The following is a 114,810-nucleotide window of genomic DNA, read 5'->3' as shown; positions in this document are numbered from 1 at the left end:
CCGCGACTCCTACTGCCGCACGATCGGCATCGAGTACATGCACATCCAGGACCCCGAGCAGCGCCGGTGGATCCAGGAGCAGGTCGAGCGCAAGTACGAGAAGCCGACGCACGACGAGCAGATGCGCATCCTCGGCAAGCTCAACGAGGCCGAGGCGTTCGAGACCTTCCTGCAGACCAAGTACGTCGGCCAGAAGCGGTTCAGCCTCGAGGGCGGCGAGTCCGTCATCGCCCTCCTCGACGAGATCCTCCAGGGCGCGGCGAAGGAGAACCTCGACGAGGTCGCCATCGGCATGGCGCACCGCGGCCGCCTCAACGTGCTCACGAACATCGCGGGCAAGACGTACGGCCAGGTCTTCCGCGAGTTCGAGGGCACCACGTCGGGCCAGGGCTCGGGGGACGTGAAGTACCACCTCGGCACCGAGGGCACCTTCACGGCCGACGACGGCGCGCAGATCCCCGTGTCGCTCGCGGCCAACCCGTCGCACCTCGAGGCCGTCGACGGCGTGCTCGAGGGCATCGTCCGCGCCAAGCAGGACCGCAAGCCCATCGGCACGTTCTCGACGCTGCCGATCCTCATCCACGGCGATGCCGCGATGGCCGGGCAGGGCGTCGTGATCGAGACCATGCAGATGTCCCAGCTCCGCGGGTACCGCACCGGCGGGACGATCCACGTCAACATCAACAACCAGGTCGGCTTCACCACCGTCCCGGGCGATGCCCGTTCCTCGATCTACTCCACGGATGTCGCGAAGGCGATCCAGGCGCCCATCTTCCACGTGAACGGCGACGACCCCGAGGCCGTGGTCCGGGTCGCGGAGCTCGCGTTCCGGTACCGCCAGGAGTTCGAGCGCGACGTGGTCATCGACCTCGTCTGCTACCGCCGCCGCGGGCACAACGAGGGCGACGACCCCTCGATGACCCAGCCGCTCATGTACAACCTCATCGAGGCGAAGCGCTCGGTGCGCAAGCTCTACACCGAGGCGCTCGTCGGCCGCGGCGACATCACCGAGGCGGAGTACGAGGAGGCGCACCGCGACTTCCAGGACCGCCTGGAGCGCGCCTTCGCCGAGACGCACGCCGCCCAGACCGGCTCCATCCCCATCGTGGGCGCGACCGAGTCCGTCGACCACGAGCAGCCCGCCACGGGCGAGCTCGAGACGACGGCCGTGAACGTCGACGTCGTGCACGCCATCGGCGACGCCTTCGGCAACAAGCCGTCCGGCTTCACGGTGCACCCGAAGATCCAGCAGCTGCTGACCAAGCGCGTCGACATGAGCCGCAACGGCAAGATCGACTGGGGCTTCGGCGAGCTGCTCGCCCTCGGCTCGCTGCTCGTGGAGGGCACCCCGGTGCGCTTCGCCGGGCAGGACGCCAGGCGCGGAACGTTCGTGCAGCGCCACGCCGTGCTCCACGACCGCGCGAACGGCCAGGAATGGCTGCCGCTGCAGAACCTCTCCGACAACCAGGCGCGGTTCTGGATCTACGACTCGCTCCTGTCGGAGTACGCGGCCATGGGCTTCGAGTACGGCTACTCCGTCGAGCGTGCCGACGCGCTGGTGCTCTGGGAGGCGCAGTTCGGCGACTTCGCGAACGGCGCGCAGACCATCATCGATGAGTTCATCTCGTCGGCCGAGCAGAAGTGGGGGCAGCGCTCGAGCGTCGTGCTGCTGCTGCCGCACGGCTACGAGGGCCAGGGCCCCGACCACTCGAGCGCCCGCATCGAGCGCTACCTCCAGCTCTGCGCCGAGAACAACATGACGGTGGCCCGCCCATCGACGCCGGCGTCGTACTTCCACCTCCTGCGCCGCCAGGCCTACGCGCGTCCGCGCCGACCGCTGGTGGTCTTCACGCCCAAGGCCATGTTGCGCCTGCGCGGGGCGACGAGCGAGGTCGCCGACTTCACGAACGGCCGGTTCGAGCCCGTCATCGACGACGCCCGGATCACCGACAAGGAGGCCGTGAAGCGCATCGTGTTCGTCTCGGGCAAGATCTACTACGACCTCCTCGCCGAGCTCGACAAGAACCCGAACCCCGAGATCGCGCTGGTCCGCCTCGAGCAGCTCTACCCGCTGCCCTCCGAGGAGCTCAAGCGCGTGGCGTACAGCTACCCCAACGCCGAGTTCATGTGGGCGCAGGACGAGCCCGAGAACCAGGGCGTGTGGCCGTACTTCATCGTCGAGACGAACAAGCTGGGCGAGCGCCCGGTCCGCGTCGTCTCGCGCACCGCTTCGGCGTCGCCGGCCACCGGCTCCGCGAAGCGGCACGCGGGCGAGCAGGCAGACCTCGTGAGCCGCGCGCTGACGCTGTAGGTCGCTCCCACACCGCGAACGGGGGCGGATGCCGCATGGCATCCGCCCCCGTTCGGCGTCTCAGGGCGTCGCGGCTCAGGCCCGGTGCTCGGGCGTGTGGTGCACCTCAGCGGCGGAGGCCGTCCCAGCGAGGTCGGCGGCGATCTCCTCGCGCGCGGGCCCGGCATCGCCGAGCCGTCCGAGCTTGGACGGCCACCAGATGGCACGGCCGATGTCGTACGCGAGCGCCGGGACGAGCAGCGAGCGCACCAGGAACGTGTCCAGCAGCACGCCGAAGGCCACGATGAAGGCCAGCTGCGCGAGGAAGAGGATCGGCAGCACGCCGAGCGCCGCGAACGTCGCCGCGAGCACGAGCCCCGCCGAGGTGATCACGCCGCCGGTCACGACGAGGCCCCGGAGCACGCCCTCCCTCGTGCCGTGCGCGAGACTCTCCTCGCGCACCCTGGTCATGAGGAAGATGTTGTAGTCGACGCCGAGTGCGACCAGGAAGACGAACCCGAAGAGCGGCACCACCGGGTCGGCACCGGGGAACCCGAAGACGCCGTTGAAGACGATCGCGGAGACGCCGAGCGCCGCGGCGAACGAGAGGACCACCGTCGCGATCAGCAGCACCGGCGCGACGATCGACCGGAGCAGGAGCATCAGGATCAGCAGGATGACGCCCAGCACGAGCGGGATGATCAGGTTGCGATCATGGATCGAGGCGACCTTCGTGTCGAGCGCGACGGCCGCAGCACCGCCCACGAGCACGGGAGCCTCGTCGGTCGAGACCTCCGCGAGCCCGTCGCGCAGGTCGAGGATCACCGCCTCGGCCTCGTCGGAGTCGCTCGCCGCGTCGAGGGTGGCGTCCAGCTGCACGAGTCCGTCGATCACCGTGGGCTCGCCGGCCGGCGTCCCGGGCGGCCCGAGGGGCTGGATGCCGTCCTCGGTGACGGGGAGCGACCCGCTCGGCGAGTCCTCCGAGACGACCGAGAGCGAGTCGACGCCCTCGGTGTCGAGCACGACGGCGGCCACGTCGTCGAGCTGCTCCTCCGACGCGATGATGACCGCGGGGGTCCCGGATCCTCCCGGGAAGTGCTCGCTGAGCAGGGCCTGGCCGTCGCGGGCCTCGGAGGCCCCCAGCACGAACTCGCTCGAGGGCACGCCGTCGGCCTTCAGTTGCGTGAGCCCGAGTGCCATGACGGCCAGCAGCAGCGTCGAGACGATCCACGTCACGCGCGGGCAACGGGCCACGAGACGCGCGACCTTGGGCCAGATCCCGCGCCGTGCCACGACGTCGTCCGCCTCGACATGCGCCGCGACCTTCGGGCGCACGGGCCAGAATGCCGTGCGGCCGGCCCAGAGCATGAGCGCGGGCAGGAGCGTCAGCGAGGTCAGCAGCGCGAACACGATGCCGATCGCCGACACCGGGCCGAGGATCTTGTTCGAGCCGAGGTCGCTCGCGAGGAGCATCAGCAGCCCCGCGATAACGGTGCCGCCGGAGGCCAGGATCGGCTCCCACGATCCGCGGAGCGCCGCCCACGTGGCATCCCACTTGCGCTCGTGCGTGTGCAGCGCCTCGCGGTACCTCGCGATGTAGAGCAGCGAGTAGTCGGTGGCGGCGCCGATCACGAGGATGAAGAGGATCCCCTGGGTCTGCCCGTTCAGCACGAGCACGTCGGCCTCGGCGAGCGTGACCACCGCGAGCACCGAGGCGCAGAGCGCCGTGAGGCTCGTGCCGAGGACGATGACCGGCAGCAGCGGGGACCGGTACACGATGACGAGGATCACGAACACGGCCGAGAACGCGACGAGCAGCAGGAGGCCGTCGATGCCCGCGAACGCATTGGCGAGATCCGTGGTGAAGCCGGCCGGCCCCGTGACCGCGCCCTCGAGGCCGTCGCCAGAGGTCGAGTCCACGCGCTCGCGCAGCTCGCCCACGACGTCCTTCACCTCGGTGTCGGCGTCGATCTGCACGAACACCTCGGCCGCCTCGCCGTCCTCGGAGTCGACCGCGGGCGAGACGCCGTCCTGGACGACGCCGTCGATGGCGGCGAACGCATCCGCGTCCGCGGCGATGGCCGTGGCATCCGCCTCGGTCAGCCCGCCGTCCCGCGCATAGACGACGATCGCCGGGATCGACTCGTCACCGCGGAACTCCGCCTGCAGCGCCTGCACCTCGGCCGACTCCGAGGACGAGGGGAGGAACTGGGCCTGGTCGTTCTCGACGACGTCGCTCAGGGTGCCGAACGAGGCACCGCCGGCCCCGAACGCGGCGAACCAGAGCAGGATCAGGGTCGCGGGAAGGAGCACGCGGAGCCAAGTGGGAACACGGCCCTGCCGGGCGGAACTGGTGGTGCGGTCGTCGGATCTCATCGGAACCGACGCTACGCTCCCGCCGTCGCGCGGGCGTCAGTCGAACGGTTGAAGCTGCGGGCCCGCTGGCTGCCCTGGCGGGAGCCGCCCGGGTCAGTTCGTGGTCGTCCGGTGCCCGGCCTGGACCGTGCGGATCTGGGTCAGCACCAGCTGGCGCAGCTGCTCGGGCGCGCTCTCCTTGCAGGCGCGCTGCATCACCTCGGTGATCGCGACGCCCACCCGGAGCTCGTTCCGGCAGTCGGCGCAGTTCTCGACGTGGGCACGGATGTCAGCGGCATCCGCACTGGCCAACTCGTGGTGGAGGTACTCTTCGAGCTCGGCTCGGGCCTTCTCACAGCCGCAGTCGTTCATTTGGGGCTCCTCGGCAACTTCTGCCTCTTGGGGGTGGAAGCCGGCCCGGCGGTGGCGATGCCCTGCTCGCGCGCGTAGTCGGCGAGGGACTCGCGGAGGAGGCGCCTGCCACGGTGCAGTCGGCTCATCACGGTCCCGATGGGAGTGTTCATCATGTCGGCGATCTCCTGGTAGGAGAAGCCCTCCACGTCGGCGAAGTACACCGCCAGGCGGAAGTCCTCGGGAAGCGCCTGCAGCGCGTCCTTCACGGCACTGTCGGGCAGGTGGTCGATGGCCTCGGCCTCGGCCGAGCGACTCGCGCGGGCCGTGGTCGACTCCGCGCCCCCGAGCTGCCAGTCCTCGAGTTCGTCGATCGTGCCCTGGTAGGGCTCGCGCTGCTTCTTGCGATACGTGTTGATGAAGGTGTTGGTGAGGATGCGGTACAGCCACGCCTTGAGGTTGGTGCCCTGCGTGAACTGGCCGAAGGCGGCGTACGCCTTGGCGAACGTCTCCTGCACGAGGTCCTGCGCGTCGGCCGGGTTCTTCGTCATGCGCAGGGCCGCCGCGTACAGCTGGTCGATGAACGGCAGCGCCTGCTCCTCGAACATGGCGCCCAGCGGGCGTTCGGCGTCGGGTGCAGCGGCGATCTCGTCGGCAGTCATCAGTGGCCATCTTAGGCCGTCGCCCTTGACCGCCGCCCGTCGGCGGGGTACTGCCATCCTGCTCGACGTCTCGGGACGCATCACACTGACGGGCACTCGCATCAACTCCTTCCGCGTCCGTGGACGCTACTGTTGGTAACCGATGCAGATCTCGAAGTATTCCGAGCCGGAGTTCGATCCATACGGCGTGAATCGCCAGACGGAGCCCGAGCCGGGCTGGCGTGCGCCCGTCGCATCGGGTCCCCTCGATTCGGTCGTCGCCCTGCCCGGCTCGAAGTCGCTGACAAATCGCGAGCTGGTGCTCGCAGCACTGTCCGACGGGCCGTCCACCCTGCACGCCCCGCTCTGGTCCCGCGACAGCGAGCTCATGATCGATGCCCTCAGAGCATTCGGCACGCGATTCGAACGGATGCCGGGCACCGGCGGATTCGGCGACGACCTGCGCGTCATCCCCGCCGAGGAGCTGCTCGGATCGACGACCATCGACTGCGGCCTCGCGGGCACGGTCATGCGCTTCGTGCCGCCGGTCGCCGCACTCGCCCTCGGCCCGACCACCTTCGACGGCGACGAGGCCGCGCGGCGCCGGCCCATGGGCGGCTCGATCGAGGGCCTCCGTGCGCTCGGGGTCGACCTCGACGACGACCGGCGGGGGGCCCTGCCGTTCACCGTGCACGGCACCGGCCGCGTCGCCGGCGGCAAGATCGAGCTCGACGCCTCCGCCTCGAGCCAGTTCGTGTCCGGACTGCTCCTCTCGGGCGCTCGCTTCGAGGAGGGTCTCGACCTGCGCCACACCGGCGAACGCCTGCCGAGCCTGCCGCACATCGAGATGACGATCGAGACGCTCCGCCAGCGCGGCATCGAGGTCGCCTCGCCCGAGCGCGGTCGCTGGGTGGTGGCGCCCGGGCCGATCCGTGCCCTCGACGTGCACATCGAGCCCGACCTCTCCAACGCCGCACCGTTCCTCGTCGCGGCCCTCGTGGCCGGCGGCCATGTGACGATCACGGGCTGGCCCGACACCACCACGCAGGTCGGTGCCCAGCTGGAGCACCTGCTCCCCCGCTTCGGCGCGCGCGTCGAGCATGTCGAGGACCGACTCACCGTGCACGCGCCGCAGGCAACGAGCGACGGCGGCCGCGGCATCCGCGGAGCAGATCTCGACCTGTCCGAGGCCGGGGAGCTCGTGCCCAACCTCGTCGCCCTCGCGGCCTTCGCCGACGGGCCCAGCACCTTCACGGGCATCGGCCACATCCGGCACCACGAGACCGACCGGCTCGCGGCGCTCGTCGCCGAGATCAACGGACTCGGCGGCGACGTCCGGGAACTCGAGGACGGCCTCCAGGTGACGCCCGCGCCGTTGCACGGAGGCGACTGGCGGGCCTACGCGGACCACCGCATGGCCACGACCGGCGCCATCATCGGACTGGGCGTCGACGGCGTGGTCGTCGACGACATCGGCTCGACCGGCAAGACCCTGCCCCAGTTCACCGCCCTCTGGGAGCAGATGCTCGCATGACCTGGTGGGACGCCGACGACGACGAGGACGAACCGGAGTTCGACGAGTCGAGCGTGCGCGTGCGGCCGAGCCGTCGCGGAAGCCGGCCGCGGACCAAGGTGCGTCCAGAGCACGCCGATGCCGTCGAGGGCGTGGTGCTCGGCGTGGATCGCGGCCGCTACTCGGTGCTCGTCGACGAGGACGGCGCCGACGAACACCCGATCACGGCCGCCCGCGCAAGCGAACTGCGCCGGAAGTCCGTCGTCACCGGCGACCACGTCGACCTCGTCGGGGACACCTCGGGCGAGCCGGGCACGCTCTCGCGGATCGTCCGCGTGCGCGAGCGCAGCACGCTGCTCAGGCGCAGCGCGGACGACACGGACGAGGTCGAACGCGTCATCGTCGCGAACGCCGACCAGATGCTCATCGTGGTCGCCGCGGCCAACCCCGAGCCGCGCATCCGGCTCGTCGACCGCTATCTCGTCGCGGCCTTCGACGCCGGCATCCAGCCGATCCTCTGCATCACCAAGACCGATCTCGCCGATCCGTCGACCTTCCTCGAGAACTTCGCGGGCCTCGACCTGCCGGTCGTGCGCTCGCGCTCCGACGAGATGCCGATCGATCGCATCACCGCCGAACTGATCGGCCATCGGACCGTCTTCGTCGGGCACTCCGGCGTCGGCAAGTCCACCCTGGTGAACGCCCTCGTCCCGGGAGCCGACCGCGCCACCGGCGTGGTCAACACCGTCACCGGCCGGGGTCGGCACACGTCGTCCTCGACCGTGTCGTTGCGCCTCGTGACCCCCGCCGGCCGCGGGTGGGTCATCGACACGCCCGGTGTCCGGTCGTTCGGTCTCGGGCACGTCGACCCCGCGAACATCCTCGGGGCGTTCAGCGACCTCGCCCTCGTGGCCGAACGCTGCCCTCGCGGCTGCACGCACCTCGCCGACGCCCCCGACTGCGCCATCGCCGAGGCGGTTGCCGCCGGCGAGCTCGGCGACACCGGGCGCGCGCGCCTCGAGTCGCTGCAGCGACTGCTTGCCACCTTCGCCTGAGCCGGGACGACTCCGCACCGCACCGCGCCGGCGCCTCCGCCACGCAGCTCCCACCGACCTCGGAGCGTTCGCCGACCGAAGCTGCCTACCATGGGGGCATGACCGATGCACGACTCGCCCCCGGCGACCTCGCACCCGACTTCACCCTGAACGACCAGAACGGAACGCCGACCACGCTCTCGCAGCTCCGCGGCGGCCGCGTGGTGCTCTACTTCTACCCCGAGGCGATGACGCCCGGGTGCACGACCGAGGCCTGCGACTTCCGCGACAACCTCAACTCGTTCGCTTCAGCCGGCGTCAAGGTCGTCGGCATCTCGAAGGACGCCGTCGAGAAGCTGGGGCGTTTCGCCGAGCGCGACCGGCTGAACTTCACGCTGCTCTCCGACGAGGACCACGCTGTGCAGGAGCGGTACGGCGCCTGGGGCGAGAAGCAGCTCTACGGCAAGACGGTCGTCGGCAGCATCCGCTCGACGTTCGTCATCGACGCCGAAGGCGTCATCGAGCGCGTCTGGTACAACGTCAAGGCGACCGGTCACGTCGCGCGGGTGCGCCGCGACCTCGGGCTCGACGGCTGACGCCAGGCTGGGCGCGGGTCCCCGCGCCCGGCCCTTCCGAGTGACGTCCGAACGGGCGCCGCACGACGCCTCACGCGCCGTGCGGCGCCCGTTCCTCGTCTCCGTGGCCCGTGTACGCCAGGCGAACCGGCGTCCAGAGCAGCAGGCCGATCACGGTGATCGCCGGCACGAGGAGCACCCACCCGACGTCCGCGCGCGCGAACAGCCCCTGGAACGCTCCGACCGCGACCGAGACCTGCAGCACCTGCCAGACGATCGCCGAGGCGCGCGCCCATGACGCCCGGCGCACGGACCCCACCGCCACGGCGGTGATCCAGGCTGCGGCGACGAGCACGAGCACCAGGAGCGCGATGGCGGTCGCGTACGAGGACGGCGCCACCGTCAGCAGGTCGACCACCAACCAGGCCGCGACGCCGATCAGCGCGAGGGCCTCCAGGGCGAGCACGACCGAGATCGTCACGAGGGCGGCGCGCACGCCGCCGGTGGATGCCGCGGGCGGCATGTCGGGGCGCGAGTCGCCGGTATTCACAGCGTTATCCCATTCACGGCTATTGATTCGATCTCTCCGCTATGCGACCATTTATGAGGCCGAATTGATGCTCACAGGGACGTGAGCCGATCGATCCCGATCCTACTTCCCGAGATTCGGCTTTCCCCCCGCAGCACAGCCGGATTCGGCTCGCGCAATCGTGCGCGTCTGCAAACGAAACACACTGCAAGGAGCATCTTCATGGACTGGCGCGACAAGGCCGCCTGCCTCACGGCTGACCCGGAACTCTTCTTCCCCGTCGGCAACACCGGTCCCGCCGTCGACCAGATCGAGAAGGCGAAGGCCGTCTGCGGTCGTTGCACGGTCACCGAGATCTGCCTGCAGTACGCCCTCGAGACCGGTCAGGACTCGGGTGTCTGGGGTGGCCTCAGCGAAGACGAGCGTCGGGCGCTCAAGCGCCGCGCAGCTCGCGCCCGCCGCGCCGGCTGACCAGCCGCACCCCGCACGAACTCACGACGCCGTGGCCCTCGGGCCGCGGCGTCGTTTCGTTCTCCACGACGACGCAGGCTGCACCGCGCTGCTCGCGGCCGTCGTGCCACGCCGCGCGCACTGCTTCGCCGCTTGTCTGCTCTGCGTCGAATCGCGGCAACCGATCGACCCGAGCGCGCCATCACCGACCTGACGTTGTGCAGCACGCCGCGCTGCATCTCTCGCCGCGAGCGGGCTCAGGCCGGAGTGATCCAGCGCAACGGGACCTCGATCGTGACCTCGGTGCCTCGCCCGACGACGGTGTGCCAGTCGATGGTGCCGCCCAGTTCGCCCTGGATCAGGGTGCGGACGATCTGCGTGCCGAGGCCTTCGCCGACCTTGCCCTCCGGCAGCCCCGACCCGGTGTCGCGCACCTGCACGGTGAGCATCGTCTGCGAGCGATCGGCCGTGATCTCCACGTCGCCCTCCTGACCGGCCAACCCGTGCTCGACGGCATTGGTCACGAGTTCGGTGAGCGCGAGCGCCAGCGGAGTCGCGTACTCGCTCGGCAGCACGCCGAACGAGCCCGACCGCTTCGGATGCGCCGTCGTGTTGTGCGCGGAGGCGACCTCCGCCACGAGGAGCAGCGCCCGGTCGAACACCTGGTCGAAGTCGACGTTCTGGGTGAGGCCCTCGGACAGCGTGTCGTGCACGACGGCGATCGCGCCGACGCGGCGCATGGCCTGCGTGAGGGCATCGCGCGCCTCGTCGGAGTGGGTACGACGCGCCTGGATGCGCAGCAGTGAGGCGACCGTCTGGAGGTTGTTCTTCACCCGGTGGTGGATCTCGCGGATCGTCGCGTCCTTGGTGATGAGCTCCTGCTCCTGGTGCCGGAGTTCGGTCACGTCGCGGCTCAGCACGATCGCTCCCGTGCGCTCGCCCCTGCGGCGGATCGGGATGGCGCGCAGCGACACGGTGACCCCGCGGGACTCGATGTCGGTTCGCCACGGCGCCCGGCCCGTCACCACGAGCGGCAGGGACTCGTCGACCACGAGCTTTCCCGTGAGGAGGCGCGTCGTGACCTCGGCGAGGGACTCGCCCTCGAGCTCGTCCTCGAATCCCATGCGGTTGAAGGCGGAGAGCGCGTTCGGGCTCGCGAAGGTGGTCATTCCGTCGACGTCGAGCCTGATCAGGCCGTCGGACGCGCGCGGAGCACCGCGGCGGGGTCCCGTCGGCGCGCCGAGGTCGGGGAAGTCGCCCGAGGCGATCATCTCGAAGAGCTCGTCGGCGCATTCGTTGAAGGTCAGCTCCTGGCGACTCGCGGTTCGCGTGGTGCTGAGGTTCGTGTGGCGCGTGATGACCGCGACGGGCGTCGGGGCGATCTCCGTGCCGGCGGATCCGAGCCGGCGCATGACGGGAACGGCCCGCACGCGGGTCGGCATCTCCTCGTACCAGTCCGGAGCCGAGGAGTCGGCGATGCGTGCGCCGCTGAACGCGTCCGTGACGAGATCGCGCCACTGCGACTTGATCGGCTGACCGACGAAGTCGCGGTAGAACAGCGTCGCCGCGCTCGACGGCCGCGTGTGGGCCACGGCGACGAACTCGTCGCCGGCCGAGGGCACCCAGAGCACGATGTCGGCGAACGCGAGATCGGCGAGCAGTTGGAGGTCTCCGACGAGCATGTGCAGCCAGTCGACATCGGCCTGACTGCTGCGGCCCTGTGCGAGGACGAGATCACTGAGGGTCGACACAGTCCCCAAGCGTAGCGGTCGGATGCCGCGAGACGGGGCCACGGCATCGACCGGCGCCGCCCGACCGCATGGATCACGCCGAGACGGCGCCCACCCTGGCCCTGGTGAAGGCGAACCGGCGGCGCTCGACCGGCTCCGGCACCGGGAGGAGCACGTCTCGCGTGAAATCGCGGATCGCGAGGCGGAGGGGGGATTTCGGTGCGGCGTCGCGGAGGGTGCGCGCGGTGAGGATGGCCGCATCCGTCGCCCGACCATCGTGCGGCAGCATCGCGACCTCGGACAGGCCGGAGAAGCGTCGCATCGTCTGACGGACCTGCCCGTAGGCGTCGATGCCGAGCGCACTCGTGCGCACGCGATTGACGAGGACGTGCACCCGGTCGGGATCGACGAGCTCCACGAGCTCGGAGTGCCCCCGGAGCAGCCTCGACAGGCCCACCGGGTCGGCGAGACCGACGGCGATGACGTCGTCGGCGAGCGACAGAGCGGCGAACGTGGCGGCGTTGCGACGCGGGGCGAACTGGTCGCTCGTGAGCTCCTCGTCGTGCTCGAGGCTGAACCCCGTGTCGAGGACGACGTACTCGGCCGACTCGCGGATCTTCCCGATCGACGCGAGCACCCGTTCCTTCGCCAGTTCCGGCCATCGGCTCGGCCCGACCAGCCCGGTGAACACGTCGAACGAGGCCCGTGGCGAGGAATAACGCTGGGCGATGCGCTCGAGCTCACCGCGATCGAGGGCGTCGGCACCGGCGAGTCGGCAGGCGGATGCGAAGCCGGGCGCCTCGTCGAGCAGGCCGAGCGCGGGTGCGACGGCCCCGCCGTAGGGGTCGGCGTCGACCAGCGCGACGCGATGGCCGGCGACCGCGAGCTCGGCCGCGATGTTGACGGCCAGCGTCGTTCGCCCTGGGGCACCGCCGGGACCCCAGACGGCGATCACCGCGCCTGCGGCACGATCGCGACCGGCGGCCCCCAGCCCGACGCGTGAGGGCACGGGGACGCCGCCGCTGACGACCGACTCGAGCTGCGCCCAGCTCGAGTCGAGATCGAAGACCTCGTGCAGGCCGATGGCACGCGCGTGCGCGCGCTCGGCATCGCTCGCGGCGAGGGCCAGAAGACGGACGCCGCGCAGGTCGCAGGCCTCGAGCAGATCTGCGCTCAGCGCGGTGGGTCCCGCTCCGACGAGGACGACGTCGGGAGCGACCACATCGAGCGCCTGGATGAGATCGGCCGAGCCCATCGCCCTCGCGACGACGACATGGCCCGCCTCGACCGCATCGGCGAGGAGTCGGTCCTCGACCGACGGATCCAGTGAGAACGCGAGCCTGCTCATCACTCGTCCGTCGGCCGGGTGGGGACCAGGTCGATCACGTCTTCGGCGGCGAGCGCCTCGAGCAGGACGGCGACGCGCTCCCGCGGCACGAGCAGTTCGACGGAGGCAGCTCCACCGTCGACGATGCCGCCGCCCCCGGTGGTCGCCGCCACCTCGGCCCCGGGCACGATGACGGCCGGCGGGTCGTACGCGCCCCGTTCGACCCGGTGCGCCGCCCAGACGTCGACCAGTGCTCCGACCTCGACGTCCCGGGGCAGCGCCGCCCGGCTGCTGACCACGACGGTCGCGAGTCCAGCGCGGTCGACGTCGTCGACGGAGGCGACCGGCACGAGCTCGCCCTTGCGAACGGTCGAGACGACGATGAGGCCGTCGCGCGGCAGTGCGTCGGGCTCGAGATAACGGATGGCCGGCGCGCCGAAGCGGACCCGTTCGACGACGAGGTCGTCGGCGGTGATGCGATCTCCGGGGCTCAGCGTCGTCGCGGCCGTGTACACCTCGCTCGCGTCGTCGAGACCGCTGACGAGGGAGGTCACCCCCACCGTCGAACCGACGACCAGCACCACGCCGATGATCAGTCGTGGATCGATGCGCACCGCACCTCGGTCTGATCGACGCGGCATGCTGCTCCCTCCGGCGACGCCCTCCGCCGCACCGGGAACCATCGTCGCCGAACCCTGTCGGAACGCCGGGAAGTTATCCACACCCGGGTCGCCGTCTCGGCCGCAGGTCGATAATCGAATGGTGAGCACATCAGAAGCGGGCGAGCTCGGGCGGTTCCTCTCGGTCGCCGATGCCGCCCAGATCCTCGAGGTCGACCCGGCGACCATCCTCGGGCTCATCGGCACCGGGGAGCTTCCCGCGATCCGCGTCGGCGACAGCGGCCCGTGGCGCATCGAGCGCACGCAGCTCGAGTTCTGGATCGACTTCCGTCTCGAGCAGACGCGCAGATCGGCACTGTGGAACCAGGGCGAGTTCGCCGATGTGACCGATTTCTCGAACGTCACGTCGATGGGGCCCCGCCCGCTGCTCCCCTGAGTTCGGTGCTCTGCGCCGACCCCGGTCACCCGATCGAATCGAACGAGACCAGCAGGATCCGGTCGAACGGCACGAGGCGATAGCCCTGCACATCGCGCTCACGGCGCGGTGTTCCGGCCGGGTGGACGGCCAGATCGAGATGGTCGCGTGCCGCACGATCGATCGTGCCGTGAACGCGGCCGTTCTCGGTGAGCAGGTGCACCGGCGCCCTGCGGCGGCTGAGATCGCGCAGCACGAAGGCCAGCCCCATGCGCTCCGTGAGACTCGACGCGGGCTCGGCGTGCGGCTCGAGACTGCGTTCGAGCAGTCTCGGCCCGGCGAGGACCGCACCGATGGCCGCGAACGGAAGCACGCACCGGTGTCCGGGGGCACCGCCGACCAGCTCGGCGGTCAGCCAGTCGCGACCGAACGCCGATGGGCGGACCGTGACCGGCTCGCCGCTCCGGAGCTCGATGCGAACCACGGCGCCCGGATCGTGCTCGAGGACGCCGGCCATCACGACCAGGCGATCGCGGAGCCCGAGGCGCCCGAGGCGGAGCCGCTCCTCCTCGAGGGCGAGCGCCCGCTCCTCATCGCGCTGCTCCTGGTCGAGCCGCGCCTCGAGGTCATCGAAGAGGAGGTCCCAGCGCATGCACGCACGCTAGCCGCAGGCCCACGCGCGCAACGGATGTTATCCACAGGTGCGGAATCGTGCTTGACACCGCTTCCGGCGCACTCCTACATTCAATCGCAGGGCCCCTGATTCGTCCCCCGTTCGGGGGACGTCGTCGGCCGCCGGCCCCCGCCTTCCCAGATGGAGCACAGATGCCCGCACGCCCTGCCGTTCGCCTCGACGCCCGTGCCTCGGCCTCCTATGCCGACGACGACGAGTTCTTCGGTCGCCAGCTCTCGCGGCGGAGCGAGCTCCCCGATCCGACCGGCATGCTCCAGAGCCTGACCCATTGCATCGTCGAGGCGATGGCGGGTGCCCGCGACCTCGAGCAGCTGGCGCGGTGGGTCACCGATGACGTGTATCGCACCCTGACCAAGCGCGTGGTGCTGGCCACCCGCGCGCGACGCATCAAGGGCCTCTCGCCGCAGCGGCCGACCTTCCGGATCGGCCGTGTCATCGTGACCGAACCGGCCGACGGCGTCGTCGAGGCCGTCGTCCTGGTCCACCAGCCGCATCGGGTCCGCTCGATCGCCATCCGCCTCGAGGGACTCGACCAGCGCTGGCGTGCGAGCGCGATCGCCGTGCTCTGACCTCGAGCAGCTCGCGGCGCTCGCGCCACCCGGGCAGGCTGCAGCATCCGGATGGCCCGGACGCGACGCCATCCCTCCCGGGATGCGAGAAGGGGGCGGCCGGCGGCCGCCCCCTTCTCGTCGTCATCAGCGACCGTTGCGCTCCTGGGCGCGACGCTCGGCACGGTTCTGCGGCGCGGCGGACGCACCGTCGCCCTCGGGCCGCTGGCCGAAGGCGCCGCGCGGCTGCTCCGGGGCCGGCGTCTGAGACTGGGCGACGGCGCGGCGCGCGCGCTGCGTCGCGGCCTGCTGCACCTGGCCGCGCTGGTTGCGGACCTCCACGCCGCCCGAATCGCTCGGCGCCGTGTAGCTCAGCTTCTCGGCGGGCGCGTTGGGACGGGTGAGGCCCTTGGCCTCGATCGTCGCTCCGCCGCCCTGTGCGGCGACCTCGACCTCGAGATTGAAGAGGAACCCGACGGTCTCCTCCCGGATCGAGCCCATCATCTGCTGGAACATCGCGAAGCCCTCCCGCTGGTACTCCACCAACGGGTCGCGCTGCGCCATGGCGCGCAGGCCGATGCCGTCCTTCAGGTAGTCCATCTCGTAGAGGTGATCGCGCCAGCGCCGGTCGATCACCGAGAGCACCACTCGGCGCTCGAGTTCGCGCATCGCCGGACTGCCGAGCTGCTCCTCACGGCGCTGGTACGCGAGCTTCGCGTCCGAGAGGATCTCACGACGGATGAACTGCCGGTTCACCCGGCCCTTCTCCCCGGCCTCGGCGACGACCTCGTCGATCGTGATGCCGATCGGGTAGAGCGTCTTGAGCTCGGTCCAGAGCGCGTCGAAGTCCCATTCGTCGGGGTTGCCCTCGGCGGTGTGCGCGTCGAGGACCTCGTCGATGACGTCTTCGAGGAATCGCTGCGTGCGCTCATGGAGGTCATCGCCCTCGAGCACGTGACGGCGGTCGCCGTAGATCGCCTCGCGCTGGCGGTTCAGCACGTCGTCGTACTTCAGGACGTTCTTGCGGATCTCGGCATTCCGGGCCTCGACCTGCGACTGAGCGGAGCGGATGGCCCGGGAGACCACCTTCGACTCGATGGCGACATCGTCGGGAACGCCCTTGGCCATGAGGCTCTCGGCGGCGCCCGCGTTGAACAGGCGCATGAGGTCGTCGGTCAACGAGAGGTAGAACCGGCTCTCACCGGGGTCGCCCTGACGACCGGAACGGCCTCGGAGCTGGTTGTCGATGCGGCGCGACTCGTGCCGCTCGGTGCCGAGCACGTAGAGGCCGCCCGCGTCGAGCACGCGCGATGCCTCGACGTCGACCTCCTTCTTCACGGCCTCGAAGACCGCGTCCCACTCGGCCTCGTACTCGTCGGGCGTCTCGACCGGGCTGAGTCCGCGCTCATGCATCTGCTGCACCGCGAGGAACTCGGCGTTGCCGCCGAGCATGACGTCGGTGCCGCGGCCTGCCATGTTGGTGGCGACGGTGACCGCGCCGTGGCGCCCGGCCTGCGCGACGATCGCGGCCTCGCGGGCGTGGTTCTTGGCGTTCAGCACCTCGTGGCGCACGCCCTTCTTGGCGAGCAGGCGCGACAGGTACTCGCTCTTCTCGACGCTCGTGGTACCGACGAGGACAGGCTGGCCCTTGTGGTGGCGCTCGACGATGTCCTCCACGACCTGCGCGAACTTGACCTCCTCGTTCTTGTAGACGAGGTCGGGCTGGTCGAGGCGCAGCATCGGCTTGTTGGTGGGGATCGCGACCACGCCGAGCTTGTAGGTCGACATGAACTCCGCGGCCTCGGTCTCGGCCGTGCCGGTCATGCCCGAGAGCTTGTCGTAGAGGCGGAAGTAGTTCTGCAGCGTGACGGTGGCGAGGGTCTGGTTCTCGGCCTTGACCTGCACGCCCTCCTTCGCCTCGATCGCCTGGTGGATGCCCTCGTTGTACCGGCGCCCCATGAGGATGCGGCCCGTGTGCTCGTCGACGATGAGCACCTCGCCGTTCATGACGACGTAGTCCTTGTCGCGCTTGAACAGGGCCTTGGCCTTGATCGAGTTGTTGAGGAAGGAGATGAGGGGCGTGTTGGCCGACTCGTACAGGTTGTCGATGCCGAGGTAGTCCTCGACCTTCTCGATGCCCGCCTCGAGGACGCCGACGGTGCGCTTCTTCTCGTCGACCTCGTAGTCCTCACCGGGGGTGAGCCGACGCGCGAGGTTCGCGAACTCGGTGAACCAGCGGTTCGCCTCGCCCGAGGCCGGCCCGGAGATGATGAGCGGAGTACGCGCCTCGTCGATGAGGATCGAGTCCACCTCGTCGACGATCGCGAAGAAGTGGCCGCGCTGCACCATGTCGCTCGCCTGCCACGCCATGTTGTCGCGGAGGTAGTCGAAGCCGAACTCGTTGTTCGTGCCGTACGTGATGTCGGCTGCGTACTGCTCGCGCCGCACGGCGGGGGTCTGCCCGGCCACGATGCATCCCGTCGTCATGCCGAGGGCGCGGAACACGCGGCCCATGAGCTCGGACTGGTAGCTCGCGAGGAAGTCGTTGACGGTGATGACGTGCACGCCCCGGCTCGCGAGCGCGTTGAGGTACGCGGCCGTGGTCGCGACGAGCGTCTTGCCCTCACCGGTCTTCATCTCGGCGATGTTGCCGAGGTGCAGGGCCGCCCCGCCCATGAGCTGCACGTCGAAGTGACGGAGCCCGAGCGTGCGGCGGCTGGCCTCGCGAACTGCGGCGAACGCCTCGGGCAGGAGGTCGTCGAGCGATTCCCCGTTCGCGTAGCGCTCGCGGAACTCGACGGTCTCGTGCTTCAGTTCCTCGTCGCTGAGGGCCTTGAAGTCGTCTTCGAGCGCGTTGACGGCCGCCGCGTAGTTCTGCAGTCGCTTGAGGGTGCGTCCCTCGCCGACGCGGAGGACCTTCTCCAGAATCGAAGCCACGAATGATCTCCTGTCATTGCGGCGCACCTTGTTCCTCGGTGGAACGTCCCTCGGGTGGAACGTCGGTGGCACGCCAGTTGCGCCGTATCGACGGCATCATAACCATGCTAGCGGCCACGGGCCTGCGCGCCTGCGGGGAAGGGCCTGAACGCCCGCCCCTGACTTCGCCCGTCGCGAACGCCGACTCGGCTGAGCTGTCGGGGCCAGGCTGGCGCGAACGGGCATGCGACGCGAACGGCGCCGCCGCATCGCAGGGCAGCGATGCGGCGGCGCCGGAGGTTCAGCGGATGCCGCGGTCAGGCGGTCGCGCTCTGGAGGGCCTCGACGGCGTCGGGGTACGCGTCGGCGTTCTCGTCCAGGCCGATGAGCCCGTAGTCCCAGCCCTTGCGGCGGTAGACCACGCTCGGACGGCCCGACTCGGCGTCGACGAAGAGGTAGAAGTCATGGCCGACGAGCTCCATGAACGAGAGTGCGTCGTCGACGGTCATCGGCGTGGAGGCGAAGACCTTCCGTCGGATCACGACGGGGCAGTACACGTCCTCGTCCTCCGGGGGCGCCGCCGCCTCCACGACGGGGATGCTGCCGGTGCGCACCTGCTCGAGGACCTCCGGCCGTGCGGCCTGGACTCCGACCTCGGCGAAGCCCAGATCGGTCGCCTCCCGGATCGACGTCGGTCGATGCTGGCCGCGGTGGACCTTTCGCCGGTCCTTGGCCCTTCGTATGCGTTCGAGGAGCCGGCCCAGAGCGACGTCGAACGCCGCGTACTTGTCGGAGCCGTCGGCCTCGGCCCGGACCACCGGCCCCTTGCCGACGAGGGTGAGCTCGATGCGATCGGGTCCGGAGTTGCCGTTCTTCTCGTGGTGCCGCGAGAGTTTCACGTCGAGCCGGATCGCACGGTCGGCGAGATGGGCGATCTTCTCCGACTTCTCAGTGGCATATGAGCGGAATCGATCCGTGATTCCCAGGTTTCGTCCGACGATGTTCAGTTCCATGACGACCTCCATCCACCGACGTGTCACCCGGTTCTGAAGGGTGGTAGTCCACGCCTGTCCTGCCACCGTAGCCTCCGCACCTCCGGATGTCACGAACTGTTCACCGTGAGGATCCTGAGCGCCCTCCGCTCCGCAACGGCGTCTGGGCGAGCACTGCGATGGCGGCGATCTCGCCCCCCGCGGCGTCGACCGCGCGCCGCGCCTCGCGCAGCGTGGACCCCGTCGTGAGCACGTCGTCGACGAGCAGGAATCGGCGACCGCGCAGGTCACCACGGGCGCGCAGCGCGCCGTACGCGTTGGCCCGCCGCTCATCCGCGCCGAGCCCCGCCTGGTCCTCCCGCTCCCTGGCGAGCGCGAGCACCGGCGCCCCTCGTATGCCGCATCGGCGGAGCAGCAGCGGGACGGGACGATAGCCGCGGGCACGGTGGGCGGCCGGCGTCGAGGGCACGGTGATCACCTCGAGGCCGACCGCGCAGGTCCCCGCCTCGCGCAGCGCCGAGCGAATGGATGCGGCGAGCGCATGAGCGAGGACGGGGGCGACGTCGGTGCGCCCGCCATCCTTGAACGCGCCGATGAGCGCCGCCGCACGGTCGCCGTACTCGAGCGCCGCCCAGGCCGTGAGGCCGACGCGCTCCACCCGTTCAGGTCTCGGAGCCGCCGCTGCCCGACAGTCCTCGCAGGCCGAACGATCGGGGGCGCCGCATCCCGCGCAGGAGACCGGGAGGATCGTCGCGACGGCTGCCCTGAGCGCACCTCGCACGGTGCGAACGGCGGGATCCACGGGCGAGTTCATCACGCGGCGAGTCTGGCCGAGGCCGTGACCCTCCCGGCCGCCCGCGACGGCATCGCGAGGTCGAGCGCGGAAACCGCGCTCCGGGAGGACGGGTCGGCTCAGTCGGGCAGCTGCGCGGCCATGAATCGGATGCCCTCGGCCCGGCCCTGCCACCCCACGCCGCTCTGCACGAGCAGCGTGCCGGCCGCGTCGCGAGCACGGATGTCGCGGATGCTGTTGCCCGCATCGATCTCCACGCCATCGCTCGGGCCGGACCGCGTGTTCGCGAAGCCGCCCAGGTCCTGCGTGACGAGGCGGGTCGATCCGTCGGCGAGCCCGGTGAGCGAGGTGGCCGTCCGACCGTCGATCCAGGCCACGTCGATGGGCACGCCGTCGACGTCCGCGAGCCGGAGAAGTGTCGGTCCGAGGCTGATGCTCGATCCGTCCTCCGCCCGCTCGATGGCCGCGGCCACGAAGTAGGTGCGCGGGCCGTCGCCGAGGAGGGCGAGCATCCGCGTGCCGTCGCGCGAGACCTGGATCGCCGCGATCGTGGACGCCGACCACGGCACCTCCACGCGCCCCGAGTCGCCGCCCGTCGTGAACCAGACGAGGTCGGAAGGCGTGTCGGCCGGGACGGACCAGATGATGCCCGCCCGGTCCACCGCAGGCGTGATGAGCCCCGCGCGCGGGTCCAGGGGCAGGGGCTCCTCGTCGGGCGCGAGGATCGAGACCCCGTCAGGGGTCAGGATCGCCGCGAACTCGGCGCCCGGTCCGAGCGCCGCGCCCGAGGCATCCGCGGCTGCGATCTGCTCGCTGTACCCGTCGATCGCCGTGATGCCGTCGCCGGAGGTGGACAGGTAGCCGAAGGTCTCGCCGTCGAAGACGACCGGCCGCGGATCGACGCGCGGATCCCGCGCGGGCTGCGGCGACGGCCTGCCGGCGTCGGACTCGACGCCGTTCAGCACCATGGCCACCTCGCCGACGTTGCGCACGCTGCCGATCAGGCTCGCGTCGAGCTGCATCTGCATGCGCTGCGCGGTCTGCCGGTCGTCGAACGCCGCCCCGGTGAGGGACACCTCGGCCTCCCGACCCGTGACGGGGACGGCGGCCGGCGAGAGCTCGGTGCCCTCGGGGAACGCGGTGCGGACCCCGGGGCTGAGCCACTCCGCAGCGCCGCCGAGCAGGGCCTGCACCACGCTCGTCTGCGCCGTCTCACGTCCGGCGAACCACCGCGAATCGGGCACGAGGTACCGGTACTCGGGGTCGAAGAAGTAGAGCGTGTACTCGCGGAAGACCTGGGTGAAGTTCGCCTGGTCGATCACGATGCCCTGCGGTGCGCTCGAGATGCGCCACTGCCCGTCGATCTGCTCGAACTCGTAGGGGAGCGCGATCGGGCTCGCGGCGGCCGCGACCTCGTACTGCCCGTTGTTCCCGAGCGAGGCCGCTGGCGTCGTCACCATGCGCCGCGTGGTCTCGTTGACCTGCTCGAACCCGCGGTCGGCGAGCACGTCGACGGTCGTCTCGGCATCGGGCTGCCATTCCTCGGCGAAGGCCGGGGTCAGGAAGTCGTATGCCGCCTGGAAGTTGTTCTGCGAGCTGAGCGCGGCCAGGAGGAACCCGTCGAGGATCTGCTGCTGCGTGCCGTCGACGATCGGCGGGTCGACGAGGATGTCCAGGTCGGGAGCCGCCTCGACGGGTGCCGCATCCCCCTGCTGCACCTTGCCCGAGCTCGGGATCGACACGCAGCCGGTCAGGAGCGCGGCGAGCAGCAGCAGCACCGTGCTCACGATCATGCGCCTACGCATTGCGATCCTCCGTTCGGGCGTCCTCGAACTGCACGGCGTTCATCGACGCGGTCGGGGGCGGGCCGGATGCCTCGGGGTCGACGGGCTCGAGCGGCAGCGGCGAGTGCACCGCCGTGGCATCCGGCGTTCGCGGGATCGTCAGGCGGAAGACGCTGCCATGCCCCGGGCTGGACCACACGTCGAGCTCGCCGCCGTGCGCGACCGCGTCCTCGAGGGAGATCGCGAGCCCGAGTCCCGTGCCCCCGATCGTGCGCATCCGGCTCGGGTCGGCGCGCCAGAAGCGGTCGAAGACGCGCTCGGCATCTTCGGGCGTCATGCCCATGCCGAAGTCGCGGACCGAGAGGGCGATCGCGCTCTCGTTGCTGTCGACGGCGACGACGATGGGGCGGCCCTCGCCGTGCTCGATCGCGTTGCCGAGCAGGTTGCGGACGATGCGGCGGATGCGTCTCGGGTCCACCTCGGCGTCGAGGTGGCCCCCGGGCGCCTCGAGGCGCACCTCGGAGCCGTGCTCCCGCGCGAGTTCGTGCATCGACTCGATCGCGTCCCCTGCGAGGTGGACGAGGTTGGTCGGTTCGGTGGCGAGCGTGACCGATCCGGCGTCGTACCTGCTGATCTCGAGGAGGTCGGCGAGGAGGCGCTCGAAGCGCTCCGTCTGCGTGTGCAGCAGTTCCACCGTGCGCGAGGTCGGCCCCTCGAACGCCTCGCGCTGGCCGTAGAGCACGTCGCCGGCGAGGCGGATCGTGGTGAGCGGCGTCCGAAGCTCGTGCGAGACGTCGGAGACGAACCGCTGCTGCATGACCGAGAGCTCGGCGAGCTCCCGGATCCGCGCCTGCAGGCTGTCGGCCATGCCGTTGAAGGAGGCCGCGAGGGAGGCGATCTCGTCTTCGCCGCGCACCGGGATGCGGACCCCGAGGTCGCCCGCAGCGAGACGACGGCTCGTCGAGGCGGTCGTTCGGATCGGCTCGATGACGCCGCGCACGACCACGAGGGTGATGACGCTGAGCAGCGCGATGAGCGCGATCGCGCCGACGCTGCCGGTGACCTGCATGAACGCCAGCGTCTGCTCGGCCTCGGCGAGGTTGTAGCCGAGGTACACCTCGTACTGCCCGACACCGGCGGGGACCTCCAGCGTGCTGCCCACCACGATGCCCGGGTCGGTACCGCCCTCGGAGTTCTCGAGCGCGACCGACTGCCAGTACTGGTCCTCGGGATTCTGCCGCACCTGCTCGCGAAGCTCCGGCGTGATGACCCCGGCGAGGTCGGGTCTCACCCGGTCGGGCGGAGCCTTCGTGTTCGGCTGGGCGTCGGGGTACCGGAACAGGGCGACGACCTCGGTGCCCGCGATGCTCGTGACGGTGTCGAGGGTCCCCTTCATCAGCAACTGGAGGGACCCCTGGTCGGCCGCCTCGGAGGAGTCGAGGATGAGCTGCGCGGCGCTCGTCGCGGTGTTCGAGTCCTGGAGCACCCGCGCCCGCTGGTCCTGGAAGAGGTTCGAGGCGACGCTGAACGAGATGTAGAGCCCGATCACGAGGATCGCCAGGGTCGAGAGGCCGATCGTGACGAAGACCGTGCGCACCTGGAGCGACCGCTGCCATGCCGCCGCGAACCGGCGCGGCAGGGCGCGCCACGAGCCCGTGGCACGCGAGTCGTCGGCGGCGCCGGTCATGCGTCGCTCAGGTGGTGGCGCCGGCGCGGTAGCCGACTCCCCGGACCGTCATGACGATGCGCGGGTTGTCGGGGTCGTGCTCGACCTTCGCACGCAGGCGCTGGACGTGCACGTTGACGAGGCGCGTGTCGGCCTTGTAGTGGTAGCCCCAGACCTGCTCGAGGAGCATCTCGCGGGTGAAGACCTGCTGCGGCTTCGACGCGAGCGTGAGCAGCAGGTCGAACTCCAGCGGGGTCAGCGAGATGCGCTCGTCGCCGCGGCGGACCTCGTGGCCCGCCGCATCGATCGTGAGGTCGCCGACGCCGAACGTCTCCACCGCCGACTCGGGCGTGGGGCGCAGGCGCGTGCGGATGCGGGCGACGAGCTCCTTCGGGTTGAAGGGCTTGACCATGTAGTCGTCGGCGCCGGACTCGAGGCCCTTCACGACATCGGCCGTGTCGCTCTTCGCCGTGAGCATGATGATCGGCGTTCCCGACTCGGCGCGGATGCGCGCGCACACCTCGATGCCGTCGATGCCCGGCAGCATGAGGTCGAGCAGCACCAGGTCGGGCTTGGTCTCGCGGAACGCGGCGAGCGCACCGGATCCGTCGCCGCAGAAGACCGGGTCGAAGCCCTCGGTGCGCAGGACGATGCCGATCATCTCGGCGAGGGCCGTGTCGTCGTCGACGACGAGTACGCGTGAAGTCATCCGTTCATTCCTCTGCAGCCGGCTGCGGCACGGCGGAACCAGTGGCTCAAGCGTAGTCGCACGCAGGGCCCCGGCGGTCGGATGCCGCGCACGGTCGCGCGCGAGCAGCGCGGCACGTGATGTGCGAGCATGGGGAAACCCGCCGGAAGGAGCGCATCGAGGTGTCCGAACACGACTGGCAGGCGCCCGGTGCGCCGCTGCCCCGGCCGACGACGCCCGCTCCCGATCCGCAGTGGGGTCCGGTCGCCCCGGGCGGCCCCTCCGCCTGGACGCCGCCACCGCGACCCGGCCTGCTCCCCCTGCGTCCCATGGGGTTCGGCACGCTGCTGTGGGCTCCGTTCCGCACGCTCCGCCGCAACCCCGCGGCGACCTTCGGGAGCGGCCTGCTCGTGCAGCTCGCGGCGCTGCTCGTGACCTCGGCCGTGATGATCCCGGCCTTCGTGTTCGTGATCGGCCGCCTCGACTCCGCCCAGCCCGACGACCTCGACGCGCTGCTGCCCGGCTCGATCGGCATCATGGTGCTCGTCATGCTCGTCGCCGTCGCCGTCTCGGTCGTCGCGAGCGCGTTCCTCCAGGGCGTGATGGTCGAGGAGGTCGCCTCCGGGACCCTCGGCGAGAAGCTCTCGCTCGGCGCGCTCTGGCGTCGCACGCTCCCCCGCATCGGCCCGCTCATCGGGTGGACGGTGCTCGTCGCGCTGGCCGTGCTCATCGTGATCGCCCTGCTCACCGGCATCATCGTGCTCGGCGCGGTCACCTCCCCCGTCGGACTCGCGGTCGGCATCTTCGTCGTCGTGCTGCTCTCGCTCGGCCTCGCCGTGCTCGGGTTCTGGATCGGCACCCGCGTCGCGCTGGTGCCGAGCATCATCGTGCTCGAACGGGTCGGCATCGTGGCGGCGGTCCGCCGCTCCTGGCGGCTCACGACCGGCTTCTTCTGGCGCACGCTCGGCATCATCCTGCTCGTGGCCGTCATCCTCAACATCGCCGCGCAGATCGTGGTGCAGCCGATCTCGCTCATCGGCGGGTTCCTCCCGATGATCGTCGACCCGACCGGGACGGGCGCCGCGATCGTCATCCTCGTCGTGGTGACGATCGTGAGCATGCTCCTCTCGCTCGTGATCGGATCGATCACGACCGTCGTGCAGGCCGCGGTCATCGGCGTGGTCTACATCGACCTGCGCATGCGATCGGAGGGCCTGGACCTCGAGCTCCAGCGGCACGTCGAGCGGCGGGACGCGGGCCTCGAGCTCGGGGACCCCTGGACGCCGCCCACCGATGCACCGGTTCCGGCCGGGTACACGGCACCGTCGGCCACCGGCTCGTCGCCCGGGGGCGCCCCCGCATGATGGCCGTCGCGACGGCCGTGGCGGCCCGTGTCCGGGCGGAGCCGTTGGATCCCGACGCGCCTGCGGCCCGCGAGTGGCTGAAGGACGAGCTCTCGAACGCGCGCTACCGGGCCGGCGAGCCGAACGCCTTCGATCGCGCGATGCAGGCGGTCCGTGACTGGTTCCTCGGGCTGCTCGACGGCGCCGGGGCGGTCTCGGCCGAGGTGGTCGCGCTCCTCGTGGTGATCGGCGTGATCGTGCTCGTGGTGATCGGCGTGCTCGTGTTCGGAGTGCCGCGCCTGCGTCGCAGGCGCCGCCCCGAACCCGCATCCTTCGAGGACGACCGTCGTGACGCTCCCGTGATCCGACGCGCCGCCGCGGCCGCGGCCGCGGGAGGCGACTGGCCGCTGGCGATCGAGGAGCGCTTCCGCGCGCTCGTGCGCGACCTGGTCGTGCGAGAGCTCGTGCAGGTCCACCCCGGCAGCACCGCGCGAGCCCTGGCGGATGCCGCGGGCGCACCGTTCCCCGAGCTCTCGGAGCCGCTCGCGCGAGCGGCGACCGAGTTCGACGCCGTCCGCTACCTGGGCCGGTCCGGCGACGCCGCCGCCTACGCGCGGATCGCCGCGCTCGACGACGAGCTGCAGACGACGCGGCCCGCACCCGTCGGCGCCCCGGCCGGCGACCTGACCGACCGTCGGCTCGCCACCGGGGCCGGACGTTGAGCACGACGTCGCCGGTGCTCGACCGCACGCCCGGCCCCGGCCCGTCGACCACGCCGCCGACTCCCGCGCTCACGCCGACGCCGCGCGCGCTCCTGCGGCGGGGCCGGACCTGGATCGGGCTCGCCGCGGTCCTCCTCGTCGGCGCGGCCGCCGTGCTGGCGATCCAGGGCGGCATCCGTTCCTCCGGCGAGGTCCTGGGACCCGAGGACCCCGGCCAGCTCGGCTCCGGCGCGCTCGTCGAGGTGCTGCGGGACCACGGCGTGGCGGTGCATCCGACCCGGTCGCTGGACGCGACCCTCGACGCCGTCGACGCGGCCGGCGGTGACGCGACGGTGCTGCTCTACGACGAGTTCGGCACGCTCGATCGCTCGCGGTTGCTCGACCTCGTCGACTCGGTCGAGGCGGGAGCCAGGCTGGTCGTCGTCGAGCCGGGTTTCCGCGCCCTGGAGGTCCTGGCGCCCGGGGTGCGCCTGGCCGGCGCGGCATCCGGCGCCATCTCCGAGGCCGGCTGCGACGTGCGGGCGGCGACGCAGGCTGGGGAGCTCTCCGACGGCCAGCGCCTGATGACGATCGACGAGGAGGCCGCCGCGGCCGGATGGCAGGGGTGCTTCCGCGACGGCGACTTCGGGCATGCGGTGGCGGTCGGGCCGGGTCCGGCCGGCGACGCCGGGTCGGCATCCGATGCGGTGTCGCTGGTCGGCGCGACCACGGCGTTCACGAACGACCGCATCGACGAGCGCGGCAACGCCGCACTGGCCATCGGCCTGCTCGGCGCCACGTCCGACGTGGTCTGGTACCTGCCCGGCCCGAGCGATGCGGATGCCGCGACCGCCCCCACGCTCGGCGAGCTCACCCCGGGCTGGGTGAGCCCCGTCCTGACGCTGGCCCTCGTCGTCGCGATCGTCGCCGGGCTGTGGCGCGGCCGTCGTCTCGGACCGCTCGTCGTGGAGCGCCTGCCCGTCACCGTGCCCGCCGGTGAGACGAGACAGGGACGCGCGCGCCTCTACGCGAGGTCCGCGCAGCGCGCGCACGCGCTCGACCAACTCCGGATGGCGGCCGTCTGGCGCCTGGCGACCACGCTCAGGCTCCCGCGCGCGACCGACGTCGCCGTCATCGCCGACGCGGCCGCGGGCATCACGCGGCGCGATCCGGCCCAGGTCCGCCGCCTCCTCGTCGAGGAGGTCCCGGCCGACGACGCCGCGCTCGTGCGCCTCGCCGCCGAGCTGGCCGAGCTCGAACGCGACGTGACGGAGGCGCTCCGACCCGACGACGACGCCCCGCGACATCCGCCCCGCACGCCCGACGACCAGCCAGGAAGGCAGCCATGACCGACACGACGACCGCCGACGAGCCCTCGGCTCGCACCGACGACGAACTCCGCGCCGCACTGAACCGGGTGCGCACCGAGGTCGGCAAGGCCGTGGTCGCCCAGGACGGGGCCGTCACGGGCCTCATCATCGCCCTGCTGACCCGCGGTCACGTGCTGCTCGAGGGCGTGCCCGGCGTCGCGAAGACGCTGCTGGTCCGCACGCTCAGCCGCACGCTGCACCTCGAGACCCGGCGCCTGCAGTTCACGCCCGACCTCATGCCGGGCGACGTCACGGGGTCGCTCGCGTTCGATCCGCGCAGCGGCGAGTTCTCGTTCCGCGAGGGGCCGGTGTTCACCAACATCCTGCTGGCCGACGAGATCAATCGGACCCCGCCGAAGACCCAGTCGGCCCTGCTCGAGGCGATGGAGGAACGCCAGGTCTCGGCCGATGGCACCACGAGGCCCCTGCCCGAGCCGTTCCTCGTCGCCGCGACCCAGAATCCGATCGAGTACGAGGGCACGTACTCGCTGCCCGAGGCGCAGCTCGACCGCTTCCTCCTGAAGCTCGTCCTCGACGTGCCCGAGCGCGAGGACGAGTTCGCGATCCTCCGCCGGCACGCCGACGGGTTCGATCCGCACGACCTGGCCGCCGCGGGCGTGGCACCCGTGCTCGGCGCGGCCGAACTCGAGGCGGCCAGGCGCGCGGCGGCAGCCGTCGGGGTCTCCGACGACGTCCTCGCCTACCTCGTCGACCTCGCGAGGGCGAGCCGTCGCTCCCCTTCCCTCCGCCTCGGCGTGAGCCCCCGTGCGACGACGGGCCTGCTCGCGGCCGCGAAGGCCTGGGCCTGGCTGACCGCGTACGACTCGGTGACGCCCGACCACGTCCAGGCCATGCTGCTGCCGGTCTGGCGGCACCGCGTGCAGCTCCGGCCCGAGGCCGAGCTCGAGGGCGTCTCGGTCGACTCCGTGCTGCGCTCGATCATGCAGCAGGTCCAGGTCCCGCTCTGACATGGCGGTCACCGGTCGGTTCGTGCTGCTCGTCGCCCTGGGCGTCGTGCCCGTCGTGCTCGCCGGGCTCACCGCTGCGGATGCCGCGTGGCTCGCGCTGCTCGGGTGGCTCGCGCTGTCCGTCGGCCTCGGGGCGATCGACCTCTCGCTCGCGGCATCCCCTCGTCGGGTCGCGCTCGTCCGCGACCTGCCGCCGCGAGTCCGCCTCGGGGAGACGGTCGTCTCCAAGCTCACCGTCACGAACACGGGCGAGCGGATGCTGCGAGCCGTGGTCCGCGACGGCTGGGAGCCGTCGGGCGGGGTCGTCGGCTCCAACCGCTCCGCGGTCTCGGTGCCCGCGGGCGAGCGGCGCGGCATCCGCCTGGAGTTGCGACCGTGGCGCCGCGGCGACCGCCGGACCGAGCACGTGAGCATCAGGTCCGCCGGCCCACTGGGGCTCTGGTCGCGGCAGGCGAGCCTCGTCTCTCCCGGGGTGCTCCGGGTCCTGCCGCCGTTCCACTCGCGCGTGCACCTCCCGGCCCGGCTCACGCGGCTGCGCGAGATCGATGGGCGCACCCCCCTGCTCGTGCGCGGCCAGGGCACCGAGTTCGATTCGATCCGCGAGTACGTGCGCGGCGACGACGTGCGTTCGATCGACTGGCGCGCGACGGCGCGGCACGTCGATCCGGGAGGCAGGGGCGGCGCGAAGCTCATGGTGCGCACCTGGCGGCCCGAGCGCGACCGCCGCATCGTGATCGTCGCGGACACGTCGCGCACGGCGGCCGCACGCATCGCCGACGAACCCCGACTCGACACGGCGTGGGAGTCGACGCTCCTGCTCGCCGCGCTCGCGACCCACGCCGGCGACCGGGTCGACTTCCTGGCGTGGGACCGGCGGGCGCGCGCGCGGGTCACGGGCGCGACCGGACCGCACCTGCTCGCCCGACTCGTCGACGCGATGGCCGACGTGCAGGCCGAGCTCATCGAGGCCGACTGGACCGGGCTTCCCGCGCAGGTCCGGCGCATCACGAGCCGCCGGGCCCTGGTCGTGCTCCTCACGACCGCCGACGCACCCGGCACTGCCCGCGGCCTGCTGTCGGTCCTCCCGCAGCTCACCGCACGGCACACCGTGATCGTCGCCTCCGTGCTCGATCCCGGCACCGTCGCGGATGCCGCGAACCGAGCCGACGTCGACAGCGTGTACCTCGCCGCCGCGGCCGAGCGAGCGGCCCTCGACGGCGATCGCGTCGGGGCGGCGATCCGACGCTCCGGCGCCCAGACGGTGTCGGCGACGCCGCAGGAACTGCCGCCTGCGCTCGCGGATCGCTACCTCGATCTGAAGGCGACCGGACGACTCTGAGCGACGGCGACCGTCGCCGCATCGCGCCGCATGACGGCGACGTTGCCCGCCGGACGCCGACGATCTCGCTATGGTCGTCGTGAACGACCCCGGGGGGCGCGTCGTTCGGTGCACGTCCACGACCTCTGCCCCGTCTCACCGACGAAAGGAACAGCCATGTCCGAAACGGCACCCGTCGACGCACCGTCGACCGATCGGGTCGGCGCACCGTCGACCGCCAAGCGGTTCACCGCCGAGCTCCTCGGCACCTTCATCCTGGTCTTCGGCGTCGTCGGCACCGCCATCTTCGCAGCCGGGTTCGACGGGGGCGAGGGAGGCCTGAACGTCGGGTTCCTCGGCGTCTCGCTCGCGCTCGGACTGAGCGTCGTCGTCGGGGCCTACGCGTTCGGCGCGATCTCGGGAGGGCACTTCAACCCCGCCGTGACGCTCGGACTGGCCGTGGGCGGTCGGTTCGCCTGGAACGAGGTCGGGGTGTACATCCTGGCCCAGGTGATCGGCGGCATCCTCGCCTCCACCGCCCTGCTCGGGATCCTGTCCGGCGGGCCGCTCTTCGACCTCGCCGTGTTCCAGGGCGCCTCGACGGGCTACGGGGTCCTCTCCCCGGGCGGCTACGGGCTCGTCTCGGTGTTCCTCGTCGAGACGATCGCGACCGCCGTCTTCCTCTTCGTCATCATGGGCGTGACGACCGCGGGCCGCACGGCCGCGAACTTCGCGCCGCTCGCCATCGGCCTCACGCTCACGGTCATCGCGCTCGTGGCCATCCCGATCTCGAACGGGTCGTTCAACCCGGCCCGTTCCATCGCGACCGCCATCTACGGCGGCCCCGACGCACTCGGCCAGGTGTGGCTCTCGATCCTCGCGCCCATCATCGGCGCGATCATCGCCGGCGCGATCTTCAAGGCGGTGTTCGACCGGCCCGTGAAGCTCGGCTCGTAGTCAGCACAGACGGATGGCGGATGTCGCGGGCGCGGCATCCGCCATTCCCATGCCACGCCAGGGCGGGCCGCCCGGCCGCTCAGCCGGCCACGATGCGCGACGCACCCGCGTCGAACGCATCGAGGTCACCGGTCGCCCCCGCCAGGTGGGCGCGACCGCCGAGCACGAGCATGTAGGCGAGGAATCCGGCGAAGGCCGCGACGCCGATGCCGATCTTGACCGGCCAGGGCCAGGGCGCCGGGGTCACGAACCCCTCGATGAGCCCCGAGACGAAGAGGAAGAACACGAGGCCGATCGCCACGGTGAACAGCGATCGGGCCTCCTGGGCGAGCGCCACTCCCCTGGACCTCGGGCCGGGTGCCACCCACGCCCAGAAGATGCGCAGGCCCGCGGCGGCGGCCACGAAGATGCAGGTGAGCTCGAGGAGGCCGTGCGGAGTGATGTAGAGGAAGAACGTGTCGGCCTCGTCGTACGCGAACATGATCGCCGCCGTGATGCCGAGGTTCTGCGCGTTCTGGAGGATCACGTACGGCACCCACAGACCCGTGATGCCGAAGGCCACGCACTGGGCGGCGATCCAGGCGTTGTTCGTCCAGACCGCGCCGGCGAAGGAGGCGGCGGGGTTCTCCGAGTAGTACGCGACGAACCCCTCGTCGGCCAGCTGCTGCAGCTCGGCCTCGTCGCCGAGGTTCGCGAGGACGCGAGGGTCCGAGCCGATCCACCACGCGTAGAGCGCCGCGACGACGAGGGTGACCAAGCCGACCGCGAGGGTGAGCCAGCGCACCCGGTAGAGCGCCGCGGGCAGGTCGACGAGCGCGAAGCGCGTGAGGATCCTGAGCGGGTTCTCGGGCGTTCCCGTGAAGCGAAGGCGTGCCCGCGCGAGCCCGACCGAGAGGCGATCGCCGAGCGCCGTCGAACCCACGGTCGCCTGCACGAGCGAGAGGTCGGATGCCGCGCCCTGGTAGCGCTCGATCAGCTCGTCGGCCTCGCGGCCGTCGAGCCGACGCGCCCGTGCGAGCGCGTCGAGACGCTGCCAGTCGTCGTGGCGGGCGGAGGCGAGCGCGTCGAGGTCCATCTGCTTGAATACTAGCCATGGCCCACGCCACCCACGCCCAGATGCGACCCGTTCAGCACGACGACGAGGGCATCGTCATCGGCGAGGCCGTCACGCTCGAGTTGCGGCCGGCGAGCGCCCTGATCCGGGCGGGCGGCACGATCATCGACGTGCTCCTCTCGGTCGTGCTGCTGCTCGGCGTGCTGTTCATCGCGACGGGCGCGGGCCTCACGGTCGACGGTGCCGCGTTCCGCGCGATCGCGATCGGCGGCGTCGTCGTCATCATCGTCGTCGTGCCGACGGCCATCGAGACGGCGTCGCGCGGGCGATCCCTCGGCAAGCTCGCACTCGGGCTGCGGGTCGTGCGCGACGACGGCGGCTCGATCGGCTTCCGCCACGCATTCATCCGCGCGCTCGTGGGCGTGCTCGAGATCTACCTCACGTTCGGCGGCCTCGCGGTCCTCGTGGGCTTCCTGAACCCGGCGTCGAAGCGCCTCGGGGACCTCATGGCCGGAACGCACGCGCAGGTCGAGCGCGTGCCGAGGGCGCCGTCCAACGCCTTCGGGGTCCCCGAGGAGCTGGCGTCGTGGGCCGGCATCGCCGACGTCGGGCGGCTGCCCGACCCGCTCGCGCGCCGCGTCGCCGCCTACTTCGAGCACGTCACCCAGCTCTCGCCCGCGAGCCGCGCCCGCATGGCGGCGTCCCTCGCCGCCGAGGTCTCACCGTTCGTCTCACCCGTTCCGGATGCCGCGCCCGAGCGCTTCCTCGCCGGCGTGGTCGCGCTGCGTCGCGAGCGCGACGCCCGGGGCCTCGAGCTCGAGGGTGCGCGCATCGCGGCGCTCGAGCCGATGCTGCGGGAGACGCCCGTGGGTTTCCCGCAACGCTGACGGCGGGCGGCACCGGCGCCTGCCGACGGCGCCGGTGCGCGGCATCCGCAGTGGTATCAGTACCGGTAGTGGTCGACCTTGTAGGGGCCCTCGACCGGGACGCCGATGTACGCCGCCTGCTCGGGGGTGAGCACCGTCAACTCGACTCCGAGCGCGTCGAGGTGCAGGCGGGCGACCTTCTCGTCGAGGTGCTTCGGCAGCACGTAGACGCCGACGGGGTACTCCTCGGGCCTCGTCCACAGCTCGATCTGGGCGAGCACCTGGTTGGTGAACGAGTTCGACATGACGAACGACGGGTGTCCGGTCGCGTTGCCGAGGTTCATCAGGCGACCCTCGCTGAGCACGAGCACGCTGCGCCCGGTCGGGAGGCGCCACTCGTGCACCTGCGGCTTGATCTCGACCTTCTCGGCGCCCTCGAGCGTCTCGAGCGCGGCCATGTCGATCTCGTTGTCGAAGTGGCCGACGTTGGCGATCACGGCGAGGTGCTTGAGGCCGAGGATGTGCTCGAGGCGCACCACGTCCTTGTTGCCGGTGCCCGTGACGAGGATGTCGATGTCCCCGATGACGCTCTCGAGTCGCGCGACCTGGTAGCCGTCCATGGCCGCCTGGAGTGCGTTGATGGGGTCGACCTCCGACACGATCACGCGAGCCCCCTGCCCGCGCAGCGCCTCGGCGGCGCCCTTGCCGACGTCGCCGTAGCCGGCGACGAACGCGACCTTGCCGCCGATGAGCACGTCGGTCGCACGGTTCAGGCCATCGGGCAGGGAGTGCCGGATGCCGTACTTGTTGTCGAACTTCGACTTCGTGACGGAGTCGTTGACGTTGATGGCCGGGAAGCGGAGCTCGCCCTTCGCGTGCAGCTCGTAGAGCCGGTGCACGCCCGTCGTCGTCTCCTCGGTCACGCCCTTGAGCTCGTCGGCGATGCGGGTCCAGCGATCGGGGCTCGCCTCGAGCGAGCGGCGCAGGGTGTCGAGCACGACGCGGTACTCGTGGCTCGCGTCGGCTGCGGTCGCGGGAACCGATCCGGCGAGCTCGAAGGACCGACCGTCGTGGACCAGGAGGGTCGCGTCGCCGCCGTCGTCGAGGATCATGTTCGGGCCGATCCACTCGGCGCCGGCCGCAGCCGCCTCGTCACTCCAGTCGAAGATGCGGTCGGTGCACCACCAGTACTCCTCGAGCGTCTCGCCCTTCCAGGCGAACACCGGGACGCCGGCGGGGTGCTCGGGAGTTCCGTCGGGCCCCACGGCGACGGCGGCCGCGGCCTCGTCCTGCGTGGAGAAGATGTTGCAGCTCGCCCAGCGCACCTGTGCGCCCAGGGCGACGAGGGTCTCGATGAGCACGGCCGTCTGCACCGTCATGTGCAGGCTGCCGGCGATGCGGGCGCCCGCGAGCGGCTTCGCGGCGCCGAACTCCTCCCGGAGCGCCATGAGGCCCGGCATCTCGTTCTCGGCCAGCCGGAGCTGGTGCCTGCCGGCTTCGGCGAGGGAGAGGTCGGCGACCTTGAACTGGAGTGCGGATGTCTCGGCGAGCGTCATCCCACCATTGTCGCAGGCTCCGGGGTCGCGGTGGTCGCGGGCATGCGTCACGATCTCAGGTCTGCCGTACACGCGTCTCGGCGCTGGCGCGCCTCGAACGCTACGGCTGCCGCCTTTCGTGAACTCCCGCGTCGCTACGCGCCGCGCGGGTCCACGCGGATGAGCGCCAGGACCTCGTCGCGGATCGCCGCCATCGTGGCCTCGTCGCCGCCCTCGACGTTCAGGCGCAGGAGCGGCTCGGTGTTCGAGGGCCGAACGCTGAACCACCAGAACGGCTCGGACTCCGGCGTGAAGCCCGTGACCGTCAGCCCGTCGAGCTCGTCGAAGTCCGCCCGCCCGGTGAACGCCTCGACGACGCGCGTGTAGGCGGCGGGGACGTCGTCGACCGTCGAGTTGATCTCGCCCGAGAGCGCATACGGGGTGAACCGCGCCGCGAGCTCGGAGAGCACGCCGTGCTGCGCACCGAACTCGGCGAGCACGTGCATCGCCGCGAGCATGCCGTTGTCGGCACCCCAGAAGTCGCGGAAATAGTAGTGGGCGGAGTGCTCGCCGCCGAACACGGCGCCGGTCTCCTTCATCTGGTCCTTGATGAGCGAGTGCCCGACACGGGTGCGCACGGGGATCGCGCCGGCCGCCTCGATCGTCTCGGGCACGAAGCGCGAGGTGATGAGGTTGTGGATCACGTTGACGTCGGTCTCGCCGAGGGCGGTGACGCGGGCGATCTCGCGCACGGCCACGATCGCGGCGACGGCGGAGGGCGTGACCGCACCGCCGCGCTCGTCGACGACGAAGCAGCGGTCGGCGTCGCCGTCGAACGCGAGGCCGAGATCCGCGCCGTGCTCGACGACGGCACGCTGGAGGTCGACGAGGTTGGCGGGCTCGAGGGGGTTCGCCTCGTGGTTGGGGAACGTGCCGTCGAGCTCGAAGTACAGCGGCACGATCTCGAGCGGGAGCTCGGGCAGGCCCGCGGCGGTGCCGAGGACCGCGGGCACCGTGAGCCCGCCCATGCCGTTGCCCGCATCGACGACGATCTTCAGGGGGCGGATGCCGCTGAGGTCGACGAGTCCGCGAAGGTAGGCGGCGTAGTCGGCGAGCACGTCCACCTGGCGTACGGTACCGGGCTCCGGCACAGCCTCGATGCCCTGCTCGAGGTAGTCGCCGGCACGATCGCGGATCGCGGCGAGGCCGGTGTCGAGCGAGATGCCCTGGGCTCCGGCCCGCGAGAACTTGATGCCGTTGTAGGCGGCGGGGTTGTGGCTGGCGGTGAACATGGCGGCCGGGGCCTGCAGCGTGCCGGAGGCGAAGTAGCTCTCATCGGTCGAGCAGAGTCCGATGGCCACGACGTCGGCCCCCCGGATGGTGGCACCACGGGCGAAGGCCTCGGCGAAGGCTGGCGAGGAGTCGCGCATGTCGTGGCCGACGACGACCTGCCCGCCGCCGGCGCCGACCTCGTCCACGAAGGCCGCGGCGAGCGCCTCGACCGACTGCTCGGTCAGCGCCTCTCCGACGATGCCCCGCACGTCGTAGGCCTTGACGATCGAGTTGAGCAGCGCACGGTCGACCGGTGGGACAGCAGGAGTCATGCCGTGAAATCTACCCGACCGGGCGTCGCGTACCGAACGATCTGCCAGCCGACCGGAGCAGAGGTCCGCTGCGCGTGCACGGCGCAGAGATCGTACCCGTGCGGCTCCGACGCGATCGAGAGCGGACCGAGCACCGCCATCGAATCCGCGTAGTCGAACGTGAGCGTCGCGACCGCCTCGGCGGGGCACGCGGTTCGCGAACAACGTCTCTTCATGGCTCGACCAGCGTAGCGACGTCGGCGGACATTACGATGGAGGCATGCCTCGATCACGTCGTGTCGCAAGCCCGCGTTCACCGAGGCGACTCGCCCGCGACCGTCACGGCCGCGGCATGCGGTCGGCGGTGACCGGCCCGCACCTCGAACCGCTGAGCACCCGCCTCGAGGACTTCGACGCCACGATCGCCGCCACCGCCTCCTACCTCCGAGGGCTCTGGCCCGAGCTCGAGGGCGTGGTCTTCGAGGTGATGCAGGCACCGGCGGAGGCGATCCACGTCGATCACATCGACCGTTGGAAGGTCTCGCACGACCAGCGGCGCATCACCTTCCACCGGCTCCCGATCGTCCGATTCCTCCGACTCCAGGAGGGCGAGGAGCGCGACGAGAAGCTCCTCATCGAGAGCTGCGTGTTCCGAGCGGTGGCCGAGTTCCTCGACAAGGACCCGTGGGAGCTCGCTCCCGGGCGCTACCGCCACCTCTGACGAGCTCCATCCTCGGGGCGCGGGCCGGCGCGTCCGCCCGATGCCCTCAGTTCGGGTACACCCGGATGGGCGAGTCCAGCGGACCCGGAGGACGCACCGCGAAGGCCGCGAGCGCCCGGTCGTCCGCGTAGCTGACCGCCGCCGACGCGCCCTCGACGCCCTCGAGCACGACCTCGCGGCCGCGGAGCGGGACGGAGACCGCGCCGAGCGCGGGCACCTCCACGGTCGTGGTGCGCCCGTCGACGGTCACGGATGCCTCGGCCGCGCCCTCCTCACCCGCCGCGAGCTGCAGCGTGGCCGACGGCCCGCTGGCAACGGCGAGCACCGCGGTCTCGAGCAGCGGCCGCACGGCGACGAACCAGGCGAAGTCCGCCGGTGCCGCGGCATCCGACTCCTCCGGGGTTCCGGTCGTCGCCCGGCCGGCGGCCACGATCGGTCCGTCGGCCTCGACCCGCACCGTGTACGTTCCGGCCGCGAGGTCGCCGAGCGGGATGTCGCTGACCGTTCCGGGCTGGAGCTCGACGTCGAACGAGTCGCCCCCTCCCCCGTCGACCGGCACGACGCCGACGGATGCCTCGACCGCCTCGGTGCCCGGGACGTGGATGCGGACGGCCGGGAAGCCGTCGCCCTCGGCGTGGTCGTCGTCGGCGGCGACTCCTCCCGAGCCGCCGATGACGAGCCCGGGGATGACCTGCGAGGTCGACGGAGGCGCAGTGGGGCCGGTCAGTTCGATGCCGGCCGGGGCCAGCCCGGAGATGGCGGACTGCTCCAGCGAAGCCGCGATCGCCCCGCCCGTGCTCGTGACGTGGACGACGGGCGATGCGAGGTTCGGAGCCAGTCCGGCGAGGGAGAGGACCCGCTGGGTCCGCGGCGCGACCGTGATGCCGATCGCCGAGCGAGCCTCGACGGGGCCGTTCTCGCCGAGCACGCGGACGTCGACGGTGGCCGTCACGTCGGTGGGATTGGCCAGCAGGATGAGGCTGCTCCGGCCGACGGTCGTGGCGCCGGCCACGAGCCACGACTCCGACACCGCCTCGGTGCAGGATGCCGCGGTGAAGCCGCCGAGCACCTCCGTGCGTGCGGTCTGCGACTGGGCGCCCGCGATCATGCCGGCGTCGGCCGCGCCGGGCTGGGCGTCGATGACGACGGGCGCACCGTCCTCGGCTGCCCGCGGGTTCTCGGGGGCGTCGAGGGGCTCGTTGCCGAGCTCGGCCTCCCCCGGCACGGCGGCGCTCACGACGGCGGCCGATCCGAACGACTCGAGGGCGGTCGCCGCCGAGGCGTCGTCGCCGATGGAGAGGAGCGGCCCGGGGCAGATCCGTTGCTGGACCGCCTCGTCGGGCTCGACGACGACCGAGCCCGGTTCGGCACGGTGATCGGGCCAGGCCACGACGGCGGCGGCACCGACGACGCCGACCGCGACGGCGCCCACCGCCAGCGCGGCGGCGACGCGCACACTGGTTCGGATGAGGCGGTTGCGGTCAACGGGCATCAGGGGCCTCCCCCGGCTCTGGGCGGTCGACGGACTGCGCCGGGTCGACCGGCGGCTCGGGCTCGGCAGGCGCCTCGGGCTCGGCAGGCGCCTCCGGCTCCGCGTGTGGCGCGGATTCGGCCGTCGCCTCGGGCTCGGCAGGCGGCTCCGGCTCCGCGTGTGGCGCGGATGCGGCCGTCGCCTCGGGCTCGGCAGGCGGCCCGGGTTCGGCGAGCACCTCGGGTGGCGCCGCATCCTCCGACGCAACGCCGTCGTCGTCGTCGTCGACGGAGGGCTCTTCGCCGGTGACCTCCGACGCCCCTTCGCCCGCGACCTCGGACGGCAGCGCGACGGCCGGCTTCTCGGCGCGGACCCGCTTCGTACGGACACGTCGACGATCGGGTTCGCGCCCCGCACCGGTGGGGATCGACAGGAGCAGGGTCGCGAGGAGGACCAGGAGCTGCACGACGGTGATGGCCGTGCCGGGCCACGCCGGCGTGGCCGGGATCTGCGCAGCCGGGGCATCCGCCTCAGCGTCGACGAACCGCCAGAGCGTGCCGAAGTCGGTCTCGCCGACCTGCGCGAGCGCGGGATTGCCGTCGAGCGCCACGCGGGCCCGCTCGGCCGTCGCCGAGGCGTCGTCATCGATGCCGGGCTCGAGCAGCACGAACGAGACGCCGAACTCTCGCACCGCGGCATCCGCGTCGAATCCGCTGCGACTCGCGAGGTTCCCGGCGACGGTGGCGAGCTCACGCTCCTGCCGCGTCAGTTCGGTCCTCGTCTGGGCGATGGTCGACTGGTCGTCGAGTGTCTCCCCGGTTCCGTGCACGAGGGTCGCCCGGATCGCGCCCTCCGCGATCGGCTCCATGCGCAGCGTCGCCACCCGGGGGTCGACCTCGGCCTCGGCCTCCACGAAGGCCGGAACCGACCGGACGGCCGCAGTGCCGACGATGGCCGAGCCCGTCGCGAGCGCACCCAGCGTCGGCACGACCGCGACGACCACCGTGATCGTGAGGAGCGCCCCGAGGCCGGCCCTGAACCGCGGGAGGGCATCGACCGCGACGATGACGGCGACGATCATGCCGAGCCAGGCGAAGCTGAGTCCGGCGCCGGCCCAGACGGCGATCGCCTCGTCGCCGACGACCGCCACGGAGATGCGCGTCGCAGCGAACGCCGTCACGAACCCGCCGATCACGACCGCGGCCGCGAGGAGGACGACCCGGATGCCGCGCGCGAGGAATGCGCCGAGCGCGACCACGGCGAGCGGGATCATGAGGCCCGTCAGCACGAGCATGATCGCGTACACGTCGAAGCCGGCGAGGACGGGGATCGCGGCGATGGCCTCCGGCCACCCGCCCCAACCGCCCTGGGGCAGGCCGAGGGCGAGCTCCCACGCGGTCGGGACGAGGCTGGCGAAGGGAAGACCCGGATCGGCGACCAGGGCGATCGGAGCCCCCGCCGCGACCTGGTCGACGATGAGCGGCAACGCGAGCGCGAGCGCCGGCACCGGGAGCCACGCGAGCCGCACGGCGGCCCTGCCGCTCACGGCGAGCGCCACGAGCCATCCGACCACGAGGGCCGGGGCGAGGCTCGGCGCCGCGGCGATGACCGCCGCGAAGAGCAGCGCGGCCGTGGCGGACGCGGACCATGAGCGGGCCGCGCCGAGTGCGGCGTAGGCCAGCCAGCCGAGCAGGACGTGGGCGAGGACCGCACCGGGGCGCCCGTCGGCGAGGGCCGTGAGGAACATCGGGGCGAACATCCAGAGGAGCGCGGCGATCGCGCGCACCGAACCGCGCTCGCTGAGCCGCGACGCGGCGAACCAGGCGCCGACGGCGGCCGCCGGGAGGGCGAGCAACCAGAGCAGGACCATCGCGAACGACGGCGCCCAGAACGTGAGCGAGCCGAGGACCGCGAGCACGGCGGCGAAGGGGTCTGCGGCGCCGATGAACCCCGTCCCGACGTCGCGCCATCCGTATGCGGCGTTCCGCCACAGTTCGCCGAGCCCGCTGGAGAGCGGCAGGAGCCCACCGCCGCCGAGGCCTCCTGCTCCGAGCATCCAGGAGAAGAGCACCGCCGAGGTCACGACCGAGGCGAGCAGCACCCAGCCTCCACCGGTGCCGATGAACGCGACGTCGTCGGCACGTCCTCGCGCCCGGATGCGCCGGGCCTCGGCGGCGGCCTCGCGGCGTCGGCGGGCCTCGTCGGGCTGCAGGCGGAGCGGGGCGACCGAGGACCATCCCACGGTGCGCGCCCTGGAGAGCACCCGCCGCGAGCGGGCGAGGTTCCCGACGGCGATCATGACGGCCAGCGCCGCACCGAACTCGCCGAGGATGGCGCCGGGCTTCTTGCCCAGCAGCATGACGATGGATCGGATCACGGCGAGGGGCAGGAAGGTCAGCCAGTGCAGCGGCACGACCGGGCCGGGTGCGTACACGAGCCGGCGGTGCAGGGCCGCTGCGCGGGCGAGCCGATCCCGTCGACGGCGGACCGGGCCTCGTCGCCCGGCCTGCGCTCCCGCGACGCCGTCACCGGCGAACCGGACCCGCGCGGAGGGCTCGACGACGACGCGGTGACCGGCCAGTCGAGCGCGGACACCGAGGTCGAGGCCGTCGTCGATGCTCGGCAGCGCGGGGTCGAACCCCTCGAGGGCGTCCCACACGGTGTGCCGCACCAGCAGGCCGGCCGGATCGACGCCGAGTACGTCGCTCTGGTGGTCGTGCTGCCCCTGGTCGAGCTCATCGGGCACGACGGGAACCGACCTGCCGAAGCGGGTCATCGTGCGTCCGAGGCCGACGAAGTGATCGGGCTGCTCCCACTGCACGAGCTTCGGCCCCGCGACCGCGACGGTGCGCCCGTTCACCAGCGTGGCGAGCAGACGGTCGAGCGCCTCAGGGTCGGGTGCGGAGTCCTCGGCGAGCAGCCAGAGGGCGTCGGACTCCTCCGCCGGCGCCTCGAGGATGCGGACGGCGGACTTCACGGCGTCGCCGAACGAGAGCGTCTCCGCGGTCTCGACGATGTGGGTCGCACCCGCCTCGGCCGCGAGTTCGCGGGTGTCTCCGTCTGCGTGGCTCAGCACGATCACGAGCGCGTCGGGCGGGCGGCGTTGGGCGCCGAGGGCCTCCAACGTCTGTCGGAGGCGGTCGCCGCCGTGACGAGCGACGAGGACGGCGGTGACTCTGGGGAACATCGGGGCAAGCCTAGGCGGCCCTCGTCGCGGCATCCGGAATGCACCGGGCGTGCCATGAATCCCGTGGTCGAAGGCCAGGGCGGGAGACGCGAATGGGCGCCGACCCCGAGGGGTGGCGCCCGTTCACTCAGCCTGACCGATCAGACCGCGCGTTTGCGAAGCTTGCGACGCTCCCGTTCGGAGAGGCCGCCCCAGATGCCGAACCGCTCGTCATTGCCCAGCGCATACTCGAGGCATTGCGCCCGCACCTCGCAGCCCGTGCAGATCTTCTTCGCATCTCGTGTGGAGCCGCCCTTCTCAGGGAAGAACGCCTCCGGATCGGTCTGCGCGCACAGTGCGTCGCTCTGCCATGCCAACGGATTGTCGTCGCCGGCCCCCGGACGAACCCCAGGAACGCCGAGCCGAACCGGATCGACGAACCAATCGTCAGGTACTCCAGAACGATATTCAGGATTGCTCATATCGTCTCCCACCCAGTTGTACCGACCACCCGAAGGGTGTGTCTTGAACAATTACACCGGTGTAATTCGCGAGAGTCAAGTCGCAGATCGTAAACCCTCGACCCGCCATCGAGGCTTCACCGCGCGCTCGACACGCCGAGGGTGTTGACGAGTTGTGATCTGAGCGGATGTCTCCGGGCCGGTCGCGGGCCCATCACTCCCCCGACGCGGCCTGGCGTGCGTTCCACGCGCTCGAGACCATCTCCGCCAGCGAGTGCCGCATGCGCCAGTCGAGGTCACGGGCCGCGAGCTCACCCGAGGCGACGATGCGCGCCGGATCCCCGGGCCTGCGAGCGGCGATCTCGGGCTCGAAGGCGATGCCCGTGCCCGCGGCGACGGCCGTCATGATCTCGCCGACCGACACGCCGTCGCCCGAGCCGAGGTTGTAGACGGGCTCCAGCGATTCACCCGCATCGAGGCGCCGGGCGGCGACGACGTGCGCGGCGGCCAGGTCGGCCACGTGGATGTAGTCGCGCACGCACGTGCCGTCGGGAGTCGGGTAGTCGACGCCGTTGATGCGTGGCCGTCGGCCGTCGAGCAGCGCGTCGAACACGAGGGGGAACAGGTTGTGGGGACTCGCGTCGTAGATGTCGGGCGTGCCGGAGCCGACGACGTTGAAGTAGCGCAGGCTCGTGTGCCGCAGCCCTGCCGCCTTCGCCTGATCGGCCAGCAGCCACTCGCCGATGAGCTTGGACTCGCCGTACGGCGACTCGGGATGCTTCGGCGTCTGCTCGGTGACGAGGTCGACGTCGGGAGTGCCGTAGACCGCTGCACTCGACGAGAAGACGATGCGATCAACACCCGACTGCTCCATCGCGGCGAGGAGCGTCGCGGTGCCGGTGACGTTCTGGTGATAGGTGTGCAGGGGTCGGGTGACCGAGACTCCGGCGTACTTGAATCCGGCGAGGTGCACGACGCCCTGCACGTCATGTTCGGCCATGGTCGACTCGAGCAGCTGCCCGTCGAGGATCGAGCCCTGGACGAACGGAGTCCCGCCTGCGACGAACCCGCGCCGGCCCGACGAGAGGTCGTCGATCACGACGGCATCGATGCCCTGCTCCGCGAATGCGCGGACGACATGGGCGCCGATGTACCCGGCGCCTCCGGTGACGAGCCAGCTCATGTCCTGCCTTTCCGGGCCGCTCCCGGTCGGCAGCCTCAGTCGATGCTAGCCGGGGTGCGCTGCCAGTCGTCGCGGAGCCCGAGGCGGTGGTATCCGTCGCGCACGGCCACGGTGAAGGAGCCGACGGCCGCCCAGGCGACGAGGGCGAGGACGAGGAGGAGAAGGAGAATGGTCATGGCAGAAAATCTAGGTCTTGCGACATCCTGCCGACACTGGCAGAGTGGACACCAATCGATCATTTCCTGCCAAGGAGAGCCCGTGCTCAACAGCATCGCCTGCATCGCCCTCCCTCAGATGGCGCCCTTCGAGTTCGGCGTGGTCTGCGAGGTCTTCGGCATCGACCGGTCCGCGCAGGGCGGACCGACGTTCGACTTCCACGTGGTCGCCGCCGACCCCGGCCCGATCTCGACGAAGCTGGGTTTCGACGTGGTCGTGCACGAGAACCTCGATTTCGCCTACGAGGCCGACCTCGTCGCCGTGCCGGCCTCGCTCATCGGCACCGAGCCCGACGAGCGGGTGCTCGACGTGATCCGCCACGCCGTCGATCGCGGCGCCTGGGTGCTCTCGGTCTGCTCCGGCGCGTTCACCCTCGCGCACGCGGGCGTCCTCGACGGCCGCAAGGCGACGACGCACTGGATGTACACCGACCTCATGGCCGAGATGTTCCCCGAGACCGAGGTCGACCCCGACGTCCTCTTCGTCCAGGACGGCAAGATCGTCACCGGCGCGGGCACGGCAGCGGGCATCGACGCCGCGCTGCACATCGTCCGCACCGAACTCGGTGCGACCGCCGCAAACATCGTCGCGCGTCGCATGGTCGTCCCGCCGCAGCGCGACGGGGGCCAGTCCCAGTTCATCCAGACCCCGGTGCCCGAGTGCCGCACCGACTCGTTCGCCACCGTCACCGCATGGATGCTCGAGCACCTCGACGAGGACCTGACCGTCGACCTCCTCGCGCGCAAGGCCCTCATGTCGCCGCGCACGTTCGCCCGGCGGTTCCGTGCCGAGACGGGCACGACCCCGAACGCCTGGCTCAACCGCCAACGGTTGCTGCGGGCGCAGCAGCTCCTCGAGGAGACCTCCCTCTCACTCGAGGAGATCGCCCGCGAGACGGGGTTCGGCGCCGCGGCCGTGATGCGGCACCATTTCGTCAAGGTCCTGCAGACGACTCCGACCGCGTACCGCCGGCTCTTCGGCGTGCGCGCCGGCGCGGGGTCGAATGAGCTCGCGGTCGCCCGCTCCGCCTGACCCCTCGCCATCCGGCGCCGCCATCCCGGTGCGGAGCGCGACCTGGTGCGGTTCCCGACGAGCCGTGACGGGCGGAACGCCGTGGCGTTCGAAGGCGCGCAGGTCCCGCGGGGAGGCGCGGAACCACCCCACGTCCACGGATGCGGCGGCGTCGCCCCAGTACGGCAGGCAGACGTATGCGGCTCCGGCCAGCCCCACCATCCGGTGCCGGAGCACCTCGAGGCCGCTGCGATCCACGAACGCCCTCGCCCGCGCCTCGTCGTCGGCGAGGACGAGGGCGTACAGCACCTTCGGTGCCGCGGACACGTCATCCCAGACCTCGCGACGTCCTTCGGGAGGCGCGAGACGCGCGAGCCCAGAGGCGAAGACGTCGTAGGCCGTCTCATCCATGTCGGGGAGCCGCGACGCCATGCGCGCGACCTCGTTGCCGAGGAACTGGACGAGCCGGTGCCGCGCGACCTCCTCCCCTGCTTCCCGCCGGAGGATGTCGAGCGCCTCGAACAGCTCCCGGAAGCGGTCGGCGGTCGCCGTTGCCGAGACCGCCAACCCATGCGGATCGCGCTGCGCCGCAGGTGCGACCGTGTCCCGGCGGAGCAGGTCGAAGCTCCGCGCCCTGGCGAAGGCGCGTGCGCCGAGGGACAGATCATCGGAGCCCCCGTCACCGATCGAGAGTCCCGCGCGAACCCAGAATTCCCTGCGATACAGCACGCCCGACGGCATGCCGTACTCCATTGCTTCGGGCAGGTTCACGGGGGTCATGCGTTCCCCGGCCGACCGCCGACCGTCGAGACGTTGCTCTGGGCGCCTCCTGCCGTGCTCGGATGCGCCTCCGCCCATGGCGAAGTCCGAGCCGCTGCGCTCGAGCGAGTCGACGAGCAGCCGGAGGGCGCCCGGTCGCAGGACGTCACCGGCCTCCACGAACATCAGGAATTCACCTCCTGTTCGCCGGACGCCGAACTGGCGAGCCGTGCCTTCGTCCGAGTCCTCGAACTCCAGCACTCGAACGCGGGGGTCGCGCCGTCGCCGTTCAGTCGGCCCTTCGCGGACCCCGCAGACGGATTCACGAGCGACGACCACGACATCGAGCAGCCGAAAGTCCTGCGTGAGCACCGATCGCAGCGTGGCCTCAACGTCGCCGGCGGCATCCGTCGCAGCGATGATCACGGAGATCCAGCCCTTTCGGCGTTCGTCAGGCGGAAGAATGGCCGCGAGGGCGCCGTCCCGCGCCGTTCGCCCACGAATGGTCCACGTGAGGAACCCCCGGGGTCGCGGTCTCGTAGCTCGCTGCACGTACGCTCGCACACGCCCCGTCATCGTCTTCACGCGCGCAACATACAACACGAACGTTTCGCGTGAGCGACCTGACTCCCTGCTCGCGTGGGAGTCGGTTAGTCGGCGATGATCTCGTGTGCCTGCTCGGCCCGTGCCGGGGCCGCGGCTTCTCCGCCACCGGAGCGCAACGAACGCGGCACCGATCCGGTCGGCCACGTCGCGTCCGCTCCGACGACCGGGGCCTCCTCGACCCCCGGCAGCACCCCGGTGTGGTGTGCGAAAGCCCGCAACTCTCGCGGGGCGGCACGGAACCACTCCCTGGGGAGCTCGACGCTGGGATCCGACCAGAACGGCAGCCGAACGTAGTGTGCCGATTCGATCGAGACGAGCTCATGTCGCAGCAGGTCCAGCCCGCCGAGCGTGATGTATGCACGCGCACGAGGCTCGTCTCCGGCAAGGATGAGCGCGTAGAGGACCTTCGATTCGGCGGGCACCTGATGCCACACGTCGTCCCGCTCCAGCGGAGGCGCCAGCCGTTCAAGACCCCGTCTCAGCGCGTCGTACGCTTCGTCGCCCATCCCCGGCAGTTGCGCCGCCGCAATGGCGATGTCGTTGGAGAGGTACTGGATGAGGCGGGCGGTGCTGAGTTCGGGGCTCGCTTCCTCCTCGAGGATCTCGAGCGCCGCGAAGGTGGTGGCGAAGCGGTCCGCGATCTGCCGAGGAAGCACGACTTGCTGCGTCATGGATGTGCCGTCGTGCCGGATCCGCCAGGAGACGGTCTTGCGCTGGAGAACATCGAAGGCCACGGCCCGCGAGTACGCCTTCGCGCTCACGATCTGGTCCTGGAAGTGACCGCCTTCGGGAAACCGCATCTCGGCGGCATCCCAGAACCCTCGCCTATATACCTTGCTCCACTGCACGGCGTTCACCATGATCGCGGGATGCTCCGCCAGCGTGGTGCCCGCCCTTCCGACGTGATGGGCCTCGTCGATCCAGAATGCCGCCGGGCTGCGACGCCGACGGTCAAGGCGATCATATGAGCCGACCGCGAAGTCCGAGCCCGAGCGCTCGAGGCTCCCGACGAGGTCGCGGTAGGCCCCGGCCAGCAACACGTCGTCGCCGTCGAGGAAGGTGAGGTATTCGCCGCGAGCGTGTTCGATGCCATGGTTGCGAGCGGCATTCGGATCCGCCACGTCTATGTCGAGGACGTGGACCCTGCTATCACGGCGTTGCCACCTCGCGAGCTTTCGACGTGTGCCGTCCGTTGAACCGTCATCGACGACCACGACCTCGATGCGCCAGTACCCCTGTCCGAGGAGGGATCGCAGGCATGCGTCGATATAGCGACCCACATCCCGGGTCGGCATGATCACCGAGACCCAGCCGTCTCGTCTCTCGTGACGAGCCACGGCACGGGCCATACGGCGACCTTTGGCCATTCGCACCGGAAGCAACGCCGTGCCGCCCAGCGCCCGGAGTTCGCCTACGACTCTCGCCGCGAGGGTCCGGACGTCCCGGATCATGTGCGCCTCCTGTCTCTCTTCGTCAAACCGCCGATTCACCAGCCAGCGACGAGTGCGAATGAACGGGACCGGGACCGGCAGAATCACGAGCAGCCCAGCTGACGCCGGCGACCCTCCGAGGTGGCTCCGCTCGCGGCCGTTCAAGAATACACAGGGGGCGGTTCGCCGGAACAGCAGTGTGTCCCAGCGCCCACCGCGGCGTCAGTAGTCCGCGCTAGTGCGCGTGGTCCATCGAGGCTGCCGCGCCCTCTGCAGGCAGCGGCGCGATGGTGCGCGACCGAGGTCTCGCCTTGAGCCGGAGGGCGTGCTTCTCCACGAGATGCCATGACGCGAACGCCGCCCCAGCGGTGAGCGTGATGACCACGAGGAGGTTTGCGACGAACGGTAATCCGGGCCATGCGCTGACGGTCAGCTGCTGAATCGGGAACGCGTAGATGTAGAGGCCGTACGAGAGATCTCCGAAGCGGGCGGCGCGACGCAGGTACGGCGTGGAGGTCATGCAGAATGCCAGGACCACGTAGGACAGGGTCACCCAGAGCGCCCACCGCGAGACGATGGGATTGAACGCGGCAGCGATCAGCACTTGCGCGGCCAGTGCGGCGATCGCGATGTCGAGTCGGAGGACGCGCCGACCCAACAGGGCGACGAGCATGCCGGCCGCGAAGAAGGTGAAGAGGTCCGCCCCCTTCTGCAGGGACGTGCCCCAGACGATCAGCGGGTTCAGGATGAACTGGTCGATCAGGACCCCGGCCACGGCGAACGCGATCACGGCGGCGAACCGCCAGCGCGTGAATGCGAGGAGGACCGGCACCGCGATGTAGCAGGCGAACTCGACCGGCAGTGTCCAGAGAGACCCGTTCACCGAGCCGGGGTGCGGCACATTGAGGAAGACGCCGGGCAGATCGAACTGCGGCCAGAGCAGGATGTTCTGCAGGTATCTCCAAGTGCGAGGCTCCGCGAAATACTGCGGCACACTGAGTGTTGTCACGAGCGGACCGAGCACGAACACCGTCAACAGCACGACGACCACCAGGCCGGGGAAGATCCGGAGCGCGCGGTTGCGGAAGAACGCGAGCGGCGAAGGCGTCCGCAACCAGCTCGTCGTGATCAGGAACCCGCTCATGACGAAGAAGACCTGCACGCCCAGCACGTGGATCGGCACGCCGAGCACCCTCGGCGCTGCTCCGGCCCCGGTCAGCTCGAATCCGTGACCGACGATCACGGCTAGCGCTGCGGCGATCCGCATCGCGTCGAAGTTGTTCAGACGAGGCACGCGCTCACCCTACCCGAGCCGCCGCGCCTTCCCGGTCACGTCGAACGAGCGGCAGTGCCCGAGGGATGACGAGGGGTCCCAGTAGTAACTGGAGCGGACGGCTCAGGCAGGGCCGGTCGTCGCGATCCAGGCGACGCCGTCGCCGGTCACCGTGAGCCGTGCCTCGTCGGGCGTGACGTAGAGCGCTTCGCCTCGGGCGACGGATGCCGCGCCCGACACGCCGCGGACCTCGACGCTCGCGCCTTCGGCCAGCACGATCGCCGGGCCGTCGAGCGCGATCGGCGTCGTCGCGGCATCCGGTGCCGACGCGGGCTCGATGCGGTACAGCACGAAGTCCGGAACGTCGGGGCGGAACACCGCGACGCCGGCGCCGAGCCGCTCGGGCTCGAGGCGAGGCGGTGCGATGGGCGTGAAGTCGAGCACCTCGAGCAGTTCGTCGACGTCGATGTGCTTGGGCGTGAGCCCGCCGCGCAGGACGTTGTCGCTCGCAGCCATGAGCTCGATGCCGAGGCCCTCGAGGTAGGCGTGGATGTTGCCCGCGGCCAGGTAGAGCGACTCACCTCGGCGCAGCCGCACCCGGTTGAGCAGGAGCGAGATCACGATGCCGGGGTCGCCGGGGTAGGCCTCGGCGAGCACGGCGACGGTCTCGAACGAGAGCGCGTATTCGGACGCGCGCGCGAGATCGGATGCCGCGAGCGACGTCACGCGCTCGACGACCCAGGCCACCTCACCGGTGTCGCCGCCGCGGCCGTCGCGGAGGAGCCACTCGACGGTGTCCCGGAGCGGATGCTGCGAGGAGAGCCGGGCCTCGAGCAGCTCGAGCGCAGCGGGCTGGGGTTCGGCGGCCGCGGCATCCGCCTCACGCAGGACCCGGAGGATGCCGGCGACCTCCTCGAGCGGGCGGAAGCCCGACAGCGCGTCGAAGGTCTCGCTGACCGCGACGATGAGCTCGGGCTTGTGGAACTCGTCCTTGTAATTGCGGTCGTAGGCCGTGAGCTCCGGGCCTTCGGCCTCCTCCCTGGCGAAGCCTGCACGCGCCTGCTCGGGCGTGGGGTGCGCCTGCAACGACAGCGGTTCGGCGGCGGCCAACACCTTCAGGAGGAACGGCAGCCGGGCGCCACGCGCCGCGAGGTCCGCGCCGAGCGCGGTCTCGGGGTCCGCCGCGATCCAACCGGCGAGATCGTCGTAGCCGCTGATGCTCCCATCGAGGATCCGTGCCGGGGAGCCCGCGTGCGCGCCGAGCCACAGCTCGGCCTCCGGTGCGCCGGAGGCGGGTACACCACGGAACCCCGCGATCGCGGACGTCGACCCCCAGGCGTAGTCACGAGGAGTGTTGCCGATCGACACAAACATTCCAGAGGGCCCCTTCCGAGATTTCCCCCAAAGCTACCAACGGCCGGAGCGCCCTCGGAGCACGCACGTAGGCTCGTGGCATCCGACGACGCATTGGAGCTGTCATGACCTTCGAGCCGCTCGCGAGCGACTTCTATTCGTACGAATCCCTCCTGACCGACCGCGAGAAGCAGGCGATCGCCGAGCTGCGCGCCTGGCTCGAGGCCGACGTCAAGCCGATCGTCGGCGACTACTGGGAGCGCGCCGAATTCCCGATGCAGGTCGTGAAGCCCCTCGCCGAGCACGGCGTGCTCTCCTTCGGCTGGGACGAGACGAAGCCGTTCGAGAACTCGGCCGTGTTCCGCGGCTTCGTCGCGATGGAACTGGCTCGCGTCGACGCATCCGTCGCCACGTTCGTCGGCGTGCAGAACGGCCTGGCGACCGGCAGCATCAGCGTGTGCGGCTCGAAGGAGCAGCGCGAGGAGTGGATCCCCAAGCTCGCGAGCGGCGAGGTGCTCGGCGCCTTCGGGCTGACCGAGCCGCTGTCCGGTTCGGACTCGGCGCAGGGCCTGCGCACGACCGCGAAGCGCGACGGCGACACCTGGGTGCTCAACGGCTCGAAGCGCTGGATCGGCAACGCGACCTTCAGCGACATCACGATCATCTGGGCGAAGGACGTCGACGACAACCAGGTCAAGGGCTTCATCGTGCCCACGACGACGCCCGGGTACACGGCGTCGAAGATCCAGGGCAAGATCAGCCTGCGCGCGGTGCAGAACGCAGACATCACGCTCGAGAACGTCGTCGTGCCCGAGTCACTGCGGCTCCAGAACGCCAACTCGTTCCGCGACACCGCCAGCGTGCTGCGCCTGACCCGCGCCGAAGTCGCGTGGGCAGCGGTGGGCACCTCGATCGGCGCGTACGAAGCGGCCGTCAAGTACGCCGGCGAGCGCGTGCAGTTCGGCAAGACCATCGGCTCGCACCAGCTCATTCAGGACCTGCTCGTGAAGAGCCTCGGCAACATCACCGCCTCGCTCGGCATGGTCGTGCGCGTGTCCGAGATGCTCGACCGCGGCGAGCAGCGCGACGAGCACTCCGCCCTCGCCAAGGCGTACACGACCGCCCGCATGCGCGAGACGGTGGCGTGGGCACGCGAGGCGTGCGGCGGCAACGGCATCACGCTCGAGTACGACGTCGCCCGGTTCTTCGCCGACGCCGAGGCGCTCTACTCCTACGAGGGCACGCGCGAGATGAACACCCTCATCGTCGGCCGCAAGATCACGGGCAGCGCCGCGTTCGTGTGATCTGCGGAGCGCCCCCAATGGACTAGAGTGCCCTGATGACCGGACCACGGCGCAGCCTGGTCCTCAGATGGCGCCGTCTTCGCGCGGTCACCCCCTTCTAGAACTCATACTCGAGAGGACCCCGCGTGCGTCCCAGGATTCGAAGCGCCGCAAAGCGAGCCCTTCGCGCTGCGACGGGAGTCGCCTCCGTGGCTCCAACGCGGCTCAGCAGCGTCCCCGCCGAGTACCACCAGGCCCACATCCTGGTCAACAGCGGGATCTTCGACGCCGAGCTGTACGCGGTGTCCAGGCCGTCGGTCGATCCGACTCCGTTCGGATGCGCGCTCAATTTCCTGCGCGAGGGTGCTCGACAGGGCTTCCCGCTTCATCCGCTGATCGAGGCGGTGTACCTCCCTGCACCGGTGCGCGACCAGTTGTTCGCGGGTGTCGCCGACGCGGTTCTCGCGCACCTCCAGTCGGATGCGGCACTCCAGCATGCTTGGGGGCCGCTGTTCGACCCCCGGAACCTCGGCCAGGGCACGTCGGCGTTCGAGGCGTTCATGGCGCTAAGCGGTGAGGACGTGCTGCCGGTCATCCCCGGGTACCCTGACGCAGCGCCGACCCTCGACCGAGCACGATCGAACGCCATCGACCACGCTCGCATGGTGGCTCGCCAGCGTGACTACCGCCTGGCTCCGATTCGGACCGACTGGGATGAGACGCTCGAACGCGACTGGGTCGACTCGGCCCGAGCGCTGCCACTCCCGGAGAGGACGGACGGGGCGCCGCTCGTTTCCATCGTCATGCCGGTCTGGAATCGTGAGGCTCAGCTCCTCGAGGCAGTGGAATCCGTCCTGACCCAGACGTTCCCCGATTGGGAACTGATCATCGTCGACGACGGTTCGGATGACGGAACCTATGCGGCAGCCTGCGATGCGGCTGCACGCGACCGCCGCATCATCGCGATCCAGGTTCCCCACGGGGGCGTCTGCGCGGCGCGCAATGCCGGCCTCGATGCTGCACGCGGAACCTACCTGGCCTTCCTCGACAGCGACAACAACTGGGATCCGGCATTCCTGGACCTCGCGTGTCGGGCGCTCGCGGATACGGATGCCGTCGGCGTCTACTCGGCCCTTCAGATCGTCGACATCGATGGCGCGATCCGGTTCCGCGGAGGGCAGGTCGGCTTCGATGACCTCCTGATCGAGAACGCGATCGACATGAACTGCCTGCTCACTCGCAGGGCGATCGTCGAGCAGATCGGTGGATTCGATGTGCAGCTCCGGCGCTGGGTCGACTACGACCTCGTCCTGCGCCTGGCGAAGCTCGGATCGTTCGAATACCTCCCCTTCCGCGGGTGCTACTACTCGAACACGCTGGCGGTCGACCGGATCACCGTCAAGGAGCCACTGACCTGGCGCTTCCGTGTCGCGGAGAAGGCCTTCATCGACTGGCCGAAGGTCGAAGGAGCGGTCGCCGAACGCGCGCCCGACCGGACCAGCGTGATCATCGCGGTGCACGAGAACGGCCATCGCACGGCGTTGCTGCTCGAGGACATCCTCCGCACGACCGGCGATCGCGACATCGAGGTCATCGTCGTCGACAACGGCGCCGCCCTCGTGGCGGGTCGACTCATCGCCTCGCAGTTCGCGGACCATCCTCGAGTGAAGTATCACCGGTTGGCTCGCAACTACGGCCACGCGCTCGCGGCGAACGTCGGGTATGCGCTGTCGACCGGCAGCACGATCGTGTTCCTCGACGGCCACAGCGAGGTCCGGAGCGGATGGCTCGAGCCGCTCCTCGAGGCACTCGGGTCCGATGATGCGCCGATTGCGGCGCAGCCGACGATCACCGGCGCCGACGGCACGGTCGTCACTGCCGGCTACCTGTACAGCGTCGACCAGCACCGACCCTCGCACTTCCTCGCGAATCACCCGCTCCAGGACGCCGAACGAGCACCGTCGGCTATCGCAGCCGTCACGGGGATCGCGTTCGCGATTCGGGCCGACCTCTTCGCCGAGCATCGCGGATTCGATGCCCTCTTCCGAGGCGAACTCGCCGCGGTCGACCTCTGCCTTCGCGCCCAGCAGGCCGCTCCGGAACGCGGCTTCGTCCGCGCGAGGTCAACGGTTGTCCTCCACGACAATCCGCGACGAGCGGATCGCGTGAGCCGTTTCGAGAACGACGACCGGCAGGTGTTCTCTCGACGGTGGCACGGACTCCTCCCCGCACCGGACCTCAGCGCCTACGAGGCGATCGGGCTCTCGGTGGTCGGGACGTCCCCCGACGTCAAGGGCGAGTCGGGCGCGGCGAAGCCGATCGTGACTCGTCCGACGACGAGCGTGATCGATCCCGTCCACGGAGAAATACCGTCACTTCGTTGGGCGATCAAGATCGGCGCGGAATACACCCGTGGCGGTGACGGCTGGGGCGACGTCCCGTTCGCGGACGATCTCGCTCTCGCACTGCGTGCTCGCGGTCAAGACGTCGTCATCGACCGACATGGCGCGTTCGGTCGATCGACCGCATACCTCGACGACGTCGTGCTGACGGTTCGCGGGAAGCAGCCCGCACAGCCCCACGCCGGTCGGATCAACATCCTCTGGGTGATCAGCCGTCCCGAGTTGGTCACCATCGCCGAGGTGCAGGGGTTCGACCGGGTGTTCGCGGCTTCGCCCCTGTGGGCCGAATGGATGCAGCGCCGGTCTGGAAAACGCATCGAGGTCCTCCTGCAAGCGACGCACCCCGATCGGTTCAGCCCGACCGGCGAGAACATCGACGCCGAGATCGACCTCCTGTTCGTCGGCGGCCCGCGAATCCACGAAGGTGGTCGTCAGGTCGTGACCGACGCGCTTTCGGCCGGAGCGGACCTCGCCCTCTGGGGTCCCGGATGGTCCAAGGTTGCACCGGCCGAGATGGTACGCGGCGAGTTCCTTCCCTTCGAGCAGCTCTCCTCGGCATATCGACGGGCATCCCTCGTACTCAACGACCACATGCCGACCATGGCTGAATGGGGTTTCGTCAACAACCGCACGTTCGATGTCATCGCAACCGGCACGCCGGTGCTCAGTGATCACGTCGAAGGTCTCGACCTGTTCGAGGGAGCGGTGGTCAGCTACCAGACGACGGACGAACTTGCAGCGCTCCTCGCCGACCGCGACTGGATCCCGAGTCCCGAGAAGATGCAGGAGATCGCCGAGCGGATTCGTCGCGAGCACAGTTTCGAGGCTCGCGCCGAAGTCCTCCTGGCGACGGTACTCGGCGAGTACAAGCTGAAATCCCCGCAGTGCTGAACGAGCGGAATTCCCTCAACGCTCTGCGCCTCATCCTGGTCCTGACGGTCATCCTCTCCCATTCGTTCACGCTTGGCAGATACAGCCTCTCTCCCGTTTTCCTCGGACACACCGTGGGAGGCTGGGCGCTCATCGGGTTGTTCTCGGTCTCCGGTTACCTGATCAGCAGCGGGGCGATCAAGCGCGAGTACTCGGTCTTCGTCTGGAGCAGGATCGCCAGGCTGTGGCCGGCATTCGTCGTGTGCATCCTCATCATCGCCACGATCATCGCCCCGGCCGGATACCTGATCGCGCACGGGACGCTCGACGGGTACCTCACAGCTGAGAACGGCCCGATCAAGTTCCTCACCCAGAACGCCCTCTTCGAGATCCGCCAGACCTCGATCTCCGGAACCCCCGACCGGTTCGGCTGGACCGGCAGCCTCTGGACGGTCATCTTCACCGTCGTCAGCTACCTCATCGTCGGAGCGATCCTCAAGATCGGGCCGGACAGGCTCCGAACCGTCATCGTGGCCTCCTGCTTCGCCCTCAGCGTCGGCCTCTACGCGAACGTCGAGACCCTGATTCCGTACCTGCAGGACCCGCGGACGATTCAGCTCCTGCGGTTCCTCCCGCTCTTCCTCGGCGGCGCCCTGTACTTCCAACTGCGGAGGAGGCTCCCGCTCCGGGCTTGGGCGGCAGCCTGCGCCGTGCTGCTCATGTGCCTGCTCGTGTTCCTCATGCCGAGCTTCGGGCTGCAGCTCGGGGCGCCGTTGGCCGCCTACGCGATCCTCACCCTCGCGAACGCGATCCGGGTCCCCGCATTCCTCCGGCGGAACGACTTCGCGCTGGGCTTCTTCTACTACAGCTTCGCGATGCAGAAATTGATCGTGTTGTCCGGGCTCGGCGCCCTCGCTGGGAGTGCGTGGGGATTCTTCGGGATCTCGGTGCTCGCGACGCTCCCGTTGGCCGTCGGAAGCTGGTTCCTCGTGGAGAAACCGACGCTGTCCCGGCGGAGGGGCACGGACGTCCCGAGTCCCGCACTCACGCTCCCCGATGTCGCCGTCCCAGCACTCGCGCCCCCCGCACTCACGGTCCCCGCCGTCGCGCTCCCCGCGGTGACGGTCCCCGCGGTCACGCTTCCTGCCGTCACGCCCGCGACACCCGCAACGTCCGAGAACGGGCTTTCGGCGTCGCATCCCGCCTGACGAAGCGCGGCACACACGTCGGTCGAGATCCGCCGTGGGCAGGCATGGAACGGCAGCATACCTCCGGGGCCTGCTGACGAGCGCTAGCCCCGGGCCTCGCGAAGCGCCCGACGGAGGGCGGCGATCTCATCGCGCAGGTCCTGGGCGGCGTGCTCGGCCTTGCGCGCGCGCGCGCGCTCGTGTTCCCTCGATTCCCGCAGCTCCTTCGCCACGCCTTCCGCCTTGCGCGCCCGCTCGCGCTCGTGCTCGTGACCCTGGCGCACGTCCTCCACGCCCTGCCGCAGGTCAGCGATCCTGGCGTCTGATTCGCGACGGGCCCTCGTCACGGCGGCCTCCAGCCGGCGGTTGCCGTGGAGGTAGTGCAGGATGACCTCCTGCGTCTTCAGGTGTTGTGCGAGGGTGATCGGCGCGATGTCCTTCGATTCGGGCGATCGGGGATCGAGCTCGCCGAGCAGCGCGTCGAGTCGCTGCTCGAGCGTGAAGGTGCCCGAATACGCATCGCGGAGCACTGCTGCATCGCGGCGAGCCACCTCGAAACCGCTCCGGAGCTCAGTAGCGAGCGTCTCGGCATCCGACTGCCGGAAGCCGCTTCCGCGGAAGTGACCTCGAGCCGCTCGTTCGAAGTTCGACGGAGACAGCCATCCCGGTCCGCCGAATCGGTCGTAGCAGTACACCGGGACGCCCGCGAGCAAGGCGTACTGCGCCGTCTTCCCGATCGTGATGACGGCATCCGCGGCATGGATCACTTCGGGGGTGACTCGGAACGGCGTCGCCCCCTTCGCTCCCTCCGAACCGACGATCTGGATCTCGAACTCCGTACGGAGCAGCTCGAATGCCTCGCGCAACTCCTCGACCAGGTGATTCGTGACGGCGAGGAGGCGAGGCAACGGCATGCCTGTCGAAGTGCCATCGCCACGGGCGAAGATGCCGGGCGCGGGATTGTTGAAGAGATCGACGCGCCGTGGATCGAGGTGCTCATGCAGCCCCGACGGGACCTGGCGCTCGCGGATCTCCTCGGAGACGAAGAGGGAGAGATCGGCGAACGCTGCCTCGACCGTCGGCGAGTAGGGAAACTCGAGGGGATGGATGAACGACATGTGGTTGAACACGAACACGGTGCGACCGGGATCGGCCAGAAGGGGTGCGGGGATCAGCTGGTGGTGGATCCATGCGAGATGCGGCGGCGACGCCGCGATCTCGGCGAGGAACTCCGGATCCCGGATGTCCGCGATCCGGACGCCCGGAGTGGACGACAGCTCCGTGGCCATCGGTTCGGCGGCGAAGGCCGTGGCCACCACGACCTCGGCACCTCGCCCGCTGAAGTACTCGGCGAGCTCGTGCGTGACGATCTCGGAGCCGCCGTACGACTGCACGTGCGCCTGCGTGATGAGGACCCGTCGACCGCTGAGTTCGAACATCGTCATGACGCTAGCAGGCGAGTCCGCGGATCTGCTCGGAGTTCAGCGACTGTTCGCCTCCTCAGTGGCGGCCGAGCCCTCGGAACTCGAAGCCCGCCTGCTTCCACGCCGCCACGTCGAGCACGTTGCGCCCGTCGATGATCCGGGGTGACCCCATCAGCCCGGCGACCCGCGCGGCATCGAGCCCTCGGTACTCGTCCCACTCGGTGACGAGCACGGCGAGTTCCGCGCCGTCCAGCGCCGCCTCGGTGTCTGCGATGTACTCGAGCTGCGGATGCTTGGCACGAGAGTTCTCGATGCCGTAAGGGTCGGTCGCGATCACCTCGGCGCCGAGGCCGTGCAGGCGAGCCGCGACATCCAGGGCCGGCGAATCGCGGATGTCGTCGGAATCAGGCTTGAAGGTGAGGCCGAGCACGGCGATGCGCTTCTCGAAGACCGATCCGCCCAGCATCTCGACGGCGAGGTCGATGACCCGCTCGCGGCGACGGAGGTTGATCGCGTCCACCTGGCGGAGGAACGCCACGGACTCGGCGCGGCCGAGCTCCTCGGCGCGCGCGGTGAAGGCGCGGATGTCCTTCGGCAGGCACCCGCCGCCGAACCCGATCCCCGCGTTGAGGAACCGGCGTCCGATGCGGGCGTCGTGGCCGATGGCGTCGGCGAGGGTCGTCACATCGGCGCCCGTGACCTCCGCGATCTCGGCCATGGCGTTGATGAAGCTGATCTTCGTGGCGAGGAACGCGTTGGCCGCGGTCTTGACGAGCTCGGCCGTCGGAAGGTCGGTCGTGATGCGAGGCGTGCCCGCGTCGATCGCGACCCGGTAGACGTCGTCGAGCAGGTCGGCGTGGGCCGGATCGGTGACGCCGTAGACGATGCGGTCGGGGGTGATGGTGTCAGCTACGGCGAAGCCTTCGCGCAGGAACTCGGGATTCCAGGCGAGCCCGGCACCGGTGGTGGCGATCCGCTCGGCGAGGTCGGCTGCCGTGCCGACGGGGACGGTGCTCTTACCCGCAACGAGCGCACCGGGCTGCAGCACGGGGCGCAGTGCGTCCACCGCGGCGTACACGAACCGGAGATCCGCGCTGTCGGAATCCGCGGACTGCGGCGTGCCCACTGCGAGGAAGTGCACCTGCGCGTCGGCGGCCTCGGCGATGTCGGTCGTGAAGCGGAGTCGTCCGCTGGCGACGCCTTCGAGGAGGAGTTCCGGCAGGCCCGGTTCGTGGAACGGGGCCTCCCCCGCCGCCAGCTTCGCCACCTTGCTCGCATCGGTGTCGACGCCGATGACGTCGTGGCCGAGCTTCGCCATTGCTGCGGCATGCACGGCACCGAGGTACCCGCAGCCGATCACCGAGAGCTTCACGGTTCTCCTTCACATCGATCCGAACCATTCTGCGGTATCCGGAGCGATACCCTTGACGGCATGAGCCCCGACCGTCGTCACGCCCTCGCGGGCGCGTACGCGACGTTCGTGCTGTTCACGGCACTCGCGGGCCAGTTCTGGCGCAATCTCCTGGGCTGGTGGGGGTTCGGCGCGGCGGTCGCGATCGTCGTGGTCGGCGGAGCCCTCCTCATCGTCGCCACCCGGCCGAGGTGGACCTGGCGGCGCGTGCCGAAGTCGACCTTCGCGTTCCTCATCCTCGCGACGCTCTCGCTCGCCTCGTCGTTCTACCCCGGCGCCACCGCGCTCGGCCTCGCGATCAGCTTCGTGACGACGTTCGCCGCCGTGGCGCTCGTGCTGTGCCTGCCGTGGTCGCGCATCGTCTCGTCGCTCGCGGCGGCCATCAAGTGGATCCTCGCCCTGTCGATCCTCTTCGAGCTCTGGGTGGCGCTCGTCATCCGCGAGCCGGTCCTCCCCAACTTCCCCGACTTCGAGGTCACCGGCGAGAAACTGCCCATGGCCTTCTACTGGTCACGGGGGCTCCTGTTCGACGGCGGTCCGATCGAGGGCATCGTCGCCAGCCGCAACCTCCTCGGCATGATCGCACTGATCGGCCTCATCGTCTTCGGCTGCCTGCTCGCCGCCGGCAGCATGCGACGCGCTCCCGGCATCTCCTGGCTCGTCACGGCAGGCGTGGTGTTCGCGCTGACGCGTTCGTCCACCGTCATCCTCGTCGCCGCCCTCGTCGCCGTTGCGCTCCTGTTCGCGCTCTGGACCCGTCGCGCCGGTGCCGAGCGCCGCCGCCGCATCTACTGGACCGCCGCCGCCGTGCTCGCGGCATCCGTCGCCCTGCTCGCCTTCGCCTGGGGCTGGCTCCTCTCGCTCTTCGGCAAGAGTGAGGACCTCACCGGGCGCACCGACATCTGGAACGCGGTGATCGACCTCGCGCAGCAGCGCCCCGTCGCCGGCTGGGGGTGGGTCGGATACTGGGTGCCCTGGGTCGAACCGTTCAACGACCTCGCGGTGCGCAAGGGCGTCACCTACCTGCAGGCGCACAACGCATGGCTCGACCTGTGGATGCAGCTGGGCGTGCTCGGCGTGCTCGCGTTCGCGGCCATCGTCATCGGCGCGCTCTGGCGATCCTGGTTCCTCGCGGTCGACCAGCCGAGGGATGCCGCGGGCCGGCCGATCCCGTACTCGGCGGCGTCGCTCCTCCCGCTGCTCGTGCTCGTCGCGCTGCTGGGACAGAGCCTCGCCGAGAGCCGCATCCTGATCGAGTCCGGCTGGCTGCTGCTCATCGCGATCGCGTGGGCGACCAAGCGCCGGCAGTGGTCGAATGACCCATTGCCCGCCGAGCCGCGGCCGGCTCGCTCGCGGGCCGTCGCGCTCGACGCGCCGCCGCCGGGAACGACCTCCGTCCGCGCGGTCCCGCGCACCGACGCATGACCGGCGCCACGACGTTCCTGCCGCTTCGCGAGTTCGCCGGCTCCGCACGGTTCGCCCAGGCACTCTCGACCGCGGCGATCGGCACCGCCTTCACGACGCACCTCATCCGGAGCCTCATCGGCTGGCCCGGACTGCTGGCCATGCTCGCGGTGCTGCTCGTGCTCTGCGCGCTCTCGCTCGTGGCGAGGTGGCGCGCGGTCGAGTGGTACGGCATCCTGCCGCTCACGATCCTGGTCTTCGTCGGATGGTGCGTGGCATCCGTGCTCTGGAGCACCACGCCCGTGCTCAGCCTCGCCCGGGTCATCTACCTCGTCATCTTCGGGATCATCGGCGTCTACGTGGCGCTCATGCGCGACACGCTGCAGATCGTCCGGGCCTTCGGCGGCGTCACCCGGGTGCTGCTCGGCGCCTCGCTCGCACTCGAGATCGTCGCGGGAATCCTCATCGACACCGCGATCCCGCTCATCGGCGTGCAGGGGAACATCGCCTCGCTCGGCCCCATCCAGGGCATCTTCGGCTCGCGCAACCTGCTCGGCTTCATCGCCGTGATCGGTCTGCTGACGTTCGTCGTCGAGTGGCGTACCCACATCATGTCGAGGGGCCGCTCGATCGCCTCGATCACGCTCGCGGCCGTCTGCGTCGTGTTCTCGGGCTCGCCCACCGCGTGGATCGCCCTGGCCGTCGCCCTCGTCGCCCTCGCCGCGATCTACGGCCTCCGCCGAGCCGCGCCCTCGACCAGGTGGCGATGGCAGATCGCCCTGCTCGTGACCTCGGTCGCGGTGCTCATCACCGTCTGGCTGATCCGCGGCCGCATCATCGAACTGCTCGACGCCCGTGCGGACTTCGACGTCCGGCTCGACCTCTGGCGCGAGGCATCCCGGTACCTCGCGCTGAATCCGCTCCAGGGCTGGGGCTGGGTGGGCGCGTGGCCCGACGCGTCGCCGTACCTCTGGATCGAGGCCGCCATCGGCCGGCAGCAGAGCTCGGCGCTGAGCGCCTATGTCGACGTGTACTTCCAGGTCGGAGTCATCGGCGTCCTGCTCTTCGCGGGCCTCATCGGGGTGGCGCTCGTCCGCGCCTGGCTGCTCGCGACGGGCCGGCGAAGCGTCGTGTACCTGTGGCCGGCGCTCATGCTGGTCATCATCACGGTGACGAGCTTCGCAGAGAGCTTCGCACTGCTCGAAGGCGGCTGGATGCTGCTCGTCGTGTGCGCCGTGAAGTCCGCCAGGGACATGAGTTGGCGGGATGCGCTCGCGACGGCGCGCGATCCCGGTGCCGGTCACCTGCCGACCCGTTGAGCCGGCCGTCGTTCGCGGTCTCCGATATCCTGTCCCGAATGAAGGTCAGTGTCGTCATTCCGACGTATCGCTCGGGTGCGGAGCTCGATCGGACCGTCGCCAGCCTCGACGCGCAGACCCTTCCGCAGGCCGAGTTCGAGGTCATCATGATCGATGACGGCTCGCCGGATGCCACGTACGAGCGGCTGCTCGAGTTCGCCTCGACTCGGCCGAACTACCGAGTGAGCCGGATCGCCAATTCCGGCTGGCCCAGCCGTCCCCGGAACATCGGCATCGACCTCGCCGCGGGCGAGTACGTGCTCTTCATGGATCACGACGACGAGCTCGCTCCCGAGACGCTCGCGGCGGCGTGGGAACTCGGCTCGCGAAACAGCGCCGACGCCGTGAACCTCAAGGAATCGCGCACCCACCTGGCCGGCTGGGCGCTGCCGATCTTCGACCGGAACCACGACGACGCGCTCGGCCGGACCGACCACAATCCCCTGGGACCGCTCACTCCGCACAAGCTGTATCGGCGCGCATTCCTGCGAGAGCACGACATCGCCTTTCCCGAGGGCGGTCGGGTCGTCAACGAGGACCTCTACTTCAACGTCGAGGTCCTCCAGCATGCGCGGGCCATCTCGGTGCTGGCCGACCGGGCTGCATACCACTGGATCACCACCGGGACGAACAACTCGATCGCCTACCTCTCGAACCCGGCGGAGCAGATCGCGTCGGTTGCACAGGTGCTGGAATTCAGTGCCGACCGTCTCTCGGGGTCCCGCAGCACGGTCTTCGAGATGATCGCCATGACGCTGCTGAGCGGCCAGGTCCTTCCGATCTCCACGCTGGTGTGGCGCGGTTCCGACGCCGACCGGGAGGAGGTGTTCGCCCGCTGCGTCGAGCTCATCGACCGCTACCTGTCCGAGGGCGTCTTCCGGCGACTCGATTTCGGACGACGCGCGATCGTCGAGCTGATCAGGGCGGGCCGACAGGATCTCTTCGAGCCCTTGGACGCGTTCGACCGGGGCATGCAGAGCATGAACACGGTCTCCGAGGTCGAGTGGAACGACGGACGCCTGCTGGTGACGACGCACACCCGTTGGCGCGGTGAGGACGGCGCTCCCCCGCGACTCCGGCGGTCGGGAGGCCGCGTGCTCGCCGACCTGGGCACCGAACTGCCCGCGATCCTGTCCGACGGACTGATCGACATGACCGACATGGCCACCGCTCCCGACGCGGTCGTCGCCGTTCGAAGTCGCGGCACCGCGGCATCTTGGCTGCAGCCCACGGAGGCCGTCCGGGTGGTGGACGGCAGCACGGACGATCCGGACCTCGTCGTCGAGGCACGCGCCTGGATCGATCCGGCATCCGGCATCCTGGGGCGGCCCCTGCCTGAGGACGTCTGGGATGTCTTCGTCCGAGCCACCCTCCTCACCGGTCACCAGCAACGGCGATGCGACACCGGCGCGCTCCGGCTCTTCGCCCTCCTCGACGGCCGGATCGCGCTCGCGTGCCGTACCGGACCGGGCAAGCTCGCGCTGGATCTCACGCAACGGCCCTCGTATGTCACCGAACTCGTGCGACTCAGCCGGCCCGCCGCTGCGACCCGGCACCGGAACGGGCGCACTGGATCGCTCCGCGTGGAGCTGACCGGGGTGCACGCCCATGGGCGCACCGCCATCCCGATCGAAGCGCTCGTGGTGCCGCGAGGCCGCCTCGCACGGTTCCTCGGAACCGATCGGCTGCCCGCCCGTGCCATCCGCGCGGCCATCCTGAAGCGGCTGGCCCCGGTCCCCCGGGCCGCGATCCGAGGCGAGGGCGGGGCCGCATTCCTGGAACTCGTCGGGCGGCCCAGCCTGGTCCCCGCGGAGTTGCGCATCCGATCGGGACGCGCTGTCGTCAGCTCGGGGATCGAGCTCTCGCGTCGCCGAGGCACCGGACGATCGCCCCGCACATCCGGTGGGCCTGAAGACCCCGTCGCGACGGCACGCGTAAACTGACCTGATGCCCGGTCGGCCGGCGCTGCCCGGAGACCCATCGGATGCGTCGGCTGCACACCAGTACGACGACGAAAGGCACACGTGCGAACCGCACTCATCGGATACACCGGATTCGTCGGGTCGAACCTCGCGTCACGACACGCGTTCGACGCCGTCTACAACACCAGCAACATCCACGACATCGAGGGCGAGTCGTTCGACCTCGTCGTGACCGCGGGCAACCGCGCCGACTCGCACCGCATCAACCGGGAGGGCGAAGCCGATCGCGTCGAAGTGGACGCGCTCGCCGACCGCCTCGCCACCGTGAAGGCCGACAAGGTCGTGCTCGTCTCGACCGTCTGCGTGTACCCGGGCGGGACCAGCCCGACGGAATCCACCCCGACGAGCGACGAGGGGCTCACGCCGTACGGCGCGAACCGCCTGCACCAGGAGCGCCGCCTCACCGCCGAGCACGACACGCTCGTCCTGCGGTTGCCGCAGCTCTACGGCGACGGCCTGAAGAAGGGCATCGTCTACGACCTCGCCAACGACTACCGCGTGGAATTCATCCGGCCGGAGGCCGAGTTCCAGTACTACGACGTCCGGCGCCTCTGGAACGATATCGGCACCGCCCTCGAGGCCGGCCTCTCCTCGCTGAACCTCGCCACCCCGGCGCTCCGCAACGATGTCGTCGCAGCCGCGTTCGGCGCCGACATCAGCGCGAACGATCCCGGTCCCGCCGACCCGTTCGCGAGCATGTACACGCGCGACATGCGCACCGAGCACGCCGGGCTGTTCGGCGGCAGCGGGCCGTACCTGCTGGACGCCGAGACCGAGCTGGCGGAGATCCGCGCCTTCGCCGGGTCGCTTCGCGAGGTGCGCTGATGCACGCGGGCCACAAGGTCTCGGCGATCGTCACGTGCGCCGGCAAGGGCACGCGATTCGGATCGAACAAGCTGCTCGTGACGATCGACGGCATGACCGTCATCGAGCGCACCGTACGGGCGATCATGGTCCCCGTCGTCGACGAGGTCATCGTCACGGTGAGCCCGGAGAACGAAGCCGAGTACCGCCGCATCCTCGTCGATGACGCCGGACTCGACGTCGTGCTCGTCGAGGGCGGCGCCGAGCGCCACCTCTCCGCCATGCAGGGGCTGGCTGCCACCACCGGCGACATCGTGATCACGCACGACGGGGTCCGTCCGTTCACGACCCCCGACCTGGTCGAGAAGGTCGTGGAGGCCGCCGTCCAGCACGGCGCGGCGATGCTCGGCATGCCGAGCACCGTGCAGGTCAAGCTCGTGAGCGACGACGGGTTCATCGAGGGGTCGCTCGATCGATCGCACTCTTGGCTCGGCCAGACCCCGCAGGCCTTCCAGCGGGACCTGCTCCACGCGGCGTACCGCGCCGCCGTGGAGTCGGAGTACGCCCGGGTCAGCGACGACGCGGACCTCGTGGCCGAGTACTGCGGGGTCGCGGTCCGCATCATCGAGGGACACGTCAACAACATCAAGATCACGACGCCCCAAGATCTCGGAACGGCCAGACTGATCGCCGAGCACCTCCTCGACGCGGAGGAGTGATGCCCGGCCGTCACGGCCCTCCCGCGGCAGCCTCCCCCGGTTAGGATCGTCTGGTGCCCCTCGTCAGCGTCGTCGTCGCGACCTACTCCCCCGGTGCCGGTCTCGACCGGCTCGTCGCGTCGCTGGATCGCCAGACCCTTCCTGCCGACCGGTTCGAGGTGATCTTCGTCGACGACGGCTCCCCGGACGACACGGTCGAGCGACTGCACCGCATCGCGTCGACTCGACCGAACATCCGCGTCGAGGCCATCGAGAACTCGGGCTGGGCGTCGCGGCCACGCAATGTCGGCCTCGATCTCGCCGAGGGCGAGTACGTGCTCTTCATGGACCACGATGACGAGCTCTACCCCGATGCGCTGCGGGCGGGCGCGGAGTTCGCCAGGCGTCACGGTGCCGATGTGCTGAACGGCAAGGAGGCCCGCACGCAGGACGCGGGCTGGGCTCTCGACACCTATCGGGCCGACTCCCCGCAGGACGTCGGGCGTGAGGACGCCCACCCGCTCGTACCGATGAACCCGCACAAGCTGTACCGCACCGCCTTCCTCCGCGAGCACGGCATCCGCTTCATCGAGGGACGCCGCGTGCTCTGGGAGGACATCTTCTTCAACATCGAGGTCGCCGCGAAGGCTGCGACGATCTCGACCCTGGCCTCGGTGCCGTTCTACCACTGGGTGCAGACGGGCGGCAGCGGCTCGACGACCTTCCGTCGGTCCGACCCCGCATGGTGGGATCACCTGGAGCGGGTGCTCGAGGCGATCGTCGACCGGCTCGGCCGCGACTCCCTGCAAGGACGCCAACTGCGGCGCCACCAGTACGTCAGCCGCATCCTCGGATCGTTCACCCCCGGGTTCCTCCGCCGGCCGGAGGAGGAACGACGGCTCATCGAGGATCGGGCGAGGCGACTCCAGGAGCGCTTCACGGATGTCTCAGACGATGACGACCTCGATCGGGGAGCCGCTGTCGTGGCCGCCGCACTCCGGTCCGGCGACTCCGCCCTCCTGTCGCTCGCGGCGTCGGCGGCCGGCACCGACCGGTTCGGCGCTCCCGTGCTCGACCGGGCCGAGTGGCGAGGCGGGAGGTTGGCCGTGTCGGCGACCGTGACCACGGTCGAACGGCTCGCCGGCGGCGGCACCTTCCGCATCGATGGCGAGCGGGTGCTCGCGGCATCCGAGGACCTCATCGAGGCGCTCGCCGCCGAACTCGAGCTCGATCCGGCCGAACTGGCGGGCCGATACGACGTCGCGGAGGAGCTCGAGGCGACGGCGGCGGCCTTCGCCGTACGAGGTCGAGGCTCGCGCATCGGATGGAGCGTCGAGAGCGAGGTCGGCGCACGTTCCCGGCCGGCTTCCGCCGATGGCAGCGAAGTCAGCCTGCGGCTCACCGTCGACGGGGCCGTCGATGTCCGAGCCGCGCCGTCGGATCCGTTCCTCGACGACCAGGTGTGGGACGTCTTCCTCCGTGTCGACCGCGTGGGTCGACTGCAGCAACCGCGCATCCGCTCCTCGATCGGAGCGCAGGGCGCCCTCGTCGACGGCCGGCCCGTTGTCGCGTACACGAATCGCGATGGGTTCCTCAGCATCGATCTCGGAGGTGGAGTCGCGTCGCTCTTCGATGGTTCGACGCCCTCAGCGGTCACCGGCACGACGCCGTCCGACGGCCGCACCGAAGTGCACCTCAGCCTTCCCGAGGTCGCGACGGCCGGCGCGGGTGAGGGCTCGGGCTGGGTGCTGCTCTCATTCCGGCGGGCGGGTCTTCGCTCGGCGGCGGTCGGCCTGATGCGGCGAATCGCTCGACGCGAGCATCCGCCGGCCAGGTTCCGAGCGCGCTTCCGACCGACCGATGGGGACAGCGCGGGCGGAGGGGTCATCGCGACGCTCGAGCTGCCGGGTCCGGGCCGCTACCGCTGGACCGCCTCGCCGCGCGGCACGCACATGCCGGCGTGGAGCATCCGCGTCGACCGGACCACTGCGCGACTCGAGGTCGCTGCTCATGGCTGAGGCGCCGCGCCCGTCCTCCACTCCCTTCATCAGCGTCGTGGTCCCGACGTACCGTTCCGGCGAAGCATTCGGGCGGCTCCTCACATCCCTCCGCGACCAGACCTTGCCGGCCGAGCGGTTCGAAGTCCTGGTCATCGACGACGGCTCGCCCGAACCGGAGGCGGCAGCCATCGCCAAGATGGTCGGCGAACAGCCGAACGCCCGGTTCCATCGCATCGCGCACACCGGCTGGCCGAGCGCGCCGCGGAACACCGGCATCGATCTGGCCCGTGGCGAATACATCCTCTTCGTCGACCACGATGACGAGTTGTATCCCGGCTCCCTCGCCACCGCCGTGGAAACACTGCAACGCACCGGCGCCGACGTGTTCGCAGGCAAGGAGGCCCGCACCGACCAGGCGAAGTGGGCACTCGACGCGTTCGATGGAAATCACGACGACGCGAGCGAGCGTCTCGGAGTCCACCCGCTGATCCCCACGAACCCGCACAAGGCCTACCGCACCTCGATGCTGCGCGATCACGGCATCCGGTTCCCGGAGGCGGGTCGCCAACTGTGGGAGGACGTCATCTTCAACGCCGACGTGGCCCGTCACATGCGCGGCGTGAGCATTCGTTCCGACGAGCCGTTCTACCACTGGGTCCGGGAGCAGAGCACGACCTCGACCACCTTCGGCGCCGACCTGAAGGAGTGGTGGGATGCCCTCGAGCGCATCATCCGCCATATCGACGCAGTCCTCGGCTCGCAGGAGGACGCGGGTCAACGCGACCAGTTGCTCGTCCACCAGTTCCGGGAACGCGTGCTTCCGGCCGTGGGTCCCGGGCTGCTTCGACGTCCGCCCGAGGATCGCGCGTTCGTCCTCGACCGCGCACGCTCCTTGGTCGACGGGTTCCTGGCACCGCGGATGGATCAGCGCCTGACACGCCACCTCGCCGCACGGGCGCATCTGCTCCGCCTCGGTCGAACCGACCTGGTCGAAGCGCTCGCCTCCTTCGACGACGGGATCCTGGGCATCACCTTCGCGCTGGCTTCTCGCGTCGACTCCGATGACGGCCCCTCCATCCGCCTGGAGACGAAGACGTTGTGGACGGCGCACCACGGGGGCTTCCTCGACCTCGTGGTCGACGGCGATCACGTGCGACGCGCACTCCCCGATCACCTCGCGGCCGAACTGGGAGACGACCTCCTCCTGCTCGACCGCGAGATCGCTGCGGCTTCCACGAGGATCGGTCTCCGCTCCCGGGACACGAAGATGACCTGGCTGGTGCCGACCGAGACGTCCGTGACCGTCGACCCGGCATCGGGCTACCCCGACGTCACCGCGCGATCAGTCGCGGTCCTCACGCCTGAAGCACTTCGCCATGGTCGGCCCATGGCCGCCGGGCGTTGGGACTTCAACGCGAGGAACGAGCTCTTCGGGGTCGTCAACCAGCGAGCTGTGCGGGCGATCGGGAGGTTCGACCGGAATCCGAACGGACGTCAGTACCACGTCTACTCGAACATCCACGCGAATCTGAGCCTTCACGTCCGGCCCTGATCTCCTCCTGGCAGGAGCCCGGGATACTCAGCTCCGTTCGCCCGTCGAGGCCGCCGAATCCTGCCCACCATCGGCGGGCACCGGCTTGGCTCGCAGTGGCATGTCCTCCTGGAGCCGCTCGAAGACGAGGTCGTAGAGCTCGACGACCCGACGATTGTCGCGTCGGATCTCGTTGAGTTCAGCCCTGAGCTCGCGAACCTCCGTCTCATACGAGATCATCCGCTCGAGCATCGAGTCGCTCTGCAGGTCGACCGTCGAGAGCACCTGCAGGTTGTGGTAAGTGCGGGGGAACATTCGTGCGGCAATCCTGCCGAGCATTCGTCTCATGCTGAATCGTCTTCTCTCATCGCCGGAACGGTCTGGTCTGCGGGCCTCGGGCGGATCACGAACTCGACCTCGTCGCGAACCCCATGTGGCGTCTGTCGTCGTCTCGTCTCGCCGAACTCGACATGGAGCCGGTGCTTGCCGAGTTCGGCGCGGAACCACTCCTCGGGGTAGTGCCAGCTCGTCGGGTCGCCGCGCCGGTAGTCGGGCGGGAGGACCGTCGGCACGGTCCCCGTCGCCACCGCCCCGCCGCGCAGGACGAGCTCGAGGAAGTGGAAGAGCGAGTGCCGGTTCGTCCGGGTGAGCCCGTGGAGCACATCAGCGATGCGGACGTGCCAGAGGTCGCCCGTGGCGAGCAACCGCGCCCCGAGCGAGAGCAGGTCACGACGATCGTTGATGTTCACGTACGCGAACCGCGCACCGGGGACGGCGTTCTCGACGGCGATCGAGAGCGCCTCGTGGCTGTAGTCGATGCCGAGCACGTCGCGGCCGGAACTCGCGATGAGATTGGCGGCGGCGCCGGTTCCGCATCCGACGTCGAGCACCCTCGCGCTCGGGGGCAGCGCAGACGCCCAGGCTGCGATCGCATCGCGATCCTGATGATCGAGGTCCACCTCGCCGCCGAGCGACAGGTAGCGCTTCTCCCAGAAGACCCGCCCACGGTTGAAGACGCCGAAGTTGTTCTCGAAACGACGCCGCGTCCATCGGGATGTCTCGAAGACGAATGACGGGTCCGGTACGAGCCAGCTCGGGCCGTACGCGTACTCGAGCCATGCCTCCGGCCGCGCCGGAGCAGGGAGCTCGACCCCGTCGACCTCGACGCGTTGCACCGGAACCAGGTCCTCGCGCCTGACCTCGGGCCCGCGCAGCGCGAACGGCTGACTGTAGAGACCGTCGCGGAAGTATCCGGTGAAGATGTCCACGTAGTGCTCGACGTGGCCCTCTGCGTCGAAGAAGTCGATCTCCAGGTGGGCGAGGCTGTGGCGGACCACCGTGTACCCGTTGCGCTCGAGCACGCGCTGCATGCGGAAGCTGTCCAGCCCGATGTCGGCGGGATCCGAGTGGCGGCTGAGGAACGCCAGGTCGATGTCGTCGTCATGGGCCATGAGGCCTCCGGTGCGCATGTAGCCGAGCAGGCTGCCACCGACGATGTAGACGTCGAACGCCGCGGCCTCGAGCACGCCGACGATGCCCTGCGCGTTCAGCAGCAGGCGGGAGCGCAGCTCGACATTGCCACCGTCGAAGACCGGGCCGAGGCGATTCCACTTGTTCATCGCGAGCGGTCGCCCGGCCGCATCCTGCAGGGTGATGCGATCGTGGGACCGACCGAACCTGAGTTCCGTCGTCCCGATGACCCTTCCGGTGGCGGCGTCGTGCAGCGTCATCGTCGTGCGGCCCTCGAGGTAGGGCTTCAGCGCCGCAGGCCATCGGAGACGTCCCCCGGGAATCGCCTCCGAGGCGACGGACCACACCCGACGTCCGTCGAAGTGGACGTCCACGATGCGGATGCCCTCGAACCAGGATGCATCCAGCTGAACCGCGACGCGAGAGGTCATTTCGCGTTCATCGCCTCGACGGCCTCGGCGATCGGGCCATCGAACACCTTCTTCCCCTTGCGGATGACGACCCCACGTTCGCAGAGTTCCTGCACCATCGCCATGTTGTGGCTGACGATGAGCATCGTCTTGCCCGCCTGGGCGAGCTCGTGGATCTTCTCCGTGCACTTCTTGCGGAAGGGCGCGTCTCCGACCGACAGGATCTCGTCGACCAGGAGGACGTCGAGCTCCACGTGGATTGCGACCGAGAAGGCGAGGCGCAGGAACATGCCCGACGAGTAGTGCTTGACCTCTTGATCGATGAACTCGCCGATCTCCGAGAACTCGACGATGCGATCGAAGCGTTCATCGATCTCGGCCTTGTTCATGCCGAGGATCGCGGCGTTGAGGTAGACGTTCTCACGTCCGGAGAGCTCGGGATGGAATCCGGCGCCCACCTCGATGAGACCGGCGACACGACCGCGCGTGAGGACGCGACCCGCGTCGGGCTCGAGGACCCCCGACACGAGCTTCAGCAGGGTCGACTTGCCGGATCCGTTGAACCCGAGCACGGCGACGCTCTCGCCCTCGGCGACCGAGAAGGTCACGTCGTCGAGCGCGTTGTACGGCGTCGACCCGACCTGCTTGCGCTTGATGCGCGAGATGAACGCCTCCTTCATGGAGTGCGTGTGGCGGATCTGGAAGGTCTTGCGAACGCCCTCGACGATGATGCTGGGGCGTTTCTGCGTGAGTGTGTCGCTCATAGGTCTTGTGCAAAGCTCCGTTCGAACCGGCGGAACACGATCTGCCCGATGACGATCAGGACGGCGCAGATGCCCAGGGACAGGAAGACATCGCCGACGATGCTCGGGGCGAGGGTGTCGGTCGGCGTCGTCGTGGTGGGGGCCCAGAACGCGTAGTGGAAGAGCTCGACGGCGGTCGTGAGCGGGTTGAGCATGTAGATGCGGAACGCCCATTCCGGCAGCGTCGCCTGCACCATGGCGATCGTGTACAGCACGGGTGATGCCCAGGTCGAGAGCATGCGGATGATCTCGACGAAGTTCTGCGCGTCGCGGTAGCGGACGTTGAGCGCGCCGAAGAGCAGGCCGAGGCCGAGGCTCATCATGAGCACGATGACCAGCCCGATGACGAAGGCCCCGAGTGAGAGGAACGTCGGGGTCCACCCGACGAGGATGCACGCCAGCAGCAGGATCGCGACCTGCGGCAGGAAGTGGATCAGGGCGATGATGATCGTCGAGATCGGGAAGAGCTCGCGCGGGAGGTAGATCTTGCGCACGAGTGCACGGTTGTCGACGATGGAATGGGTCGCGTTGCCGAACGCCTCGTTGAAGAGGTTGATCGCGACGACGCCGGCGAAGAGGTAGATCGCGAAGTTCTCGACGTCGCGGTGGAACTGGAGCACCACGCCCATGACGAAGTAGTAGATGAAGAACTGCGCTGCGGGCTTGACGTAGGACCACGTCCACCCGAGCACCGAGTTGCGGTACCGGGTCGCGGTTCCCTTGCGGATGAGCAGACGCAGGAGGTACCCGTGGTTGAAGACGTCGAGCACGCCGCGACCGCGACCGGGAGTCTGGAACCCCGTCAAATCGACAGATGTCATGTGATGGCTGATCTCCGAAAGTGAAAAGGGCCCCGATTGCTCCGAAGCCCCCCGGCATACTAGCCGAGAAAGCTTGCCGTTCCACGACAGCGATTCCGGGGCGCCGCCCACCGGCGCGAGGCCGAGTTCAGCGCGAGAGCATCCCCGCGATCGTGCGTCCGTCGAGGCCGAGGACCGTCGACCCTGCGGGGATCGAGGCTTTCGCCGTCTCCACGAGCCGACCCGAGTCGGGCCGATAGACGAGACCGGTCGAGACGTCCCTCAGGTAGAGCCCACCACGGATGTCGAGTCCGGTGAGCACCAAGGACGCGCATGCGGCATCCGAGAGCGCGACGACACTGAAGCCGGCCGCCAGGTCGGGCGTCACGCGGTTGAGCACGCCCAGCGAGGCCACGTAGGCCTGCGTGCCGCAGGTGACGAAGATACCGAGCGCCGGCGTCTGCGTCTTCAACAGGGCCGGTTCGGCGGGATGCACGACCGAGTACCGGCCCGCGATGCCGAGGTCGGCCGCGACACCCCAGTTCGGCAGGGCGTGCTTCGCGGTGCCGTCGACGAACACGACGGCCTTCGAGTTGGACCCGCGGATGAGCGAGCCGGCCGCCGGCGCCGCACCGCGGGCCGGGAGGACGGAGAGCGCCCCGGACCGAACCGCGAGCGGTGCCGGCGTGACGCCGGCATTCGCCTCGAGCATCGCCGCGGCGGAGATCGGGGCGAAGCCGCCGGCGACCGCCACGCGGTAGCTCGATCCAGACGCGAGGAAGAGCGGCCCGTCGATGCGTGGGGTCCGGACGGGGATGCGCGCGCAGATCGACGAGTGGAGCGTGGTGAACGCGTTTCCGGCGAGCGCGGTCGCGCCCACGTTCTGTCGTTGCCCTCCCGTGACGGCGAAGACGTCGGTCGGACCGCACTTGGCGAATGTCCCGAGGGGGCGAGCGGCGTTGGAGTACCCGGTACGTCGGGACGCGGGAAGAGTCGGCACGGCCCGAGGAATTCGATATTCGTCGGCCAGCGAGATGTTCGGGATGTGCACGAGTTGCCATCCGTTCACCAGGTACGCCTTCGGGTCCCCGGAGAACGCCACCAGCGTCCCGATGTCCAGCGCGGCCCCACCCATGGGCGTCCTCGCGAGCGTCGTCCCGGAGACCTTCACGATCGTCGGCCAGGTCCCACCGTTCTGCGCGGTGAGCTGCTCGGGCGACGAGATCTGCCTGAGCTTGCCGTCGCGCACGAGGTAGACGCTGCGAGCTCCGACCGCTTGAAGGAAGAGCGGCCCGGACACGGTCGACGTCGACTTCGGCAGCAGGGCGCACGTCTCGCTCGCGAGCGATGCGACGGGCAGTCCTCCCGCACCTCGCTGCAACCTGATGAATGTGCCGCTGGATGCGGCGTAGGTGTTCGGGCCGCAACTCACGGCGAGCCCGACGCGGCCGGCTCGTGCGTAGCCGGCGATGACGCTGTCCGAGACGGTCAATGCCGTCTTCGCGAGCCCGTACTCGGGCGCGTACGTCCAGTCGTTCAGGAGTTGGAGGCGATCGCGCCCATCGACGTAGTACACCTGCCTGCTCGACGTCGACTTGATGTACGAATGCGGTGCCGCGAGCGTGCGTCCGGTCTTGTACGTCGCCAGGAGCGCGGACGAGATCTTCGCGAGGAATGGAGCCTTACCGCCGTTGAACGCCGTCGGGGCGGTGCCGATGAGCTTCGCGGCCGTCGGCCGTTCGAGCATCCGGACGACGCCGTCGGGGGCCTTGCCGAACTTGGTCATGGCGCCGCCGACCTTGAACCGCGTGTAGATCGCCTCCGTGACCGTGAGGTACCCGTCGCCGCATCGCGAACCCCAGGCCGCGACGAGCGTGCAGTTCGCGAACCGGTGCGTGGTGCCGCCCTGGATCAGGGCGATCTCTCCGTTGCGGCTGTTCTTGACGAAGAGGGTCGCCGTGCGCCCGGTCGGGATGGAGTTCAGGTAGGACTGGCTGACGACCCGGTGCGTGCCGAGTCCCTTCTGGAACTCGAGGTAGTCGCTGTACGTGGTGATGTGATGCTTCGTCCCCCCGGAGAGGAGGTACACCTCGGGCGTGCTCTCGCCCTTGATCATGGTCGGCTCGGTGCCGTGCGTGCTCCCGAACCAGTCGGTGAAGATCCGCCAGAAGTTCCGGTTGCCGTACGACGAGCATCCGTCGCCGGTGCCGTAGAGGTTCGCGAGCGCCGCGGCATTCGGCCGGTACGGCGTGTACAGGTAGAGGCCCGCCGTGGCCTGGTTCTGGATGTAGACGCTCGAGGTGCCGCAGGCGGCGTTCGGATGCCACTGGATGGTGTTCCACCGCCCGGCGGCGTAGGCACGGTCGGGCCGCGCACGGTACTTCTTGAACTGCCAGGCCGCGTTGTACACCTGGTTGAAGAAGCCGTAGTAGTTGACATCGCAATCGGCCGTGTCGGGGCATCCGTAGCCCGTCGCGGACCGGTACTGCCGCGCGGTCGGCCACGTGTCGCTCACGAGGGCCTGCTCCTTCTCGAGCAGCACGAGCATCGCGCGCGGGTTGATCCCGCAGGCCCTCGACACCCGGACGATGATCGAGGCGGCCGTCTCGTTCGCGGTGCTGGCGGTCGCGGCGCAACCTTCGGATCGCGCCGGCTGCCCGGCCGTGTTCTGGCGGTAGTCCTTCAAGCAGGTGTAGCCCGAGCGGCACGACGGGACACGTGCGTTCAGGAAGGACTGCACCTGAGCCGTGCTCATCGTGCTGCTGTCGTAGAACACCCCGTCGCTGATGATGTCCCCGGCGTCGAACTGCGACCCGTCGGCGGCCTGCGCCGGCTGCGAGCCGAGGTCGGAGACGGCCGGCAGGGCCACGAGCAGCCCGATGAGCAGGCTCATCGAAGCCAGAATGCCCGCGAGACGGTTCCACCCCATTGCACAACCCCCGTTGCCACCGCCGCACCCCCCATACGGGCGGCAGTACCTGACATGCTACGGCCACGGGAGGCCCGAAAGCGAGGATCGGCCTCGCCGCGAGCCCCGGATAGACTGTCCGGGGCCCATCCGGTCCGACGGCGAACTCGGATTCACCGCCACGGATGCCGACACGATTCCCCCTCCTCCACATACCGATCCGGAGCACCGACATCATGCAAGGCAACGTTCTGATCACCGGCGGTGCCGGCTTCATCGGGAGCCGTCTCGCGCGGCGCTTCGTCGACGAGGGCTACCGGGTCACCGTCCTCGACAGCCTGATCCCCCAGGTCCATGGCGACGACCCCGACACGACCTCACCGCTGCTCGCCTCCATCCGCGACAGCGTGACGGTCCTGCGCGGGACCGTCACATCGCGCGAGGATGTCGCGCGAGCGCTCGTCGACCAGGACATCATCGTGCACCTCGCCGCAGAGACCGGCACCGGCCAGTCGATGTACGAGATCGACCGCTATGTCGAGGCGAACGTGGGCGGAACGGCGAAGATCCTCGATGCCCTCGCGAACGGACCGCACCACGTCACGCGCATGGTGGTCGCCTCCTCCCGCTCCATCTACGGCGAGGGGGCGTACCGCACGCCCGCAGGCGACCTCGTCTACCCGCCGCACCGCGACGACGCGGCGATGGCCGCGGGCGACTTCGAGGTGCGCCAGCCGGGTGTCGACGGCCCGCTCGAGCTCGTCGCGACCACCGAGGCCGCGACCATCCATCCGTCGTCGGTGTACGGCATCACCAAGCACGTGCAGGAATCGCTCATCATGACCGTGGCGCCCACGATCGGCATCGAGCCGGTCGCGCTGCGCTACCAGAACGTCTACGGCCCCGGGCAGTCGCTCAAGAACCCGTACACCGGCATCCTCTCGATCTTCTCGACGCTCATCCGGCAGGGCAAGTCGATCAACATCTTCGAAGACGGCGAGGAGAGCCGCGACTTCGTCTACATCGACGACGTCGTGAACGCGACCTTCCTGGCCTCGACCGTGCCCGACGCCGCCGCCCGCATCATCAACGTGGGCAGCGGGGTCGCGACCACCGTCTCCGAGGTCGTCGCGGCGCTCTTCGACGCCTTCGGCACCGAGGTCCCCACCACCATCTCGGGCAACTACCGCCTCGGCGACATCCGCCACAACTTCGCCGACACGAGCCGGCTCTCCGAGGTCCTGGGCCTCGAGGCGACCGTCGACTTCCGCGAGGGCGTGCGTCGGTTCGTCGAGTGGGTGCTCACCGAGCCGGTCGAGGGCGACAACTACCAGCGTTCGCTCGACGAGATGGCCGCCAGGAACCTCCTGAAGTGAGCGTTCCGCGCCTGCTCACCGGGAGCCCGTTCCCCTCGAGGGCGAACAGCCTCAACCTGTTCCGACTGATCCTCGCGGCGCTCGTGCTCTTCGCGCACTCCTGGTACACCGCGGGCGAGGGCAGCGGCCCCGGCATCCAGGGCGAGAACCTCGGCGGATGGGCCGTGGCCGGCTTCTTCGTCATCAGCGGGTTCCTGATCACCACGAGCCGGTTCACCAACTCGGCCGGCGACTTCCTCGTGCACCGCATCGCCCGCATCTTCCCCGCCTTCATCGTCTGCCTCGTGGTGACCGCGCTGGTCTTCGCGCCCATCGCAGCCCTGTGGGAGCGGGGAACCCTCGCGGGGTTCTTCACCACGCCGGTGACGCCGCTGAACTTCATCTGGGCCAACTCGGGCCTGAAGATGCAGCACTACGACATCGCCGGCACCCTCTCGACGGTGCCGTACCCCGGCGCATGGAACGGGTCGCTCTGGACCCTCTACTACGAGTTCCTCTGCTACCTGACGATCTGGCTGCTCGGATCGCTCGCGGTGGTGCGCCGCTCCCCCGTGATCGTCACCGGCGTCTTCGTCCTCAGCGTCGTGGCGTATGCGAACATCGATCTCGTCCGGCGCCTCGGGCTGAACGAGGACTTCGTCCTGCTCATGCGGCTCCTGCCGTTCTTCATGGGCGGCGCCGTCGTCTACTACGTCATCTCGCGGTTCGGCCTGAGTCCCGTCATCGGCATCGGCTCGCTCGTGGTGACCGTGGCGCTCATCGCCTTCATCCCGCACTGGGGCGGCCAGGTCTCGGCTCCGTTCATGGCGTACGGGCTGCTGTACCTGTCGACGATCGTCCCGCAGCCCCGGTTCATCGCGAAGAACGACGTCTCGTACGGCTTCTACATCTACGCGTGGCCGATGCAGCAACTCCTGATGCTGCCGGCGCTCGCGCAGTACGGCATGGCCGTCTACATCGGTGCGACCGTCGTGCTCACTGCGATCTTCGCGGCCGCGAGCTGGTTCCTCGTCGAGCGGCCCGTGATGCGCCTCGCGAAGGGGCGCCGGCCGACGCGACCGGTCGAGGTCGGCGCGGCCGCCTGAGTCAGCGGCTCCCGCGCAGCCGACGCAACCGGCGCAACCGGCGCCGAGCTTCGGACCTGGCGCGCACCAGCATCCAGCGGGATGCGAGTGCCGCACGGATGCCGCGGGGTCGCGGCGTCGACGCGTTCGACTCGTGGACCCGACGGTACAGGGTGGGCTCCTCGACGTGCACGATCGACCGTGCCTCGTTGCCGGCGATCGCGAGCCAGAGGTCGTGGGACTCGGTGAGGAAGCGCGGGAACGGCGTGACGAGGTCGAGCGCGCCGCGCCGCAGTCCCATCGCGCACCCGAAGTACGGCGCATCGCCCAGCATGATGCGCAGGACATTGCGGCGGTGCTGCGAGGACTGCGCACGTTCGAGTCGCCACGGGCGTCCGGTGAGCGGCGAGGGCAGCGGCTCGTCGGTGCCGAGCACGACCAGGTTGGAGGCGACGATCGACGCCCCGGACTCCGCGAGCGCGGAGAGCAGGACGTCGAGCCGGCCGGGGATCCAGACGTCGTCCTGATCGGCGAGGAGCAACACGTCGCCCGTCGCGCGCGAGAGCGCGGACTCGAAGCTGCGCACGTAGCCGGCGTTGACGGTCGCCCGGGTCAGGTGGACACGCGGGTCGTCGAGGGCCTCGATGAGCGCGACGGTGTCGTCGGCGCTCGCGTCGTCGACGATGACGAGCTCGTCGTCCGACGCGAGCTGCGCAAGGATCGAGTCGACCTGTTCGAGCACGTAGGCGGCACCGTTGTACGTCGCCATGCACACGCTCACCCGTGGTCTCGGATGCTCCACGCCGAACCTGCTCCCGGTGAATCGCAATGGATCGAGCGACATAGACTGTCGGTCGATGAGATCTGTCCTCTTGAGGTTAGCCGGATTCACGGGAGCACCGATCCTGTCGGCCCTCGCCCCCTTCCTGCTCCTCCCGATCATCTCCCGCGTGACCGGACCGGGCGGATGGGCCGACTTCTCGGCCGGGCAGTCCATCGGCATCCTCGGCATGGTGGTCGTGTTCTTCGGGTGGGGCGTCGTCGGTCCGGTCCGCGTCGCCAGGACCACGGATGCCACGGGCCGGGCGCACATCCTGCGCGAGAGCCTCGTCTCCCGGTCCATCACGACCGTCGTCGCGATCCCGCTCGTGATCCTCACCACGGCGCTCGTCACCGGCCCCGACTTCAAGGTCGAGTCGATCGCGATGGCCGTCGCCATGACGCTCGGCGGCCTGTCGCCGTCGTGGTTCTGCATCGGCGCCGCTCGCCCCGGCGACCTCATGCTGTACGACTCGGGCCCGAAGCTGGTCAGCGCGCTCGTCGCGATGCCGGTCCTCCTGATGGGCGGCCCGGTGCTGTTCTATCCCATCGTCCTCGCCGTCGCCACCGTGGTGGCGGCCATGGCCCACGCGTTCATCGGCCTCCGAGGTTCCTCGGCGAAGAGGGTCGGGCTCGGCGACGGCTTCCGCGTGCTCCGGGTGCTGTTGCCGACGGCCGCGATCGACGCCGCCGGCAACGCGTACGGGACCACGCCCGTCCCGATCGCCACGGCCGGACTCCCACCCGCTGAGGCGAGCTCGTTCGCCTCGGCCGACCGCCTCTACCGCGTCGGGGTCCTCGCGGTCATCGCGCTCGGCAACGCATTCCAGGCCTGGGTCCTCGAGCCCGACGCGACGAGTCCGGCCAGGCGGCATCGCGCCGCGATCATCGCCCACGTCGGGCTGGGCGTCTTCGGCGCCGTGGGCCTCGCGCTCCTCGGACCGTGGGCGTCCGGGTTCATCTTCGGCGCGGCGGTCGCCGCGGACCCGCTCACCTGCACCCTCTTCGGCGCGGCCTTCTTCTGCATCTCGAGCGCGACGCCGTTCATCCGGAACATCCTCATTCCCCACGGTCGCTATCGCTTCGTGCTCGCGACCACGCTCACGGCATCGGTCGTCGGTGTGACGATCATGACGCTGGGTTCGATCAACGGGCTCGAGTCGGTCGTCGCCGCGGGCGTCGCCGCCGCGGAGGCGACCTCGCTGCTCATCCTCGTGGTTCCGGGCCTCCGGATGATCAACACCCCGGCGCCGCACCCGGTCACCGTGCAGACCGCAGAGGTCGAGGGCAGCCCGAGCAGCTGGTGATCCGGCGCGTCAGCGCGGTGCGAGCGACTGGTCGTCGGGTCGATCGATGCGCGGCGTCGCCCAGCGGATGCCACGCGCCACCCGGAGCGTCGCCTCGTCGCCGCGCCCCATGCGTCCAGCCCGGGCGTCCGAGACGGCGGCCCGGTAGACGCGCCAGAGGGACCGCCTCGGCCGCGCCAGGGTCGCCGCCACGATGAAGTGGAGCAGCTCCACCGCCGTGTCCCTGGCGATCCACGCCGGCTGGGTTCGGCGGAACTCCCGATTGACGACGATGCGGTTGCGAACCCGGTAGTAGTACCGGAACGGGGTGCTGAGGGTGACGTCCTTCGGACCTCGTCCGAGGGTGACCGCCCGGAGCCAGGCGGGACGCTCGTACGCCGCCCCGAGCGAATGCGGGAGGCGGACCCCCTGGGCCGCGATCCCGCGCAGTCCCGCCGTGGTGCACCGCAGCTCGAACTCGGTGTCCACGAGGTCGATGAACAGGTCGGCGCGGAGCGTGCCGACCCGGTCGAACGTGGCCATCGGCACGAGCATTCCGGACTGGATCGCGTGCCGCGTGAAGAGCGTGCCGTCCTCATGGCGTTCGGCCACCTGGCTCACCGAGGCGAACCGCTCCGGCACGGCGAAGGCCACCGCGTGGCCATGGCCCACCGCGAGCCCCGCGGCGGCCAGCAGTCGACCCACGGATGCCGCGGGCAGGCGGGAGTCCTGATCGAGCGTGAGCACATGCGTGGCGCCGCTCGCGCGGGCGTGGTCGATCCCGCGGTTCAAGGCGGAGGCGATCCCGGAATTCGTGGGCGACCGCAGCACCGTCGCACCCGCGTGTTCGATCCGTTCGAGCACGTCGTCGGCGTCGGGACCGCTCCCGTCGTCGACGACGACGATCTCGTCGACATGACCTCGGAGGTCGGTCACGCTCGCGACCAGCGCGGGCTCCGGTCGGAACGCCGAGATCACCACGTGGATGCGGTCATCACCCGGCACGGGCGGGTTCACCGCGAGTCGTCCTCGAGGGTCGGCTCATCGGGCACCCGGTCCACAACGGGCGTCGCATTGGGGCGCGACGGCGGTTCGGCCGTGACGACACCGCGTTCCAGCTGGTCGAGCCTGGCGGAGAGCCGCTCGACCTCGGTGTTCAGGAGCGCCGCTTCTTCGGCGACGCGCCGGATCTCGTCCTCGGCCTGCGAGATCTCCCAGGACAGGTGCAGGCTCACGCCGAGCAGCAGGACGATGGCGAGGGAGAAGAGCAGGTTCGACGGCACCTGGACGCCGAGCGCGAGCGTGAGGCCCTCGAGCAACTGCGGGAAGATGCCGAGCACGAGCACCACGAGGCCGATCACGATCCAGAAGAACGCGTACTTCTCGCGGAGCTTGCGCGTGAGCAGCATGTACACGACGATGCTGACCAGGACGAGCGCGAGGGCGATGCCCAAGAAGACGATCACGCGGTCTGACCTCCCGTGGTCTTGCCCGGGCGCATCAGCGCGAGTCCGAGGGCGAAGATCGACCGGAACAGGTAGACGCTCGCTCCGATCGGGTTCTGGCTCGGGTTGCCGTACATGCGCTGGCGCATCGCGACCGGGACCTGGGTCACAGAGAGCCCCGAGTGCACCGCGGCGACGAGCGAGTCGAGCGTGTCGCCGAGGTACTCGGCCGGGTAGTAGCGCACGTACTGCGCGATCGCCCGACGGTTCGCAGCGCGGAACCCCGACGTGACGTCCGTCAGGCGCGTGCCCGCGACCTTCGACATCACGCCGGCGAGGAACACCATCGCCCAGCGCCGCGGGCCCTTGACCGCGTAGTCGCCCTTGTCGGCGAACCTCGCGCCGATCGAGATGTCGGCGGTGCGAAGGCCCTCGAGCACCCGCCCGATCTCGGCGGGATCGTGCTGCCCGTCGGCGTCGACCTGGATCGCGGCGTCGTACCCGCGACGCTGCGCGTACGTGAAGCCGGCACGCATCGCGCCGCCCACGCCGAGGTTGAACGGGAGCGCGATGACGGTCGCGCCGGCGGCACGTGCCACGGCGGCCGTGTCGTCGGTCGAGCCGTCATCGACGACGACGACATCGAGGCCGGTCGTTCGGCTGAGGATCTCGTGCACCGTGTTGCCGACGTTGGCCTGCTCGTTCCACGCCGGGACGATGACCAGCACACGCCCGAGCGAGTCATTCATGATGGGTTCGAGCATAGCAACGGTGTCTGGCGCGTCCTGCGCGGCGGCGCTCATCGAAGGCCCCCGCACGCAGTGATCTCGTAGAGCCGCGCGTCGCCGATCTCGCGCACGAGTTCGACCGATTCGGAGGTCGCCAGCTCGTCGAACCCGGTGTAGTCGTGCTTGCCGCCGTGGACCTCGCGGGAGCCGAAGTCGAGCACGAACCCGACGTTCTCTGCCTCGAGCGCCGCGCAGAGCTCCGCGCCGGCGCCGGGCTCGTCGAGTTCGTCGTAGATGGTGCCGACCTCTTCGGAGATGTCCATGAGGGTGTGCGGCATGAGGACGCGTCGGTCCGCGATGGCGTACGCCAGCCCGGCGCCGGTCCACGCGCTGCCGGCGACGGCGACGTCCTCGGGGACGAGTCCCGGCAACTCCTCGAGCAGCTGCAGCTCGTCCGGACTGAGCAACCGCGCGTCATCGGTGAAACGGTAGCCGTCGGCGGCGCCGTCGATCGCACCCGTGATGCTGCGGCCCTGCATGGAGAGCCCGAGGAGCAGGACGGCCAGCGTCGCGACCGCGGCCTGCAGCACGCGCCCGCGATTCGTCACGAGGCGCGTATAGGTGCCCGTCGCGGCCAACTTCTCCCAGAGGCTCGCCACGCCGATGGCGGCGAGCGGGACGATGGCGACGGCCACGAGCGCCGCGAGTCGAGGCGTGTTGTTGTACCAGGACGCGGTGATCAGGTTGCGGATCGTCGCGCTCGAGACGCCGGCGACCACGATGTAGAGCGACCCGGCCACGACCAGGAGCGAGATCGCGACCCAGTCGGCGGGGCGCCGGCGCATCGCGGCGAAGACGACACCGGCGATCATCGCGATCGCGACGACCTCGGCGATCGGCGTGTGGTACATCGAGACCGTGATCACCTCGCCGAGTGCTTGACCGGCGAGTCCGATCGCAGGCCACAGCGTCGCCTCGAGCGGCGGCCGCAGGACGCGGATCGCCACCAACCCGACCCCGAGGTACACCACGAACCCGATGATCGCGATGACCCTCTCGCGCGCCGCGGCACCCGACCTGAGCAGGCGGATGAGCGCGACCACGGCGATCGGCAGCGAGAACGCGAGCCAGGCCATGAATGCGCCGGGGTGCGTCAATGCGAGCGCCGGGAGCGCGCCGGCGAGCACGACGGTCGACCACACCGGATCGAGGCCGGTCGACTCGCGTCCCAGCCGGAAGAGTGCGACCGTGGCGGCCACCGCGGCAGGCACGAGCGCGACACCTGCGTGGTACGGGTAGAGCACGCCGTAGTCGACGAGCAGGTATGGGAACGCCGGGATCGACGCCGCCGCGAGACCGGCGGCGAATGCGACCGACGGCTTCGTGCCGCCGAGCGCACGCGCGAGCAGCACGATGCCGAGCGGCCACGCGACTGCCGAGAAGGTGATCCAGGTGGCGTTCACGGCGACCGGGATCGTGACCCCCGTCAGCTGCACCACGAGCGTCGCGACGTCGTGCCATCCGACCGGGTAGAACCACAGTGCACCGGAGGTCATCGCCCCGACGTCGAGCGGCGAGCCGCTCCCCGTGTCGAGGATGTAGCGGACCGCGTTGAGGTGGTAGATGTTGTCGAACGTCTGCGAGATGCCGCCCGGTTCTCCGACGATCTGCACCGACCTGATCCCGATCACGACGGCGGCGAGCAGAACCCCGACTCCGAACGCCCACATGCCGGCGTTGCCGGCATTCGACGACGCGGACCATGCGCCCTGCGTCGGAGCGGAATCGGATGCCGCCGCGGCACCGCCCCGGCGCGACGCGGTCAGCCGCCTCGCGGCCCAGAGCGCGAGGGCGAGCACGACGGTGAACAGCAGCGCGGGGACCCACGACCAGGTCAGGCCGATGAATGGGGCGACGAGGGCGGCAAGCGCGATCGCCGTCACCGAGAACGGCGCGGAGAGCCCCCACATCCACGCGCCGCGGAGCCCGACCACGCGGGCGAGGAGCAATCCGGGGAGCACCATGATCGCCGCAGCGATGGTCGACGCCCACGCAAGATCGAGCCACGTCATCTCAGGTCGCATCCCTTCACACGCTTCCGGAGATCGGCGGCGTCGGTCTCCAAGGATACCGCCAGCGTCCTGCGGGGAACCGCCACGCCGTCATCGGCGCCCGGATGCCGCTCCGGTGGTCGAGCCGTCCGGTCCGGCCACCCCGGCCGGCATGGGACGATTGACGGGTGACTCTCGACATCATGATGCCGTTCTACGGTCGCATCGACCACTTCAAGCTCGCGGTGCAGAGCGTGCTCGCCCAGACCGACCCCGACTGGCGCCTCGTGATCGTCGACGACGTGTACCCCGACCTGAGCGCGGGCGAGTGGGCATCGGCGATCGACGACCCCCGGGTCACGTACCTCCGCAACGAGGAGAACCTGCGCCCGAGTCGCAACTACCGCAAGTGCGTGAGCCTCATGGAGCATCCGTTCGCCGTGATCATGGGCTGCGACGACATCATGCTCCCCGGCTACGTCGCGCGGGTGAACACGCTGGCCTCCCGATTCCCGAACGCGGCCGTGATCCAACCCGGCGTCGAGGTGATCGACTCCGACGGCGGGCTGCATCGCCCGCTCGCCGACCGGGTGAAGGCGCTCTACGAGCCGAGGGGCTCCGGCGTGCGCATCCTCGAGGGTCCGTCGATGGCCAAGAGCCTCCTCCGCGGCAACTGGACCTACTTCCCGTCGCTCGCGTGGAACGTCGAGCGCCTCCGCCGGCACGAGTTCCGCGTGGATCTCGACGTCGTGCAGGACCTTGCGATGCTCCTCGAGCTCGCCAAGGACGGCGGCTCGCTCGTGGTCGACGACGAGGTCGTGTTCCAGTACCGGCGCCACGCCGAGAGCGTCTCGGCCGTGACGGCCCCCGACGGATCGAAGTTCGCCCAGGAGCGCGTGGTCTTCGCCGAGGCGGCTCGCGACCTCTCGGAACTCGGATGGCACGGTGCCGCGCGGGCGGCCAGGCTGCATCTCACCTCGCGCCTGCACGCGGCGGCGGACCTGCCCAAGGCCGTGCTGGCGAAGGACCCGAAGGGCTTCCGCAGCCTCGCACGGCACACGTTCGGTCCCGCCCGCGTCGAGTGAGTCGACGCGGGCGGATCCCTCGGCTCAGTCGGAGGAGCCTCGGAGCGATCGGTCCCAGCTGGCGGCCGACGTGATCTCGGGCAGTGCCTCGCGATACTGCTTCGAGAGGGCGTCCCATTCCTTGCGGGTCCGCAGGTTCAGCCGCACCGCATCCACGAGCTGCTTGCGGAACGTGCGCGGGTTGCGGACATGCCACGTGGCGCCGGACCCCTCCGCATTGCTGACGAGCACGCTGTCGTAGCGGCTCACCTCGAACCAGCGCGCATCCTGGTACGGAAGGTGGGCGGACGGCCGGACGGAGGCATCTGCGACCGGACGACGGAAGGCGTGACGCCAGACGGTCTTCAGCAGCCACGACACGAAGGCCAGGCCGCGCGGGCCGGGGTCGGCGCGGCCGGTCGCCACCTCGGGGATGTCGCGCGCCGCGAACTTCGGCATGTCGGTGGGATCGCGGAGCAGTTTCGACTCCCGGAACTGCGAACCCAGCGCCCGCACCCGCGGAAGGCGGTCGAGCATGTCCGCGTGCAGCTGGTCCGGGCCCTCGAAGACGTTCCGGATGGCCGCGTGCCGCATCGCCACCGTGTAGTAGTCCATGGTGAACAGGTTCTTCACGTCGATCGCGAGGTTCGAGCGCCAGAGCTTGCCGCCTCGTGCGGCCGGCGAGTGCAGCAGGGCCGCGACGAGGCGGTTCCGGGCGTGGAAGAACGCCTGCCAGTCGTGCGAGTCGTCCTTGTCGACCCAGGACACGTGCCAGACCGCCGCACCCGGGAGGCTCACCGTCGAGTGCCCGTGCGCGCGGGCCCGCAACGCGTACTCGGCGTCGTCCCACTTGATGAACACCGGGAGGGAGAGTCCGATCTCCTTGATGATCGAGACCGGGATGAGTGACATCCACCACCCGTTGTAGTCGACATCGAAGCGGCGGTGCAGCCAATTCGTCTGGCGCAGGTTCGACTCGGCGAGATCATGCCTCGCGGGGGTGAACGGCCCCCACATGAACGGCTGCCAGTGGATGCCCTCGGCGAAGGCATGCAGCTTCGACTTGTCGTACATGTCGAACATGTGGCCGCCCACGATCGTGGGCTTCGTGCAGTGGTTCGCGAAGAGGACGGCACGCCGCAGGCTCTCGGGCTCGATCTCGACGTCGTCGTCGAGCAGGATGATGTAGTCCGACGCGTCGGCCTCGCTCGTCTCGAGCATCCCGCGGGAGAAGCCGCCCGAGCCGCCGACGTTCGCCTGCTCGATGACGCGCAGTCGATCGCCCAGTCGCTCGGCTGCGAGCGGGAAGCCCGCGTTCTCGACGATGCGCTCACTGCCCTGGTCGACGACGAGGACGCGGTCGATGTACGCCATCGCGTCGTCGTCGTCGCCGATCTCGGCGATCAGCTTGGTGCAGTAGGCCCCGCGGTTCAGCGTCGTGATCGACACGGTGGCGCTGCCGTCGACGACCGCGCTCTCGCCGTCGAGCGCGAGCCAGTCGGCCTGGACGAGCTCGAGCGGCTCGTCGCCGGCGATGAGGTCGAACCACAGCCAGCCGCCGTCGAGGAAGGAATTGAACGGCAGGACGAATTCGCTCGTCGTCGCACCCGTGACCTCGACGCCGTCGACCCGCTGGATCACGCCGCGCGCGTTCGAGCGGAACACGACGACACGACCGGGCCCCTCCGTCTGAACACGGAGGCGGGTGCCGGTGAGCACGGTCCACGCGTTCCAGTAGCTCGCGGGGAACGCGTTGAAGTAGGCCGCGAGCGAGACGGTCTCGGAGGCGGGCAGGCGGAGGCCGCGGCGCCCGCTCAGCCAACTCAGGCCGTTGCGGCTGGTCACCCGCGAGGGGCGCCGGTCGTGGCCCTCGATGAAGAGCCCGCGTGCCTTCGCGAGCAGGTTGTCGTCACTGTCGCCCGAGTAGGACCACGACCACGTCTCCGCATCGAGGTAGAGCGGGAGGGCCTGGGGATCGCCGTGCTCCGGGAAGATCACGCGCTGCAGCACGAGGGGATCGGTCGTCATGGTTTCCTTCGATCTCGAGAGTCGGCGGGCGAGCGTCGTACGAACGGAGGGCTCAGCCGAACGCCGGCTTCAACTTGTTCTCGAACATGGAGAGCGCGGATCCGATGGCCATGTGCATGTCGAGGTACTGATAGGTGCCGAGGCGTCCGCCGAAGTACACAGCAGCCTCGGCTTTGGCGAGCTCGCGGTAGGCGAGCAGCTTCTCGCGATCGGCCGGGGTGTTGACCGGGTAGTACGGCTCGTCCTCGCGCTCCGCGAACCGGGAGTACTCGCGCATGATGATGGTCTTGTCGGCGGGGTGCTCGCGCTCGGGGTGGAAGTGCCTGAACTCGTGGATTCGCGTGTACGGCGTCTCCTCGTCGGCGTAGTTCATGACCGACGTGCCCTGGTAGTCGCCGATCGGGAGCACCTCCCGCTCGAAGTCGAGCGTCCGCCAGGCGAGCTCGCCGCGGGTGTAGTCGAAGTAGCGGTCGACGGGACCGGTGTAGACGATCGGCACCTTGCCGACGAGCGCCGTCTTGTTGATGGGCTGCGACTCGTCGAAGAAGTCCGTCGAGAGCCGCACCTCGATGAGCGGATGGTCCGCCATGCGCTCGATCCACGCGGTGTATCCGTCGACGGGAAGGCCCTCGTGGGCATCGTTGAAGTAGCGGTTGTCGTACGTGTAGCGGACGGGGAGCCGCGAGATGATCTCCGCCGGCAGTTCGCTGGGGGACGTCTGCCACTGCTTGGCCGTGTAGTCCCGGATGAAGGCCTCGTAGAGGGGGCGGCCGATGAGCGAGATCGCCTTCTCCTCGAGGTTCGCCACGTTGGACGAATCCACCTCGGAGGCCTGCGAGGCCACGAGGTCGCGGGCCGCCGCCGGTCCGTGCGCCGAGCGGAAGAACTGGTTGATGGTGCCGAGGTTGATGGGGAGCGGGAACACCTCGCCGCCATGCGTGGTGTAGACCTTGTGCACGTAGTCGGTGAACGCCGTGAACCGGTTCACGTACTCCCAGACGGTCGGGTTCGAGGTGTGGAAGAGGTGCGCTCCGTAGCGGTGCACCTCGATGCCGGTCTCGGGATCGGCCTCGCTGTACGCGTTGCCGCCGATGTGATCGCGGCGATCGATGACCAGCACGCGCTTGCCCAGTTCGGCGGCGCAGCGCTCGGCGATGGTCAGGCCGAAGAACCCGGATCCGACCACCACGAGATCGACGTCAGTCGTCACGATTTCTCCCATTCGTTCACGACGGCCGCGCGGGCGCGGCCGACCTTCGATTGTACCCGGGCGGCCCCTCGGCCCCCGGCCGTCCGGACTCGGGGGGCGGTGCACAGCGCGCGAGGCGGGCTGGCCCGATCAGCGCTCGGCGAGCAGGCGCGTGAGATAAGTGCCGTAGCCGCTCTTCACGAGCGGTGCGGCGAGTCGCTCGAGCTGGGCGTCATCGATCCAGCCGGCGCGCCAGGCGATCTCCTCGATGCAGCCGATCTTGAATCCCTGGCGCTCCTCGATGACGCGCACGTAGTCGCTCGCCTGCATCATCGACTCGAACGTCCCCGTGTCCAACCACGCCGTTCCGCGGTCGAGCACCTGCACCTGCAACCGGCCCCGTTCGAGGTAGCGCTCGTTGACCGTGCTGATCTCGAGTTCACCGCGGGGGCTCGGTTCGACGTCCTTGGCGATCGCGACCACGTCGTTGTCGTAGAAGTAGAGACCGGGAACGGCGTAGTTGCTCTTCGGCTCCTCCGGCTTCTCCTCGATCGAGACGGCACGGAACTCGTCGTCGAACTCGACCACGCCGTAGGCCCGCGGGTTGCTGACGTGGTACGCGAAGATCAGCGACCCGTCGATGTCGGTGTTGCCGCGAAGCGCGGTGCCGAGGCCGGCGCCGTGGAAGATGTTGTCACCGAGGACGAGGGCCACGCTCTCGTCGCCGATGAACTCCTCGCCGATGATGAAGGCCTGCGCGAGGCCGTCGGGCGAGGGCTGCACGGCGTACTCGAGCCGCATGCCGAGGCTCGACCCGTCGCCCAGGAGGGCCTGGAACTGATCGGAGTACTCGGGCGTCGTGATGATCAGCACCTCGTTGATGCCCGCCATCATGAGCGTCGACAAGGGGTAGTAGATCATCGGCTTGTCGTAGATGGGCATGAGCTGCTTCGAGATGCCCTTGGTGATGGGCCACAGGCGCGTGCCGGAGCCGCCCGCGAGGATGATGCCGCGCATCAGGCGGCTCCGCCCAGGCTCGCGTAGAACCGCTTCGCCTCGTCCCAGGTCGGGAGGAGTCCGGCGGCAGCGGCCTCCTCCAGGCCGGGCGCGACCTCGTCCTTCGGCGACAGGAGCGGAACGCCCGCCTCGGCCGGGAACTCGAGGCCCACAGCCGGGTCGAGGGGGTTGATGCCGTGCTCGCGCTCGGCATTGAACGGCGCGCTGACCAGGTAGCTCACGATCGCGTCGTCGGTCAGGGCCACGAAGCAGTGACCGAGGCCCTCGGAGATGAAGATCGCCTTGCGGTCCACGTCGTCCAGCCGGACGGCGTCCCACTGGCCGAAGGTCTCGGAGCCGACCCGGATGTCGATGACGAAGTCGAGCACGGCGCCGTGCGTCGCCGTGACGTACTTCGCCTGGCTCGGCGCGATGTCGGCGAAGTGGATGCCGCGCACGACCCCCCGCTTGGAGACGGAGGTGTTCGACTGCACGATGGGGAATCGGCGCCCGATCTCCTGCTCGAGGCGATCGCCCCGGAACCATTCGAGGAAGACACCCCGGTCGTCGCCGAATTGCTTCGGGGTGATCTCGTAGCTGTCGGGGATCTTCAGTTCGCGGATCTGCACCGCAGGAGTCTACCAATAGGACGCATCGGGACTCACCCGCGTCCGCGTGACCGCAGCGCGGAACTCGCACGGCGCATCGGCGCGGTGATCTTCCAGCTGGTGCTGGTCTCCAGGTCGCGCACGCGCTGCTCGGCGGCGGCGAGCTTCGCGGCCGCCGCCGCGTGGCGGGCGGCATCCGCCCTCGCCTGCGCCGACGCGCTGATCCGGCGCCCGCGCTCGTGGTAGAAGTCCCTGACCTCGTCGCCGTCGACCCGGCCCGCGTCGAGGAACGCCGACATCCGCGCCGGCACCTCGGGGCCGACCGCGAGCACGCCGAGGCCGTGCCCGTGCTCGAACCCGAACGACGGGTATCTGTCGCGGACCTCATCCCAGAACTTCCAGACGCCGAAGTCGCGCTTGCGCTCGGTGGTGTCGTGGCAGATGACCACGCCCCGATCGGAGACGTTGGGGAGCCACGACTCGAAGTCGTGCCAGACATCCTCGTATCGGTGCCGGCCGTCGATGTGGAGCAGGTCGATGCTCCGGTCGGGGGTCGGGCCGGCGAAGTCGTCGAACCACCCCCGATGCAGCTCGCCGATGCCGGGATACAGCTCGGAGGTCGTCGCCGCGACGGCGTCGTACACCGCCTGCCCGTAGAAGCCGGCATGCTCGTCGCCCATCCACCCGTCCGTCGCCGTGACGACGGTGTCGAGGCCGAGCCGCTTCACCGCCTCGCAGAACACGAAGTACGAGAACCCGCGATGCGTCCCGAGCTCGACGATCGTGCGCGGCTCGACCGCGTCCACGAGCCAGAAGGCGAAGGGCGCGTGCTGGTACCAGGCCGAGCCGACGAAGCGCTCCGGCTCCCAGTACGATGCCGCGCTGATCCATGGGTGTTCCCGCACGTGGGCCCTCCTCGCTCTCGACGTCCCGAACTTCGCGCGCGAAGCGCTCAAGGTAGACTCTCGCAGGCAGCGCACGATCACAAGGAAAGGCATTCATGAAGATCCTCGTCACCGGAGGCGCCGGGTTCATCGGCTCGAACTTCGTGCATTTCGTGCTTGCGAACACCGACCACTCGGTGACCGTCCTCGACAAGCTCACGTATGCCGGCAACCGCGCCTCGCTCGAGGGCCTGCCCGAGGAGCGCTTCGCATTCGTGCACGGCGACATCGCCGACGCCGGGCTCGTCGACCAGCTCGTGCCGACCCACGACGCGGTCGTCCACTACGCCGCCGAGAGCCACAACGACAACTCGCTCGACGACCCGCGGCCGTTCCTCGAGACGAACATCATCGGCACCTACACGCTGATCGAGGCGGCTCGGCGCCACGGCGTCCGCTTCCACCACATCTCGACCGACGAGGTCTACGGCGACCTCGAACTCGACGATCCCGCCCGCTTCACCGAGCAGACCCCGTACAACCCGTCGAGTCCGTACTCCTCGACGAAGGCCGGCAGCGACCTGCTGGTACGCGCCTGGGTGCGTTCCTTCGGGCTGCAGGCCACGATCTCGAACTGCTCGAACAACTACGGGCCGTACCAGCACGTGGAGAAGTTCATCCCCCGTCAGATCACGAACGTGCTCCGCGGCGAGCGCCCGAAGCTGTACGGCACGGGCGAGAACGTGCGCGACTGGATCCACGCCGACGACCACTCCTCCGCGGTGCTCACGATCCTCGAGCGCGGTCGCATCGGCGAGACGTACCTCATCGGCGCCGACGGCGAGAAGAACAACAAGGACGTCGTCGAACTCATCCTGACCGAACTCGGACAGCCGGCCGACGCCTACGACCTGGTCACCGACCGCCCGGGCCACGACCTCCGCTACGCGATCGACTCGACCAAGCTTCGGACCGAGCTCGGCTGGACGCCGAGGTTCTCCGACTTCGCGGCGGGACTCGCCGACACGATCGCCTGGTACCGCGACCACGAGGACTGGTGGGTTCCGCAGAAGGACGCCACCGAGGCCCGCTACCTGGCACAGGGGCAGTAGGCGTGCGGGTGCTCATCACCGGGGCCGCCGGCATGCTCGGCCACGACCTGCAACGTGCGTTCGACGGCAGGGAGGTCACGGCCCTCGGCCGGGCAGACCTCGACGTGACGGATGCCGCGGCGGTCCTCGATGCCGTCGCGGGCCACGACGTGGTGGTCAACGCCGCCGCGTACACGAAGGTCGACGACGCGGAGACGCACGAGGCCGAGGCCTACGCGATCAACGCGACGGGTGCGGCGAACCTCGCCGAGGCCGCACGCGAGCACGGCGCGAAGCTCGTGACCGTCTCGACCGACTACGTCTTCGACGGGTTCGCGAGCGAACCGTACGCCGAAGACCGGCCCCGGGATCCGATCAACGCGTACGGCCGGACCAAGGCGGCCGGCGAGGAGTTGGCCCTCGCTGCGCACCCCGAGGGCACGTACGTCGTCCGGACGGCCTGGCTCTACGGCGAGGACGGGCCGAACTTCGCCGCCACCATGCTCCGCATCGCCGCCCAGCGCGAGACCTGGACCGTCGTCGACGACCAGGTCGGGCAGCCCACCTGGACGTTCGATCTCGCGACCCGAATCCGCGAACTGCTCGAGGCCGACGCCCCCGCCGGCATCTACCACGGCACGAATTCCGGCCGCACGAGCTGGTTCGGGTTCGCCCGCGCCGTACTCGAGGAGGCCGGGCTCGACCCCGAACGCGTCCAGCCCACGACGAGCGCGGAGTTCGTCCGCCCGGCGCCTCGGCCGGCGTTCAGCGTGCTCGGCCACGACGCCTGGCGGACCGCCGGCCTCGAGCCGATGCGGGACTGGCGCGCGGCCCTCGCCGCATCGGGGATCGCTGCCCCCGCGGCTTCCTGAACCGTCGCGCTCCCTGATCTCTTCGCGGCATCTCGGACGATCGCATCGGACTCAGTGCTCCGCGATCGCGCCGCCGTTCGCGATGAACCGCCGATAGGCGACCTTGCGCACCGGCTCGGGCACGAACCGGTAGAGGCCTCGGACGGCGACGTTGCGCACGTGCTGGCGCCTGGTCGTGAAGCCGATCGCGCGGAGAGCCCGCTGCAGGGCGAGCTCGCTGCGCCATTGCGCGCGGCCGCCGCGGCGCGCATACGCTCCCGCCCCGACGCGGTACATGACGAGCGGCTCGGCGAGGTTGCCGACCGCTGCGCCGCCGGCGATCATGCGGGCGAACAGCCAGTAGTCCTCCATCAGTCCCATCGGCTGGTAGCCGCCCACGCGATCGACCGCGGAACGCCGGTAGACGACGGTGGGATGGCTGAAGGGATCGTGGAAGCGGGAGTATGCGGCGATGTCGGCGGCATCCGTTCGAGGCACCCGCTTGCCCACGATGGAGCCGTCGTCGTCGAGGAACTCGAGCATGCCGGTGCCCACCAGGTCGAGGCCGCCCTCGACGAGCGGCACCTGCTTGGCGAAGCGTTCGGGCAGCGAGATGTCGTCAGCGTCCATTCGGGCGACGATGTCGTGCTCGCTCAGCGCGAGCCCCTCCGTCAGGGCGCGCGTGAGGCCGACGTTCTCGGCGATGACATGGTGGACGACCGGCACCGGGCATCCGGCGATCGCGGCCTCGATCGCCGCGGCGAGCGGCTCCCCGACCGGTCCGTCCTGCACGAGGACGACCTGGTCCGGCCGGCGCGACTGCTGGGTGACGCTCGACGTGAACGCCTTCGCGAAGTGCGCCGCGTCGTCGCCGCGGTAGACCGGCATGAGCAGCGCGAACGGTTCCCCCATCAGGGCTCCACTGCGCGCACGGCGTCGCTGACCCCGCCGAGCCCGGCGAGCGCCGAGCCGTTCGGACGCGGCCGCGTGCGCGTGCCGTCGCGGTAGCCGCGCCTCCAGCCGTCGCGGAGCACCTGCCGGTCGGCCGACCTCGCGAACGTGCGGATCCACCGTCGGACGCTGGACCCGCCGTAGACGAGCTTCTCGAACGCGGAGAGGCTCTGCGATCGACGGAACATCCAGAGCTTGTTGCGCACCTCGTAATAGAACCTGGGCCCGGGGTCGGCGTCGGTGGCGCCGAGCACCTTGGTCTTGTGCACGACCACGGATGCCGGAACGTGCAGGCCGCGACGACCGCGGAGCACGCGCGTCGAGTACTCGAAGTCGTCGTTCCAGATGAAGTAGTCGGCGATGGGCAGGCCGACCTCGCGAACGACGTCCGCGCGCACGAGCATCGAGACGAACGAGGTGCTGCGCACCGGGATGCCACCCGCCCTGGCGGCCGCGACCCGTTCGGCCTTGGCCGCGAACGGCTTGGCTCGAGGCGTGTTCATGGGATGCTCGGTGCCGTCGGTCCAGATGACGCGGGAGCCCGCCGCCGCGACATCGGTGCCCTCGACCGACGTGAGCAGCGCCTCGAGGGCCCCTTCGGTCGGCACCGTGTCGTCGTCCATGAGCCACAGCCAGTCGGGGTCATGGCGTTCGAGCGCCACGGCCATGCCTGCGGCGAACCCGCCGGCGCCGCCCGTGTTGCGCGCCAGCTGCTCGAGGTCGACGAGGTCGCCTGCGGCTCGTGCGACGTCGGCGGTGTCGTCGGTGGAGGCGTTGTCGATGACGACGACCCGGGCGACGGGGGTGCGCTGCGAGGCCAACGCCTGGAGGACCTCGACGAGCAGGTCGCGACGGTTGTAGGCCACGACGACTGCGACGACGCGCGGTGGATGCCGGTTCGGACTCATCTGACTCTCATCAAGCTCTGGGGGACATTCCATCTTGCCCTGCCTTCGGCCGGCGTGCCGACCATGGGCAGGCCTTCCCGTCGGATTCGCGGCGCTGCGACCGGTAGATTTGCAGGGTTGTCATCGAGCGGACGAGGAGATGCATGTCCACCACACTCCGGATGGTCGTCGATCAGGTGATCGCACCGGTCCCGGGCCCGCTCGGGGTGTACACCCAGGCCCTCACCACCGCACTCGTCGCGAATGCGCCCTCGGGATGCGACGTCGAGGGCATCGTCTCGGCCTCCTCGGCGACCGACTACGCCCGCGTCGAGGCCATGTTCCCCGGCCTCTCGGGCCTGTACAAGACCTCCCTCGCGCGCCGGGAGCTGACGGCGGCCTGGCAGCTCGGTCTCACGAGCTCCCCCGGCGGCGGCATGATCCATGCACCGGGGCTCTTCGCCCCGCTCCGCCGGCACGACCGGACGGTCAGCGGCGACCAGGTCGTCGTGACGCTGCACGACCTCGCCCCGTGGACGCACCCCGAGGCGCTCACCCCGTCGCACGTGACCTGGGCGCGATCGATGCTGAAGCGTGCACGCCGGCACGCCGATGCGATCGTGGTCCCGACGCACGCGCTCGCCGAGCGGCTCGCGGAGGTCGCCGACTTCGGAGATCGCGTCCGCGTGATCGGCACGGCCCCGCGGCCGGGACTCGTACGTCCGGCCGAACTCGAGGCCTCCCTCCGGGCGACGCGGCTCGGCCTTCCGTCGCAGTACCTGGTGACGGCGGGCACGCTCGAACCGCGCGCGGGCATCGTCGACCTGCTCGAGGCGCTCGGCCGACCGGGCGTCCCCGACATCCCCTTGGTCGTCATCGGCCCGGCGACCTGGGGAGAGGTGCACCTCGCCACCGTCGCGGAGGAGTCCGGCGTCGACCCGCGCCTCGTCCGGGCGGTCGAATGCGAGGACGCGGCCGACCTCGCCGTGGTGCTCTCGGGCGCCACGGCCGTGGTGGCGCCCGGCCACGACGACGGTGCGGCGACCGGACTCATCGAGGCCTTCAGCCTCGGCGTGCCGGTCATCCACTCGACGACGGCGACGCATCTCGAGGTCGCGGCCGAATCGGGCCTCGCCGTCACGATCGGATCAGGCGGCTACGCCGATCGGCTGGCCGCGGCCGTCACCTCGGTCGTCGAACAGTCCTCGCTGGCCGAACGCCTGTCGGTCACCTCGAGTGATCGCGCACGTGCCTTCAGCTGGCGCGACACGGCCGAGCGGGTGTGGCAGCTGCACGCCGACCTCTGACCCCGCGTCGCCGCCGGAGCTGGGTGACGCCTGCCGGCTCAGCCGACGTCCTCCGGCTCAGCCGTCGGCGGGACGAGGGCCTGGTCGATGAGCTGGCGCACGTACTCGTAGTCGGGGTCCTCGGCGGAGTCGACGCCGTTCTCGGGCGTCAGCGAGACGGTGATGATGGGCAACTCCTTCGTCTTCAACCCGAGGTTCACGAAGTACCCCAGCATCGACTGCGGGATGTCGGTCTTCACCGTGTCGGCGCCGGCGCTGGCGACACCCTGGAACTGCGTGAGCACGTTGGCCGGGGTGAACTGCTCGAGGATCGCGGCCTCGAGGTTGTGCTGGCGCTGCATGCGCTCGTAGTCGCCGCCCGCCACGCCGTAGCGCGCGCGGCCGTACCAGAGCGCGTGGTAGCCGTTGAGGTGCTGCTGCCCGGGTTCGATCCACCCGTCGACCCCGTTGTTGTCCTCGTCGCCGCCGATCGGGATGCGCGTCTCGACGTTGATGTCCACGCCGCCCAGCGCATCGATGAGCTGCTCGAAGCCCTGCATGTCGATCAGCACGTAGTACTGGATCGTGAGCCCGGTGATGCCCTCCGCGGCATCCCGCATGCCCTCGATGCCGGGCTCGCTGCCCTCGGAGACGGCATTCGGGTACATCTCGGGGGACTTCAGCTCGACCTCGGTGTAGATCGAGTTGAGCTGGCAGACGTCGACCTCGCACCCGTCGATCGCGCCGTAGCCCTCGGGGTAGACCTGGTAGAGCGGAGAATCCTCGGGGAACGGCACGTCCACGAAGTCGCGCGGCAGGCCGATGGTCACGGCCTGCCCGGTCTCGGCGTCGATGCTGACGACGCTCATGCTGTCGGGTCGCATGCCATCGCGGTCGGGCCCGGCGTCTCCGCCGAGCAGGAGGATGTTGTAGCGGCCGTCGACGGGCGGTTCGGTCGGGCCCGCGACGAAGACGGAGGAGAGGAACCCGCTCGCCGTCGTCGCGAAGTACGCGCCGTACGCGGCTCCGCCCGAGAGCACGACCATGAGGGCGACCGAGAGCAGGGCGACCCAGGCGCGCGCCGACGGCGCCGTCTTCACGAGCCGCACGAGCCGCAGCGTGTCGAGCGTGAGCACGACCCACAGCACCGCGTAGAAGAGCAGCAGCGCGGCGATGACCCAGAGCGTGATGCTCGTGGAGACCACGGTGTAGATGACCGTCGGCCAGAGGAGCCAGACGACGAGCGCGACCACCGCGAGGGTCCAGAGGGTGAGCGTCGCACCCAGGCCGAACCGGCCGAGGCGCCGGTCGCCAGCCAGCACCTGCGCGGAGCCCGGCACCAGGAAGTTCATCGCCACGAGCCACCAGGCGCGGCGGGTCATCACCGTGCGCGAGGCGGCGTCGGGGAACCGGATCGGGCTTGCAGCGAGCGTCATCGGGTCGACTTCAACCGTTCGTTCTTCTCCTCGACGAGCGCGGCGAGGGCTTCGGCGTAGGCCGCCAGCGCATCGGCGAGCGCGGGATCGGATGCCCCGAGCACGCGCACGGCGTAGAGGCCCGCGTTCTTCGCGCCGCCGATCGCCATGGTCGCGACCGGGATGCCGCCCGGCATCTGCACGATGGACAGCAGCGAATCGAGCCCGTCGAGCCTGGACAGCGGCACGGGGACGCCGATGACGGGCAGCGTGGTGACCGAGGCGAGCATGCCGGGCAGGTGGGCCGCGCCGCCGGCTCCGGCGATGATGACCTTGAGTCCGCGAGCGGCCGCATCCTTGCCGTACGCGATCATCTTCTCGGGCGTGCGGTGGGCCGAGAGCACCTCGACCTCGTGGTCGATGCCGAACTCGTCGAGCACGACGGATGCGTCGCGCATCACGTTCCAGTCGGAGTCGGAACCCATCACGACGCCCACGAGCGGGCCAGCTGCTGCAGTCACCCGACGATCTTAGGATGCCGGGCTGGCAGATCGCCGCAGGGCGCCCGGGGTGGCCGGAGCGGCCCGATCGCCGGAGGCTCAGTCCTGGAAGGCCGCCGCGGCCGCACGAGCCTCGTACACCACGGTGTCGAGGTCGTCGCCCACCGCGGTGACGTGACCCACCTTGCGACCGGGCCTCGGCGCCTTGCCGTAGTTGTGGAGCTTCGCGGTCGGGTGCTCGGAGAGCGCCCGCTCGTAGCGGTCGGCGAGCGAGCCCTCCTCGGGGCCGCCGAGGATGTTGACCATGACCGACCAGTCGGCGTGCATGCCGGTGCCGCCGAGCGGCAGGTCGAGCACGGCGCGCAGGTGCTGCTCGAACTGGCCGGTGGTCGCGCCGTCCATGGACCAGTGGCCGCTGTTGTGGGGTCGCATCGCGAGTTCGTTCACGAGGATCCGCTCGTCGGTCGTCTCGAAGAGCTCGACCGCCATGACGCCGGTGACGCCGAGTCCCTCGGCCACGGCGAAGGCGATCTCGGCGGCGACGTCGGACATGCGCCCGGCAGCGTGCGGCGCGGGCGCGATGACCTCGCTGCAGACGCCGCCGACCTGGACCGTCTCGACGAGCGGCCAGGCGACCGTCTCGCCCGAGGGCCGTCGGGCGACCAGCTGCGCGAGCTCGCGGCGGAAGTCGACGAGCTCCTCGACGAGCAGGGCTCCCCCGCGGCCGTCCTCGGCGGCGGTGGCGAACCACTCGTGCACCTCGGCCGCGGTACGGACGACGCGCACGCCCTTGCCGTCGTAGCCGCCGCGCGGGGTCTTCACGACCGCCGTGCCGCCGTGCGCGTCGATGAAGGCGTCGAGCTCCGCGGCCGACTCGACCCTCGCCCAGTCGGGCACGGGGAGGCCGAGCTCCGAGAGCCGCTCGCGCATCAGCAGCTTGTCCTGCGCGAATCGCAGCGGATCGGGGCCCGGGTGCACGGCGACGCCGGCATCGACGAGCCCGCGCAGCACGTCCTGGGGCACGTGCTCGTGGTCGAACGTGATCACGTCGACCTCGCGCGCGAATGCGAGCACGGTCTCGAGGTCGGTGTAGTCGCCGACGCGGTCGGCCGCGATCGCCGCGGACATGCCGTCGGCCTCGGCGAGCACTCGGAGGTCGACGCCCAACTCGATCGCCGCGGGGATCATCATCCGGGCGAGCTGTCCGCCGCCGATCACTCCGACTCGCACGCGGTCGCTCCTTCTGCTCGGGATGGAATCGACCCGCGAATGGAGCCGGGCCGCGGTCGCGGCGTCACCCGTTCAGTCTAGGCGGCATCCGACGGCATAGGATGTGCCGGTGCCCAGCCGAACCACGAGCCACGAACGCCCGGCGGGTGCGCTCGCACGGGCCTGGGACGGGCTGCTCGCCTACGCCCTGAAGTTCGGCGTCGTGGGGCTCATCGGCCTCGTCATCGACGTGGCACTGTTCAACCTGCTGCGCCTCGGCGTCTTCGGCGACGACCACTGGGCGCAGTCCGCGATCGGCGCGAAGACGATCTCGACGAGCGTCGCGATCGTCTTCAACTGGCTGGGCAACCGGTACTGGACCTTCCGCAACCACCGCAGGCGCAATTACGTGCGCGAGTTCGGCGAGTACGTCGTCGTCTCCATCGGGGGCATGCTCATCGCGCTCGGCTGCCTGTGGATCAGCCACCACCTGTTGGGCTACACGAGCCTGCTCGCCGACAACATCGCGACGAACGTCGTCGGCCTGGGCCTGGGCACGGCGTTCCGCTTCGTGCTGTACCGCTACTGGGTGTTCGGCCACCACCGCACCGACGGGCTCTCGAACCTCGCCAGGGTCGAGGAGGCGCAGCGCACCCTCTTCGAGGAACCCGGCGAGGCGGATGCCTCGGCCGATCAGTCTTCGAGGGCCTGACCGCCGGCGGGCTGGAACCACGGCGGGTACACGGCGACGCGCGTCGCGAGTCCCACGGCGTCGAGGGCGGCCTTGACCCGATCGCGCACCCGGTCGTTCGCGACGGCGATGAGGCGGACGCGCTCGATCGGCAGGCATTCGCGCACGAGGAACTCGGCGGCGAGGAGCTGCGCCCCGTCGTCGTCGCGGTGCAGGCGACGCAGCGAGCGCAGCACGTCGGGCCAATCGGAGGCCGAGACGGACCCGGTGGCCGCGACATCCGTCTCGGTGATCGCGACCGTGCCGACGTCCTCGGTGCGGGGGCCGACCGCAGCCGCCACATCGGTCACGAAGAGCACGTGGTCGGATGCCGGCCGCGAGACCGCGGCCTCGGCGAGGCGCGGGTCGGGCGAGCCGGTGCGCAGGGCCTCCCAGAGGTGGGCGTCGGTCGAGAGCAGGAACGGGACGTAGTCGGCGACCACCTGGTCGGTGCCCTCGACGGGCGCCGCGCGCCGGAACTCCCGAGCGGCCGGGGCCGCGAGGTCGACCTCGGGCTCGGCGCCCGCGGCATCGGCGAGGATGGCGCCCTCGCCGAGGATGGACGCGAGGTTCTCGATGTGCGTCACGTGGTAGATGCGCACGCCCTTGGGGTCGACGGGCGCGAGCTCGGCCTGGACGCCGCGCGTGCCGGCCACCCGTGCGGGGGCGCGCCTCGCACGCGTGACGGTGCCGCCGATGCCGATGGACGAGCGCGGCGCGCGAACGGTCGCGACGACCGGCTTGGGAGCGGGCTCGGGCGGCGGAAAGCACGTCGCGCACATTCCGGCTTCGAAACCGTGCCTGCATTCGTCCACGGGAAACCTCCATAGGCCTGCTCGCGCTCGGGGGCGCACGAGTCAGACCTTCTAGGTTACGCCCCGAAACCGTGTGCCGCGCGCGAACCGGTTCAGCGCCGGTCCCAGGCGACCGTGTCGCCCTCTGGCATCTCCCGCATCGCGCGCCGATGCTCGGCGGCGGCGGGACTCGACGGGTCCATCAACTCCTGGAGCGCGGCCTGGACGAGTTCGGCCCGCGGCGCGTCCCGGATGACCAGCACGCGGTCGTGTCCGGTGTTGATGCGCACGTCGCCCGAGCCGAACATGGACTGCACCCAACCGGCGCGGACGTCGACATCGGTCGCCCTACTGTTCAGGAGCTCCTGGCGCGTGCGGGACACGACTCCGTGACGCACGATCACGCGCCGGGTGGTGATCGTCGCGCGGCGCGTCAGCCAGGCGAGGAAGGGCAGCACGGAGCCGACCAGGACGAGCACGACCCCCGCGGCGAGCGCGGCGATCACCTGCCAGGGCTCCTCGAACGCACCGACCGCGTAGGCGGTGAGTCCGGCCACGACCACGAGCAGCGCGGCCGGGAACACGAGCACCCGCGCATGGCGGCGGACGCGCGCGACGACTCGCTCCGGGACGAGGACCGCTCCGGTTGCAGACAGGCCCCCGACTCCCCCGGGCACCGCGCCCGTCGACGACCGGGCCGACGGCGGCTGCGCACGTGCCGGCGCCGGCACCCCCGACCTCGCGGCCCGCCCGGCTGCGCGCCCCTCGCCGCCCTTCGTCATACGCCCATTAATACCGCAGGTGGGTCACATCGCCGGCGGCGACAGCCTGCTCCTCACCGTTCTCACGGTCTCGCACGACCAGGCGTCCGTCGGCGTCGATGCGCAGGGCGGTGCCGATGAGTTCCCGGTCGCCGGGCAGCTCGACCCGGACCTCGGACCCGAGCGTGCCGCAGAGCGCCGAGACCCGGGCCGCCGTGCCGGCGGCATCCGCGTCACCGCCGTGGTCGAGGAACGCCTCGAACAGGCGGGCGAAGGTCTCGAGGTAGTCGGCGAGCACGGCATCGGCGTCGGGGCGGACACCGGTTGCGAGCAGCAGCGAGGTCGAGGTGAGCGTGGGCAGGTCGTGCTCGTCGAGCGTGAGGTTCAGCCCGGCTCCCACGATGACCGCGCCGGACTCGGACAGCAGTTCCGAGAGGATGCCGCAGACCTTGTAGCCCGACACGAGCACGTCGTTCGGCCACTTCAGCCGTACCTCCACGCCACCGGTGCGGTCCTCCGGGTCCTCGGGTTCGGCTGGGCGGGCCGCGTCGACCGCCCTCGTCACGGCCTCGGTCATGGCCGCGCCCGCGATGAGCGGGATCCATCCGTACGCGTCGCCGGGCAATGCGCGCGCCTGCGCACCGCCGCCGGGTCGGAGCAGGACCGAGATGGCGAGGGTCTTGCCGGTCGGCGCGAGCCAGGTGCGACCGAGCCGGCCACGGCCGCTCGTCTGGTCGTCGGTGACGATCACCGAGCCATGCGGCCAGCTCGCGGCATCCGGCCCGCTCGCGGCCTCACGGAGCAGGTCGTTGGTCGAGGTCGCGGTGTCGAGGAACTCGAGGCGGGGCGAGACGGCGCGAGACTTCGGAAGGTCCATGCCGACAGTCTTCCGCAGCCGACCCGGGGGAAGACACCATTGCGGGCGTCCGATTTGTAGGAATCCGTCAACGAAGTCGGCCGGATGCGCGCCGGTAGAGTGAACCGCGTGACCGATGCGACTGACGGCCCCGACCTGTCCACCACGGCGGGCAAGCTCGCCGACCTCAAGCTCCGCTACCACGAAGCCGTGACCGCGAGCGGCGAGGCGGCGATCGAGAAGCAGCATGCGAAGGGCAAGATGACCGCCCGCGAGCGCATCGCGGAACTCCTGGATCCCGGCTCGTTCGTCGAGCTCGACGAGTTCGTGCGACACCGCACGCACGCGTTCGGCATGGAGGCGAAGCGGCCCTACGGCGACGCCGTCGTCACGGGCACCGGCACGATCCACGGACGCCAGGTCGCCGTGTACTCGCAGGACTTCACGATCTTCGGCGGCTCCCTCGGCGAGGTCGCCGGCGAGAAGATCATCAAGGTCATGGAGCTGGCCATCAAGACGGGCGTGCCGATCATCGGCATCCTCGACTCGGGCGGCGCCCGGATCCAGGAGGGCGTCGTCGCCCTCGGCAAGTACGGCGAGATCTTCCGCCGCAACACGGCCGCGTCGGGCGTCATCCCCCAGATCTCGATCGTCTGCGGTCCCGCCGCGGGCGGCGCCGTGTACTCGCCCGCGCTCACCGACTTCGTCATCATGGTCGACAAGACGAGCCAGATGTTCGTGACCGGCCCCGACGTCATCAAGACCGTCACCGGTGAGGACGTCGGCATGGAGGAGCTCGGCGGTGCACTGACGCACAACTCGGTCTCGGGCGTCGCGCACTACCTCGCGAGCGACGAATCCGATGCGCTCGACTACGCGCGCACGCTCGTCTCGTTCCTGCCCGACAACAACATGACGGATGCCCCGGTCTACGACACCGAGGCGCAGCTCGAGGTCACCGACGAGGACCTCCGCCTGAACACGGTCATCCCCGACTCGCCGAACCAGCCGTACGACATGCACGCCGTGATCGAGGGCGTCGTCGACCACGGCGACTTCCTCGAGGTGCAGCCGCTGTTCGCGCCCAACATCCTCATCGGCTTCGCGAGGGTCGAGGGTCGCTCGGTCGGCATCATCGCGAACCAGCCGAGCCAGATGGCCGGCACGCTGAACATCGCGGCCGGCGAGAAGGCGAGCCGGTTCGTGCGGTTCTGCGACGCCTTCTCGATCCCGATCCTCACCCTCGTCGACGTGCCCGGCTACCTCCCCGGCACCGACCAGGAGTGGACCGGCGTCATCCGCCGGGGCGCGAAGCTGCTCTACGCCTACGCCGAGGCGACGGTGCCGCTCGTCACCGTCATCACCCGCAAGGCGTACGGCGGTGCCTACATCGTCATGGGCTCCAAGCAGCTCGGCGCCGACATCAACCTCGCCTGGCCCACGGCCGAGATCGCCGTCATGGGCGGCCAGGGCGCCGTGAACATCCTCTACCGCGGTGAGATCAGGCGGGCGGAGGAGGCCGGCGAAGACGTCGCCGCGGTCCGCACGAAGCTCGCGAACGAGTACACCTACAACGTGGCCTCCCCGTTCCTCGCCGCCGAGCGCGGTGAGCTCGACGGGGTCATCGAACCCGCCGCCACGCGCGTGGCGATCCTCAAGGCACTGCGCTCGCTCCGCACGAAGCGGGCCAGCCTGCCGCCCAAGAAGCACGGGAACATCCCGCTGTAGGGCACCATGAGCACACGAGACGAATCCACCCCCGAAGCGGATGCCGCGGCCGCTGCCGCCGCGATCCGGTTCATCACGCGCAACGTCACCGACGAGGAGGCCGCGGCCGTCACGGCGGTGCTCGTGGCCGCCCTCGAGGAGCAATCGGACGCCACGGTGCCCGCTGACCCGCGGCGCGGTGCATGGGTCCGCAGTTCGGGCTCGCTCAGCGCGTTCGACCCGCGTGGCGCACGATGGGATCGCGCCGGAGCCTGACCTCGCTCGATCGCGCGCGTGCGCACGGGGCATCCGCTCGATTCGTGCGTTCTCGGGCGCTGTCCCCCGAAATGCTGACTTTGCCGTCGGGACCGCCCGTATGAGGATGGTTTGTGCAGGCTCCCTCAGGGAGCTGCCACCCTCGTCGGTCGGGTAACCGGCGAGTGGTTGGGGGCGAGTCAGGGCGATATTCGGGTTGTCGCCGTGACTCGGGCTTGATGGGGGGTCGATCATCGATCGGCCCCCCACCTTCATGTCCGGGCCTTGCCTCCGACACGACCGGGCGGCCTGCCTGCGGCGTCCGCCTCAGGACCCGCGCGGGATCTCGAGCCAGAACTCCACGTCGAGTTCGTCCGAGTCCCCGAGGAGGGCACCGGGCTCCGGGGCCGTGAGGCCCACGACCGTCACGGCGGCCGTCGAGGTCTCAGCCGCCGTGCGCGCGATGATGCGGTCGGCGCGCGACGACGCGATCGCCTCGGCGAGCCGCTCCAGCACCCGCGCGCGTTCGGTGTCCGGCAACTCGTCGATGCCGCCCTCGTCGAGCAGGGTCACCGTTGCGCCACGCTCCCGCGCGCGCTGCACGGCCGAGCGCACGTCGTCGGTGAGCAGCATCCGGCCGCGGATCTCGTCGCGGATCGCCGCCTCGAGGACGCGGCACTCCTGGCGCTGGGCCGGCGTGAGCACGCCGCCCCGATCGGCGATCCGGCGGAGCATCGGCGCCGCGATGCGGTTCGTGTGCGCGAGCCTGGCCCGACCCTCGAAGACGTGCGCGTCCTGGGCGGCCTGCCACTCGGCGGCCTCCCGCTCGGCCTGCGCGTAGCGCCGCGTCTCACGGGCGGCCGTGCCGAGCGCCGCCGTGAGCATGTGCGCGATGGCGACCCACGCGATGCTGCCGATCACGCCGAGCGTGCCGAGCGCGAACAGGTCGTCCCACACCACCGTCTGCACGGCGAGGGCGAGCACGCCGAGCCACGCGGCGAGGATCTGCCGCCGGGCGGCTGCGATCGTCATGAGCGTGCCGACGGCCGCCACGTACCAGGTCGCGTACCCGTTCGCCTCGTCCGGGTCGAGCTGGCTCGTGACGAGCACCGGAATGACGATGCAGACCGCGAGGTCGAATGCGGCGAGCCAGTCGGGCATGCGCACGCGAGAGCCCACCGACAGGCTCGCGACGGTCGCGATCACGTACAGCGCGAGCGCCACGACCGTCGGCCACGGCGATGCGGGGACATCGAGCGACGTGATGCCGAGCATCACGTGGTAGGTCGAGAAGAGCACCGCGAGCACGAGCAGCAGCCAACGCGGGATGGCGATCATCGGACCGCCTCCACGCCCGCCGGCCAGAGGAGCGTCACGGTCGTGCCACGTCCCTCGCCCGATTCGATGCGGGCCGCCCCGCCCGCATTGGCCATGCGCTCGATGATCGAGACGCGGACCCCCAGCCGCTCGGTGGGGATCTCGTCGAGGTCGAACCCGACCCCCGTGTCGGCCACCTCGATGACGCAGCCGCCTGCCCGGATGCCGCGGATGCGGACCTCCCTGCGCACCGTGTGCCCGGCGCCCTCGGCGTGCTGCATGCTGTTGACCATCGCCTGCACGGCGGCCGTGGACAGGGCGTCCGCCGCCTCGACCGGGATCTCCACGCCACCGGTGTTCACGACCCGCACGGTGAACGAGGCCGCGAAGGTCGCGAGGGCCGATCGGAGCCGGCGCACGAGGTGCGGCAGGCCGACGCGATCGCCGACCTGCGGCCAGTCGGCCCCCGCCTCGTCGAGGCGGCTCGTCGCGTCGCGGGCCATCCGAGCGGCGAGCGCCTGCTCCTCCGGCGTGTTGGCGGCCGCGGCCGAGAGGAGCGTCGTGAGCACGCTGTCGTGCACCAGCGCATCGACCTTCGCGCGTTCGAGTTCGGACGCGTGCAGCCGGACCGCCGACTCGTACCGCTCGAGGGCGGCCTCCTGGGCGACGTCGACCGCGCGGGCGGCGTTGCGGAGCATGGTGACGATGATGAGGACCACCAAGCCCAGGATCAGCGCATAGAGCGCATCGAGGATCGCGAGGTCGAGGTCGGCCGCGCCGCCCGCCGGGGTGAGCCGCACGACGCCGTACATGGTCGGAACGAGCACCGTGTACGCGATCGCCCATCCGATCGGCAGGGCGACCACCGCCGCCGTGGTGGCGACCGTGCACAGGTAGTACAACCAGGGCGGCGACGTCGCGACGATGTCGAGGTCGACGACGATCAGCGGCCAGACGAGGATGGCGGCCGCGTAGAGCACCGCGAAGACGAGGGCGGCGCTTCGGATGGCGACCTTGGTGGCGGCCGCGAGCGCGACGGCGAGGATCGAGCCGTACAGCACCGCGACGAGTGCCACGCCGGCGCCCGGCCGCAGACCCGCCGCCTGGTCGAGCGCGAGCGGGAGCGCCTGTGCGCCGAACACGATGCCGAAGATGCCGAGCGCCCGCGCCGCGACGGTCTCCACCTGTTCGCGGGTGACGGCCCTGCGACGTCGGATCTGCGCACGCGCGGGGCGCACCTCAGCGGCGGGCATCCCCGCCTTCACCGTCGAGTCCGGGCAGGATGCCGTCTTCGACGGCCCGACGCAGGAGGTCGACCTTCGTGGGAGCCGGGCGCCCGACCTCCACGTACTTCGCGCGGATCCGGTCGAGGTACTCGCGGGCCGTGGAATGCGCGATGCCGAGCTGGGCGGCGACGAGCTTCAGCGGCAACCCGGAGGCGTAGAGGTGGAGCACGTCGTGCTCCCGCCGCCCGAGCTGGGCCTTGGCGAAGTCGCGGTCGGCCTCGATGGCGCTCGCCCACTCGACGTTGTTCAGCACGTCGCCCCGCGCGACCGTCGCGATGGCCGCGATGACGGCCGACATCGGCGACGCCTTCGGGATCACGCCCGCGGCGCCGGCGGCGAGCGCCTCGCGGACCGCGGCGACCCGGTCGGCGATGCTGTGGACGAGGACGGCACTGCCGGTCGCGAGCACCGAGCGCACGTTCTCGGTCACGCTCGACCCGTCGCCGAGCGAGAGGTCGAGGACGACGACGTCGCACCGGCGGCGGTCGAGTCGGGCCAGCGCCGCGAGAAGGTCGGGCACGTCGGCGGTCTCGGCGACGACGGCGTACCCGGCGTCGCGGCAGGCGGCTCGGAGCCCGAGCCTGACCGCCTCATGGTCGTCGACGATGGCGACCGTGGCGATCGCGTCTGCTTCTGGGCCCGGCACGGCGCCCCCTTCCGTCAGTCACACGATAGCGGCCAGTCGGGCCACCGCCTCGACATGGTGGGTGCTCGGGAACAGGTCGAAGGCCTCGAGGTGCTCGAGTTCGTACCCGTGCTGGCGGAGCAGGCCCACATCGCGGGCGAGGGCGACGGGGTCGCACGCCACGTAGACGAGCTGACGTGGTCGCAGTGCGGCGATGCGGTCGACGACCTCGCGACCGGCGCCGGAGCGCGGCGGATCGAGCACGACCGTCGCGTCGCGCAAGCGCGCGCGCTCCCCCGCACCGGCGTCGGACTCGAGCTGCACCAGGAACCGGTCGACCCTCGCGGTGACGGCACGGGCGCCGACCCAGTCGGCGAGGTTCGCACCCGCGTGCGCGGTCGCGCGCTCGTCGGCCTCGACACTCGTGATCCGCATCGTGTCGCCGAACCGGTCGCCGACAGCGGCGGCGAGCAGGCCCACGCCCCCGTAGAGGTCGAGGTTCGCGGCGCGCGGGTCGAAGCGGTCGGCATCCACCGCGTCGCGCACGGCCTCGGTCAGCGTGGCCGCCGCGCCGCGGTGGACCTGCCAGAATCCGTCGCGGTCGACGGAGAAGCTGCGGTCGCCGACGATCTCGGTGGTCACCGGACGCTCGCCACGCGGCATCCGCTCGCCGTCGGAGACCACGAGCTGCGCGAAGTCGCCGCTCGGTGCGATGAGGTCGATCGACACGGCGCCCGGGAAGCGGTCCGCGAGCGGCGCCAGGGCGGCGAGCGCGTCGACGGCGAGCGGGACGGAGGCCACGGGCACGACGGTGTGGCTCCGAGCGGCGTAGGGGCCCACGGTGCCGTCCTCGGCGACGTGCAGGCGCATGCGCGTGCGCCATCCCGTGCCGTCGGCCCGGACCCCGGGCGCGAGGGCGGGGTCGACCGCCCGCACGAGCACCTCGTGCTCGATGCCGCCGAAGCGGGACAGTGCGTCGCGCAGCACCTCGGCCTTGAGCGCGCGCTGCCGCACCGGCGCGATGTGACCGAACTCGGCGCCGCCGGCCCGGCGCTCGGGCGCACGGTCGACGGAGGCCTCGGCCCAGACGTGCGGCACGCGGTCGGGCGACGCCTCGAGCACCTCGAGCGTGTCGGCCCGCCAGAAGCGGTCGTGCCCGTCATCGGTCACGCGGGCGAGCACCCGCTCGCCGGGGATCGCGTCGGCGACGAAGACGACCCGCCCCTCGTGATGGGCGACCGCGATGCCGCCGTGCGCGATGCGCTCGGCCTCGAGCTCGAGCACGGGGCCGTCGGTCCTGACCGGTGCCGGTGTTCGCTCCCTGCCCCGCCCCTGCTGCTGCCCGGCGGCCGGTTTCCCGGTGCGCGCGTTGGGGCGTCCGCCCCGCCTGGCGGAGTTCGAGCGGTCTGGACGTTGCGGTCGGGGCATGCCTCGAGCATTCCACAGCCCGCCTGTGAGCGGCAGGATGGGGGGATGCGCCTCCACCTCGCCTCCACCTCCCCCGCCCGCCTGGCGACGCTGCGTGCCGCGGGCATCGAACCCGTCGCCATCTCGCCCGGCGTCGACGAGGAGGCGGCGGTCGCCGCGTACGAGGCGGCGCACGGGGCGCTCGAGGCGCCGGACCTCGTGCAGCTCCTGGCCAGGGCGAAGGCCGAGGCGGTGGTCGGCGCGACCGTCGACGGCGAACCGATCGACGGGCTCATCCTCGGCGGCGACTCCGCGTTCCTCGTGAACGGCCGCATCCACGGCAAGCCGCATCGCCCCGAGGTCGCGAAGGCGCGCTGGCTCGAGCAGAACGGCTCGCACGGCGACCTGTGGTCCGGTCACTGGCTCATCGACCACCGCGGCGGACGCGTCAACGGCGCCGTCGGGAGGGCGGATGTCGCGACCGTGCGCTTCGCGGCCCTCGACGAGGCAGAGATCGACGCCTACGTCGCCTCCGGGGAACCGCTGCTCGTCGCCGGCGCGTTCACGGTCGACAGCCTCGGCGGACCCTTCATCCGCCGGGTCGAGGGCGATCCGTCCACGGTCGTCGGACTGTCGCTGTCGACGCTCCGCGACCTCGTGCGCGAGCTCGGCGTCTCGTGGCCCTCGCTCTGGAACCGGGGCTGACCCACGGCTCCTTTGTCGACACCCGAAAGGGTCGGGCACCTTTCTTGTGGACTCAACCCAAAGGCAATGCGCGATCCCTGAATAGGCTGAATGTCATGCCGCGTATCACGAAGGTCCTCATCGCCAATCGCGGAGAGATCGCCGTCCGCATCATCCGCGCCGCCCGCGACGCCGGAATCTCCTCCGTCGCGGTCTACGCCGACCAGGACCGCGACGCGCGGCACTCCAAGCTCGCCGACGAGGCCTACGCGCTCGAGGGTTCCACGAGCGCCGAGACCTACCTCGTCATCGACAAGCTGCTCTCCATCGCGCGCCGCTCGGGCGCCGACGCCGTGCACCCCGGCTACGGCTTCCTGGCCGAGAACCCCGACTTCGCACGCGCGGTCATCGCCGCCGGCCTGATCTGGATCGGCCCGTCGCCCGAGGCCATCGAGCGCCTCGGCGACAAGGTGTCGGCGCGGCACGTGGCCGAGAAGGTCGGCGCCCCGCTCGCGCCGGGCACGCTCAACCCCGTCGCGGATGCCGCGGAGGTGCTCGAGTTCGTCGACGTGCACGGCCTGCCCGTGGCGATCAAGGCGGCCTTCGGCGGCGGCGGCCGCGGCCTCAAGGTGGCCCGCACCCGCGAGGAGGTGCCGGAGCTCTTCGACTCCGCCACGCGCGAGGCCGTCGCGGCCTTCGGGCGCGGCGAGTGCTTCGTCGAGAAGTACCTCGACAAGCCCCGACACGTCGAGACCCAGTGCCTCGCCGACGAGCACGGCAACGTCGTCGTGATCTCGACGCGCGACTGCTCGCTCCAGCGCCGCCACCAGAAGCTCGTGGAGGAGGCGCCCGCGCCCTTCCTCACCGACGCGCAGACCGAGGCCCTGTACGCCTCGTCGAAGGCGATCCTCAAGGAGGTCGGCTACGTCGGCGCCGGCACCTGCGAGTTCCTCATCGGCCAGGACGGCACCGTGTCCTTCCTCGAGGTGAACACCCGCCTCCAGGTCGAGCACCCCGTGTCCGAGGAGGTCACAGGCATCGATCTCGTGCGCGAGCAGTTCCGCATCGCGGAGGGCGGCGTGCTCGACTACGACGACCCCGTGGCGGTCGGTCACTCGATCGAGTTCCGCATCAACGGCGAGGACCCGGGCCGCAACTTCCTGCCGGCCCCCGGCCCCGTCCACCAGCTGCGGTTCCCCGGCGGCCCCGGCATCCGCATCGACTCCGGAGTCACGAGCGGCGACCAGATCTCGGGCGCCTTCGACTCGCTCCTCGCCAAGCTCATCGTCACCGGTGCGACGCGCAAGGACGCCATCGAGCGAGCCCGCCGCGCGCTCGACGAGTTCGAGGTCAACGGCCTGCCGACGGTGCTGCCGTTCCACCGCGACATCGTGCGCAACGCGGCGTTCGCCCCCGAGGGCGACGGGCCGTTCTCGATCTACACGCGGTGGATCGAGACCGAGTACGACAACCAGCTCGAGCCGTGGACCGGCGAGCTGGCCGAGCCCGCCGCGGCGTCGGCACGCACCAACCTCGTCGTCGAGGTCGGCGGCCGTCGCATCGAGGTGACCCTTCCGGCCAAGCTCGCGGGCGGCGTCGCCTCGTCCTCGCCCACCGCCGGTGCGGTGCCCCGCCGGCGCACCGCCTCGCACGCGGCCGGCACGGCGACGGGCGATGCCGTGAAGGCGCCCATGCAGGCCACGGTCGTGAAGGTGGCCGTCGCCGAGGGCGACCGGGTCGTGAAGGGCGACCTCGTGCTCGTGCTCGAGGCCATGAAGATGGAACAGCCGATCGTCGCGCACAAGGACGGCGTCATCGGCCTCGTCAACGCGGAGGCCGGCGCGACCGTCTCGAGCGGCCACCTGCTCCTCTCTATCGCGGACGCCCCCGCCGCCTGACGCCGACCACGGCTGCGCGCCCGCGTCCGATTCGAAGGGGGCGCCCAGTCGTCCCACCGTCCTTTCCCGGAGCGATTCGGTAGACAAGCCGGATGCACGATTCCGAATCGACCGGGGCGAACCGCGAACGGATGCCGCGACGACGGCCCGTGCGCACCGGCATCCGCTCGGCCGGGGTCGCCGTCCGCACGTCCTGCGCCCTCGCCGCCGTCGCGGTCCTCGCGGGATGCGCGGCGCCGCAGTTCGACGCGGGCGCCGAAGCATCCGCAGCCCCTGGCCCGAAGGAGTCGTCGATGACACCGCATCCGCCGACGCCGGCACCCTCTCCCGCGTCGACGCCGACGCCGGCGCCGGTCTCCCCCGAGGCGAGGGCCGCCGCGACGGTGCGGCTGCAGGCCGCTGTCGATGCCGGCGACGTCGGGGCGGCTCGTTCCGCGATCGCCGCCGGAGCCGATCTCGAGACGCGCGGCGCCGAGGGGCGCACGCCGCTCGTCCATGCGACGAAGCGGGCCGACACCGCCATGGCTTCCCTCCTGCTCGACGCAGGAGCCGATCCCGACGCGAAGGACGACCTGCAGGACTCCGCGTTCCTCTACGCCGGGGCCGAGGGCCTGAACGAGATCCTCGAGTCGACCATCTCGCACGGTGCGGATGTCGCGAGCACGAACCGCTTCGGCGGCACGGCCCTCATCCCCGCGAGCGAGCACGGGCACGTCGAGACCGTGCGCATCCTGCTCACCGCGGGCGTCCCGGTCAACCACGTGAACCGGCTGTCGTGGACCGCGCTGCACGAGGCCATCGTGCTCGCCGACGGATCGGCCGACCAGGTCGAGGTCGTGCGACTCCTGCTCGCCGCCGGCGCCGACCCGGCGATACCCGACGGCGACTGCGTGCTCCCACGCGACCTGGCGGCCCGACGCGGCTTCAACGCGATCGTGGCCGAGATCGACCGCGCCGCGGGCTGAGCCGGGTCCCGGGGCCCAGGCGTCGGCTGCGCTCGGTTCCGGATCGCCGCAGGCTCAGCTCGGCGGTCGGACCCCCTGGGGAGTCGGCAGTTCGACCTCGCTGACGCCGCCCGCCATCCGGGAGCGACGACGACCGTAGAGCAGGTAGATGGCCACGCCGATCACGAGCCACACCACGAAGCGGACCCACGTGAGCGTCGTCAGGTTGAGCATGAGCCAGACGCACAGCACCGCGGACAGGATCGGCAGCACGGGCGACCACGGGACGCGGAACCCGCGTGGCAGGTCGGGCCGGGTGCGCCGCAGCACCACGATGCCGATGCTCACCAGCACGAACGCCGAGAGCGTGCCGATGTTGATCATCTCCTCGAGGAGGCCGACGTCGGTGAAGGCGGCGACGAACGCGACGACGGTGCCCGCGATGATCTGGATGCGCGCCGGCGTCTTCGTGCGCTCGGTCGTCTTCGAGAGCCACCGGGGCAGGAGCCCGTCGCGGCTGAGCGCGAAGACGATCCTCGACAGGCCGAGGAGGATGATCATGATGACGGTCGTGAGGCCGGCGAGCGCGCCGAGCGAGATCACGGCGGACGCCCAGTCCTGGCCCACGAGCCGGAAGGCCGTCGCGAGGGAGGGCGTCTCCTCCTCGGCGAGCTCGGTGTAGGACACCATCCCCGTCATGACGATCGACACGAGCACGTAGAGCAGCGTGACGATGCCGAGCCCCAGGAAGATGCCGCGGGGCAGGCGCTTCTGCGGCTCGCGGACCTCCTCCGCGCTCGTGGCGACCACGTCGAAGCCGATGAACGCGAAGAAGACGAGTGCGGCCGCCGACAGCATGCCGAAGACGCCGTACTGCGCAGGGGCGGCGCCGGTCGCCCACGAGAAGAGCGACTGCGTCCAGACATCCGTGGCGCCGCCCTCGGTAGGCACCGCCTCGGGGATGAACGGCGAGAAGTTCGCCGCCTTGACGAAGAAGAAGCCGACGACGATGACGAAGAGCACGATCGCGACCTTGATGATCGTGAACACCGCGCCGATGCGCGCCGTGAGCTTCGTACCGGCGACCAGCAGCGTCGTGAAGACGGCGACGATGAGGAATGCCGGCCAGCTCACCTCGAGGCCGCCGAGGTCGAACGTCGCCGGGAACGGGAGGCCGAACGCGAGCAGCGCCTCGCCGAGGTAGACGCCCCAGTACTTCGCCAGCACCGCTGCTGCGGTGAACAACTCGAGGATGAGGTCCCAGCCGATGATCCAGGCGAGCAGTTCGCCCATGGTCGCATACGTGAACGTGTAGGCACTGCCCGCGACCGGCACCGTGGAGGCGAACTCCGCGTAGCACATGATCGCGAGGCCGCAGGTGACCGCGGCCAGGATGAACGAGAGGATCACGCTCGGTCCGGCGAAGTTCGCCGCGGCCTGGGCGCCGACCGAGAAGATGCCCGCGCCGACCGCGACGGCGATGCCCATGAGGGCGAGGTCCCAGGTGCCGAGGGAGCGTTTGAGGCTCCGCTCCTCGTCGTGCGAATCGGCGATCGACGCCTCGACGGACTTCACGCGCAGGTTCATCAGTGCCCCCGAACCGCGCCGCCCCCGCGACGCTCCGGTGCCTAGCGTACGACGTGCATGGCGCGTGCGGCATCCGTCAGCGACCCGCTGAGCGACGGGTAGACCGGGAAGGCCTCGGCGAACTGGTCGACGGTGAGGCGGTGCTCGACGGCCAGGGCGAGCGGGAAGATGAGTTCGGACGCCTTGGGTGCGACGATCACGCCGCCGATGATGGCGCCGGAGCCGTTCGAGGCGAACAGCTTCACGAAGCCGTCGCGGATGCCCATCATCTTCGCGCGCGGGTTCGACGCGAGCGGCAGCTTGTAGACGACGCCCGGCACCACGCCGTCCTCGATCTCCTTCTGGGTCCAGCCGACGGCGGCGATCTCGGGCTGGGTGAAGATGTTCGAGGTGATGTTGCGCAGCTCCGGCGGGTTCACGATGTCGCCCATGGCATGGAACACGGCCGTGCGCCCCTGCATCGAGGCCACCGAGGCCAGCGGGGGGAACGTCGTGCAGTCGCCGGCCGCGTAGATGTTCGGCATCGACGTGCGGGCCACCCGATTCACCCGGATGTGGCCCGAGTCCGAGAACTGCACGCCGGCCTGCTCGAGGCCGAGGTCGTGCGTGTTCGGCACCGAGCCGACCGCCATGAGGCAGTGACTGCCGCGCACCTCGCGACCGTCGGAGAGCGTCGCGACCACCTCGTCGCCGTCGCGCACGACCGACTCGGCGCGGGACTTGTTGAGCACCTTCATGCCGTTGCGCTTGAACACCTTCTCGATGACGGATGCCGCGTCCGCGTCTTCGCCCGGGAGCACCTGGTCGCGGCTGGAGATGAGCGTGACCTTGGCGCCGAGCGCGCGGTAGGCCGAGGCGAACTCGGCGCCCGTGACGCCCGAGCCGACGACGATGAGGTGCTGCGGAACCTGCTGCAGGTGGTACAGCTGGGTCCAGGTGAGGATGCGCTCGCCGTCGGGCACGGCCGAGGGCAGGATCCGCGGCGTCGCGCCGACGGACACGACGAGGGTGTCGGCCTCGATGCGGTCGAAGTCGGTGCCGCCCTTGGCCGTCGCGACGATGACCGCGTTCGGCCCGTCGAGGCGTCCCTCGCCGTGGACGAGGTGCACGCCGGCGTCGATGAGGTTGGTGCGCATGTCATCGGACTGCTGCGCCGCGAGCCCGAGCAGCCGCTTGTTGACGGCCGCGAGGTTGATCGCGACACTCGGCTTCACGGCCTTCTCGGAATCGCCCTTGGCGTAGAACTGCACACCGAGGTCGGCGGCCTCCTTGACGGCGTTGGACGCCTCGGCCGTCGCGATGAGCGACTTGGAGGGGACCACGTCGGTGAGCACGGCCGACCCGCCCACGCCGGCCCGTTCGATGAGCGTCACCTCGGCCCCGAGCTGGGCGGCGGCCAGTGCGGCCTCGTACCCCCCGGGCCCGCCTCCGAGTACCGCGATTCGTTGGGTGCGCTCGAACTCGTAGGCCATGCTCATATTCTGCCAGTACGCGTGCGACGGGCTCACCCGAGCACGACCGGCCGCGGCATCCGCACGCTCGTTAGAGTGGTGGGATGACCGACGTGAACGTGCTCGACGACCCCGCAGCAGACCCCTTCGCCGTCGCGGCCGACGCGGCCGCCCGCATCGCGGAGCTGACCGGGGTCGAACGCCACGACATCGCCCTCACGCTCGGCAGCGGCTGGGGCCGGGCCGCCGAGCTCATCGGCGAGACGACCCACACGATCGCCGCGACGGAGGTGCCCGGGTTCTCCAAGCCGGCGCTCGAGGGGCACGTGGGCACGCTGCGCTCGGTGCTGCTGCCCTCCGGCAAGCGAGCACTCGTCATCGGCGCGCGCACCCACTACTACGAGGGCCACGGGGTCCGCCGCGTGGTGCACTCGGTGCGCACCGCGGCGGCAGCGGGTGCGACCACGATGATCCTGACGAACGGCGCCGGCGGCATCAAGGAGCACTGGACGCCCGGCACGCCCGTGCTGATCAGCGACCACATCAACCTCACGGCCGACTCCCCGCTCGAGGGCGCGACCTTCATCGACCTCACCGACCTCTACTCGAAGCGGCTGCGCGACCTCGCGCGCACCCTCTCCCCCGAGCTCGACGAGGGCGTCTACTGCCAGTTCCGCGGACCCCACTACGAGACCCCCGCCGAGGTGCAGATGGCCAAGGCCATCGGCGGCCACATCGTCGGCATGTCCACGGCGCTCGAGGCGATCGCCGCCCGGCAG

Annotated in this window: 97 protein-coding genes and 1 pseudogene (2 of these 98 running past the window's edge); 40 read left to right on the top strand and 58 right to left on the bottom strand. The window is 70.3% G+C overall.

The window, feature by feature from the left end; all coding sequences use genetic code 11:
- Positions 1–2,311: the 3' portion of a multifunctional oxoglutarate decarboxylase/oxoglutarate dehydrogenase thiamine pyrophosphate-binding subunit/dihydrolipoyllysine-residue succinyltransferase subunit gene (locus tag GQQ95_RS05220; protein ID WP_157426598.1), read on the top strand. Its footprint begins 1,508 nt before the window's first position; 2,311 of the gene's 3,819 nt are visible here — the last part of the coding sequence; its start codon lies beyond the left edge, outside the window; it ends in the stop codon at positions 2,309–2,311.
- 75 nt (positions 2,312–2,386) lie between these two features.
- On the opposite strand, the gene GQQ95_RS05215 is transcribed toward GQQ95_RS05220, so the two are convergent.
- The 3 genes from GQQ95_RS05215 to GQQ95_RS05205 all read right to left on the bottom strand — a co-directional run bounded on the left by GQQ95_RS05215 (position 2,387) and on the right by GQQ95_RS05205 (position 5,658).
- A complete protein-coding gene (locus tag GQQ95_RS05215; protein WP_157426597.1) occupies positions 2,387–4,666 on the bottom strand; it encodes an MMPL family transporter in 2,280 nt (759 codons plus the stop codon).
- 93 nt (positions 4,667–4,759) lie between these two features.
- A complete protein-coding gene (locus tag GQQ95_RS05210; RefSeq protein ID WP_157426596.1) occupies positions 4,760–5,017 on the bottom strand; it encodes a zf-HC2 domain-containing protein in 258 nt (85 codons plus the stop codon).
- Positions 5,014–5,658, bottom strand: a complete 645-nt coding sequence (locus tag GQQ95_RS05205) for a sigma-70 family RNA polymerase sigma factor (RefSeq protein ID WP_212275299.1) — start codon at positions 5,656–5,658, stop codon at positions 5,014–5,016. Before GQQ95_RS05205 ends, GQQ95_RS05210 begins: the two co-directional genes overlap by 4 nt.
- Positions 5,659–5,800: 142 nt before the next feature.
- On the opposite strand from GQQ95_RS05205, the gene aroA reads away from it, so the two are divergent.
- From aroA to bcp, 3 genes are all read left to right on the top strand, one after another.
- The gene (aroA, locus tag GQQ95_RS05200; protein WP_157426594.1) at positions 5,801–7,171 is read left to right on the top strand and encodes a 3-phosphoshikimate 1-carboxyvinyltransferase; all 1,371 of its coding nucleotides are present in this window, start codon (positions 5,801–5,803) and stop codon (positions 7,169–7,171) included.
- A complete protein-coding gene (gene rsgA, locus GQQ95_RS05195; RefSeq protein ID WP_157426593.1) occupies positions 7,168–8,205 on the top strand; it encodes a ribosome small subunit-dependent GTPase A in 1,038 nt (345 codons plus the stop codon). The genes aroA and rsgA overlap by 4 nt, the downstream gene beginning before the upstream one ends.
- 98 nt (positions 8,206–8,303) lie before the next feature.
- The gene (gene bcp, locus GQQ95_RS05190; protein ID WP_157426592.1) at positions 8,304–8,780 is read left to right on the top strand and encodes a thioredoxin-dependent thiol peroxidase; all 477 of its coding nucleotides are present in this window, start codon (positions 8,304–8,306) and stop codon (positions 8,778–8,780) included.
- Positions 8,781–8,850: 70 nt separating this feature from the next.
- Here bcp and GQQ95_RS05185 read toward each other — a convergent pair whose 3' ends face one another.
- Positions 8,851–9,309 (bottom strand): hypothetical protein, encoded by a 459-nt coding sequence (locus GQQ95_RS05185; RefSeq protein WP_212275297.1) that lies wholly within the window; start codon positions 9,307–9,309, stop codon positions 8,851–8,853.
- Between the two features lie 201 nt (positions 9,310–9,510).
- Between GQQ95_RS05185 and GQQ95_RS05180 the strand changes: the two genes are divergently transcribed.
- Complete coding sequence (locus tag GQQ95_RS05180) at positions 9,511–9,759, top strand: WhiB family transcriptional regulator (RefSeq protein WP_122937656.1); 249 nt, start codon at positions 9,511–9,513, stop codon at positions 9,757–9,759.
- Between the two features lie 236 nt (positions 9,760–9,995).
- Here GQQ95_RS05180 and GQQ95_RS05175 read toward each other — a convergent pair whose 3' ends face one another.
- From GQQ95_RS05175 to GQQ95_RS05165, 3 genes are all read right to left on the bottom strand, one after another.
- Positions 9,996–11,489, bottom strand: a complete 1,494-nt coding sequence (locus GQQ95_RS05175; protein ID WP_157426591.1) for a sensor histidine kinase — start codon at positions 11,487–11,489, stop codon at positions 9,996–9,998.
- A 73-nt stretch (positions 11,490–11,562) separates the two neighbouring features.
- A complete protein-coding gene (locus GQQ95_RS05170; protein WP_157426590.1) occupies positions 11,563–12,816 on the bottom strand; it encodes a CpaE/TadZ family protein in 1,254 nt (417 codons plus the stop codon).
- The gene (locus tag GQQ95_RS05165) at positions 12,816–13,436 is read right to left on the bottom strand and encodes an SAF domain-containing protein (RefSeq protein ID WP_170296970.1); all 621 of its coding nucleotides are present in this window, start codon (positions 13,434–13,436) and stop codon (positions 12,816–12,818) included. The genes GQQ95_RS05170 and GQQ95_RS05165 overlap by 1 nt, the downstream gene beginning before the upstream one ends.
- A 118-nt stretch (positions 13,437–13,554) precedes the next feature.
- Between GQQ95_RS05165 and GQQ95_RS05160 the strand changes: the two genes are divergently transcribed.
- Positions 13,555–13,851, top strand: a complete 297-nt coding sequence (locus GQQ95_RS05160) for a helix-turn-helix domain-containing protein (protein ID WP_157426588.1) — start codon at positions 13,555–13,557, stop codon at positions 13,849–13,851.
- A gap of 25 nt (positions 13,852–13,876) precedes the next feature.
- Here GQQ95_RS05160 and GQQ95_RS05155 read toward each other — a convergent pair whose 3' ends face one another.
- Positions 13,877–14,482 (bottom strand): hypothetical protein, encoded by a 606-nt coding sequence (locus GQQ95_RS05155; RefSeq protein ID WP_157426587.1) that lies wholly within the window; start codon positions 14,480–14,482, stop codon positions 13,877–13,879.
- Between the two features lie 173 nt (positions 14,483–14,655).
- On the opposite strand from GQQ95_RS05155, the gene GQQ95_RS05150 reads away from it, so the two are divergent.
- The gene (locus GQQ95_RS05150) at positions 14,656–15,093 is read left to right on the top strand and encodes an Rv3235 family protein (RefSeq protein ID WP_212275295.1); all 438 of its coding nucleotides are present in this window, start codon (positions 14,656–14,658) and stop codon (positions 15,091–15,093) included.
- A gap of 126 nt (positions 15,094–15,219) precedes the next feature.
- Here the strand turns inward: GQQ95_RS05150 and secA are convergent, their stop codons facing one another.
- From secA to mtrA, 6 genes are all read right to left on the bottom strand, one after another.
- Positions 15,220–18,009: a preprotein translocase subunit SecA gene (secA, locus tag GQQ95_RS05145; protein WP_157426586.1), complete on the bottom strand. Its 2,790-nt coding sequence runs from the start codon at positions 18,007–18,009 to the stop codon at positions 15,220–15,222.
- 296 nt (positions 18,010–18,305) lie between these two features.
- The gene (hpf, locus tag GQQ95_RS05140) at positions 18,306–19,001 is read right to left on the bottom strand and encodes a ribosome hibernation-promoting factor, HPF/YfiA family (RefSeq protein ID WP_157426585.1); all 696 of its coding nucleotides are present in this window, start codon (positions 18,999–19,001) and stop codon (positions 18,306–18,308) included.
- 100 nt (positions 19,002–19,101) lie between these two features.
- A complete protein-coding gene (locus GQQ95_RS05135; RefSeq protein ID WP_246205193.1) occupies positions 19,102–19,638 on the bottom strand; it encodes a ComF family protein in 537 nt (178 codons plus the stop codon).
- 254 nt (positions 19,639–19,892) lie between these two features.
- Complete coding sequence (locus tag GQQ95_RS05130; protein WP_170296969.1) at positions 19,893–21,566, bottom strand: LpqB family beta-propeller domain-containing protein; 1,674 nt, start codon at positions 21,564–21,566, stop codon at positions 19,893–19,895.
- Between the two features lie 4 nt (positions 21,567–21,570).
- Positions 21,571–23,244: an MtrAB system histidine kinase MtrB gene (gene mtrB, locus GQQ95_RS05125; RefSeq protein ID WP_157426583.1), complete on the bottom strand. Its 1,674-nt coding sequence runs from the start codon at positions 23,242–23,244 to the stop codon at positions 21,571–21,573.
- A 7-nt stretch (positions 23,245–23,251) separates the two neighbouring features.
- Positions 23,252–23,932 carry an MtrAB system response regulator MtrA gene (gene mtrA, locus GQQ95_RS05120; protein WP_157426582.1) on the bottom strand — a complete coding sequence of 227 codons (681 nt, stop codon included), beginning with the start codon at positions 23,930–23,932 and terminating at the stop codon, positions 23,252–23,254.
- A 161-nt stretch (positions 23,933–24,093) separates the two neighbouring features.
- Here mtrA and GQQ95_RS05115 point away from each other — a divergent pair, with 161 nt between their 5' ends.
- The 6 genes from GQQ95_RS05115 to GQQ95_RS05095 all read left to right on the top strand — a co-directional run bounded on the left by GQQ95_RS05115 (position 24,094) and on the right by GQQ95_RS05095 (position 30,568).
- A complete protein-coding gene (locus GQQ95_RS05115; protein ID WP_157426581.1) occupies positions 24,094–25,275 on the top strand; it encodes a hypothetical protein in 1,182 nt (393 codons plus the stop codon).
- Positions 25,272–25,976 (top strand): DUF4129 domain-containing protein, encoded by a 705-nt coding sequence (locus GQQ95_RS19285; protein ID WP_170296968.1) that lies wholly within the window; start codon positions 25,272–25,274, stop codon positions 25,974–25,976. The genes GQQ95_RS05115 and GQQ95_RS19285 overlap by 4 nt, the downstream gene beginning before the upstream one ends.
- On the top strand, positions 25,973–27,304 hold the full coding sequence (locus GQQ95_RS05110) for a DUF4350 domain-containing protein (protein WP_170296967.1): 1,332 nt from the start codon (positions 25,973–25,975) through the stop codon (positions 27,302–27,304). Before GQQ95_RS19285 ends, GQQ95_RS05110 begins: the two co-directional genes overlap by 4 nt.
- Complete coding sequence (locus GQQ95_RS05105; protein WP_157426579.1) at positions 27,301–28,293, top strand: AAA family ATPase; 993 nt, start codon at positions 27,301–27,303, stop codon at positions 28,291–28,293. The genes GQQ95_RS05110 and GQQ95_RS05105 overlap by 4 nt, the downstream gene beginning before the upstream one ends.
- A gap of 1 nt (position 28,294) precedes the next feature.
- Positions 28,295–29,632 (top strand): DUF58 domain-containing protein, encoded by a 1,338-nt coding sequence (locus GQQ95_RS05100; RefSeq protein WP_157426578.1) that lies wholly within the window; start codon positions 28,295–28,297, stop codon positions 29,630–29,632.
- Positions 29,633–29,788: 156 nt separating this feature from the next.
- Positions 29,789–30,568 (top strand): aquaporin, encoded by a 780-nt coding sequence (locus GQQ95_RS05095; RefSeq protein WP_157426577.1) that lies wholly within the window; start codon positions 29,789–29,791, stop codon positions 30,566–30,568.
- A gap of 79 nt (positions 30,569–30,647) precedes the next feature.
- Here the strand turns inward: GQQ95_RS05095 and GQQ95_RS05090 are convergent, their stop codons facing one another.
- Positions 30,648–31,643, bottom strand: coding sequence for a stage II sporulation protein M (locus GQQ95_RS05090; RefSeq protein ID WP_157426576.1), 996 nt, complete (start codon positions 31,641–31,643; stop codon positions 30,648–30,650).
- A 17-nt stretch (positions 31,644–31,660) separates the two neighbouring features.
- Here GQQ95_RS05090 and GQQ95_RS05085 point away from each other — a divergent pair, with 17 nt between their 5' ends.
- On the top strand, positions 31,661–32,509 hold the full coding sequence (locus GQQ95_RS05085; RefSeq protein ID WP_246205192.1) for an RDD family protein: 849 nt from the start codon (positions 31,661–31,663) through the stop codon (positions 32,507–32,509).
- 56 nt (positions 32,510–32,565) lie between these two features.
- Here the strand turns inward: GQQ95_RS05085 and ahcY are convergent, their stop codons facing one another.
- From ahcY to GQQ95_RS05070, 3 genes are all read right to left on the bottom strand, one after another.
- A complete protein-coding gene (gene ahcY, locus GQQ95_RS05080; RefSeq protein ID WP_157426575.1) occupies positions 32,566–34,044 on the bottom strand; it encodes an adenosylhomocysteinase in 1,479 nt (492 codons plus the stop codon).
- Positions 34,045–34,178: 134 nt separating this feature from the next.
- A complete protein-coding gene (locus GQQ95_RS05075; protein ID WP_157426574.1) occupies positions 34,179–35,627 on the bottom strand; it encodes a phosphomannomutase/phosphoglucomutase in 1,449 nt (482 codons plus the stop codon).
- The gene (locus tag GQQ95_RS05070) at positions 35,624–35,842 is read right to left on the bottom strand and encodes a DUF3499 family protein (protein WP_157426573.1); all 219 of its coding nucleotides are present in this window, start codon (positions 35,840–35,842) and stop codon (positions 35,624–35,626) included. Before GQQ95_RS05070 ends, GQQ95_RS05075 begins: the two co-directional genes overlap by 4 nt.
- Before the next feature lie 44 nt (positions 35,843–35,886).
- Between GQQ95_RS05070 and GQQ95_RS05065 the strand changes: the two genes are divergently transcribed.
- Positions 35,887–36,327: a hypothetical protein gene (locus GQQ95_RS05065; RefSeq protein ID WP_157426572.1), complete on the top strand. Its 441-nt coding sequence runs from the start codon at positions 35,887–35,889 to the stop codon at positions 36,325–36,327.
- Positions 36,328–36,373: 46 nt separating this feature from the next.
- Here GQQ95_RS05065 and GQQ95_RS05060 read toward each other — a convergent pair whose 3' ends face one another.
- The 5 genes from GQQ95_RS05060 to GQQ95_RS05040 all read right to left on the bottom strand — a co-directional run bounded on the left by GQQ95_RS05060 (position 36,374) and on the right by GQQ95_RS05040 (position 42,784).
- Entirely contained in the window at positions 36,374–37,819 is a 1,446-nt protein-coding gene (locus tag GQQ95_RS05060; RefSeq protein WP_157426571.1) for a DUF5719 family protein, read from the bottom strand.
- Positions 37,809–40,985, bottom strand: coding sequence for a glycosyltransferase (locus GQQ95_RS05055; RefSeq protein WP_170296966.1), 3,177 nt, complete (start codon positions 40,983–40,985; stop codon positions 37,809–37,811). Before GQQ95_RS05055 ends, GQQ95_RS05060 begins: the two co-directional genes overlap by 11 nt.
- 140 nt (positions 40,986–41,125) lie before the next feature.
- Entirely contained in the window at positions 41,126–41,446 is a 321-nt protein-coding gene (locus GQQ95_RS05050; protein ID WP_082462249.1) for a WhiB family transcriptional regulator, read from the bottom strand.
- Between the two features lie 193 nt (positions 41,447–41,639).
- Entirely contained in the window at positions 41,640–42,608 is a 969-nt protein-coding gene (gene galE / locus GQQ95_RS05045) for a UDP-glucose 4-epimerase GalE (RefSeq protein ID WP_157426569.1), read from the bottom strand.
- Between the two features lie 35 nt (positions 42,609–42,643).
- Complete coding sequence (locus GQQ95_RS05040) at positions 42,644–42,784, bottom strand: hypothetical protein (protein WP_157426568.1); 141 nt, start codon at positions 42,782–42,784, stop codon at positions 42,644–42,646.
- An 82-nt stretch (positions 42,785–42,866) separates the two neighbouring features.
- On the opposite strand from GQQ95_RS05040, the gene GQQ95_RS05035 reads away from it, so the two are divergent.
- Positions 42,867–43,856 carry a GlxA family transcriptional regulator gene (locus GQQ95_RS05035; RefSeq protein WP_157426567.1) on the top strand — a complete coding sequence of 330 codons (990 nt, stop codon included), beginning with the start codon at positions 42,867–42,869 and terminating at the stop codon, positions 43,854–43,856.
- Positions 43,857–44,483: 627 nt separating this feature from the next.
- On the opposite strand, the pseudogene GQQ95_RS19570 reads toward GQQ95_RS05035, so the two are convergent.
- The 4 genes and pseudogenes from GQQ95_RS19570 to manA all read right to left on the bottom strand — a co-directional run.
- A pseudogene (locus tag GQQ95_RS19570) lies at positions 44,484–45,170 on the bottom strand (glycosyltransferase); the annotation flags it as partial.
- 74 nt (positions 45,171–45,244) lie between these two features.
- Positions 45,245–46,651 carry a glycosyltransferase family 2 protein gene (locus GQQ95_RS05025; protein ID WP_157426565.1) on the bottom strand — a complete coding sequence of 469 codons (1,407 nt, stop codon included), beginning with the start codon at positions 46,649–46,651 and terminating at the stop codon, positions 45,245–45,247.
- Positions 46,652–46,865: 214 nt separating this feature from the next.
- Positions 46,866–47,924 carry an acyltransferase family protein gene (locus tag GQQ95_RS05020; protein ID WP_157426564.1) on the bottom strand — a complete coding sequence of 353 codons (1,059 nt, stop codon included), beginning with the start codon at positions 47,922–47,924 and terminating at the stop codon, positions 46,866–46,868.
- A gap of 102 nt (positions 47,925–48,026) precedes the next feature.
- Positions 48,027–49,277 (bottom strand): mannose-6-phosphate isomerase, class I, encoded by a 1,251-nt coding sequence (manA, locus tag GQQ95_RS05015; protein ID WP_157426563.1) that lies wholly within the window; start codon positions 49,275–49,277, stop codon positions 48,027–48,029.
- Between the two features lie 104 nt (positions 49,278–49,381).
- Between manA and GQQ95_RS05010 the strand changes: the two genes are divergently transcribed.
- The 3 genes from GQQ95_RS05010 (at position 49,382) to GQQ95_RS05000 (ending at position 55,019) form a co-directional block, all read left to right on the top strand.
- Entirely contained in the window at positions 49,382–50,560 is a 1,179-nt protein-coding gene (locus GQQ95_RS05010; protein WP_157426562.1) for an acyl-CoA dehydrogenase family protein, read from the top strand.
- Positions 50,561–50,748: 188 nt separating this feature from the next.
- Positions 50,749–53,832 carry a glycosyltransferase gene (locus GQQ95_RS05005; RefSeq protein ID WP_157426561.1) on the top strand — a complete coding sequence of 1,028 codons (3,084 nt, stop codon included), beginning with the start codon at positions 50,749–50,751 and terminating at the stop codon, positions 53,830–53,832.
- Positions 53,826–55,019 (top strand): acyltransferase family protein, encoded by a 1,194-nt coding sequence (locus GQQ95_RS05000; protein ID WP_170296965.1) that lies wholly within the window; start codon positions 53,826–53,828, stop codon positions 55,017–55,019. The genes GQQ95_RS05005 and GQQ95_RS05000 overlap by 7 nt, the downstream gene beginning before the upstream one ends.
- Positions 55,020–55,102: 83 nt before the next feature.
- On the opposite strand, the gene GQQ95_RS04995 is transcribed toward GQQ95_RS05000, so the two are convergent.
- Together GQQ95_RS04995 and GQQ95_RS04990 are read right to left on the bottom strand one after the other, a co-directional pair.
- Entirely contained in the window at positions 55,103–56,437 is a 1,335-nt protein-coding gene (locus GQQ95_RS04995; protein ID WP_157426559.1) for a glycosyltransferase family protein, read from the bottom strand.
- Between the two features lie 61 nt (positions 56,438–56,498).
- The gene (locus GQQ95_RS04990; RefSeq protein ID WP_157426558.1) at positions 56,499–57,794 is read right to left on the bottom strand and encodes a UDP-glucose dehydrogenase family protein; all 1,296 of its coding nucleotides are present in this window, start codon (positions 57,792–57,794) and stop codon (positions 56,499–56,501) included.
- 60 nt (positions 57,795–57,854) lie between these two features.
- Between GQQ95_RS04990 and GQQ95_RS04985 the strand changes: the two genes are divergently transcribed.
- The 7 genes from GQQ95_RS04985 (at position 57,855) to GQQ95_RS04960 (ending at position 67,631) form a co-directional block, all read left to right on the top strand.
- Entirely contained in the window at positions 57,855–59,258 is a 1,404-nt protein-coding gene (locus GQQ95_RS04985) for an O-antigen ligase family protein (protein WP_170296964.1), read from the top strand.
- Positions 59,255–60,556 (top strand): O-antigen ligase family protein, encoded by a 1,302-nt coding sequence (locus GQQ95_RS04980; RefSeq protein ID WP_157426556.1) that lies wholly within the window; start codon positions 59,255–59,257, stop codon positions 60,554–60,556. The genes GQQ95_RS04985 and GQQ95_RS04980 overlap by 4 nt, the downstream gene beginning before the upstream one ends.
- A 38-nt stretch (positions 60,557–60,594) precedes the next feature.
- Positions 60,595–62,538, top strand: a complete 1,944-nt coding sequence (locus GQQ95_RS04975; RefSeq protein WP_157426555.1) for a glycosyltransferase family 2 protein — start codon at positions 60,595–60,597, stop codon at positions 62,536–62,538.
- An 81-nt stretch (positions 62,539–62,619) separates the two neighbouring features.
- The gene (locus GQQ95_RS19280; RefSeq protein WP_170296963.1) at positions 62,620–63,402 is read left to right on the top strand and encodes an NAD-dependent epimerase/dehydratase family protein; all 783 of its coding nucleotides are present in this window, start codon (positions 62,620–62,622) and stop codon (positions 63,400–63,402) included.
- A complete protein-coding gene (locus GQQ95_RS19275) occupies positions 63,402–64,100 on the top strand; it encodes an IspD/TarI family cytidylyltransferase (RefSeq protein WP_170296962.1) in 699 nt (232 codons plus the stop codon). The genes GQQ95_RS19280 and GQQ95_RS19275 overlap by 1 nt, the downstream gene beginning before the upstream one ends.
- Before the next feature lie 53 nt (positions 64,101–64,153).
- The gene (locus tag GQQ95_RS04965; protein WP_157426554.1) at positions 64,154–66,097 is read left to right on the top strand and encodes a glycosyltransferase; all 1,944 of its coding nucleotides are present in this window, start codon (positions 64,154–64,156) and stop codon (positions 66,095–66,097) included.
- Entirely contained in the window at positions 66,090–67,631 is a 1,542-nt protein-coding gene (locus GQQ95_RS04960; RefSeq protein ID WP_170296961.1) for a glycosyltransferase family 2 protein, read from the top strand. The genes GQQ95_RS04965 and GQQ95_RS04960 overlap by 8 nt, the downstream gene beginning before the upstream one ends.
- Positions 67,632–67,658: 27 nt before the next feature.
- Here GQQ95_RS04960 and GQQ95_RS04955 read toward each other — a convergent pair whose 3' ends face one another.
- The 5 genes from GQQ95_RS04955 to GQQ95_RS04935 form a co-directional block, all read right to left on the bottom strand.
- Complete coding sequence (locus GQQ95_RS04955) at positions 67,659–67,925, bottom strand: hypothetical protein (RefSeq protein WP_157426552.1); 267 nt, start codon at positions 67,923–67,925, stop codon at positions 67,659–67,661.
- Positions 67,926–67,954: 29 nt separating this feature from the next.
- Positions 67,955–69,511, bottom strand: coding sequence for a class I SAM-dependent methyltransferase (locus GQQ95_RS04950; protein WP_246205191.1), 1,557 nt, complete (start codon positions 69,509–69,511; stop codon positions 67,955–67,957).
- On the bottom strand, positions 69,508–70,254 hold the full coding sequence (locus GQQ95_RS04945; RefSeq protein WP_157426551.1) for an ABC transporter ATP-binding protein: 747 nt from the start codon (positions 70,252–70,254) through the stop codon (positions 69,508–69,510). The genes GQQ95_RS04950 and GQQ95_RS04945 overlap by 4 nt, the downstream gene beginning before the upstream one ends.
- Entirely contained in the window at positions 70,251–71,114 is an 864-nt protein-coding gene (locus GQQ95_RS04940) for an ABC transporter permease (protein ID WP_157426550.1), read from the bottom strand. Before GQQ95_RS04940 ends, GQQ95_RS04945 begins: the two co-directional genes overlap by 4 nt.
- Before the next feature lie 127 nt (positions 71,115–71,241).
- A complete protein-coding gene (locus GQQ95_RS04935; protein ID WP_157426549.1) occupies positions 71,242–73,986 on the bottom strand; it encodes a hypothetical protein in 2,745 nt (914 codons plus the stop codon).
- A 251-nt stretch (positions 73,987–74,237) separates the two neighbouring features.
- Between GQQ95_RS04935 and GQQ95_RS04930 the strand changes: the two genes are divergently transcribed.
- Complete coding sequence (locus GQQ95_RS04930; RefSeq protein ID WP_157426548.1) at positions 74,238–75,377, top strand: NAD-dependent epimerase/dehydratase family protein; 1,140 nt, start codon at positions 74,238–74,240, stop codon at positions 75,375–75,377.
- Positions 75,374–76,462 (top strand): acyltransferase family protein, encoded by a 1,089-nt coding sequence (locus tag GQQ95_RS04925; RefSeq protein WP_170296960.1) that lies wholly within the window; start codon positions 75,374–75,376, stop codon positions 76,460–76,462. The genes GQQ95_RS04930 and GQQ95_RS04925 overlap by 4 nt, the downstream gene beginning before the upstream one ends.
- 1 nt (position 76,463) lies before the next feature.
- Here GQQ95_RS04925 and GQQ95_RS04920 read toward each other — a convergent pair whose 3' ends face one another.
- Positions 76,464–77,285 carry a glycosyltransferase gene (locus GQQ95_RS04920; protein WP_157426546.1) on the bottom strand — a complete coding sequence of 274 codons (822 nt, stop codon included), beginning with the start codon at positions 77,283–77,285 and terminating at the stop codon, positions 76,464–76,466.
- A 13-nt stretch (positions 77,286–77,298) separates the two neighbouring features.
- On the opposite strand from GQQ95_RS04920, the gene GQQ95_RS04915 reads away from it, so the two are divergent.
- Positions 77,299–78,567, top strand: coding sequence for a lipopolysaccharide biosynthesis protein (locus GQQ95_RS04915; protein WP_157426545.1), 1,269 nt, complete (start codon positions 77,299–77,301; stop codon positions 78,565–78,567).
- Positions 78,568–78,576: 9 nt separating this feature from the next.
- Here GQQ95_RS04915 and GQQ95_RS04910 read toward each other — a convergent pair whose 3' ends face one another.
- Genes GQQ95_RS04910 through GQQ95_RS04895 form a run of 4 tightly spaced genes read right to left on the bottom strand, consistent with a single transcriptional unit; the run spans position 78,577 to position 82,791 of the window.
- Entirely contained in the window at positions 78,577–79,563 is a 987-nt protein-coding gene (locus tag GQQ95_RS04910) for a glycosyltransferase (RefSeq protein ID WP_157426544.1), read from the bottom strand.
- Positions 79,560–80,012 (bottom strand): DUF2304 domain-containing protein, encoded by a 453-nt coding sequence (locus GQQ95_RS04905; protein WP_157426543.1) that lies wholly within the window; start codon positions 80,010–80,012, stop codon positions 79,560–79,562. The genes GQQ95_RS04910 and GQQ95_RS04905 overlap by 4 nt, the downstream gene beginning before the upstream one ends.
- Positions 80,009–80,740: a glycosyltransferase family 2 protein gene (locus GQQ95_RS04900; RefSeq protein ID WP_157426542.1), complete on the bottom strand. Its 732-nt coding sequence runs from the start codon at positions 80,738–80,740 to the stop codon at positions 80,009–80,011. The genes GQQ95_RS04905 and GQQ95_RS04900 overlap by 4 nt, the downstream gene beginning before the upstream one ends.
- Before the next feature lie 50 nt (positions 80,741–80,790).
- Positions 80,791–82,791, bottom strand: a complete 2,001-nt coding sequence (locus GQQ95_RS04895) for a DUF6541 family protein (RefSeq protein ID WP_157426541.1) — start codon at positions 82,789–82,791, stop codon at positions 80,791–80,793.
- 167 nt (positions 82,792–82,958) lie between these two features.
- Here GQQ95_RS04895 and GQQ95_RS04890 point away from each other — a divergent pair, with 167 nt between their 5' ends.
- Positions 82,959–83,855 carry a glycosyltransferase family 2 protein gene (locus GQQ95_RS04890; RefSeq protein ID WP_157426540.1) on the top strand — a complete coding sequence of 299 codons (897 nt, stop codon included), beginning with the start codon at positions 82,959–82,961 and terminating at the stop codon, positions 83,853–83,855.
- A gap of 24 nt (positions 83,856–83,879) precedes the next feature.
- On the opposite strand, the gene GQQ95_RS04885 is transcribed toward GQQ95_RS04890, so the two are convergent.
- From GQQ95_RS04885 to GQQ95_RS04865, 5 genes are all read right to left on the bottom strand, one after another.
- Positions 83,880–85,862: a glycosyltransferase gene (locus GQQ95_RS04885; RefSeq protein WP_157426539.1), complete on the bottom strand. Its 1,983-nt coding sequence runs from the start codon at positions 85,860–85,862 to the stop codon at positions 83,880–83,882.
- Positions 85,863–85,914: 52 nt separating this feature from the next.
- On the bottom strand, positions 85,915–87,072 hold the full coding sequence (glf, locus tag GQQ95_RS04880) for a UDP-galactopyranose mutase (RefSeq protein WP_246205189.1): 1,158 nt from the start codon (positions 87,070–87,072) through the stop codon (positions 85,915–85,917).
- A 129-nt stretch (positions 87,073–87,201) separates the two neighbouring features.
- The gene (gene rfbA, locus GQQ95_RS04875; protein ID WP_157426537.1) at positions 87,202–88,068 is read right to left on the bottom strand and encodes a glucose-1-phosphate thymidylyltransferase RfbA; all 867 of its coding nucleotides are present in this window, start codon (positions 88,066–88,068) and stop codon (positions 87,202–87,204) included.
- Positions 88,068–88,676: a dTDP-4-dehydrorhamnose 3,5-epimerase family protein gene (locus tag GQQ95_RS04870; RefSeq protein WP_157426536.1), complete on the bottom strand. Its 609-nt coding sequence runs from the start codon at positions 88,674–88,676 to the stop codon at positions 88,068–88,070. Before GQQ95_RS04870 ends, rfbA begins: the two co-directional genes overlap by 1 nt.
- A gap of 32 nt (positions 88,677–88,708) precedes the next feature.
- A complete protein-coding gene (locus tag GQQ95_RS04865) occupies positions 88,709–89,560 on the bottom strand; it encodes a class I SAM-dependent methyltransferase (protein WP_170296959.1) in 852 nt (283 codons plus the stop codon).
- Positions 89,561–89,655: 95 nt separating this feature from the next.
- Here GQQ95_RS04865 and rfbB point away from each other — a divergent pair, with 95 nt between their 5' ends.
- Positions 89,656–90,651: a dTDP-glucose 4,6-dehydratase gene (rfbB, locus tag GQQ95_RS04860; RefSeq protein WP_157426534.1), complete on the top strand. Its 996-nt coding sequence runs from the start codon at positions 89,656–89,658 to the stop codon at positions 90,649–90,651.
- 2 nt (positions 90,652–90,653) lie between these two features.
- Positions 90,654–91,502 (top strand): dTDP-4-dehydrorhamnose reductase, encoded by an 849-nt coding sequence (rfbD, locus tag GQQ95_RS04855; protein WP_157426533.1) that lies wholly within the window; start codon positions 90,654–90,656, stop codon positions 91,500–91,502.
- Between the two features lie 51 nt (positions 91,503–91,553).
- Here rfbD and GQQ95_RS04850 read toward each other — a convergent pair whose 3' ends face one another.
- Together GQQ95_RS04850 and GQQ95_RS04845 are read right to left on the bottom strand one after the other, a co-directional pair.
- Complete coding sequence (locus GQQ95_RS04850) at positions 91,554–92,393, bottom strand: glycosyltransferase (RefSeq protein ID WP_343032760.1); 840 nt, start codon at positions 92,391–92,393, stop codon at positions 91,554–91,556.
- The gene (locus GQQ95_RS04845) at positions 92,393–93,340 is read right to left on the bottom strand and encodes a glycosyltransferase (RefSeq protein ID WP_157426532.1); all 948 of its coding nucleotides are present in this window, start codon (positions 93,338–93,340) and stop codon (positions 92,393–92,395) included. The genes GQQ95_RS04850 and GQQ95_RS04845 overlap by 1 nt, the downstream gene beginning before the upstream one ends.
- Before the next feature lie 143 nt (positions 93,341–93,483).
- Between GQQ95_RS04845 and GQQ95_RS04840 the strand changes: the two genes are divergently transcribed.
- Positions 93,484–94,626 carry a glycosyltransferase gene (locus GQQ95_RS04840; RefSeq protein ID WP_157426531.1) on the top strand — a complete coding sequence of 381 codons (1,143 nt, stop codon included), beginning with the start codon at positions 93,484–93,486 and terminating at the stop codon, positions 94,624–94,626.
- A 38-nt stretch (positions 94,627–94,664) separates the two neighbouring features.
- On the opposite strand, the gene GQQ95_RS04835 is transcribed toward GQQ95_RS04840, so the two are convergent.
- From GQQ95_RS04835 to GQQ95_RS04825, 3 genes are all read right to left on the bottom strand, one after another.
- A complete protein-coding gene (locus GQQ95_RS04835; protein WP_157426530.1) occupies positions 94,665–96,041 on the bottom strand; it encodes an LCP family protein in 1,377 nt (458 codons plus the stop codon).
- Positions 96,038–96,505, bottom strand: coding sequence for a 5-(carboxyamino)imidazole ribonucleotide mutase (purE, locus tag GQQ95_RS04830; protein ID WP_157426710.1), 468 nt, complete (start codon positions 96,503–96,505; stop codon positions 96,038–96,040). Before purE ends, GQQ95_RS04835 begins: the two co-directional genes overlap by 4 nt.
- 114 nt (positions 96,506–96,619) lie before the next feature.
- A complete protein-coding gene (locus GQQ95_RS04825) occupies positions 96,620–97,750 on the bottom strand; it encodes a 5-(carboxyamino)imidazole ribonucleotide synthase (RefSeq protein ID WP_157426529.1) in 1,131 nt (376 codons plus the stop codon).
- A gap of 109 nt (positions 97,751–97,859) precedes the next feature.
- Here GQQ95_RS04825 and GQQ95_RS04820 point away from each other — a divergent pair, with 109 nt between their 5' ends.
- Entirely contained in the window at positions 97,860–98,441 is a 582-nt protein-coding gene (locus GQQ95_RS04820) for a GtrA family protein (protein WP_170296958.1), read from the top strand.
- Here the strand turns inward: GQQ95_RS04820 and GQQ95_RS04815 are convergent.
- The 3 genes from GQQ95_RS04815 to GQQ95_RS04805 form a co-directional block, all read right to left on the bottom strand.
- Positions 98,423–99,241, bottom strand: coding sequence for a DarT ssDNA thymidine ADP-ribosyltransferase family protein (locus GQQ95_RS04815; protein ID WP_157426528.1), 819 nt, complete (start codon positions 99,239–99,241; stop codon positions 98,423–98,425). The two genes, GQQ95_RS04820 and GQQ95_RS04815, sit on opposite strands and share 19 nt — an antisense overlap.
- Before the next feature lie 125 nt (positions 99,242–99,366).
- Entirely contained in the window at positions 99,367–100,035 is a 669-nt protein-coding gene (locus tag GQQ95_RS04810) for a PH domain-containing protein (protein ID WP_157426527.1), read from the bottom strand.
- A gap of 7 nt (positions 100,036–100,042) precedes the next feature.
- Positions 100,043–100,891, bottom strand: coding sequence for a biotin--[acetyl-CoA-carboxylase] ligase (locus GQQ95_RS04805; protein ID WP_157426526.1), 849 nt, complete (start codon positions 100,889–100,891; stop codon positions 100,043–100,045).
- An 84-nt stretch (positions 100,892–100,975) separates the two neighbouring features.
- On the opposite strand from GQQ95_RS04805, the gene GQQ95_RS04800 reads away from it, so the two are divergent.
- Together GQQ95_RS04800 and GQQ95_RS04795 are read left to right on the top strand one after the other, a co-directional pair.
- Entirely contained in the window at positions 100,976–102,598 is a 1,623-nt protein-coding gene (locus tag GQQ95_RS04800; RefSeq protein WP_157426525.1) for an acyl-CoA carboxylase subunit beta, read from the top strand.
- A gap of 6 nt (positions 102,599–102,604) precedes the next feature.
- On the top strand, positions 102,605–102,853 hold the full coding sequence (locus GQQ95_RS04795; protein ID WP_157426524.1) for an acyl-CoA carboxylase epsilon subunit: 249 nt from the start codon (positions 102,605–102,607) through the stop codon (positions 102,851–102,853).
- Between the two features lie 306 nt (positions 102,854–103,159).
- On the opposite strand, the gene GQQ95_RS04790 is transcribed toward GQQ95_RS04795, so the two are convergent.
- Genes GQQ95_RS04790 through GQQ95_RS04775 form a run of 4 tightly spaced genes read right to left on the bottom strand, consistent with a single transcriptional unit; the run spans position 103,160 to position 107,344 of the window.
- Positions 103,160–104,170: a hypothetical protein gene (locus GQQ95_RS04790; protein WP_157426523.1), complete on the bottom strand. Its 1,011-nt coding sequence runs from the start codon at positions 104,168–104,170 to the stop codon at positions 103,160–103,162.
- Positions 104,167–105,402: a sensor histidine kinase gene (locus GQQ95_RS04785; protein ID WP_157426522.1), complete on the bottom strand. Its 1,236-nt coding sequence runs from the start codon at positions 105,400–105,402 to the stop codon at positions 104,167–104,169. Before GQQ95_RS04785 ends, GQQ95_RS04790 begins: the two co-directional genes overlap by 4 nt.
- Positions 105,389–106,057 (bottom strand): response regulator transcription factor, encoded by a 669-nt coding sequence (locus tag GQQ95_RS04780; RefSeq protein WP_157426708.1) that lies wholly within the window; start codon positions 106,055–106,057, stop codon positions 105,389–105,391. Before GQQ95_RS04780 ends, GQQ95_RS04785 begins: the two co-directional genes overlap by 14 nt.
- Positions 106,058–106,099: 42 nt before the next feature.
- The gene (locus GQQ95_RS04775; protein WP_246205187.1) at positions 106,100–107,344 is read right to left on the bottom strand and encodes a class I SAM-dependent RNA methyltransferase; all 1,245 of its coding nucleotides are present in this window, start codon (positions 107,342–107,344) and stop codon (positions 106,100–106,102) included.
- A 189-nt stretch (positions 107,345–107,533) separates the two neighbouring features.
- On the opposite strand from GQQ95_RS04775, the gene GQQ95_RS04770 reads away from it, so the two are divergent.
- The 3 genes from GQQ95_RS04770 to GQQ95_RS04760 all read left to right on the top strand — a co-directional run bounded on the left by GQQ95_RS04770 (position 107,534) and on the right by GQQ95_RS04760 (position 111,014).
- On the top strand, positions 107,534–108,172 hold the full coding sequence (locus tag GQQ95_RS04770; protein ID WP_157426520.1) for a Maf family protein: 639 nt from the start codon (positions 107,534–107,536) through the stop codon (positions 108,170–108,172).
- A 95-nt stretch (positions 108,173–108,267) separates the two neighbouring features.
- Complete coding sequence (locus GQQ95_RS04765; RefSeq protein ID WP_157426519.1) at positions 108,268–110,049, top strand: acetyl/propionyl/methylcrotonyl-CoA carboxylase subunit alpha; 1,782 nt, start codon at positions 108,268–108,270, stop codon at positions 110,047–110,049.
- 92 nt (positions 110,050–110,141) lie between these two features.
- On the top strand, positions 110,142–111,014 hold the full coding sequence (locus GQQ95_RS04760; protein WP_246205186.1) for an ankyrin repeat domain-containing protein: 873 nt from the start codon (positions 110,142–110,144) through the stop codon (positions 111,012–111,014).
- Positions 111,015–111,068: 54 nt separating this feature from the next.
- Here the strand turns inward: GQQ95_RS04760 and GQQ95_RS04755 are convergent, their stop codons facing one another.
- Positions 111,069–112,580 carry an APC family permease gene (locus tag GQQ95_RS04755; protein WP_157426518.1) on the bottom strand — a complete coding sequence of 504 codons (1,512 nt, stop codon included), beginning with the start codon at positions 112,578–112,580 and terminating at the stop codon, positions 111,069–111,071.
- 41 nt (positions 112,581–112,621) lie between these two features.
- Positions 112,622–114,052: an NAD(P)H-quinone dehydrogenase gene (locus GQQ95_RS04750; RefSeq protein WP_157426517.1), complete on the bottom strand. Its 1,431-nt coding sequence runs from the start codon at positions 114,050–114,052 to the stop codon at positions 112,622–112,624.
- An 83-nt stretch (positions 114,053–114,135) separates the two neighbouring features.
- On the opposite strand from GQQ95_RS04750, the gene GQQ95_RS04745 reads away from it, so the two are divergent.
- On the top strand, positions 114,136–114,810 hold the 5' portion of the coding sequence (locus GQQ95_RS04745) for a purine-nucleoside phosphorylase (protein WP_157426516.1). The gene runs 153 nt beyond the window's last position; 675 of the gene's 828 nt are visible here — the first part of the coding sequence; its start codon is at positions 114,136–114,138; its stop codon lies off the right edge, out of view.

It is taken from the genome of Agromyces salentinus, assembly GCF_009749395.1.
Lineage (GTDB): Bacteria > Actinomycetota > Actinomycetes > Actinomycetales > Microbacteriaceae > Agromyces > Agromyces salentinus.
The sequence above is the reverse complement of the archived record's forward strand: the minus strand, read 5'-3'. Positions and strand labels throughout refer to the sequence as shown.

What these genes read in the sequence shown, in the direction of transcription:
- GQQ95_RS05215 (WP_157426597.1), bottom strand. Translation starts at nt 4,666, where the DNA reads ATGAGATCCGACGACCGCACCACCAGTTCCGCCCGGCAGGGCCGTGTT.
- GQQ95_RS05210 (WP_157426596.1), bottom strand. Translation starts at nt 5,017, where the DNA reads ATGAACGACTGCGGCTGTGAGAAGGCCCGAGCCGAGCTCGAAGAGTAC.
- GQQ95_RS05205 (WP_212275299.1), bottom strand. Translation starts at nt 5,658, where the DNA reads ATGACTGCCGACGAGATCGCCGCTGCACCCGACGCCGAACGCCCGCTG.
- aroA (WP_157426594.1), top strand. Translation starts at nt 5,801, where the DNA reads ATGCAGATCTCGAAGTATTCCGAGCCGGAGTTCGATCCATACGGCGTG.
- rsgA (WP_157426593.1), top strand. Translation starts at nt 7,168, where the DNA reads ATGACCTGGTGGGACGCCGACGACGACGAGGACGAACCGGAGTTCGAC.
- bcp (WP_157426592.1), top strand. Translation starts at nt 8,304, where the DNA reads ATGACCGATGCACGACTCGCCCCCGGCGACCTCGCACCCGACTTCACC.
- GQQ95_RS05180 (WP_122937656.1), top strand. Translation starts at nt 9,511, where the DNA reads ATGGACTGGCGCGACAAGGCCGCCTGCCTCACGGCTGACCCGGAACTC.
- GQQ95_RS05170 (WP_157426590.1), bottom strand. Translation starts at nt 12,816, where the DNA reads ATGAGCAGGCTCGCGTTCTCACTGGATCCGTCGGTCGAGGACCGACTC.
- GQQ95_RS05165 (WP_170296970.1), bottom strand. Translation starts at nt 13,436, where the DNA reads ATGCCGCGTCGATCAGACCGAGGTGCGGTGCGCATCGATCCACGACTG.
- GQQ95_RS05160 (WP_157426588.1), top strand. Translation starts at nt 13,555, where the DNA reads ATGGTGAGCACATCAGAAGCGGGCGAGCTCGGGCGGTTCCTCTCGGTC.
- GQQ95_RS05155 (WP_157426587.1), bottom strand. Translation starts at nt 14,482, where the DNA reads ATGCGCTGGGACCTCCTCTTCGATGACCTCGAGGCGCGGCTCGACCAG.
- GQQ95_RS05150 (WP_212275295.1), top strand. Translation starts at nt 14,656, where the DNA reads ATGCCCGCACGCCCTGCCGTTCGCCTCGACGCCCGTGCCTCGGCCTCC.
- hpf (WP_157426585.1), bottom strand. Translation starts at nt 19,001, where the DNA reads ATGGAACTGAACATCGTCGGACGAAACCTGGGAATCACGGATCGATTC.
- GQQ95_RS05130 (WP_170296969.1), bottom strand. Translation starts at nt 21,566, where the DNA reads ATGATCGTGAGCACGGTGCTGCTGCTGCTCGCCGCGCTCCTGACCGGC.
- mtrB (WP_157426583.1), bottom strand. Translation starts at nt 23,244, where the DNA reads ATGACCGGCGCCGCCGACGACTCGCGTGCCACGGGCTCGTGGCGCGCC.
- mtrA (WP_157426582.1), bottom strand. Translation starts at nt 23,932, where the DNA reads ATGACTTCACGCGTACTCGTCGTCGACGACGACACGGCCCTCGCCGAG.
- GQQ95_RS19285 (WP_170296968.1), top strand. Translation starts at nt 25,272, where the DNA reads ATGATGGCCGTCGCGACGGCCGTGGCGGCCCGTGTCCGGGCGGAGCCG.
- GQQ95_RS05105 (WP_157426579.1), top strand. Translation starts at nt 27,301, where the DNA reads ATGACCGACACGACGACCGCCGACGAGCCCTCGGCTCGCACCGACGAC.
- GQQ95_RS05100 (WP_157426578.1), top strand. Translation starts at nt 28,295, where the DNA reads ATGGCGGTCACCGGTCGGTTCGTGCTGCTCGTCGCCCTGGGCGTCGTG.
- GQQ95_RS05095 (WP_157426577.1), top strand. Translation starts at nt 29,789, where the DNA reads ATGTCCGAAACGGCACCCGTCGACGCACCGTCGACCGATCGGGTCGGC.
- GQQ95_RS05090 (WP_157426576.1), bottom strand. Translation starts at nt 31,643, where the DNA reads ATGGACCTCGACGCGCTCGCCTCCGCCCGCCACGACGACTGGCAGCGT.
- GQQ95_RS05085 (WP_246205192.1), top strand. Translation starts at nt 31,661, where the DNA reads ATGGCCCACGCCACCCACGCCCAGATGCGACCCGTTCAGCACGACGAC.
- ahcY (WP_157426575.1), bottom strand. Translation starts at nt 34,044, where the DNA reads ATGACGCTCGCCGAGACATCCGCACTCCAGTTCAAGGTCGCCGACCTC.
- GQQ95_RS05075 (WP_157426574.1), bottom strand. Translation starts at nt 35,627, where the DNA reads ATGACTCCTGCTGTCCCACCGGTCGACCGTGCGCTGCTCAACTCGATC.
- GQQ95_RS05070 (WP_157426573.1), bottom strand. Translation starts at nt 35,842, where the DNA reads ATGAAGAGACGTTGTTCGCGAACCGCGTGCCCCGCCGAGGCGGTCGCG.
- GQQ95_RS05065 (WP_157426572.1), top strand. Translation starts at nt 35,887, where the DNA reads ATGCCTCGATCACGTCGTGTCGCAAGCCCGCGTTCACCGAGGCGACTC.
- GQQ95_RS05060 (WP_157426571.1), bottom strand. Translation starts at nt 37,819, where the DNA reads ATGCCCGTTGACCGCAACCGCCTCATCCGAACCAGTGTGCGCGTCGCC.
- GQQ95_RS05055 (WP_170296966.1), bottom strand. Translation starts at nt 40,985, where the DNA reads ATGTTCCCCAGAGTCACCGCCGTCCTCGTCGCTCGTCACGGCGGCGAC.
- GQQ95_RS05050 (WP_082462249.1), bottom strand. Translation starts at nt 41,446, where the DNA reads ATGAGCAATCCTGAATATCGTTCTGGAGTACCTGACGATTGGTTCGTC.
- galE (WP_157426569.1), bottom strand. Translation starts at nt 42,608, where the DNA reads ATGAGCTGGCTCGTCACCGGAGGCGCCGGGTACATCGGCGCCCATGTC.
- GQQ95_RS05040 (WP_157426568.1), bottom strand. Translation starts at nt 42,784, where the DNA reads ATGACCATTCTCCTTCTCCTCCTCGTCCTCGCCCTCGTCGCCTGGGCG.
- GQQ95_RS05025 (WP_157426565.1), bottom strand. Translation starts at nt 46,651, where the DNA reads ATGATCCGGGACGTCCGGACCCTCGCGGCGAGAGTCGTAGGCGAACTC.
- manA (WP_157426563.1), bottom strand. Translation starts at nt 49,277, where the DNA reads ATGTTTGTGTCGATCGGCAACACTCCTCGTGACTACGCCTGGGGGTCG.
- GQQ95_RS05010 (WP_157426562.1), top strand. Translation starts at nt 49,382, where the DNA reads ATGACCTTCGAGCCGCTCGCGAGCGACTTCTATTCGTACGAATCCCTC.
- GQQ95_RS04995 (WP_157426559.1), bottom strand. Translation starts at nt 56,437, where the DNA reads ATGTTCGAACTCAGCGGTCGACGGGTCCTCATCACGCAGGCGCACGTG.
- GQQ95_RS04985 (WP_170296964.1), top strand. Translation starts at nt 57,855, where the DNA reads ATGAGCCCCGACCGTCGTCACGCCCTCGCGGGCGCGTACGCGACGTTC.
- GQQ95_RS04980 (WP_157426556.1), top strand. Translation starts at nt 59,255, where the DNA reads ATGACCGGCGCCACGACGTTCCTGCCGCTTCGCGAGTTCGCCGGCTCC.
- GQQ95_RS04975 (WP_157426555.1), top strand. Translation starts at nt 60,595, where the DNA reads ATGAAGGTCAGTGTCGTCATTCCGACGTATCGCTCGGGTGCGGAGCTC.
- GQQ95_RS19275 (WP_170296962.1), top strand. Translation starts at nt 63,402, where the DNA reads ATGCACGCGGGCCACAAGGTCTCGGCGATCGTCACGTGCGCCGGCAAG.
- GQQ95_RS04960 (WP_170296961.1), top strand. Translation starts at nt 66,090, where the DNA reads ATGGCTGAGGCGCCGCGCCCGTCCTCCACTCCCTTCATCAGCGTCGTG.
- GQQ95_RS04955 (WP_157426552.1), bottom strand. Translation starts at nt 67,925, where the DNA reads ATGTTCCCCCGCACTTACCACAACCTGCAGGTGCTCTCGACGGTCGAC.
- GQQ95_RS04950 (WP_246205191.1), bottom strand. Translation starts at nt 69,511, where the DNA reads ATGACCTCTCGCGTCGCGGTTCAGCTGGATGCATCCTGGTTCGAGGGC.
- GQQ95_RS04945 (WP_157426551.1), bottom strand. Translation starts at nt 70,254, where the DNA reads ATGAGCGACACACTCACGCAGAAACGCCCCAGCATCATCGTCGAGGGC.
- GQQ95_RS04940 (WP_157426550.1), bottom strand. Translation starts at nt 71,114, where the DNA reads ATGACATCTGTCGATTTGACGGGGTTCCAGACTCCCGGTCGCGGTCGC.
- GQQ95_RS04935 (WP_157426549.1), bottom strand. Translation starts at nt 73,986, where the DNA reads ATGAGCCTGCTCATCGGGCTGCTCGTGGCCCTGCCGGCCGTCTCCGAC.
- GQQ95_RS04930 (WP_157426548.1), top strand. Translation starts at nt 74,238, where the DNA reads ATGCAAGGCAACGTTCTGATCACCGGCGGTGCCGGCTTCATCGGGAGC.
- GQQ95_RS04920 (WP_157426546.1), bottom strand. Translation starts at nt 77,285, where the DNA reads ATGTCGCTCGATCCATTGCGATTCACCGGGAGCAGGTTCGGCGTGGAG.
- GQQ95_RS04915 (WP_157426545.1), top strand. Translation starts at nt 77,299, where the DNA reads ATGAGATCTGTCCTCTTGAGGTTAGCCGGATTCACGGGAGCACCGATC.
- GQQ95_RS04900 (WP_157426542.1), bottom strand. Translation starts at nt 80,740, where the DNA reads ATGAATGACTCGCTCGGGCGTGTGCTGGTCATCGTCCCGGCGTGGAAC.
- GQQ95_RS04895 (WP_157426541.1), bottom strand. Translation starts at nt 82,791, where the DNA reads ATGACGTGGCTCGATCTTGCGTGGGCGTCGACCATCGCTGCGGCGATC.
- GQQ95_RS04885 (WP_157426539.1), bottom strand. Translation starts at nt 85,862, where the DNA reads ATGACGACCGATCCCCTCGTGCTGCAGCGCGTGATCTTCCCGGAGCAC.
- rfbA (WP_157426537.1), bottom strand. Translation starts at nt 88,068, where the DNA reads ATGCGCGGCATCATCCTCGCGGGCGGCTCCGGCACGCGCCTGTGGCCC.
- rfbB (WP_157426534.1), top strand. Translation starts at nt 89,656, where the DNA reads ATGAAGATCCTCGTCACCGGAGGCGCCGGGTTCATCGGCTCGAACTTC.
- GQQ95_RS04850 (WP_343032760.1), bottom strand. Translation starts at nt 92,393, where the DNA reads ATGGGGGAACCGTTCGCGCTGCTCATGCCGGTCTACCGCGGCGACGAC.
- GQQ95_RS04845 (WP_157426532.1), bottom strand. Translation starts at nt 93,340, where the DNA reads ATGAGTCCGAACCGGCATCCACCGCGCGTCGTCGCAGTCGTCGTGGCC.
- GQQ95_RS04840 (WP_157426531.1), top strand. Translation starts at nt 93,484, where the DNA reads ATGTCCACCACACTCCGGATGGTCGTCGATCAGGTGATCGCACCGGTC.
- GQQ95_RS04835 (WP_157426530.1), bottom strand. Translation starts at nt 96,041, where the DNA reads ATGACGCTCGCTGCAAGCCCGATCCGGTTCCCCGACGCCGCCTCGCGC.
- purE (WP_157426710.1), bottom strand. Translation starts at nt 96,505, where the DNA reads ATGGGTTCCGACTCCGACTGGAACGTGATGCGCGACGCATCCGTCGTG.
- GQQ95_RS04815 (WP_157426528.1), bottom strand. Translation starts at nt 99,241, where the DNA reads ATGTGCGCGACGTGCTTTCCGCCGCCCGAGCCCGCTCCCAAGCCGGTC.
- GQQ95_RS04810 (WP_157426527.1), bottom strand. Translation starts at nt 100,035, where the DNA reads ATGACGAAGGGCGGCGAGGGGCGCGCAGCCGGGCGGGCCGCGAGGTCG.
- GQQ95_RS04805 (WP_157426526.1), bottom strand. Translation starts at nt 100,891, where the DNA reads ATGGACCTTCCGAAGTCTCGCGCCGTCTCGCCCCGCCTCGAGTTCCTC.
- GQQ95_RS04800 (WP_157426525.1), top strand. Translation starts at nt 100,976, where the DNA reads ATGCGCGCCGGTAGAGTGAACCGCGTGACCGATGCGACTGACGGCCCC.
- GQQ95_RS04795 (WP_157426524.1), top strand. Translation starts at nt 102,605, where the DNA reads ATGAGCACACGAGACGAATCCACCCCCGAAGCGGATGCCGCGGCCGCT.
- GQQ95_RS04790 (WP_157426523.1), bottom strand. Translation starts at nt 104,170, where the DNA reads ATGATCGCCATCCCGCGTTGGCTGCTGCTCGTGCTCGCGGTGCTCTTC.
- GQQ95_RS04785 (WP_157426522.1), bottom strand. Translation starts at nt 105,402, where the DNA reads ATGCCCGCCGCTGAGGTGCGCCCCGCGCGTGCGCAGATCCGACGTCGC.
- GQQ95_RS04770 (WP_157426520.1), top strand. Translation starts at nt 107,534, where the DNA reads ATGCGCCTCCACCTCGCCTCCACCTCCCCCGCCCGCCTGGCGACGCTG.
- GQQ95_RS04765 (WP_157426519.1), top strand. Translation starts at nt 108,268, where the DNA reads ATGCCGCGTATCACGAAGGTCCTCATCGCCAATCGCGGAGAGATCGCC.
- GQQ95_RS04760 (WP_246205186.1), top strand. Translation starts at nt 110,142, where the DNA reads ATGCACGATTCCGAATCGACCGGGGCGAACCGCGAACGGATGCCGCGA.
- GQQ95_RS04755 (WP_157426518.1), bottom strand. Translation starts at nt 112,580, where the DNA reads ATGAACCTGCGCGTGAAGTCCGTCGAGGCGTCGATCGCCGATTCGCAC.
- GQQ95_RS04750 (WP_157426517.1), bottom strand. Translation starts at nt 114,052, where the DNA reads ATGGCCTACGAGTTCGAGCGCACCCAACGAATCGCGGTACTCGGAGGC.